101 protein-coding genes and 2 pseudogenes (1 of these 103 running past the window's edge) are annotated in these 115,343 nt (G+C 40.2%); 51 read left to right on the plus strand and 52 right to left on the minus strand.

Features of this window, described 5'->3' with window-relative positions; genetic code table 11:
- The 6 genes and pseudogenes from MWU84_RS24310 to MWU84_RS24420 form a co-directional block, all read left to right on the plus strand.
- Window positions 1-738: pseudogene (locus MWU84_RS24310) on the plus strand (hypothetical protein); the annotation flags it as partial.
- A gap of 73 nt (window positions 739-811) precedes the next feature.
- A complete protein-coding gene (locus MWU84_RS07170; protein WP_246900004.1) occupies window positions 812-2,413 on the plus strand; it encodes a hypothetical protein in 1,602 nt (533 codons plus the stop codon).
- Between the two features lie 4 nt (window positions 2,414-2,417).
- Window positions 2,418-3,587 carry a gliding motility-associated C-terminal domain-containing protein gene (locus tag MWU84_RS07175; RefSeq protein WP_246900006.1) on the plus strand — a complete coding sequence of 390 codons (1,170 nt, stop codon included), beginning with the start codon at window positions 2,418-2,420 and terminating at the stop codon, window positions 3,585-3,587.
- A 286-nt stretch (window positions 3,588-3,873) separates the two neighbouring features.
- Window positions 3,874-4,608 carry a M15 family metallopeptidase gene (locus MWU84_RS07180; RefSeq protein WP_246900010.1) on the plus strand — a complete coding sequence of 245 codons (735 nt, stop codon included), beginning with the start codon at window positions 3,874-3,876 and terminating at the stop codon, window positions 4,606-4,608.
- A 40-nt stretch (window positions 4,609-4,648) separates the two neighbouring features.
- Window positions 4,649-5,416 carry a M48 family metalloprotease gene (locus MWU84_RS07185; protein WP_246900012.1) on the plus strand — a complete coding sequence of 256 codons (768 nt, stop codon included), beginning with the start codon at window positions 4,649-4,651 and terminating at the stop codon, window positions 5,414-5,416.
- 125 nt (window positions 5,417-5,541) lie between these two features.
- The gene (locus MWU84_RS24420; RefSeq protein WP_348647854.1) at window positions 5,542-5,709 is read left to right on the plus strand and encodes a DUF6747 family protein; all 168 of its coding nucleotides are present in this window, start codon (window positions 5,542-5,544) and stop codon (window positions 5,707-5,709) included.
- Between the two features lie 109 nt (window positions 5,710-5,818).
- On the opposite strand, the gene MWU84_RS07190 is transcribed toward MWU84_RS24420, so the two are convergent.
- Window positions 5,819-6,217, minus strand: a complete 399-nt coding sequence (locus tag MWU84_RS07190) for an ankyrin repeat domain-containing protein (protein WP_246900014.1) — start codon at window positions 6,215-6,217, stop codon at window positions 5,819-5,821.
- A gap of 383 nt (window positions 6,218-6,600) precedes the next feature.
- Here MWU84_RS07190 and gpmI point away from each other — a divergent pair, with 383 nt between their 5' ends.
- The 3 genes from gpmI to MWU84_RS07205 all read left to right on the plus strand — a co-directional run bounded on the left by gpmI (window position 6,601) and on the right by MWU84_RS07205 (window position 9,941).
- On the plus strand, window positions 6,601-8,118 hold the full coding sequence (gene gpmI / locus MWU84_RS07195) for a 2,3-bisphosphoglycerate-independent phosphoglycerate mutase (protein ID WP_246900016.1): 1,518 nt from the start codon (window positions 6,601-6,603) through the stop codon (window positions 8,116-8,118).
- Window positions 8,119-8,196: 78 nt separating this feature from the next.
- The gene (gene map, locus MWU84_RS07200) at window positions 8,197-9,015 is read left to right on the plus strand and encodes a type I methionyl aminopeptidase (protein WP_246900019.1); all 819 of its coding nucleotides are present in this window, start codon (window positions 8,197-8,199) and stop codon (window positions 9,013-9,015) included.
- Window positions 9,016-9,176: 161 nt separating this feature from the next.
- On the plus strand, window positions 9,177-9,941 hold the full coding sequence (locus tag MWU84_RS07205; RefSeq protein WP_246900023.1) for a class I SAM-dependent methyltransferase: 765 nt from the start codon (window positions 9,177-9,179) through the stop codon (window positions 9,939-9,941).
- Here MWU84_RS07205 and MWU84_RS07210 read toward each other — a convergent pair whose 3' ends face one another.
- The 8 genes from MWU84_RS07210 to MWU84_RS07245 all read right to left on the minus strand — a co-directional run bounded on the left by MWU84_RS07210 (window position 9,942) and on the right by MWU84_RS07245 (window position 17,555).
- Window positions 9,942-10,973: an FAD:protein FMN transferase gene (locus tag MWU84_RS07210; protein WP_246900025.1), complete on the minus strand. Its 1,032-nt coding sequence runs from the start codon at window positions 10,971-10,973 to the stop codon at window positions 9,942-9,944.
- A complete protein-coding gene (locus MWU84_RS07215) occupies window positions 10,951-11,310 on the minus strand; it encodes a Na(+)-translocating NADH-quinone reductase subunit F (protein WP_246900027.1) in 360 nt (119 codons plus the stop codon). The genes MWU84_RS07210 and MWU84_RS07215 overlap by 23 nt, the downstream gene beginning before the upstream one ends.
- 142 nt (window positions 11,311-11,452) lie before the next feature.
- Window positions 11,453-12,760, minus strand: a complete 1,308-nt coding sequence (nqrF, locus tag MWU84_RS07220; protein WP_246900029.1) for an NADH:ubiquinone reductase (Na(+)-transporting) subunit F — start codon at window positions 12,758-12,760, stop codon at window positions 11,453-11,455.
- A gap of 2 nt (window positions 12,761-12,762) precedes the next feature.
- On the minus strand, window positions 12,763-13,500 hold the full coding sequence (nqrE, locus tag MWU84_RS07225) for an NADH:ubiquinone reductase (Na(+)-transporting) subunit E (RefSeq protein ID WP_246900031.1): 738 nt from the start codon (window positions 13,498-13,500) through the stop codon (window positions 12,763-12,765).
- Window positions 13,501-13,524: 24 nt separating this feature from the next.
- A complete protein-coding gene (locus tag MWU84_RS07230; RefSeq protein WP_031444941.1) occupies window positions 13,525-14,172 on the minus strand; it encodes an NADH:ubiquinone reductase (Na(+)-transporting) subunit D in 648 nt (215 codons plus the stop codon).
- A gap of 3 nt (window positions 14,173-14,175) precedes the next feature.
- The gene (locus tag MWU84_RS07235; RefSeq protein WP_246900033.1) at window positions 14,176-14,928 is read right to left on the minus strand and encodes a Na(+)-translocating NADH-quinone reductase subunit C; all 753 of its coding nucleotides are present in this window, start codon (window positions 14,926-14,928) and stop codon (window positions 14,176-14,178) included.
- 2 nt (window positions 14,929-14,930) lie between these two features.
- Complete coding sequence (locus MWU84_RS07240; RefSeq protein WP_246900035.1) at window positions 14,931-16,199, minus strand: NADH:ubiquinone reductase (Na(+)-transporting) subunit B; 1,269 nt, start codon at window positions 16,197-16,199, stop codon at window positions 14,931-14,933.
- 3 nt (window positions 16,200-16,202) lie between these two features.
- Window positions 16,203-17,555 (minus strand): Na(+)-translocating NADH-quinone reductase subunit A, encoded by a 1,353-nt coding sequence (locus tag MWU84_RS07245; RefSeq protein WP_246900037.1) that lies wholly within the window; start codon window positions 17,553-17,555, stop codon window positions 16,203-16,205.
- 149 nt (window positions 17,556-17,704) lie between these two features.
- Between MWU84_RS07245 and MWU84_RS07250 the strand changes: the two genes are divergently transcribed.
- Together MWU84_RS07250 and MWU84_RS07255 are read left to right on the plus strand one after the other, a co-directional pair.
- Entirely contained in the window at window positions 17,705-18,949 is a 1,245-nt protein-coding gene (locus tag MWU84_RS07250; RefSeq protein WP_246900040.1) for a DUF5103 domain-containing protein, read from the plus strand.
- 211 nt (window positions 18,950-19,160) lie between these two features.
- Window positions 19,161-20,036, plus strand: a complete 876-nt coding sequence (locus MWU84_RS07255; RefSeq protein ID WP_246900042.1) for a glycerophosphodiester phosphodiesterase family protein — start codon at window positions 19,161-19,163, stop codon at window positions 20,034-20,036.
- A gap of 40 nt (window positions 20,037-20,076) precedes the next feature.
- Here MWU84_RS07255 and MWU84_RS07260 read toward each other — a convergent pair whose 3' ends face one another.
- From MWU84_RS07260 to MWU84_RS07270, 3 genes are all read right to left on the minus strand, one after another.
- On the minus strand, window positions 20,077-21,852 hold the full coding sequence (locus MWU84_RS07260) for a TIM-barrel domain-containing protein (RefSeq protein WP_246900046.1): 1,776 nt from the start codon (window positions 21,850-21,852) through the stop codon (window positions 20,077-20,079).
- Window positions 21,849-23,282, minus strand: coding sequence for a PHP domain-containing protein (locus MWU84_RS07265; protein WP_246900048.1), 1,434 nt, complete (start codon window positions 23,280-23,282; stop codon window positions 21,849-21,851). Before MWU84_RS07265 ends, MWU84_RS07260 begins: the two co-directional genes overlap by 4 nt.
- Before the next feature lie 99 nt (window positions 23,283-23,381).
- Window positions 23,382-24,305: a dihydrodipicolinate synthase family protein gene (locus MWU84_RS07270; RefSeq protein ID WP_246900050.1), complete on the minus strand. Its 924-nt coding sequence runs from the start codon at window positions 24,303-24,305 to the stop codon at window positions 23,382-23,384.
- 309 nt (window positions 24,306-24,614) lie between these two features.
- Here MWU84_RS07270 and MWU84_RS07275 point away from each other — a divergent pair, with 309 nt between their 5' ends.
- Together MWU84_RS07275 and MWU84_RS07280 are read left to right on the plus strand one after the other, a co-directional pair.
- Complete coding sequence (locus MWU84_RS07275; RefSeq protein WP_246900052.1) at window positions 24,615-25,463, plus strand: AraC family transcriptional regulator; 849 nt, start codon at window positions 24,615-24,617, stop codon at window positions 25,461-25,463.
- A gap of 468 nt (window positions 25,464-25,931) precedes the next feature.
- Window positions 25,932-26,120: a hypothetical protein gene (locus tag MWU84_RS07280; protein WP_246900055.1), complete on the plus strand. Its 189-nt coding sequence runs from the start codon at window positions 25,932-25,934 to the stop codon at window positions 26,118-26,120.
- 254 nt (window positions 26,121-26,374) lie between these two features.
- Here MWU84_RS07280 and MWU84_RS07285 read toward each other — a convergent pair whose 3' ends face one another.
- From MWU84_RS07285 to MWU84_RS07300, 4 genes are all read right to left on the minus strand, one after another.
- Window positions 26,375-27,646 carry a hypothetical protein gene (locus tag MWU84_RS07285; protein WP_246900057.1) on the minus strand — a complete coding sequence of 424 codons (1,272 nt, stop codon included), beginning with the start codon at window positions 27,644-27,646 and terminating at the stop codon, window positions 26,375-26,377.
- Between the two features lie 349 nt (window positions 27,647-27,995).
- Window positions 27,996-29,657: a SusD/RagB family nutrient-binding outer membrane lipoprotein gene (locus MWU84_RS07290; RefSeq protein ID WP_246900059.1), complete on the minus strand. Its 1,662-nt coding sequence runs from the start codon at window positions 29,655-29,657 to the stop codon at window positions 27,996-27,998.
- Between the two features lie 23 nt (window positions 29,658-29,680).
- On the minus strand, window positions 29,681-33,085 hold the full coding sequence (locus tag MWU84_RS07295; protein WP_246900061.1) for a SusC/RagA family TonB-linked outer membrane protein: 3,405 nt from the start codon (window positions 33,083-33,085) through the stop codon (window positions 29,681-29,683).
- A gap of 48 nt (window positions 33,086-33,133) precedes the next feature.
- On the minus strand, window positions 33,134-34,084 hold the full coding sequence (locus tag MWU84_RS07300; RefSeq protein ID WP_246900063.1) for a PKD domain-containing protein: 951 nt from the start codon (window positions 34,082-34,084) through the stop codon (window positions 33,134-33,136).
- Between the two features lie 305 nt (window positions 34,085-34,389).
- On the opposite strand from MWU84_RS07300, the gene MWU84_RS07305 reads away from it, so the two are divergent.
- From MWU84_RS07305 to MWU84_RS07320, 4 genes are read left to right on the plus strand one after another with little or no spacing between them, the layout of a single operon-like run.
- The gene (locus tag MWU84_RS07305; RefSeq protein WP_246900066.1) at window positions 34,390-35,676 is read left to right on the plus strand and encodes a hypothetical protein; all 1,287 of its coding nucleotides are present in this window, start codon (window positions 34,390-34,392) and stop codon (window positions 35,674-35,676) included.
- Window positions 35,677-35,702: 26 nt separating this feature from the next.
- Complete coding sequence (locus MWU84_RS07310; RefSeq protein ID WP_246900069.1) at window positions 35,703-37,088, plus strand: PhoPQ-activated protein PqaA family protein; 1,386 nt, start codon at window positions 35,703-35,705, stop codon at window positions 37,086-37,088.
- Complete coding sequence (locus tag MWU84_RS07315; protein WP_246900071.1) at window positions 37,075-37,992, plus strand: alpha/beta fold hydrolase; 918 nt, start codon at window positions 37,075-37,077, stop codon at window positions 37,990-37,992. Before MWU84_RS07310 ends, MWU84_RS07315 begins: the two co-directional genes overlap by 14 nt.
- A gap of 17 nt (window positions 37,993-38,009) precedes the next feature.
- Window positions 38,010-39,038, plus strand: coding sequence for a polysaccharide deacetylase family protein (locus MWU84_RS07320; RefSeq protein WP_246900073.1), 1,029 nt, complete (start codon window positions 38,010-38,012; stop codon window positions 39,036-39,038).
- Window positions 39,039-39,323: 285 nt separating this feature from the next.
- Here MWU84_RS07320 and MWU84_RS07325 read toward each other — a convergent pair whose 3' ends face one another.
- A complete protein-coding gene (locus MWU84_RS07325; protein ID WP_246900076.1) occupies window positions 39,324-40,712 on the minus strand; it encodes a porin in 1,389 nt (462 codons plus the stop codon).
- 376 nt (window positions 40,713-41,088) lie between these two features.
- On the opposite strand from MWU84_RS07325, the gene MWU84_RS07330 reads away from it, so the two are divergent.
- The 8 genes from MWU84_RS07330 (at window position 41,089) to MWU84_RS07365 (ending at window position 52,219) form a co-directional block, all read left to right on the plus strand.
- Entirely contained in the window at window positions 41,089-41,979 is an 891-nt protein-coding gene (locus MWU84_RS07330) for a bile acid:sodium symporter family protein (protein WP_246900078.1), read from the plus strand.
- 379 nt (window positions 41,980-42,358) lie between these two features.
- Complete coding sequence (locus MWU84_RS07335) at window positions 42,359-43,312, plus strand: alpha/beta hydrolase (RefSeq protein WP_246900080.1); 954 nt, start codon at window positions 42,359-42,361, stop codon at window positions 43,310-43,312.
- On the plus strand, window positions 43,309-44,265 hold the full coding sequence (locus MWU84_RS07340; protein ID WP_246900082.1) for an alpha/beta hydrolase: 957 nt from the start codon (window positions 43,309-43,311) through the stop codon (window positions 44,263-44,265). Before MWU84_RS07335 ends, MWU84_RS07340 begins: the two co-directional genes overlap by 4 nt.
- A gap of 16 nt (window positions 44,266-44,281) precedes the next feature.
- Window positions 44,282-46,648, plus strand: coding sequence for a GH92 family glycosyl hydrolase (locus MWU84_RS07345; RefSeq protein ID WP_246900084.1), 2,367 nt, complete (start codon window positions 44,282-44,284; stop codon window positions 46,646-46,648).
- Window positions 46,645-47,724, plus strand: a complete 1,080-nt coding sequence (locus MWU84_RS07350; protein WP_246900086.1) for a sialidase family protein — start codon at window positions 46,645-46,647, stop codon at window positions 47,722-47,724. The genes MWU84_RS07345 and MWU84_RS07350 overlap by 4 nt, the downstream gene beginning before the upstream one ends.
- Window positions 47,725-47,731: 7 nt before the next feature.
- Window positions 47,732-49,132: a neutral/alkaline non-lysosomal ceramidase N-terminal domain-containing protein gene (locus tag MWU84_RS07355; RefSeq protein WP_246900088.1), complete on the plus strand. Its 1,401-nt coding sequence runs from the start codon at window positions 47,732-47,734 to the stop codon at window positions 49,130-49,132.
- Between the two features lie 11 nt (window positions 49,133-49,143).
- A complete protein-coding gene (locus MWU84_RS07360; RefSeq protein ID WP_246900091.1) occupies window positions 49,144-50,709 on the plus strand; it encodes a hypothetical protein in 1,566 nt (521 codons plus the stop codon).
- Window positions 50,710-50,839: 130 nt separating this feature from the next.
- Window positions 50,840-52,219 carry an exonuclease domain-containing protein gene (locus tag MWU84_RS07365; RefSeq protein ID WP_246900093.1) on the plus strand — a complete coding sequence of 460 codons (1,380 nt, stop codon included), beginning with the start codon at window positions 50,840-50,842 and terminating at the stop codon, window positions 52,217-52,219.
- A 41-nt stretch (window positions 52,220-52,260) separates the two neighbouring features.
- Here the strand turns inward: MWU84_RS07365 and MWU84_RS24315 are convergent, their stop codons facing one another.
- The 3 genes from MWU84_RS24315 to MWU84_RS07375 form a co-directional block, all read right to left on the minus strand.
- Window positions 52,261-52,389, minus strand: a complete 129-nt coding sequence (locus tag MWU84_RS24315; RefSeq protein WP_281502529.1) for a hypothetical protein — start codon at window positions 52,387-52,389, stop codon at window positions 52,261-52,263.
- 72 nt (window positions 52,390-52,461) lie between these two features.
- Window positions 52,462-53,871, minus strand: coding sequence for an MBL fold metallo-hydrolase (locus tag MWU84_RS07370; RefSeq protein WP_246900096.1), 1,410 nt, complete (start codon window positions 53,869-53,871; stop codon window positions 52,462-52,464).
- Window positions 53,872-53,972: 101 nt separating this feature from the next.
- Entirely contained in the window at window positions 53,973-55,697 is a 1,725-nt protein-coding gene (locus tag MWU84_RS07375; RefSeq protein WP_246900098.1) for a solute carrier family 26 protein, read from the minus strand.
- A 148-nt stretch (window positions 55,698-55,845) separates the two neighbouring features.
- Here MWU84_RS07375 and MWU84_RS07380 point away from each other — a divergent pair, with 148 nt between their 5' ends.
- Window positions 55,846-56,724, plus strand: a complete 879-nt coding sequence (locus tag MWU84_RS07380) for a DUF1080 domain-containing protein (protein WP_246900100.1) — start codon at window positions 55,846-55,848, stop codon at window positions 56,722-56,724.
- An 18-nt stretch (window positions 56,725-56,742) separates the two neighbouring features.
- Here MWU84_RS07380 and MWU84_RS07385 read toward each other — a convergent pair whose 3' ends face one another.
- The 4 genes from MWU84_RS07385 to MWU84_RS07400 form a co-directional block, all read right to left on the minus strand.
- Complete coding sequence (locus tag MWU84_RS07385) at window positions 56,743-57,921, minus strand: cytochrome-c peroxidase (RefSeq protein ID WP_246900102.1); 1,179 nt, start codon at window positions 57,919-57,921, stop codon at window positions 56,743-56,745.
- Window positions 57,922-57,991: 70 nt separating this feature from the next.
- The gene (locus MWU84_RS07390; protein WP_246900104.1) at window positions 57,992-58,624 is read right to left on the minus strand and encodes a Crp/Fnr family transcriptional regulator; all 633 of its coding nucleotides are present in this window, start codon (window positions 58,622-58,624) and stop codon (window positions 57,992-57,994) included.
- A gap of 10 nt (window positions 58,625-58,634) precedes the next feature.
- Window positions 58,635-59,414, minus strand: a complete 780-nt coding sequence (locus MWU84_RS07395; RefSeq protein WP_246900106.1) for an aldose 1-epimerase — start codon at window positions 59,412-59,414, stop codon at window positions 58,635-58,637.
- Between the two features lie 76 nt (window positions 59,415-59,490).
- Window positions 59,491-60,732: an FtsX-like permease family protein gene (locus MWU84_RS07400; protein WP_246900108.1), complete on the minus strand. Its 1,242-nt coding sequence runs from the start codon at window positions 60,730-60,732 to the stop codon at window positions 59,491-59,493.
- Between MWU84_RS07400 and MWU84_RS07405 the strand changes: the two are divergent.
- Window positions 60,707-61,983: pseudogene (locus tag MWU84_RS07405) on the plus strand (DUF1343 domain-containing protein). The gene MWU84_RS07400 and the pseudogene MWU84_RS07405 overlap by 26 nt on opposite strands.
- Here the strand turns inward: MWU84_RS07405 and MWU84_RS07410 are convergent.
- The gene (locus tag MWU84_RS07410) at window positions 61,974-62,825 is read right to left on the minus strand and encodes a sterol desaturase family protein (protein WP_246900111.1); all 852 of its coding nucleotides are present in this window, start codon (window positions 62,823-62,825) and stop codon (window positions 61,974-61,976) included. The pseudogene MWU84_RS07405 and the gene MWU84_RS07410 overlap by 10 nt on opposite strands.
- A 101-nt stretch (window positions 62,826-62,926) precedes the next feature.
- Window positions 62,927-63,421, minus strand: a complete 495-nt coding sequence (locus tag MWU84_RS07415) for a YkgJ family cysteine cluster protein (RefSeq protein WP_246900114.1) — start codon at window positions 63,419-63,421, stop codon at window positions 62,927-62,929.
- Window positions 63,422-63,484: 63 nt separating this feature from the next.
- Between MWU84_RS07415 and MWU84_RS07420 the strand changes: the two genes are divergently transcribed.
- The 3 genes from MWU84_RS07420 (at window position 63,485) to MWU84_RS07430 (ending at window position 65,446) form a co-directional block, all read left to right on the plus strand.
- Window positions 63,485-64,198: a methyltransferase domain-containing protein gene (locus MWU84_RS07420; protein ID WP_246900117.1), complete on the plus strand. Its 714-nt coding sequence runs from the start codon at window positions 63,485-63,487 to the stop codon at window positions 64,196-64,198.
- A gap of 64 nt (window positions 64,199-64,262) precedes the next feature.
- Window positions 64,263-65,039, plus strand: coding sequence for a hypothetical protein (locus MWU84_RS07425; protein ID WP_246900119.1), 777 nt, complete (start codon window positions 64,263-64,265; stop codon window positions 65,037-65,039).
- A gap of 26 nt (window positions 65,040-65,065) precedes the next feature.
- Complete coding sequence (locus MWU84_RS07430) at window positions 65,066-65,446, plus strand: RidA family protein (RefSeq protein WP_246900121.1); 381 nt, start codon at window positions 65,066-65,068, stop codon at window positions 65,444-65,446.
- On the opposite strand, the gene MWU84_RS07435 is transcribed toward MWU84_RS07430, so the two are convergent.
- The 4 genes from MWU84_RS07435 to MWU84_RS07450 all read right to left on the minus strand — a co-directional run bounded on the left by MWU84_RS07435 (window position 65,439) and on the right by MWU84_RS07450 (window position 72,909).
- Window positions 65,439-66,290 carry an N-acetylglucosamine kinase gene (locus MWU84_RS07435; RefSeq protein ID WP_246900123.1) on the minus strand — a complete coding sequence of 284 codons (852 nt, stop codon included), beginning with the start codon at window positions 66,288-66,290 and terminating at the stop codon, window positions 65,439-65,441. The two genes, MWU84_RS07430 and MWU84_RS07435, sit on opposite strands and share 8 nt — an antisense overlap.
- Window positions 66,291-66,374: 84 nt before the next feature.
- Window positions 66,375-67,376, minus strand: a complete 1,002-nt coding sequence (gene gap / locus MWU84_RS07440) for a type I glyceraldehyde-3-phosphate dehydrogenase (protein ID WP_246900125.1) — start codon at window positions 67,374-67,376, stop codon at window positions 66,375-66,377.
- Between the two features lie 25 nt (window positions 67,377-67,401).
- A complete protein-coding gene (gene pfkA / locus MWU84_RS07445; RefSeq protein WP_246900128.1) occupies window positions 67,402-68,388 on the minus strand; it encodes a 6-phosphofructokinase in 987 nt (328 codons plus the stop codon).
- A 195-nt stretch (window positions 68,389-68,583) separates the two neighbouring features.
- On the minus strand, window positions 68,584-72,909 hold the full coding sequence (locus MWU84_RS07450; RefSeq protein ID WP_348647855.1) for a translocation/assembly module TamB domain-containing protein: 4,326 nt from the start codon (window positions 72,907-72,909) through the stop codon (window positions 68,584-68,586).
- 87 nt (window positions 72,910-72,996) lie between these two features.
- Here MWU84_RS07450 and tsaD point away from each other — a divergent pair, with 87 nt between their 5' ends.
- From tsaD to MWU84_RS07480, 6 genes are all read left to right on the plus strand, one after another.
- Entirely contained in the window at window positions 72,997-74,022 is a 1,026-nt protein-coding gene (tsaD, locus tag MWU84_RS07455; RefSeq protein WP_246900136.1) for a tRNA (adenosine(37)-N6)-threonylcarbamoyltransferase complex transferase subunit TsaD, read from the plus strand.
- A gap of 104 nt (window positions 74,023-74,126) precedes the next feature.
- Entirely contained in the window at window positions 74,127-74,474 is a 348-nt protein-coding gene (locus tag MWU84_RS07460; RefSeq protein ID WP_246900139.1) for a TfoX/Sxy family protein, read from the plus strand.
- 16 nt (window positions 74,475-74,490) lie between these two features.
- Window positions 74,491-75,195, plus strand: coding sequence for a 16S rRNA (uracil(1498)-N(3))-methyltransferase (locus MWU84_RS07465; protein WP_246900142.1), 705 nt, complete (start codon window positions 74,491-74,493; stop codon window positions 75,193-75,195).
- Window positions 75,196-75,341: 146 nt separating this feature from the next.
- On the plus strand, window positions 75,342-75,992 hold the full coding sequence (locus MWU84_RS07470) for a DUF4159 domain-containing protein (RefSeq protein WP_246900144.1): 651 nt from the start codon (window positions 75,342-75,344) through the stop codon (window positions 75,990-75,992).
- Window positions 75,993-75,995: 3 nt separating this feature from the next.
- Complete coding sequence (locus MWU84_RS07475) at window positions 75,996-77,084, plus strand: AI-2E family transporter (protein WP_246900146.1); 1,089 nt, start codon at window positions 75,996-75,998, stop codon at window positions 77,082-77,084.
- A 7-nt stretch (window positions 77,085-77,091) separates the two neighbouring features.
- Window positions 77,092-78,270 carry a class I SAM-dependent methyltransferase gene (locus tag MWU84_RS07480; protein ID WP_246900148.1) on the plus strand — a complete coding sequence of 393 codons (1,179 nt, stop codon included), beginning with the start codon at window positions 77,092-77,094 and terminating at the stop codon, window positions 78,268-78,270.
- A 466-nt stretch (window positions 78,271-78,736) separates the two neighbouring features.
- Here MWU84_RS07480 and MWU84_RS07485 read toward each other — a convergent pair whose 3' ends face one another.
- From MWU84_RS07485 to MWU84_RS07520, 8 genes are all read right to left on the minus strand, one after another.
- Window positions 78,737-79,483, minus strand: coding sequence for a M15 family metallopeptidase (locus MWU84_RS07485; protein ID WP_246900150.1), 747 nt, complete (start codon window positions 79,481-79,483; stop codon window positions 78,737-78,739).
- Window positions 79,484-79,644: 161 nt separating this feature from the next.
- Entirely contained in the window at window positions 79,645-80,364 is a 720-nt protein-coding gene (locus MWU84_RS07490; protein WP_246900152.1) for a gluconate 2-dehydrogenase subunit 3 family protein, read from the minus strand.
- 3 nt (window positions 80,365-80,367) lie between these two features.
- Window positions 80,368-82,089 carry a GMC family oxidoreductase gene (locus MWU84_RS07495; protein WP_246900154.1) on the minus strand — a complete coding sequence of 574 codons (1,722 nt, stop codon included), beginning with the start codon at window positions 82,087-82,089 and terminating at the stop codon, window positions 80,368-80,370.
- Between the two features lie 315 nt (window positions 82,090-82,404).
- Window positions 82,405-83,235: a sugar phosphate isomerase/epimerase gene (locus tag MWU84_RS07500; RefSeq protein ID WP_246900157.1), complete on the minus strand. Its 831-nt coding sequence runs from the start codon at window positions 83,233-83,235 to the stop codon at window positions 82,405-82,407.
- A 43-nt stretch (window positions 83,236-83,278) separates the two neighbouring features.
- Window positions 83,279-83,986, minus strand: coding sequence for a gluconate 2-dehydrogenase subunit 3 family protein (locus MWU84_RS07505; protein WP_246900159.1), 708 nt, complete (start codon window positions 83,984-83,986; stop codon window positions 83,279-83,281).
- Window positions 83,987-83,990: 4 nt separating this feature from the next.
- A complete protein-coding gene (locus tag MWU84_RS07510) occupies window positions 83,991-85,709 on the minus strand; it encodes a GMC family oxidoreductase (protein ID WP_246900162.1) in 1,719 nt (572 codons plus the stop codon).
- A 210-nt stretch (window positions 85,710-85,919) separates the two neighbouring features.
- Complete coding sequence (locus MWU84_RS07515; protein WP_246900165.1) at window positions 85,920-87,974, minus strand: thioredoxin domain-containing protein; 2,055 nt, start codon at window positions 87,972-87,974, stop codon at window positions 85,920-85,922.
- A gap of 145 nt (window positions 87,975-88,119) precedes the next feature.
- Window positions 88,120-88,851: a PHB depolymerase family esterase gene (locus MWU84_RS07520; protein ID WP_246900167.1), complete on the minus strand. Its 732-nt coding sequence runs from the start codon at window positions 88,849-88,851 to the stop codon at window positions 88,120-88,122.
- A gap of 275 nt (window positions 88,852-89,126) precedes the next feature.
- On the opposite strand from MWU84_RS07520, the gene MWU84_RS07525 reads away from it, so the two are divergent.
- Both MWU84_RS07525 and MWU84_RS07530 read left to right on the plus strand, forming a co-directional pair.
- Window positions 89,127-90,149: a sugar kinase gene (locus MWU84_RS07525; protein WP_246900171.1), complete on the plus strand. Its 1,023-nt coding sequence runs from the start codon at window positions 89,127-89,129 to the stop codon at window positions 90,147-90,149.
- Between the two features lie 13 nt (window positions 90,150-90,162).
- Complete coding sequence (locus tag MWU84_RS07530; RefSeq protein ID WP_246900175.1) at window positions 90,163-90,834, plus strand: bifunctional 4-hydroxy-2-oxoglutarate aldolase/2-dehydro-3-deoxy-phosphogluconate aldolase; 672 nt, start codon at window positions 90,163-90,165, stop codon at window positions 90,832-90,834.
- Between the two features lie 122 nt (window positions 90,835-90,956).
- On the opposite strand, the gene uxuA is transcribed toward MWU84_RS07530, so the two are convergent.
- On the minus strand, window positions 90,957-92,144 hold the full coding sequence (uxuA, locus tag MWU84_RS07535; RefSeq protein ID WP_246900177.1) for a mannonate dehydratase: 1,188 nt from the start codon (window positions 92,142-92,144) through the stop codon (window positions 90,957-90,959).
- 404 nt (window positions 92,145-92,548) lie between these two features.
- Here uxuA and nagB point away from each other — a divergent pair, with 404 nt between their 5' ends.
- On the plus strand, window positions 92,549-94,477 hold the full coding sequence (nagB, locus tag MWU84_RS07540) for a glucosamine-6-phosphate deaminase (protein WP_246900180.1): 1,929 nt from the start codon (window positions 92,549-92,551) through the stop codon (window positions 94,475-94,477).
- 68 nt (window positions 94,478-94,545) lie between these two features.
- On the opposite strand, the gene MWU84_RS07545 is transcribed toward nagB, so the two are convergent.
- The 3 genes from MWU84_RS07545 to MWU84_RS07555 all read right to left on the minus strand — a co-directional run bounded on the left by MWU84_RS07545 (window position 94,546) and on the right by MWU84_RS07555 (window position 97,952).
- On the minus strand, window positions 94,546-95,409 hold the full coding sequence (locus tag MWU84_RS07545) for a hypothetical protein (protein ID WP_246900183.1): 864 nt from the start codon (window positions 95,407-95,409) through the stop codon (window positions 94,546-94,548).
- Window positions 95,410-95,422: 13 nt separating this feature from the next.
- Window positions 95,423-97,486 (minus strand): TonB-dependent receptor, encoded by a 2,064-nt coding sequence (locus MWU84_RS07550; RefSeq protein WP_246900186.1) that lies wholly within the window; start codon window positions 97,484-97,486, stop codon window positions 95,423-95,425.
- Window positions 97,487-97,577: 91 nt separating this feature from the next.
- Entirely contained in the window at window positions 97,578-97,952 is a 375-nt protein-coding gene (locus tag MWU84_RS07555) for a hypothetical protein (protein ID WP_246900188.1), read from the minus strand.
- 269 nt (window positions 97,953-98,221) lie between these two features.
- Here MWU84_RS07555 and MWU84_RS07560 point away from each other — a divergent pair, with 269 nt between their 5' ends.
- The 10 genes from MWU84_RS07560 (at window position 98,222) to MWU84_RS07605 (ending at window position 105,090) form a co-directional block, all read left to right on the plus strand.
- Window positions 98,222-99,553 carry a cytochrome ubiquinol oxidase subunit I gene (locus MWU84_RS07560; RefSeq protein ID WP_246900192.1) on the plus strand — a complete coding sequence of 444 codons (1,332 nt, stop codon included), beginning with the start codon at window positions 98,222-98,224 and terminating at the stop codon, window positions 99,551-99,553.
- A 2-nt stretch (window positions 99,554-99,555) separates the two neighbouring features.
- Window positions 99,556-100,632 carry a cytochrome d ubiquinol oxidase subunit II gene (gene cydB, locus MWU84_RS07565; RefSeq protein ID WP_246900196.1) on the plus strand — a complete coding sequence of 359 codons (1,077 nt, stop codon included), beginning with the start codon at window positions 99,556-99,558 and terminating at the stop codon, window positions 100,630-100,632.
- 108 nt (window positions 100,633-100,740) lie between these two features.
- Complete coding sequence (locus MWU84_RS07570; protein WP_246900199.1) at window positions 100,741-101,175, plus strand: Rrf2 family transcriptional regulator; 435 nt, start codon at window positions 100,741-100,743, stop codon at window positions 101,173-101,175.
- Between the two features lie 106 nt (window positions 101,176-101,281).
- A complete protein-coding gene (locus MWU84_RS07575) occupies window positions 101,282-102,244 on the plus strand; it encodes a tryptophan 2,3-dioxygenase family protein (RefSeq protein ID WP_246900480.1) in 963 nt (320 codons plus the stop codon).
- A complete protein-coding gene (locus MWU84_RS07580) occupies window positions 102,198-102,494 on the plus strand; it encodes a cupin domain-containing protein (protein ID WP_246900202.1) in 297 nt (98 codons plus the stop codon). The genes MWU84_RS07575 and MWU84_RS07580 overlap by 47 nt, the downstream gene beginning before the upstream one ends.
- Window positions 102,495-102,499: 5 nt before the next feature.
- Window positions 102,500-103,225, plus strand: coding sequence for an iron-sulfur cluster repair di-iron protein (ric, locus tag MWU84_RS07585; protein WP_246900203.1), 726 nt, complete (start codon window positions 102,500-102,502; stop codon window positions 103,223-103,225).
- 193 nt (window positions 103,226-103,418) lie between these two features.
- Window positions 103,419-103,880, plus strand: coding sequence for a hemerythrin domain-containing protein (locus tag MWU84_RS07590; RefSeq protein WP_246900206.1), 462 nt, complete (start codon window positions 103,419-103,421; stop codon window positions 103,878-103,880).
- Window positions 103,881-103,893: 13 nt separating this feature from the next.
- Window positions 103,894-104,184: a hypothetical protein gene (locus tag MWU84_RS07595; protein WP_246900208.1), complete on the plus strand. Its 291-nt coding sequence runs from the start codon at window positions 103,894-103,896 to the stop codon at window positions 104,182-104,184.
- Window positions 104,185-104,204: 20 nt separating this feature from the next.
- Window positions 104,205-104,546 (plus strand): 2Fe-2S iron-sulfur cluster-binding protein, encoded by a 342-nt coding sequence (locus MWU84_RS07600; protein WP_246900210.1) that lies wholly within the window; start codon window positions 104,205-104,207, stop codon window positions 104,544-104,546.
- A 145-nt stretch (window positions 104,547-104,691) separates the two neighbouring features.
- Window positions 104,692-105,090, plus strand: coding sequence for a group III truncated hemoglobin (locus MWU84_RS07605; protein ID WP_246900212.1), 399 nt, complete (start codon window positions 104,692-104,694; stop codon window positions 105,088-105,090).
- A 57-nt stretch (window positions 105,091-105,147) separates the two neighbouring features.
- Here the strand turns inward: MWU84_RS07605 and MWU84_RS07610 are convergent, their stop codons facing one another.
- From MWU84_RS07610 to MWU84_RS07655, 10 genes are all read right to left on the minus strand, one after another.
- Window positions 105,148-106,356 carry a hypothetical protein gene (locus MWU84_RS07610; protein WP_246900215.1) on the minus strand — a complete coding sequence of 403 codons (1,209 nt, stop codon included), beginning with the start codon at window positions 106,354-106,356 and terminating at the stop codon, window positions 105,148-105,150.
- Window positions 106,357-106,387: 31 nt separating this feature from the next.
- Entirely contained in the window at window positions 106,388-107,170 is a 783-nt protein-coding gene (locus MWU84_RS07615; RefSeq protein WP_246900217.1) for an ABC transporter permease, read from the minus strand.
- Window positions 107,163-107,873, minus strand: coding sequence for an ABC transporter ATP-binding protein (locus MWU84_RS07620; protein WP_246900220.1), 711 nt, complete (start codon window positions 107,871-107,873; stop codon window positions 107,163-107,165). Before MWU84_RS07620 ends, MWU84_RS07615 begins: the two co-directional genes overlap by 8 nt.
- Window positions 107,870-109,072 (minus strand): nitrous oxide reductase family maturation protein NosD, encoded by a 1,203-nt coding sequence (locus tag MWU84_RS07625; RefSeq protein WP_246900484.1) that lies wholly within the window; start codon window positions 109,070-109,072, stop codon window positions 107,870-107,872. The genes MWU84_RS07620 and MWU84_RS07625 overlap by 4 nt, the downstream gene beginning before the upstream one ends.
- 35 nt (window positions 109,073-109,107) lie before the next feature.
- Entirely contained in the window at window positions 109,108-109,401 is a 294-nt protein-coding gene (locus tag MWU84_RS07630; protein WP_246900222.1) for a cupin domain-containing protein, read from the minus strand.
- A 115-nt stretch (window positions 109,402-109,516) separates the two neighbouring features.
- Entirely contained in the window at window positions 109,517-109,951 is a 435-nt protein-coding gene (locus MWU84_RS07635; RefSeq protein ID WP_246900224.1) for a nitrous oxide reductase accessory protein NosL, read from the minus strand.
- A 17-nt stretch (window positions 109,952-109,968) separates the two neighbouring features.
- On the minus strand, window positions 109,969-110,613 hold the full coding sequence (locus MWU84_RS07640; protein WP_246900227.1) for a hypothetical protein: 645 nt from the start codon (window positions 110,611-110,613) through the stop codon (window positions 109,969-109,971).
- Between the two features lie 132 nt (window positions 110,614-110,745).
- Window positions 110,746-112,707, minus strand: a complete 1,962-nt coding sequence (gene nosZ / locus MWU84_RS07645; protein WP_246900229.1) for a Sec-dependent nitrous-oxide reductase — start codon at window positions 112,705-112,707, stop codon at window positions 110,746-110,748.
- 34 nt (window positions 112,708-112,741) lie between these two features.
- On the minus strand, window positions 112,742-113,323 hold the full coding sequence (locus MWU84_RS07650) for a fasciclin domain-containing protein (protein WP_246900231.1): 582 nt from the start codon (window positions 113,321-113,323) through the stop codon (window positions 112,742-112,744).
- Between the two features lie 12 nt (window positions 113,324-113,335).
- The gene (locus MWU84_RS07655) at window positions 113,336-113,842 is read right to left on the minus strand and encodes a cytochrome c (protein WP_246900233.1); all 507 of its coding nucleotides are present in this window, start codon (window positions 113,840-113,842) and stop codon (window positions 113,336-113,338) included.
- A 618-nt stretch (window positions 113,843-114,460) separates the two neighbouring features.
- Between MWU84_RS07655 and MWU84_RS07660 the strand changes: the two genes are divergently transcribed.
- Entirely contained in the window at window positions 114,461-114,940 is a 480-nt protein-coding gene (locus MWU84_RS07660; RefSeq protein ID WP_246900235.1) for an acetyl-CoA carboxylase biotin carboxyl carrier protein subunit, read from the plus strand.
- A 13-nt stretch (window positions 114,941-114,953) separates the two neighbouring features.
- Window positions 114,954-115,343 carry the beginning of an acetyl-CoA carboxylase biotin carboxylase subunit gene (gene accC / locus MWU84_RS07665; RefSeq protein WP_246900486.1) on the plus strand. The gene runs 1,086 nt beyond the window's last position, so the window shows 390 of its 1,476 coding nt (coding positions 1-390); its start codon is at window positions 114,954-114,956; its stop codon lies beyond the right edge, outside the window.

The following is a 115,343-nucleotide window of genomic DNA, read 5'->3' on the forward strand; positions in this document are numbered from 1 at the left end:
ACTGGTTCCACTGGAGCCACTGGTTCAACTGGAGCAACTGGAGCAACTGGAGCTAAAGGAGACCAAGGAGATACTGGTGCGACCGGAGCCAAGGGAGATCAAGGAGATACTGGCTCAACTGGAGCACAAGGTGAGAAAGGTGATAAAGGTGATACTGGAGCTAAAGGCGATACAGGTGCCCAAGGTATCCAAGGTGTTACCGGAGCTACTGGTGCAACCGGAGCAAAAGGTGAAACTGGAGCAACAGGATCAGCTGGTCCCGCAGGATCGGATGGTATTGATGGTGCAATCGGACCTAAAGGAGAAAAAGGCGACACAGGTGCAACTGGTCCAACCGGTGCTGCAGGTACTAATGGAACTAATGGAGCCACCGGCGCTACCGGCCCAACGGGTGCAACAGGTGATACAGGACCTCAAGGAGATAATATGATAAAAGCAATAGGAAAAATATCCGCAGCAGGTGGAATTGTAAAAGCGACCTCTGGAATAACGGTAACCAAATTATCCGGAAACGGGCATTATAGAATAAACCTGCCCTCAGGTATGGTTTCAAGCGCCAATTATATTATCCAACTAACGCAGCCTGATAGAAATGGAGCAGGTAACGATAACCCTGGAATCGGATATATTAATCAAACATCCTCCAGTTTTGAAGTAATCATTGGAGATAATGACAATGGAGCATCAGACAGGGTAAGGTTTAATTCTGAATTTATGTTTATGATTTTGGATTTTTAAAATAATATGGAACCAAAACATCAATTAAATAAAGTCTCCAATTTAATCAGATAATTAAAAGCAAAAAGATATAATGTTCAACAGCAGCAAATATAAAGTGCAAAGAATAGAAACTAAGAAAGGAAAGCTCCACCTTAACAAGGCGGCCCTTAATTTATTCTTTATTATCCTTTTTACATCTCAATTTGTGGCCCATGCCCAAATAGACCCAGGGCTTTTATTGGGACTTAATACAGCGACCACTACTGAGATGAACGCAATAAGTGGATCCATTACAGGATCCATGCTTTACAATACCACGGATAAAAAAATATATTTTTACAATGGAACCAATTGGGTAACCCCCTCCAATGACAACTGGTTATTGGATGGGAATACGGCTGTAGCTGGAGCATCATTTTTAGGGACTAAAAACGATGTTGCCATGGACATTAGATCTAACAATACCAGTATCCTGAAATTCGGTAGGCGGCAAACCCTTGGTTTAGTTCAACCTTATCCGGATTACACGGATCCTAATCAATATATTACCTACGTTGGAGGAGGTAACGGTGTTTCCGCACTTCAATTCCAAGCGGATGCAGCTTCGTTCTATAAACCCATGTTCTATACCAACACCGATGGTAACTTTAGGCTTAAAGGCAGTGCCGCCGGAACAGATTTTTTTGAAATTGGATCTACCGGAACATCCAATAATGGTCAGGTAGAGTTTATAATAGGTGATGATGGTTCAGAACCCTTTATCTTTAAAAGATATGATTACAGGGATGGCCTTCTTAAGGAGCTCCTGCGGGTACAGGGTAGCAGTGATTCCCAAAATGCACTTCCCAGAGTAGGTATCAATACGGGTAGCCTGGCCAATTCAACCTTACAAATAAATGGTTCCTTATCTACTGCGATTACTACGGCCGGAAGCAATCTAACCTTAGATGAAAGCCATTATACCGTGGTAATAAATTCCAATATTTCCATTACCCTACCCGCAGCCAACGGAGCAACGGGCAGAATCTACGTCCTAAAAAACACCACCAGCAGTTCTATAACTATTAGCAATTACTTTGATGCTTCGGGCAGTACGTCCAACCAAATCAGTGCCAAAAGTACACTTTGGGTACAAAGCAATGGCAGCACATGGAATTCAATTTCCGCAACGGGCTCCAGCTCTTCCTCCGGTACTGTAGTATCTACAGATGCCAATAATATTATATCAACCGGAACAGACGGTGGAGCTTATTTAAATATAAATAGAGGGGCTAGGTGGACAAACACCAATACCTCCACCGATTTAAATAACGATGGTACTTCCGTTCCTCTTTTTGGCAATGAAAATTATAAGGATGATGGCAACAATTTATACCAGGTTTCCGGAAATACCCTAAGGGTCAAAGAAGCAGGTAGATACGACATTAGAGCCAATATAATGCTATGGACAGACGATGACAAGGTTAGCCTAACTTTTAGAATTCATGTTAACGGATCTGCTGTTGGTGCCATGGGGGCAACTGGTTATTTTAGATATAAAAATGAGTTTATGCCCACTATAGCCTTAAACGAAATATTACAATTAAGTGCCAACGATGTTATTTCAATAATTGTAGAAAGAGAAGGTGATAATGGGGATATTCATCTTTCGGCAACTGGCACCTCCAGTTTCATTATCAATAAAATAAAGTAAGTTAATGAGAATCAAGGCCTTTATAGTACTGTTTTTTACTTTGCATGTCCTTTTTGGCCAAGATGCTGTACATAATTATGGTACTATTCAGATTCATGAAACTGCCATGGTAGGTTTCCATATGGACGTCATTAACGATGGTACCTTTGATGAGAATTTAGGTTTGGTAGGTTTTTATGGCGATAACGACCCATTGACCATTTCCGGGGCCTTTGCCCCTGTTTTTTATGATTCCGAGATAGCAGTAAATGACGGACTTTATCTGGAAACAAGCATAGGGATACGGAATAATTTCAACTTTATACAGGGCAACGTATTTACCCCTAGGAATCGCTCCAATGTTTTCCTTAACTTTTCCGATGATTCATTTTACGTCGGTGAGGGAAACAATACCAAAATTGATGGATATGGGGCTATAGCAAATAAGGATACCTTTACCTTCCCCGTTGGAGATGGTGACCGTATGAGACCTTTGACCCTAACTTCAGAAAGTGTAAATGCCCTGGCCAAATGTGCCTATTTTTTTGTAGCCCCGGACAACCAAACTAGTTTTAATGAAAATTTCAATCCAGACAAAAGGGATTTTAATGTGGCTGCAGTAAGCAACCAGGAATTTTGGCGTTTGGAAGGAGATGTAACATCAATGGTTACCCTCTCCTGGGACAATTACAGTAATATTGGTACCCTTGGAGAATATATTAGTGACCTTACTGTTGTTGGGTGGAGCAAAAGTCAAAAAAAATGGATGAATCTAGGGAATACGGCCCTTGAAGGAGAATTCTCGTTTGGAACTATAACTTCTGATAGTTTTGTTCCAAATGATTACGAAATTATTACCATAGGTGGTGCCGTAGATTTAAATGAAACCCTTACCACTATAGACCTGGGCAATTACTTCTTAACACCTAATGGGGACGGTACCAATGATTTTCTTGTAATTGATGGCATTGCCGAATCTCCAAACAATCTTCTTCAAATCTTTAATAGATACGGAGTATTGGTTTACTACAAAGAAAACTATAATGATGAATTTGAAGGAATATCCAACAGGAATATGCTGGTAAAAGGAGGCATGGGTCTTCCCTCAGGTGTTTATTTCTACATCATCATTTTGAATGACTTAAAAATTAAGCATCAGGGATATCTATACCTGTCACATCATTCCAAAAATTAATTTAAGGAATTGGTCTTTTGGCCATCTTTCAATATAGTCTGTAAAAGCTATCGACTGAAATCGATTTATTATTGTAGGAATCTGTCAACCCCACCTACCATATTCACTAATGTAATTCCGTGGCCAAGGGGAGTCAATCTTACAGAAAATAAGTAACTTTATAGCTTATTATCAATTCAATTAAGTCCGATTGAATGCAGGTGGTTCCTCCTTATTTACAATCTGGCAGTATTTTTGCGATACCATGATGAATTGAATTGCGTTATAATATTGTAATTATTGCCTTATGCAAAGAAGATCCTTTATTAAAAAAAGTAGTTATACCGGTTTGGCCTTATCCTTGCTGCCAGGCCTCACCCTTTCCCAAGATCCCGTGTACTCCGTTGCCGAGCTTATGGGCAAAGTGGATATAGAATTATTTGGGAAGGACATCAACTTAAGAAAAGAGGCACATGACGCTTTTTTGGAGATGAAAAAAGCGGCTTATAGTGATGGCATTGACTTAAAGATTGTATCGAGCTATCGTAATTTTTATCGGCAGGATGCTATTTGGGAACGCAAGTATTTACAATACTCTGAAGAAAAAGGGATGTCCAAATTGGATGCTATTGAAAAAATTATAGAATACTCCACTATACCGGGAACCAGTAGGCATCATTGGGGAACGGATATCGACATCATTGACGGATATCCAAAAACCACAGGAGATGTTTTGGTACCCGAAAAATTTGGGGAAGGCGGCCCCTTCTCACTTTTAAAAAAATGGATGGATAACAATGCCAATAAATTCGGCTTCTATTTGGTCTATACCGATAACCCAAAAAGAAAAGGATTTAAATACGAACCATGGCATTATAGCTACGCCCCCATTTCCATTCCCATGCTGAAGGCCTTTAGACGAAAGAATATTTTTAAGCTATTATTGGAAGAAGACATAATAGGTAAGGAAAACTTTACCTCCGGATTCCTTAAGGGTTATATTCAGAATAATATTTTAGATATAAATCCTGATCTCCTATAAGCAGTTTTGTAAATTCACATTGGAGCTATAAATAATACAAATGAGAAGAGGCAGTTGGAAAATTAGGATATTCATTGGCTTGGCCATAGTGGCTTTTGCCTTTATCCAACGCTGCAATAACTCGGAGGAAAACCCCTATACCGGACGGGTCCAGAATATCAATATGAGTACGGAACAAGAAGTAGCCATTGGCCTGCAGAGTGCTCCCGAGGTAGCCCAACAATATGGGGGACTATATCCTGATGAACGTTTACAATCATTTGTGGATCAGTTGGGAAATAAATTGGTAAACAACAGTATTGCCAGGGAAACCCCCTACAAATATGATTTTCATTTATTGGCAGATGACCAGACCATCAATGCCTTTGCTTTGCCCGGCGGTCCTGTATTTGTGACCTATGCCCTATTCTCCCAATTAAACGAAGCTCAACTAGCCGGAGTATTGGGACATGAGATTGGACATGTAATTGGCAGACACTCTGCGGAAAGGATTGCAGACAGCAACTTTTGGCAGACGGTAAGCATGGGCGCTTCCGTTGGTGCCGATGCCGGTGGAATTGTCAATAGCATTGGCCAAAACACCCTATTGACCAATGGTAGGGACGATGAATTGGAAAGTGATGAATTAGGGGTTCTTTTCATGATACAATCCGGTTACGATCCCTATGAGATGATCAAGGTGATGGAAATTTTAAAGGCTGCGGCAGGGCCAAATAGAGTTCCTGAATTTCAAAGCACACATCCAGACCCAGAAAATAGGATTCAACGGATAAAAGAAGCCATTGAACGAATTAAAGGACAACAATAGCCAATTTTATATATCCAAATTAGTATTTCAACGGATTCTTAGTATATTGCACCAGAACCAAATCTTATTACCCGCTCAAATTTAACCCTTATAGCTGTGATTTACAATCACTTAAATGAAACTATATGGGAACTTTATTACACTTTAAGAACATTTACCTAGCGGCATTCGAGAATTGTAAACCAGAAATTGCAGTAATATTCTTAAAAATTTACTCTGTTTTCTGCTTGGCAATGTTATCCATGGCGCTTTATGCATTATTATTTAGAGCCTTTACTGGATTTAAATTCTAGAACATTAGATTTGCTCTTTTACTTGAACACTATAAAAGCAAATTGAAGCAATAAAAAAACCTATCGAACATTATCGATAGGTTTTTTTTATTAATCGGATTTCCAACAACTATTTCTTCTGTAGACTTGCGTTGATTACTGCCAAGGCTTCAGTGGCATTTGATAGTTCCGCATGCTTTTTTGCGTTGCGTCCATTATCACACTTAATTTTTAGATCGGCACCATTGGCGATAAGGAGTTTTAGAATTTCAACCTTGTTGTAACGCGCTGCAAAAATGGCAGGTGTTTTTCCCAAAGATTTTTGATTAACATCTTCACCTAGTTCTATTAACCGCTTAACGGTTTCCACATCCCCTTGAACAATAGCCTTGCAAAAGGAGCTTAATTCTTCAGGGTTGCCCACAATTGTTGATTCATTAAGGCTGTTCATGTTGTTGTTACTTTCGGCGTATACGCCGGTTACCATAAACAATAATGCCATGGCGACTGTTAAAATTGTTTTTCTCATGATGAATTAGATTAATTAGTGATTATTGATTACTATAACAGACTACATTCCGTTAAATTTGTTTCACTTTCCCCTCTTAAATAACAAAATTTTAACAAAACAACCTTCATTTGGTCATTCCTGTAAAACATCCATTTCTTAGAAAATAAAAGGTATTAAACCTCAGGGCAAGCCCTGAACCCTATTATAGGAATCGATCCAAGGGTCGAGGTATTGACCCTCGATCCTGCCGAAAAAGGCGGGATTAGTTCAACTTCCAATTTTAAGTACGCCTTACTGATTTCTCAAAATTGAGTTTCGCTAATAAATTTTAAAAAAGGTGTCCTAAATTCTAGCAATCCATAGACAATAGTTTTATTTTTGACATCAATAAGAAACATAACATGAACAAGAAAGTAATTTTAATGATTTTGGACGGATGGGGTAAATCCCCAGACCCCAAAGTCTCCGCTATAGAAAATGCCAACACTCCATTTATAGATTCCCTTTATACCAAATACGCCAATTCCAATCTATTGACCGATGGTATGAATGTAGGATTGCCGGAAGGGCAAATGGGCAATAGTGAAGTAGGCCATATGAACCTAGGAGCCGGCCGTATCGTATACCAAGATTTGGCCAAAATAAACTTGGCCATTGACCAGGATACCTTGAAGGATGAGCAAGTACTTAAGGATGCGCTCACATATGCCAAAAACAACGACAAACCCGTCCATTTTTTGGGATTACTAAGTGATGGGGGTGTACATAGCCACACCTCGCACCTAAGAGGACTTATTGATGCCAGTGAAAGCTATGGCCTTAAAAAGACTTATATCCATGCCTTTACCGATGGAAGGGACGTAGATCCTAAAAGCGGAATTGGATATGTAGAAGCACTGAATAAGTATTGCTCCGATAAAAATGCAAAACTGGCCAGTGTTATTGGCCGGTATTATGCCATGGATAGGGACAAAAGATGGGAACGGGTAAAAATGGCCTATGACCTATTGGTGAACGGTGAGGGCCAAAAAACAAAAAATATAGAAGAGTCCATATTGGCGAGTTACGAATCTGGCATTACCGATGAATTCCTGAAGCCTTTAATGGTCACTGATGATCAAGGGGCACCTCTATCGGTAATAAAAAATGGCGATGTCGTTATCTTTTTCAATTTTAGAACAGACCGTGGTAGGGAACTTACCCAAGTTCTAAGTCAGGAAGACATGCACGAACTCAACATGCACAAATTGGACCTATATTATGTAACCATGACCAACTACGATGATTCCTTTAAGGGAGTGAAAGTAGTTTATGACAAGGATAATATCAGCGAAACCCTGGGAGAAACATTGTCCAAAGCCCACAAAAAACAGATAAGGATTGCGGAGACTGAAAAATATCCACACGTAACTTTCTTCTTTAATGGCGGAAGGGAAATTCCCTTTGAAGGGGAAGAGCGCATTTTATGTCCGTCGCCCAAGGTTGCTACCTACGACCTAAAACCGGAGATGAGCGCCTTCGAGATAAGGGATTCCATAATTCCAGAATTAAAAAAAGGAGAGGTAGATTTTGTTTGCCTCAATTTTGCCAACCCGGATATGGTAGGCCATACCGGAGATATGCAAGCGGCAATAAAGGCCTGCGAAACTGTAGATAGTTGTGCACAGTCCGTAATTACTGCTGGCCTGGAAAATGGTTACACCACTTTGGTCATTGCCGATCATGGAAATTGTGAGACTATGGTAAATCCGGACGGTAGCCCCAATACGGCCCATACCACAAATCCGGTGCCCTTAATTTTGGTAGATAGTGAATTGAAGAGCATCAAAGATGGTGTACTGGGCGATATTGCCCCTACCATTCTTAAATTGATAGGTGTTCCTCAGCCAGAATTAATGACCAGAAAGCCCTTAGTTTAGTAATTTGTCACCTTACAAGGTATTTGCAAATACCTTGTAAGGTGCAGTTTTAAAAGTATTGTTTTACATTTGCACTCTATGATAAAGATCAAGACTTTAGAAGAGATAGAATTGATGCGCGAAAGTGCATTGATCGTGAGCAAGACCTTGGGAATGTTGGCCAGTGAAGTTAAGCCAGGGGTAACAACCTTACAGCTAGATACTCTGGCCGAGGCATTTATTAGGGATCACGGTGCTGTTCCCGGATTTTTGGGATTGTACGATTTTCCCAATTCCTTGTGCATGAGTCCCAATGCCCAGGTTGTTCATGGAATCCCAAACAATACCCCTTTGATAGAGGGCGATATTATTTCGATTGACTGTGGTGCATTTAAAAATGGATTCCACGGGGATCACGCCTATACTTTTGAGGTTGGCGAAGTTAACCCGGAAACAAAAAAATTGTTACAGATCACCAAAGAATCCCTTTATGTAGGAATTCGTGAGTTTAAAGTAGGGAATCGCGTAGGTGATGTTGGTTATGCCATTCAACAATATACTGAAAGTCACGGTTACGGCGTAGTTAGGGAACTTGTCGGCCATGGATTGGGCAGGGAAATGCATGAGGATCCCGAAATGCCCAATTATGGAAAACGCGGAAGGGGAAAGAAATTTGTAGAGGGAATGGTAGTGGCCATAGAACCCATGATAAATTTAGGCACCCGAAGAATAAAACAATTAAAGGACGGCTGGACCATTCTAACCGCGGACAATAAGCCCAGTGCACATTTTGAACACGATGTAGCCATTATAGACGGCAAACCAGAAATACTTTCCACCTTTGCCTACATTTATGAGGCTTTAGGAATACAAAGTGACGAAGAAGCGGAGTTTCGCCAAAAAGCGTTGGTGCTTTAACAATGAGTAGGTTAATTAATTTCCCTTGGATCTTATCTTAGGGCATTTATACCATTGTTTCTGTTTAAGTCAAAGTTTTCACCCTGACACTATACTTTTAAAGCAAGATAAAATTTCTCATTAAATCTAAGCTATTTCAATTGTAAACCCGCCAAAGCAATTTGAAGAAATTATTTAAATATATCCTAAATACCATCCCGAGGCCTATCCTAATAAAACTAAGTTATTTGGTGCGGCCGCTTATGGCTTTGGGCATGCGCGGAAATCGTTACACCGATCCCATAGACGGTAAGAAATTTAAAAGTTTTCTCCCATACGGCTATGAACATTCTAGGGAAAATGTATTATCCCCCTCTACCCTATCTTTGGAACGGCACCGACTTTTGTGGCTTTATTTAAATAATGAGACCAATTTTTTTACGGACAAACTTAAGGTATTGCATTTTGCTCCTGAACAAGCCTTCTACAAAAGGTTTAGAAATTTAGAAAATATATCCTATACCACTACCGATCTAAATTCGCCCCTGGCAGATGTGAAGGCGGATATATGTAACCTGCCCTTCACTGACAATTCCTTCGACGTCATATTATGCAACCACGTTCTAGAACATATTCCCGATGACACCAAAGCTATGGAAGAATTATATCGGGTTCTAAAACCTGGGGGATGGGGAGTTTTTCAAATACCTCAAGACCTTAACAGGGCCGACACCTACGAGGACAATAGTATTACGGATAAAAAGGAAAGGGCAAAAATATTTGGACAGTACGACCATGTCCGTATTTATGGAAGGGATTATTTTGATAAACTTAGAGCTATAGGCTTTAAGGTAGAGGAAGTAGATTATTCCAAAAGGCTCTCTTCTGCGGAAGTGGATAATTATCGTTTGGCCAAAGGAGAAATCATCCCCTTGGTGTCCAAATAATTACTCCCGGACATTCTCCTTAAATCCATTGGTCATATATTCCAAAACATTTCCCTCCGGATCCAAATAAATAATATAGCCTTCCAATTCTTTATGCTGGGCCAAAATTGCTTTGGATTTCTCTAGATCCATGGCCATAAAAGAAGTTGCAAATGCGTCTGCAGTGGCACAGTCATTGGCCATAACACTGACCGCCAAGATATTGGAATTCTTGGTATAGCCTGTTTTAGGGTCAATGGTATGAACGTACTTGGCACCGGTTTCCGGATCAATTTTAAATTTTCTATAATTGCCGGAGGAAGCCATGGCAGCGTCCTTCATATACAAGGTCCTCTTGTAAGTTCTGCTTTCTTCCATCATAGGGTCATCAATAGCCACTACCCATCTCTTCTCCTTGATCCTATTTTCCCCTTGTGCGACCAACTCCCCTCCTACTTCGATTAAAAAATCGGTCAAACCTTTATTCTTCAACAAAACGGCCAAACGGTCTACCGCATATCCTTTTGCTATGGCATTAAAATCAAAATAGATCGCAGGATTCTCCTTTTTGATTTCACCATTAGCCTTAATGCTCACCTTGTTAAACCCTACATAATCCAAAAGGCTATCCACCTTCATACTATCCATTTGTAACTCAGTTCCCGGACCAAAGCCCCAGGCATTCACCAATACACCAACGGTGGGGTCAAAATAGCCATCAGTGACATCAAAAACTCTACCCGAAAGTTCAAAAACCTCCCTAAACATTTGGTCCACAACAATGGTAGAATCCCCTCTATTAATTCTTGAAATATCGGAAGTAGGTATATAAGTGGACATAGATTGATTTAACACTTGAAAAAGGGAATCGATTTCCCTTTCAAAATTCAATTCCGACGTAGCCAAATAAGTAATGTTATAGGAAGTTCCCAAGGCTGACCCAGAACTTATATTCTTTACCCATTTGGACTCACTATTCCTACATCCTGCGAAAATCAGGATCAAACAAATCACCACTAAACGCATGCCACTATATTTTAATAAGTCCGTCATATTCCAATATATAAGCTTCATTAAGATAAACTGGCAGATTCCTATCCTCTGCATTGTAGAGACCAACACCGGCATAATAGGCCTCTCCGTTTTGGGTCAGGGCATGATCCTTAATTTTCTCCATCAAAGTTTTGTCGTATTCTCTTGGATCTTGGGGATGCAATACACTCCGGACCACGATAAAAAATAATTTTTTATCCTTAAGACAGACAAATTGAGGGTTCCTTTTCGGTTTGCTATTAACCCCCATAAACTCGAACCCCTCGGCCTCCAATTGTTTTCCAACAATATTCATCGCCAGATTATGCAATTCCTGTTCCGTTAAAGGTTTACCCATTATCTAAAATTTAAAGACCTATGCCAAACTGAAATAGGGGCATTTTCATAAAACTATTAAAAAAAAAGACCTGTCAAGTTTTGAAAACCTGACAGGTCTATAATTAGACCATCAAGGTCTTGGAAATCTTAAAGATTATATACTAACCTCCAAAATCGTCAAATCTAATATGCTCATCCGGGATACCAAAATCTTCTCCCATTTTTTGAACGGCCTTGTTCATCAATGGCGGTCCACAGAAATATAGTTCTATATCCTCAGGAGATTCGTGATGGTTCAAATAGTTCTCAATTACACAATTGTGTATAAATCCTACGAAACCGTCACCTGGCGCATCAATATTCTCCTTTACTTTCCAGTTATCCTCTGGTAAAGGTTCGGATAATGCCAAATAGAATTTAAAGTTTGGAAATTCCTTTTCAAGTCTGTAAAAATGTTCCAAATAAAACAATTCACGTTTAGACCTACCTCCATACCAATAGGTAACTTTTCTGTTCGTCTTTAAAGTGTTGAACAAGTGATATAAATGTGAACGCATCGGAGCCATTCCGGCACCACCACCTACATACAACATTTCAGAATCCGATTCGTTAATAAAGAACTCACCGTAAGGTCCAGAAATGGTAACAGGATCTCCTTTTTTCAAATTGAAAATATAGGAAGATGCAATTCCAGGATTAACATCCATCCAACCATTTTTGGCCCTATCCCAGGGTGGAGTGGCTATACGAACGTTCAACATAATTTCCCTTCCTTCAGCAGGATAGGAAGCCATAGAGTAAGCTCTTTCCACAGTTTCAGGGTTTTTCATAACCAAGGGCCACAGGTTGAATTTATCCCATTCTGCCTGAAACTTATCAGGGGTTTCGTGCTCTTCAGGATGCGCGGTGATATCCATTTCTGAGAATTTCACCTCACATGGAGGAATCTCGATCTGAATATACCCACCGGCCTTATACCCCATATCTTCAGGAATTTCAACTACAAATTCCTTAATAAATGAAGCCACGTTGTAATTACGTACAACAGTTCCCTGCCATTTTTTAATACCGAATACTTCCTCAGGAATGGTAATTTCCATATCCTGCTTCACCTTTACCTGGCAAGCCAAACGAGCTCCATGGTTCAATTCCTTTTTGGAAAAATGTGGTGTTTCTGTTGGAAGGGCTTCCCCTCCACCTGACAGCACATGACATTCACACTGAATACAGGTGCCACCACCTCCACAGGCAGAAGGAAGAAATATTTTCTGGTTTCCCAAAGTGGACAATAAAGACCCCCCTGAACCTACTTCAATTTTCTTTTCACCATTGATAGTTATGGTTACCGGCCCTGATGGGGATAATTTTTCCTTGGTAAACAGTAATAGTGCCACCAACAATAACAGTAGTATTAAAAAAGCAACTACCGTTATCAGTATTGTTCCAATTGTACTTGTAGCTAAGATCATCTTTACTCGTTTATTATAGCGTTGTTATAAGAAACCGTATTTTCTTTGGTCTCCTCAATTATTTTATCTTCCTCTACTTTTTGGGCCGTATTCTGCTCTACTTCCTTTGGAGCTTCATCACCGCCTGTCAACATACCGCCAAAACTCATAAAGCCAATAGCCATCAGTCCAGTAATTATAAAAGTTATTCCAAGGCCCCTTAGTGGTGGTGGAACATTGGAGTATCTAATTTTCTCACGTATGGCAGCAATGGCCAAAATAGCCAAAAACCATCCTATTCCGGAACTAAGTCCATAATTAAAGGCCAATCCAAGTGTTTGGATATCTCTCGACTGCATAAATAATGAACCTCCCAAGATGGCACAGTTAACAGCAATCAGTGGTAAAAATATTCCTAGCGAATTATAAAGTGCAGGAGAAAATTTCTCTACAACGATCTCTACCAATTGCACCATAGTTGCTATGGTAGCTATAAAGAGGATAAAGGATAAAAAGCTTAGGTTATAATCAGCATATTCAGGTCCTAACCAAGCCAAAGCCCCATCCCTTAAAAGATATTGATCCAACAACCAGTTTAAGGGTACCGTTACCGCCAGTACAAATATCACAGCGGCTCCAAGACCAACTGCGGTAGTCACCTTTTTAGAAACGGCAAGGTAAGAACACATTCCTAAGAACGTGGCAAATACCATATTATCTATAAATATGGATTTAAAAAATAATTCTACATGTTCTAACATAACATTCTATTCTTATGATGACTACTAGTTTTCCTCTATTAAAGCTTTGTTGCGTGAACGTTGCACCCATATAATGAGGCCAACAACGATCAGAGCCATTGGGGACAATAACATAAATCCGTTGTTCTCATAACCCGTTGCATATAAACCTGTTTTTTCTATGGGATCTCCCAACACCTTAAAACCAAGTAAGGTACCAGAACCCAAAAGTTCCCTAAAGAACCCAATTATAACAAGTATAAGCCCGTAACCCGCTGCATTACCAATACCGTCCAAGAAGGACCTCCAAGGTCCGTTGGCCAAGGCAAAGGCCTCAAAACGTCCCATAATGATACAGTTGGTTATGATAAGACCCACGAAAACAGAAAGCGTTTTGCTCAGTTCATAGGCAAAGGCTTTTAAAACCTGATCTACCATGATCACCAGGGCGGCCACAACTACCAATTGTACAATAATTCTAATTTTGGAAGGGATAATGTTTCGCATTAAGGAAATAACAACATTTCCTATACCCAATACAAATACAACCGATAAGGCCATTACAATGGATGCCTTTAGCTCTGCTGTAATTGCCAATGCCGAACAAATACCCAAAACCTGGATGGTAATCGGGTTGTTATCCGCTAAGGGGTCTAATATTAGACTCGTATCTTTTTTTGAAAGTAGTGCCATAGTTTAATTTTTAGCTCTTATTGATTCCAAGTAGGACTTATATAGGTTTACGCTTTCTTTGATCATTGCGGACAGGCCGTTACCAGTAATGGTTGCTCCTGCCAATGCGTCAACTTCATTATCGTCCTTAATTTCGTTGGTAGGATCGTTATTTCCCTTGGCCACTGCGATACCGGCATATTCCGTACCATCTAAAATGGATTCTCCAGTAAAATCGTCCATGAAGTAACGTTGCTTTATATTGGCTCCCAAACCAGGGGTTTCTCCTTTATGATCAAAATACACACCTTGTACCACCAAATTATTATCCAAGGCTACGAAGCCCCAAATAGCATCCCAAAGACCTTTGCCCCTCATAGGAATGATATAATATTTTGACCCATCCTTTTCACCGATAAAAAGAGGCAACTTTCTAGTTTTGCCAGCTTTGGCCACAGTTTCCTGTTTCTTTAGATCGATAAGGTATGCGTTGTCGTCCTTTGTAATCTGATCTCCTTCAATTACTAGTTGCTCCGTGATATATTTTTGAAATTCACCTGCAACCCGATCCGTAGAAACGAAATTGACACTTCCTTCATCTTCATTTTCGTTTACGCCCATGGCATAAAGAATATTCTGTTGTTTTTCCAGTCTTTCGTTCTCCTTAATCTTTTCACTTAAGGAGGAGGCAAAAAATGCCAAAAGAGACCCTACAATGACCACCATAACGGCGGCGAAAATAACGGTGTAACTATTTTTATCTGTGTTAACTGCCATGATTATACTGTTTCTGCTTTTAATTCCTGTGCTTTTCCTTCTCCATCCCCAGGCAAAATAGTAGCGTTTTTAGCACGCTTCATTCTTCTATTTACATTACCCCTAATCACATAATGATCAATTGTTGGAGCAAAAACGTTCATCAACAAAATAGCCAAGAACACGCCTTCAGGATATGCAGGGTTGAACACTCTTATCAATACTGAAATAAACCCTATAAAGAATCCGTAAATCCATTTACCCCTATTGGTCTGGGCTCCAGTAACCGGATCGGTAGCCATATACACAATACCAAAGGCCAAACCACCTACGATCAAATGTTGCCAAAAGTCAAAACTCATTAATCCGTAGAATTTACTAGTTTCCGTTATCCAACCGGCATCAACTACCCCGTTAAAGATAACTCCCATGACCAAAGCCCCCAATACGGCGCTCACCATGATCCTCCAACTGGCAATCTTACTATAAATCAAGAAAAGTCCGCCCAGCAATATTAATATTGTAGAAGTTTCTCCAACAGATCCAGGAATAAAGCCAAAAAACATGTCTGACACAGAGTAAGTCATTTCCGCCGCCTTATTTTGGGCCAAATAACCCAAAATGGTTTCTCCAGAGATAGCGTCCGGACCACCGGCCAAGTCAACCGCTTGGTGCACCCAAACCTTATCCCCACTCATCCAGGTAGGATAGGCAAAGAATAAAAACGCCCTTATGGTAAGTGCGGGATTCAAAATATTCATTCCGGTACCTCCAAAAACTTCCTTGCCAATGACAACCCCAAAGATAACGGCAACAGCCAACATCCACAATGGGGTATCAATTGGGACTATCAAGGGAACCAACATACCGGTAACCAAATAACCTTCCTCAACCTCATGTCCCTTTATTACAGCAAATAAAAATTCCACTGCAAGTCCAACCGCATAAGAAACGATTACCAACGGCAGCACGGTCCATGCTCCCATGATAAAGTTTTCCCAAGTTAGAAAGTTCCCAAAAAGAGAAGCTTGCCTAACAGCCCCATTGGCCGCATCTACAGCTGCATAGTGCTGATAACCAGCATTGAAAATCCCAAAAATAAGCACAGGCACCAAAGCCATGATCACTGTATTCATCGTACGTTTTAAATCATCCACTGCACGTACATGGGAACCAGAATGAGTTGTCTCGTTAGGAGCATACAAAAAAGTATGGATTGCATTGAATGCAGGGGCCATTTTCTTGCCCTTGTACTTCTCCTTTAAATTATGTAAATTATTTTTTAAGCTCATCTTTTATCCTATTTCTTTATATAATAAATCCAACCCTTCCCTAATAATTTGTTGATGGGGCTGTTTAGAGATGCAAATAAATTCAGTAAGTGAGAAATCTTCCGGAGCAACTTCATACAGCCCCAACTGTTCCATTTCATCCAAGTCCTTCACCATACAAGCTTTAAGAAGCTGTAAGGGATAGATGTCCATTGGAAAAACCTCTTCATACAATCCAGTAACTACAAATGCCCTATGTTCGCCATTCGTATTGGTATCCAAATCGTATTTCTTTTTGGGCTGCAACCATGAGAAGGTCAATGCCCTTGTAGAGGAAATTTTATTAAAAACCGGCTTGTTCCATCCAAAAAACTCATAATCATCACCTTCGGGAATAGCGGTTACGGTATTGTTATAAAACCCTAAATATCCGTCCGGCTTGGTCTTGGTTCCAGTTAGAACATCTCCATTGATCAACCTAAAATTCTCTGTATTAACACCACTGGCATATAAAAAGGTAGCTATTTCAGAACCAATTTTGGTAGTGTAATATTTTGGAGCCTTTACGCTGGATCCGACCAGAGCCACGACCCTTTCGGCGTTAAACCTTCCTGAAAGCAATAGCTCCCCTATAATAACAAGGTCCTGAGGAGTAATTGTCCAAACTACTTCGCCCTTATTAATGGGATCTATTTTATTTATCTGGGTACCTACCAGACCAGCAGGATGTGGACCGGATACATTATGTATTTCAATACCTTCCATATTTGAAAAAATAGACTGCCCACCTTTACCTACTGAAACATGCACCTTACCGGGAGTTAATTTCCCCAAGGCTGTCAATGCAGCCTGCACTTCCTTTTCCTTACCCTTTAAAGCATAATCCAAATCGGCCGCCATAGGACTGGTAACATAAGCGGAGATGAATATCGCTTTTGGGGTTGCGCTTGGATTGGCAATAATATCATAAGGTCTTTGCTTAATAAAAGGCCAACACCCAGATTTCAATAGCAATGATTTAACCTCCTCAGCCTTAGCGCTTTCAGGAGACAAAGGTGCGTGCGACACAAATTCCTGGCTTTTATCGGCCAGTATTTTCAAGGTTAAAATTTTTCTTCTTGCTCCTCTCACTACCTCTATCAGTTCCCCGCTTACTGGGGAAACAAAAAGCATATCCTCCACATTTTTATTGTAAAAAAGTGGTTCTCCCGCCTTTACTTCGGCGCCCTGCTTAACTAATAATTTAGGTGTAATTCCGTGAAAATCCTGAAGATTAATCGCATAAACATTACTTAAAACAGCTTTGGAAGTGGTCTTTTCCGCATCACCAATAAGATTAATGTTCAAGCCTTTTTTAATTCGGATGTCTTTAGACATATTTAGTAGACCTTAGGTTATCAAAATTTCGAGCAAATTTAATACTTAATAAAAAGTTTTCATAATTATTACTTATAAATTTAGAGATTAAACCTGGCTAATCTATTTAGGCTTGCTTTTTGCTTACCTTTACGTGAAAATAACACCAAATGAGATTGAATCTTTTTGCGCTTTTACTGTTCCTTACCAACAATTTTGCTTTTGCTCAGGTGCAGGTGGAAATTAACCCTCCAACAAACATCAAAACCATTGTATTTAAAGGTGGTACCGACGACCAATTTCCTGTCGTAAATTTGGGCGACCCGATTTATCTAGAGTTCGACGACCTTCTTGCCAATGAACAGGATTACTATTATAAGATTGTACATTGCGATTACGATTGGACGCCGTCTTCCCTTTTAAAATCTCAATATTTAAATGGAATGGACAACGAGCGGATAGTAAATTACGAAAATAGCTACTCCACATTGCAGTCCTATTCCAATTACAAGCTTACCATACCCAATGATAACACAGCATTAAAAGTTAGTGGTAATTACGTTTTGGAAATTTACAATAGTTATAATGAGCTTCAATTTTCTAGAAGATTTGTAGTATATCTAGACCAGGTAACTGTTGGTGGCGTTGTTAAACGTTCAAGGGATTTCAAGTATTTAAATGAAAAACAGGTTGTACAGTTTACCATCAATGCCAATCAAATAAAATTGGTGAACCCCAAGAAGGAGGTAAAAGTCGCCATAATTCAAAACAACCTTTGGCCCACCACGATTACCAATATAAGCCCTCAATTTATACTTGGGACGGAACTGGTATATAAATATGACCAAGAAACCAGTTTTTTTGGCGGAAATGAATATTTTAATTTCGATACCAAAGATTTAAGAGCGCCCAGTTCTTCCATTTCCCGAATAGAACTTACAAATCTTTACAACCATTATCTATTTTCGGATTATTACAGGTACGACCGGCCCTACACCTACTATCCTGACGTTAATGGAGATTTTGTAGTCAGGACCTTACAGGGAGACGACAGCTCCAGGGAGTCTGAATACAGCTACATTCATTTTACCCTACCCTACACCGGATTAATTGGTCTGAACGATGTATATGTATTTGGAAAATACAATAATTACGCCCTCGAGGAAGAAAATAAAATGACCTATAATGAGGAAACCGGCAATATGGAGGCGGTTATAAAAATGAAACAGGGATTTTACAACTACAAATACGTAATGAAAAACGAGGAAGGTGATATTGATATGAACACTATATCTGGAAATTTTCACTTTACTGAAAATAACTACCTCATCCTGGTCTATTATAGAAATTTTGGCGATATATACGACAGCGTTATTGGAGTAGGCTCTGCAAATTCCCGTTCCATAACCAATTAACAATATTTTTGAATAGGCTTTTTCAATACGGCATTTGTCCAAGTGGCCTTAAGACACTAACGATATATAGGCCTATAAAAACGACAGCAACAAATTAAGAAGCCCCAGACAAGATATTAACAGTAGCTTAAACGTGTAAACAAAAAGTCTTGTTATATTGCACCACAATAATTACCGGAATTACAACACATTCCACAACGCATAATTAATTATGAACAGCGGCCTTTACCCAATTTCGAACAAAATCATTTTTACCCTACTTCTTTTCTTAAGCCTAAGTTCCTTAGCGCAAGAAACCAAACTGGACAGCATTCTTAACGATTACCACAACCACCCGGAACAGGTCCTCGTTGCAGCCCATAGAGCTACCAATCCCAATTACCCTGAAAACTCTTTGGCAGCCATTGAAGAAAGTATAAGAATCGGCGTCGATATTGTTGAGATCGATATTAGAAAAAGTAAGGATGGTGTTCTTGTGATAATGCACGACAAAACCATTGACAGAACCACCAATGGAAAGGGAAAAGTAGATGATTTTAGCCTGGCCGAACTAAAGGAGTTTAAACTTAAGTTCGGAGATGATATAACCGATGAGCAGATACCAACCTTTGAAGAGGTACTACAATTAACCAAGGGCAAGATACTATTGGATGTGGATTTTAAGCTGGAGGGAGAGGCGGCCGTAAGACAAACTTTCGATATGATAGAAAAATACGGTATGGAAAAACAGATATTATTTTTCCTGTATGACTTTCCCGAAACCACCCAGTACCAAAAATTAAACAAGGACATTAAAATAATGCCCAGGTCCTATTCCAGAAAGGATATTAGGGCCATTAAGAAATTAGAGGACATTTCCATTATTCATATTGATGAGAGCTATTACAGAAATGGTACTATGCGCCGACTGATAAATTCTGGATACAGGATATGGATCAATGCTTTGGGCAAGTATGATAGGATGGAAAACCAAGTGAAAGATTCAGGTTTTGATGCACTTTTGACACGAAAATACGTAAACGTAATTCAAACCGATTTACCGGAAAAACTTTTAAGCTATCTCAGATCTAAAAACCTGCACCGATAACACTTACAGTCTCAAACAATCAAAACTATGAAGGGACGGATCAAAATTGAATATCATATATCCCTTTCCCATATTCCGTACCATTCCTGATAACAAGTTTATGGTCTTGGTCGTCGTAATTCCATATCACCTCCTTTTCCAGAAGCTTGCCGTCCAGTGTGACCGATTGCGGAATGCTATTGGAATGTATCCGTAAAATATGGGAAAATTTTGTTCCTTTCAGGGAAAGTTTCAGGGCACCGGCTTTTGCTTCATAAGAAATTGTAGTTATCCCTTCGGTGTCAGTATGAAAATAATCAAAACTATTTTCACTTTGGGGATACACCAAGACGGTAGTAAAGCCTTCTGAATCCTCATTTCCCAATCCGGTATAGGATCTCTTAATATCCATGGGAACAATGGCCCCTTCCTTTATATAGACTGGAAATTCGTCCATGGGAAATTCCCTTTCAATATCCACTCCGCCATCAATGAGTTCTTTATCGTTAAAAAAATATCTCCATTGGCCCCTTGGCAAAGAAACCTTCCTTTTTTTGGAGTCCATGTAAATCGGGGCCACCAGAAAGTCGTCCCCGAAGATATATTGGTATTTACCTTCTTTTAATGGCATCTGCAACCTTCGCCCTCCCTCATGGGCGGTTACCACATAATGGTACATATAGGGTACCAACTCCGTATGTAGCCAGGAAAACTTTCGTATTACCTGCAGCTCCTCTTCCGTCCTTTTCCAAAGTCGCCTTTCGCCATGCCCGCCATTCATGAACAAGCCACAAAAGGTAGAGAATTGAGTCCACCGCATATAAAGTCTTGGAGGAATTGTTTTTCCCGAAAATCCTGCTACATCAGACCCCACAATATTATATCCAAGCTCAGCACTCTTTAGAACACTTTCAATGGCCGACTCAAAACCTTGAATCCCCTCTAAGGCAATATCCACTTTTTCATCCCCGGTTTCCGATATCATTTCATCGGTAACCCATTTGTGTTCCTGATCGCCCACCCAATTTACCGGGGAGGCATCAATGGGCGAAAAACCTTCAGGGTGAAAGCCACGGTCTATGGATCGGGAAAGAGTAACAAACTCTGGGTTTTGGGTAAGGCCATGCACGTATTCGTCCCTATAATAATGGTCCATATAAGTTCTAGTGGTCATAATCCATTTGGATGTCCGCTTGTAAAATATTGGTATAGGCCCCAGTTGGCTCCAGAACAAGGTTGCCGTGCCGTCCAACTTCCATCCGTCTATACCTAAATCAAAAACGTGTTGTTGCAACCCTCGCCACCATTCCATTGCGTTATCATTGGTATAATCTATAAATCCCCCTTTACCTTTCCACCATTTATTGGGGTTACGGGATTTAACCAAAAAACCGTTATCCATTGCCCTTTGATACCAATCCTTGGAATCCTTGATATTGGCATCCTTACTATAACTATTTACCATGGAAGTCATCCAAAGCACAACCCTATAGTCATTGTCCTGAAGCCCTTTGAACCATTGGTCGGGATTTTTATAAAGACTTGTATCAATTTCAAAATCATTATAGCGCAAAGACCAGGGACTATCCAAAATAATGGTTCTAACCGGAATATCATTTTCCTTATACCCTGTCAACAATTCGTCCACATAGTCGGAAGTATTGACATCATCTTCCCAAAGCCAACATTCCAAAGCCCAGGGAGGGGTCAAGGGAGGGTTTCCATGTCGCTGTTTATTGAATGGCATTCCCCAGACAGGGTAAATCCAATAAAAATAAGAAGCGACACTTAAAATCGCCAAAACCCAAACGCCAATCTTTAAAGCTTTTCTTTTCAATTTTTATTTTTTACTTTTTTAAAAACTCTAAAATAAATGATCAAAAGGGAATAGATCATAAAGACAGATCCTGTGGTCAACAGCAAGGAACTGTACTCGGAAAACACTTCACTATAGCCCTTTATTGCATTTCCCCGAACCATATAGTACAGTCCCAAGACAATTAAAAACAGGGCACTTAGCATTCCTGTCAAGGCCATTATTTTGTGCATTGGAATAAAATGTTCCCTCCTGTAATTCCATAGCAACTGGAACAATACCAACCAAATAGTCCAGGAAATAACTTGCCAGATATTCAGTGTCCTAAAATAATTTATCAAGGTTATAAAAGGTTGGAACAATAAATTTTCTCCACTATAAAAAGGCCGATCTTGATACATCAGCACCTTTACCCTACTTTGATCCCTACTCCTTAATATTTCCAAAATAGATTTTTCCTTTTTATCCGGATCCATTTGATGCCACTTAGGAATTTTAAATGCGTTCCAAATACCACAGGCTCTACCGTAACCATGAAAATCCAATCCGCCGATCATGAGAAGCTTATTGTCTTCACAGAACTTTTTAACATCCAGAAAAATGGATCGGTCATAATACAACTCCTTGCCCACATTTTCAATTTCAAAACCATCAGCACCAAGGTCCTTATAAAACTCCTTACTATTTCCCTTACCGTCAAACCAATGGTTTATCATAACAGCCCCTCCATGTTTATGCACCAAATTCACTATAAGGGAATCTGGTTTTCCCTTGGTATCAAATTTTCCGTTCAACCCCAATAAACTCATGTGATTGGAACCCGAATGTTCTTGGCCAACCATAATCAATGGGGCAATGGGAAGTTGATCATTTCTTTGATTGGTTGAGAACTCCAATGTTTTTTTATGGTTGGCATGATCTGTAATAAAAAGGGCATCGAAACCATTTCTTTTATGCCATGCCCACATTTTTTCCTGGGATATCAACCCATCATGACTATACTCGGTATGGGCATGTGTAGTAACCAAGACCTCATCCGCCGTATTATTTACTATGGTATTATTGGGTAAGGCCAGAAAAAGAATAACCACAAAGACTGAAAAGCAAATTCCGATCAGCAAAGGTAAGTTTCCCAAAAACCTCAATAGTGTTTGCTTTCTGTAGGCATCTGCAGCAACAGTAAAAACCTTGGTCAGGCTCAGACCTATATAAAAAACCAAAATCCACAGTAAGCTAATCGGCAATTCCTCTAAGGGATAAATAGATCGATTTAAATAAAGTAGCAACCCCAATATGGGTTCAAAAAGAATCCTCAATACTGGAATATGGATTGCGTATCCAGGAACGGCATCTAGAGTAAGGGCATCAATAATAAGTATGTCCAAGTGAAAAAAAAGCGCTAGGACTGTGATAAAAAATATAGGAATTGCAACAAATGACTTTTTCAACATTTTATTATTATCCATTACCCAAGGGCCTCAAGATAATCCTCTTTTACCCAGCAAATAAACATAATCCAGGGGCATTATAAAAGCTCCATAGTGGACTTTTTAATGTACCGGATCATGCTCATTCTTATAATTGAATTGAGCAATATACTTCTTAATACTATTTCGTTGTTCATCTGAGAATCGGTCCAAGGGTTCGGCAATATGATCTTGACAAATGCCCATTACCGTCAAAGCTGCTTTGGTACCCTTTATGTGTCGTGAGGAATATTCCCCTACCTCATAAATTGTACTGTGGACCAAAAGGACTTTTTCCCGCAATGATCTTATTCTTTCCAAATTCCTATCCATTGCGGCCTCATATAAGTCTACAAAGAGCCTTGGGAAGAAATTTGCACCCCCTGCAACGGAACCATGACCACCGTTTATAATGGTCTCAGGTAAAAACAGCTCGGTTCCCGCAATTATGGAAAAAGAAGGATCGCTTTTAAATTCTTCAATCAGCGTATATAAATAGGTAAGATTCCCTGAACTATCCTTAATACCAATGGCACCCAATTCCTTTGCCTTCTTTACAATCTCAATGGATAAATGAAGTTTTGTACAGCTGGGCATATTGTACAACATAAAAGGTAATGGTAGCGCCGGCACTAAACTATCCAGATAATCCCCCATTTCTTCTTGGGAAATAGGGAAATAGTAGGGAGGCGCCACGACCAGGGCATCTGCACCAACTTTCTTGGCATGATTTGCTATCTCCAAGGTACCATCAAAAGAGGTGTCGGTAATCCCGACCAAAACCGGGACTCTTTTATTTACAATTCTACAGGTTTCCGTTATAAGCTGTTTCCTAACGGCATAACTAAGACTAGGCCCCTCCCCTGTGGTCCCTAAGATAAATATACCATGGACACCGCCATTTATCAAATGTTTTAATAAATTTTCCAATCCTAACAGGTCTAACTCCTTATTCTCTAGTAAAGGGGTAACCATGGGAGGTATTATTCCTTTTATGTCCAATTTCATGATTGATTATTTAGAAGATTGGGATTGAATAATGGCAATACCTACTGAAAGACAAAAAGTTGTAATTATCAATTTCATAATGGTTGGTTGTTTAGGTTGTTCATGAATTTATATTCAATCAGTGAAAGCCTTTAATTGCATAATTGAACCTACTGCTATGAATAACAAAATACATGATTTGTTGCTTTAACAAAATAAGTTCAATTTAAATCCTCTCGCCACTATAATATTGTTTTAATTGCATTATATTTTAACCTTATTTCTGAATAATTTAATTATATTAGATGAATATTGTCAATATACCAAGCCATGGAATTTATTTTTGAAAAAATTTTTGTACCCAACAAGCATTCATTTATCTCTAGAAAATTACCCTTGGCATCAAATGCAAGAATACATTCCCATAGAAATTTTGAATTAAACTTCATCACCTCTGGATCGGGAAGGAGAATCGTGGGCGACAACATTTCTGGATTTGAAAAAGGTGATCTGGTTCTTCTTGGGCCTAATTTGCCCCATTGCTGGGAAGCCTTGGATTTTGAAAAAGGGAATGACCCCTTTTGTATTGTTACCCACTTTTCGGAAGATATCATTAATTCCGACTTTTTTCGGATGCCAGAGCTAGAACAGGTGGTGGATCTTTTAAAGCAGTCGAGCACAGGACTCCGCTTTAAATTGAATAATGACAGCCACATTAGGCAGAGCCTTGAACGCATGACACAATTGGAGGGCTTGGAGTACTATATTGAAATGCTTAAAATATTTAATTTCCTTTTACAGGTAGACGAAAGGGAAAACCTATCCAACCCCAATAACAGTTCTGCGGTTTTCTCCAAGAATCTGGATAAAATAAATAAGGTTTACGAATATGTTTTTCAAAATATCCAAGAAGGCGTAAAATTGGAAGAGGCCGCTGCGGTATTGAATATGGCCCCCAGTTCATTCTGTAGGTACTTTAAAAAGAAGACAGATCTTACCTTTATGGAATATGTAAAAAGTGTTAGGGTTGGCATAGCAGCCAAATTGCTAGCGGAAACCGACAAGCAGATAACACAGATCTGTTTTGAAAGTGGGTACAACAATCTGGCCAATTTTAATCATTACTTTAAGCATATTATGGGTAAAACACCCTCTGACTATAGGAAGACCTTTAGGTAAATTTACAGTTGGCCAAGCCGTTATTTGTCATTTTATGGGTTTAATCATTTAGCGGGAAATAGTCTGCCAAGAGAGTAAACGACCTAGATTTTTCTGCTCGAACTACGCCCAATTCCATTAATTACAAATCCGAAAAGCACCACAATAAATAAAACTAAACTTATTGGAGGAAGGCCTCCCTGCCACCTAGAGGGGATAGTCCAGGTAGTATAACCCATAAAAAAAAGATGCATTCCCAACAGGAATAGTAGCCCCAACCGGAATTCCTTTGATGTAGTTATATTTATAAGCATTTCTTTATTTTTGGAGCGATTTCTAAAACACCAGTAATATAGCCCCAATATCATGAAACTGGCCATACCGGCGAGCAAGCTATAATTCCCTATAATGGACAAACTATTATCCGCATTAAAAAACTTGGGATAGTATTGAGGATTAAAAATCAGAAAACTAAGGAGTACATGAAATATGGTCAACAATAGCCCTGATATCCCCAATATTTTCCTGCATTCCAAACCAAAGAATAATGCCGATTTTCCCAAATTGATCAGGGGCCTAATGGAAAAACTAGAAGTAATCAATACTATTGCAGCCAAGGACACCCCTTTGTTCAGAATAAAAGGTATTAAACCTCAGGGCAAGCCCTCAACCCAATAATTAGGAATCGACCCAAGGAGCGAGGTATTGAACCTAGATCCCGCCGAAAAAGGCGGGATTAGTTCAATTTTCAGTGCGTCTTACTGACTTCTCAAAATTGAGTTTCACTAACAAATATTGATAAGTCTTTCCTGGCAACAGTTCCCACCACATTGCATCTTAGAACCGCATAGGCCATTGAAATAATAAAACGCTACAAATAATCCTCAGATATTTTCTTTGTTCGTTTACCTCCATAAAATCCAAGCCTCAACTTAATTCATGGGAAATCTATCCCTGTCGCCCATGTCACCATGTATGCTTATGGCTATCAAAGCTAAAATTGCCAGTACTCCAAGTACGATCAATAAATAAAAGAACCATTTTTTGAGGTCTACCTTATCTATTTCCGTATAATTTAACTGCAAATTATTGGATCTTAGCAAAGCAAAAATCAATATTATGTTCACAATATAAAGATGATGGTTCAGGTGCATTTCGCCCCCAAAAATTCCTGTTACCGCATAGCTCATAAATGTGTAAGCTATTAGCATTATAAAAAAGGTAAACAAAACATCTTTCTGTAAAAATTGATCTTTTTTAAATCTCCAAAAGATGGATATCACCATTGCCAATAACACTAAAAGGACCATTATAGTACTCGTTGTGGCAATGGATTCTATATTGGGCAAACTCTCCAAACGCCGGGCAATATGAACGTAGGTTAAAGATTCCCTATAAACGATCAGCGGAATAAAAATCACCACAATAATTAGGGCAGACCAGTTTTCCCATTTTGTAGCATTTGGAATTTCCTTGGGCCATTTGGAACTGAATACGCCATAAGCCATCCCTGATCCTCCAAAAAATCCGATGCTATACTCCATTACGTTCCACATGTTAAACGCAACCTCCCATGTATTTCCTAATACATGCAAAAAATTACCAAAGCTAAAACCAATACCACCACCCAACATAGCGTAAAAAGCTACCCTAATGGCAGAATTTCTCCGTTCCCTAGCCATAAACCACAACATAGCCAATCCTGCCCCAAAACAAACCGCCCAAGCCTCTGATCTAGGAGGGGTCATTTTAAAACCGATCTGTTCAATAAGAAAATAATAACTAATAATTCCTCCAACCGTCATTTCAGATATCAGCGCACCCCATCTTACCCTGTTTTCCTTTGTGGAATCCAAAGTTAAACCCACTAGGCCACCGCCCAATAAGCCAAATAGCCCGCCAATAACGAAGAGCATTCCCAGACCATAATAGGCATTCACAAAGTTATCCGCAAAACCGTAGCCTACCACCTTGCCATAACTGATCATTCCTCCTGCTCCCCAACCAACGGCCGATGCCAATGCAACAAGCATCATTTTGTTGTACCAATCCTTTCTGCCAGAAACCAGAACCAGAGCCAGACCTCCTATGGCTCCTGCCCAAGCAGCTCCTTGTTCGTGACCAAACTGACCCCGAATGGCCCAAGCTGTGGCCAATGCCATAGCTACTATCAATATTTGTATTCCTATTTTACTGATTTTCATATCCTTACCAAAAATTATTTTCTTCGTTTTAATTTATCATCGATGTTTATCACCGATGTAAATAGGTTTGGGCACTCTCCCATGTGGTGTAACCTAAGACGGCATCCCTAGTTCCCTTCTGCACTATTTAAGAACCATAGGCAACCTTTTGCCTATCTTAAGCTATATTGATGATACTGACAAATAGGAGGGACAGGAATAATACTCTTTTCATGGTTTTGAAATCTATAGTATTCAACCAATATTAGCGCCCTCTGGTATTTAAAATACAGGCCTCTCGAATAAAAAGAGGCAGCCCTTGCGGAGTGCCTCCTTTTAAATAGTTGCTAAACTAATTCAAATAAAAAAATTAATATGGTTTTCCAGTACCCTGCAACAACCACATTTTGGACCAGGCACTATTGTTACTGGCATCATCTCCCTTAAAGGAAGTAGGTTCCAATTTGTCTATTGCGGTCTCAACGTTTGGATTGTTATCTATCTCATCAATATTGTAATAAAAACGCAACGGCAAAGCTTGTCGTTTGGATGCAGGCCCAGATTGTAGGTCAGGAAGACCTGTTCTCCTATAATCGAACCAAGACTCGGATGCAGCAGTCCAACTGGCAATCCATTTTTGATTAATAATATCGGCATAACCGGTAAAGGCAGCAGGACCGGAAATATATGAACCGTAATCACCTTCCACACCCCAGGCAGTAAGTGATTGCTTTACACCTTCATTATAATATTGTATTGCAGTTCCGCCTATCCAACCTTTAAATGCCGCTTCTGCTAGGATAAGATTAACCTCCGCAGCTGACATTAATCGGGACTGAAGTAACGGACCACTTGCTTCCTTATATATTTCGTTTAATTGGGAAGCGTGCAAGTTGGTAGCCCCTTGATTGGTGTTTTTGCTTAAATTATAGGCCATACCAAAGGTCATACCCGGAGGGTAACCTACGTATTCCATGTCATAATCTACCGGATACCCTACCCCATCGTCAGGAGACTCATATGTATCCACAATATCTTGGGAAACATATCTTATTCCATCCACCGTATTGTCGGTTCCATCCGGGGCATCCGGTACCAATACAATGGGAACAGCAATTTTAGCCGCCCAAACATCCAATCTTGGGTCATTTAACTCCTGTAATTTATCTACTAAAGGTTTTCCCATTTTTAGTCTAAAATAGCTTCCTTGTGGACTTGCATCAAAATTAACGTTCGAAGGCCATGCATCAGCACTGGTATTACCTATATAGGCCATATTAGCATCATCCGAGGCCTGCAATATCAGTGGAAATTGCTGAGGATTGTTAACTATGTCTTTGATCCCTTGCTCAGCCCAGGAAGGATTTTTAGCCGAAAGACGCATGTAATAGCGTAGGGAAATGGAATTGGCAAATTTTCGCCATTTGGCAACATCTCCGCCATACAGTATATCTTGGCTTGCGTCTATACCAGCATAAGAACCTTGACTTCCAGACAACAAGGTGTTTGCAGTTTTTAAGTCGGATTGAATTCCCTCATAAATTGTCTGCTGATCATCCAAATCAGAATCAAAGTACTCTGGTCCTTCGTCACCACGCAGTGCGTCCGTGTAAGGAGCATCTCCCCATAGGTCGGTGATAAGTCCGAACATATAGGATTTCATTATTAGCCCCACTGCACGATGAAAGTCCAAGTTACTGTCCTCTGCCTTTTGGATAAGAGTTTTGTCATTATACATAATCCGGTAATATCCTGCCCAACTCTGGGAACGATTGTTCCAATCATAAGCATTATGGCCACTAGACCAACCATCCTTTTGGGTGTGCTGCATGACCCCTGCCAAATCCCCAAAACCTAAATTAACAACAGTCTTTCCTACCCCATTGATAACGGTAGGCACTAAGAGATTGGGATCAACGTTTTCCCCGCCAATCTTGTCCGGATTTACATTCAAATCTTCCAGACCATGACATGATACATTTAATATGACACCCAATATCAGTATTGTAAGTTTGCTTTTTATTTGATACATCTCAATTTCAGTTTAAATTTTTATTAAAATGTCACTCCAATTTTGATTCCGACAGGAACTAACCAAGGCTCCACGTTGTAACGTTCGACACCCTGTTTAAATTGAGTACCTCTGCTGTCCGTACCCGTTTCAGCCTGAAATGCCCTTTCCGGATCTATACCAAAGGCAGAATCCTTGGTCCAGAGCATTATATTTCTACTGTAGAGTGAAAAGTTCATGCTACTTAACCCAATTCTATCTACAAATTTATTGGGCACATTGTAGCTTAATGAAACCTCTCGTAGCTTTATATAATCCGCATCGAACATATTTGGGGTCCCCAAATCCCATGGATTCTGAACGGAGAATGGTATAAACGAGGTGCCCACATCCCCAAGGTTTTCATTTTCCAATATAAAATTGCCTGAAGCATCGTAGGTCCCTTGAACACCAGGACTAAAAATACCATCATAAACAGTGCGTCCACTTAAAGTTTCGGCGAATCCACCATTCCCTGGAGTTCCTCCTACAGATAGAAAATTTTCACCAAAAATTAATTCATCCGCATGATCTAGGACCCACTGTTTTAGTTCGGGTCCAGGTTCTGAAATCCCGGGATTCACCAAACTGTTCAGAGTCCTATTAATATAGCCATCATCGCCTAAATATCTAGAGGTTTGAGACATATATTGGCCGCCTGAACGCCAGTCGAAGGTCATGTTAAGTGTAAAATTCTTATAAGAAAGTGTAGTTTGCAACCCCATGATAAAATCTGGGTTATAGTTGCCCACCTTCACCCTTTCTTCTGAAGCCGTCCACTCTGCATCTTCCCCACTTCCGAGAATTGGATAATTATAATAAGGAGAATTTACATCGGTCACCCTTCTGATCATAGGGGAATAGATATTACCCACCAATCCATCTTCACCGGTTGCCGGATCGGCCACATACCCCCTGGAAACACTCTTATTCTCGCTCCAAAACTCTATATAATCCACCCCATCCGCCAATGCAGTAATTTTAGATTCGTTAGTAGTGAAATTGAAGTTTAGATCCAGATTCCAGTCCTCAGTTCTTATAGGTGTCAGGCCAAGGGAAAGTTCATATCCCTTGCTTTCCAAGGTACCTGCATTGATGCCCACACCAGAACTTCCTGAAGAAGGCGATATAGGAACACGAATAATCTGGTTCTTATTTTCAACAATGTAATAAGTTCCAGAAAAGCGAATCCTATTTTGAAACAGAGCCATATCCATACCGTATTCCCAGGAACGGGCTCTTTCCGGCTCAAGGTTAGGTGTATTCAGGGAACCTGCCCCGTACATAATAGCATCTCCCCAATAACCGCCATTATTGTAATAGGTATCCAATTCATAAGGATCTGTATCGTTTCCAACCTCGGCATAACCACCCCTAAGTTTCAAAAGATCGACTTTTGGAATATCTACCACCTCGCTGAGCAAAAAACTCAGGGATCCAGAAGGGTAAAAATAAGATCTATTTTCTACGGGCAATGTACTGGACCAATCATTCCTAGCGGTAATATCCAAATACAACATATCCCAGAATCCGAAATTGGCCAATCCATAAACACTGTTTATCCCCCGTTCGTGCGCATAGCTGGAATATCGTAAAGATGTTGGGGCAATGTTATCTATAGTGAATAAGTTAGGGACTATAAGTCCCGCCTGGTTAGCTGATGAATTACTGACACCCGTTTGTTTCTGATACATTAGGTTTCCTCCTCCCGAGACAGACAAATCAAAGCCATTAAATTTTTTGGCATAGGTTGCCAACAAATCTACGTTCGTCTCCAGACCATCGGATTTGGCGATACCATAGGTTCCATTGTTTGGTTCCCTACTATAACCTGGAGCCATTTTTGTATCTTGGGTCTGATTGAAATTGTTTATATTATAGCTACTCTTAACGGTAAATTCCGGTGTTAATTTCCATTCCAATGCCATATTTCCGTAGAGTCTGTACCTGGAATATCCATTGTTAATCTCATTGGCCATAAACCATGGATTAGGGTAATCATCGGAAAAATTGTATACTTCGTTACCTGGAAGTTTATAGTCTTTTATCGCCATTATGTCAATGCTGGGCGGCACATAATACGCATTCTCCAGAGGGTTGGTGCCCCTATTGGAAGCAGGCCTATTTTTGGCATAGCTATGTACAAAATTCACATTGGTACTAAATGTAAGTTTATTGTTCAAATTAGAAGTTGCGGATAAAGTATAACTATTCCGCTGCATATCGGAATTAGGAATAATTCCTGTATTGTCCATATTAGAGACCCCAAACCTAAGATTTAACCACTGCGAGCTATTAGTAATTGCCAGGCTATTGGTAGTTGTGATCCCCGTGTTGACAAAATTCTCAATGTTATTTGGATATGATTTTAATTCCGTTGGGATGGGAACCCCATTCGCGTCCAACGGGGAATTCCATTGTACCGCAAAATAACCCTTATCCAATTCCGGCCCACCGTTTCCACCAGCAGGTATTGCATCCGGCATTATCATACTCCCTCCTTCAGATTCAGGTGAATATGATAAATAACCAGTTGCAAAACGGGATTGCGTATCAATAAATTTGTAAGGTATGTCAAAAACTGTATTAGATGTTAATTCAATCTTCATCTTTTCACCCGCTTTGGCTCTTTTTGTGGTAATCAGCACAACACCGTTACCCGCACGAGTACCATAAAGTGCCGCAGCACTGGCTCCTTTTAATATAGTTACATTTGCTACGCTTTCAGGATCAAGATCGGAAATGGCATTTCCGTAATCAACTGGGTTTCTATCGCCAAAGCCTCCTATGTTATTGAGGGAATTCTCTACCGGAACACCATCAATTACAAACAATGGCTGGTTATCGGAACTTAGGGAAATTGCACCCCTAATTACCATACTTACCGAAGACCCCGTACCTCCTGTACTGTTAATAGTGACCCCTGACACTTTACCTGACAAGGAATTCACTACATTAGGGTTCGCAACACGGGTCAACTCTTGACCAACAACCTTTTCTACGGAATACCCCAACGATTTATCCTCTCGCTTTATTCCCAAGGCAGTAACCACCACCTCATCAAGCGCCTGTGTTCCAGGATTCATGACAACATTGATTGTCGCCTGCCCATTAACACCAATCTCTTGGGTCTCGAATCCCAAATAAGAAAAAACAAGGTTACCGGTACCGTTGGGCACATCCAAATTGTAATTACCATCAAAATCGGTTATGTTACCTGCATTGGTTCCCTTTAAAACAATACTTACCCCGGGCAAGGGCATACCATCTTCTGAAGAAGTAACCGTACCCGAAACCTTTAAGAAGGTATTCTGGGCCGATACGGCGCGACCAGCTAAAAGCAAGGTCATAAAAAGTAAGGAACAAATAAATTTCCTTACATGGTCTTTTATAGAATAGTGTATCTCCATATTCAATGTATATAATTGGTTATCTACTTACTAGTAATTTATTAATAATTATTCAACGGCTTCAAAGGTCAATATAACAGCATTTGTATTTACCCCAATTGCATCCTGGGAGGCGGCCAAAAACATGACCAGCCGCATGGATTTGTCGGTGATATTCTGAATGATGACTCGGCGTTCAAAATCCAATAGGCCGATAAATTCAGTCCCAGAAAAACTAAGGGTACTCACTCCGCTAAATGTCACCTTACCACTTGGGTCCAACGCTGAAGAAGTTTCAAAATTCTCACTTTCTACATATGTGAAAGTAGCATCCGATTCAGGTGTAAAAACACCCGTACAGAGTCCAAAATCAGCTCCACCATCATTTACGATACCCGCACCCCCAGTGGTTACAAACTGATAAAGCAACCCACTAAAAGCTGCACCATCCGCTTTTACATCGTGTGCGTAGCCGCCATCAAAATAAAAAGTAAACTCGTCCTCATAAATCTCGCCCATACCCAATCCAGATCCAAAAATACCGGCTGGCAAGGGATTTGGAGCACCCGGAAACGGAGTGAGCTCGGCGTTAGCATAGGCAAAGTAATCATTTGCGGAACTTCCGGAAGAAATCCTCCAGGTTTTACCACTTTCCGCTGTGGCACCTCCTGTCAACAATACATAAGGTGTAATATCCAAGGCCAATTTCACTTCTTTAGTAATTGAAGCCCCGGACTCATCTGTTGCGGTTAGGGTTGCATCGTAATACCCACCATCCTCATAAATGTGAACGGGGTTCTTTTCTGTGCTGGTAGTGCCATCCCCAAAATCCCACATCCATGATACGGCATTGTTGGTCAACCCCTGGAAAGCTACTTTCTTTCCAACTGTACTCTGAAAAATATCAGCGGTAAAAGGAATATCTGTCGAACTGCTACTATCATCCGAGCTACAAGAAGACAGGGATAGTGTCATCGAAAATAAAATTCCATACAGCAGTATTAGATTTTTTTTAGTCATAAATAACAGTTTTTAGTTAGTTTTTTTTTTGCAGCCAAAGATCAAAAATTACCAATTGCCAAAATCTTGTTTTCGCCTTGATAACCTCTAGTTAACGATATGTTAATATTAGGATCGTTCGATTACACTTTTATCAAAAATATATCTAAATTCTTCAATACAATTCAGATATATTATTAAATATGCATTATATATTAACCCTCGATTTAAGAAAATAAATATATTTTTGTCAAATAAGTCAATATTCTTATTAAGTTTTATGCATGCATAACAGGAGCATTTTTAACATTTAAATGTGAAGATTTATGAAAATTAATTCCTACCAATCATGTAAGTTAAAATTTACACTACTGTTCATTGTCCTTTTAGCTTCACTAAATGTCTTCCCCCAACAACTAAAGGCTGGCGCAGCCAAACGAATAATTACCCCTGAGCCGTTAATTCCGGTTTCTGGCGGTGTGGGAACTCCCAAACCCGCTACAGTAAAAAAAGGAGATCTATATGTTAGGGCAATGGTCTTGGAAAAAGGTGGGGAAAAAGTTGCCATTGTTAACATAGACAATTTGGGTTGGCCTGCTGCGCTAGGCAATAAAGCAAGAAAATTGATCAAGGATATTCCATTCAACAACATTCTTATAGGGGCCACACACACCCATAGTGCTCCCGATGCCTATGCCTTCCCTGATGAAAAAGGCAATTTTTCAGCCGATTTAAAATATCTCGATTGGTGTGTAACCCAAATTGCGGATGCGGTGAACGAAGCTTCAAAAAATCTGGAACCCGCCAAACTTAAAATTGCGGTGGGTGAAGCCAAGGGAAAAATAGCCTATAATTACTACGCCCCAGAATTGTACGACCCAAGATGCGGCGTAATACAGGCCTTAGGCACCAAAGGCAAGAATAAGGACCAACCCATTGTTACTCTGGTAAACTATGCCATTCATCCTGAGATCCTTGGCAGTGACCAAGGAATATTGAGTCCGGATCTAATAGGACCATTATACGATAGGATTGAAGCCAAGGCTGGTGGGATGGCGCTGTTTATGAACGGTGCCCAAGGAGGAATGGTCACAGCAGACAATAGACAGGACAATAATAAGGAAGCCAATGATTGGGAAGAATGCAAGCGAATAGGGAACCTATTGGCAGATGAGGCCCTAAGGATTTTATCCGATGCCCAAATCCAGGAGGATCCACAACTCTATTGTACCTCCACACAGACCGAATTCCCAATAGATTCGGAAATGATGCGATATATTTTTAACAATTCGCCCCTAAAAATGGGCAACTCCGATAATAGAATTAGCACCACCCTTAACCTATTAAATATTGGATCGGCCCAAATCCTGACCATACCAGGTGAAGCCCTTCCCAACATAGGGTACTATTTAAAAAGAAATATGCCCACGGATCATCCTTTTCTTTTTGGGCTCACCAATGATGCCTTTGGATATATTCTGACCAAAGAAGATTTCAACAGTTTTAAAAGATATATGTATATAAGTCGCACTAGCTTAGGGGAAAAAACAGGAGAAATCCTGATCAATAATTTATTGACCCTGATCAAAAACAGTCCTGTACCAATAAAATAATTTCTAACATCTTAACAAAAATATTTATGAAAAAATTGCTTTCCCTTTCCCTGATGATATCCTTAATAGTAACTTCATCTTGCAAGGACAATCAGAAAAAGCTGGTGGAAAACGTTGCCCCTCCCGCAGAGAAAGTAACTCCATCTACGGCCTTGCAGAGTTACCTAAACAATGAGGACCAAACCTATAAATGGGAGTTAAAAGAAAATTATTCCATTGGCGAGGTAACAGCCTATGAGCTCATGCTCACTTCCCAAAAATGGCGCGAACACGTCTGGACCCATGAACTTACCATATTGGTCCCCAAAGAAGTTGTCCATGACGGGGCTCTCCTCTTGATTACAGGCGGGAGCATAAAAGAGGGAATACCTAATTGGTCTTCCAATGAAGATGACAAAAAATCGATCAGTTTTGCCCAAGTAGCCGAAAAGAACAAGGCCATAGTAGCTATAGTGCGACAGGTCCCCAACCAACCGCTTTATGATGGCCTTACCGAAGACGAACTCATTTCCTTTACCCTTCACAATTATAAAAACGACAAGGACCCAACATGGCCCTTACTATTCCCTATGGTAAAGAGCGCTGTAAGGGCTATGGATGCCGTACAGGAATTCTCCAGCAAAAATCTCCAAAAAGAGATAAGTCGCTTTACAGTTACCGGAGCTTCCAAGAGAGGGTGGACCACATGGCTCACCGGGGCAAACGACAAGAGGGTCGAGACTATAGCTCCAATGGTAATAGACGTTTTAAACATGCCTGTAAGTTTGGATTATCAAATTACGGCCTGGAACGAATATAGTATACAGATCAATGATTATATAAAATTGGAAATCCCGCAAACTGTTGGGACTGAGGATGGCAAGGCCATTACCCAAATGGTGGATCCCTATTCCTATAGGGCTAATCTAAGCATGCCAAAACTAATATTTATCGGCACCAATGACGAATATTGGCCAGTGGATGCTATTAAGAATTACATTAACGATATCCCAGGTGAAAATTACGTTCACTATGTACCCAATGCCGGTCACGATTTAGGTAATGGAGAACAGGCTATGAGGGCCTTAAGTGCCTTTTGGGGGAAATCGTTGTCAAAAACGCCTCAGACCTCCTTATCCTACGACCTAAAGGCAGACCAAACATCGGCGACCCTAACGGTCAAAACCACTTCCGATGAGCTTCAGAATGCCTATTTATGGTCTGCCGATTCATCGGACAGGGACTTTAGGGATGAAGAATGGACTTCTAAAAAAATAGACTCCAAAGACCATAACCATATTTTTCAGCAGGTAAAATTCCCGAAAAGTGGGTATAAGGCATTTTATATCGATTTGGAGTATGCAGACCCAAATGGGGGAAAATATACCAAGAGCACAAGAATGTACTTAGCGGATGACGATGAAGTCCTATAGTAAAAAACGGATATATTGGTTTCTTGGAAGTATAGCCCTGCTTTTGTTGTTGGCATTTACCATTATTTACGCGAGTGATACCAGCGAGACTTTTCCTGTAAGCGAATATTACGCTTATGATAAGGCAATACCCCTGAAGGATTCCATCAAGATTATAGAGGATACCACAGACCATATACTTTACCATGTCTCCTACAATAGTGTACATGACAAAAAAGTTACCGGTCTGTTGAGTTTGCCAAAAAACAGTTCCACTCCCCTTCCTGTGATCATCTTAATGCACGGTCTTGGGGACAACAAGAATGTGGATTACGTATCCTATGGTAACGACCTATTACTCAAAAATGGGTATGCCGTGTTCCGGATAGATTTCAGTAATCACGGGGAGCGAAAAAAAGATGTTTATGATTTTAACCTTACTGGGAAATACAAACATTGGAGTCGGGACATTATTAGTCAGACAGTATTCGACCTAAGGCGAGCGGTCGATTTTATTGAAACAAGGGAAGAATTGGATGCCCGAAGAATTGGATATTACGGCATAAGTTTGGGTGGAATTACAGGCACTATTTTTTGCGGAATAGATAATCGTATAAAGGTTCCAATTGTTGCCCTAGCGGGTGGACAATTAAATTTGTTGTACGAAAAAGAAGCCCTGACCGAGAAGGCCAAAGATTTTGTAAGTACCATTGAACCATTAAACTTTGTAAAGCAGATTGCTCCACGTCCGTTCCTGATGTTAAATGCACAAAATGATGAAATAGTACCTCCACTAATGAGCAAACTGCTTTTCAGCGCAGCAGAAGAACCCAAAGAGATTATATGGTACGATGCCAAACATAGGGATGCACCTCTGGACATCATTTATGGAGACGGGCTCAACTGGTTTAAAAAATATTTATAAATTAAAACATCAAAAAAATGAAAAAATCATATCTATTTACCTTGTCGTTGAGCTTTTGCATAACCCTCTTTCTTAGTGGTTGTGGGGAAAAGAAAAAAAACGCCGATGAAGCCCTAAACAATGGCTCTACGGAACTAGAAACAACCTTAGAGGCCAAAAATTGGGCAGAAAAATTGGGATGGCCTGCCGGAAAAAAGGTAATCATGTTACATGCAGATGACATTGGGATGTGTCCGGAGGCCAACATCGCTGCCAAGGAACAATTGACCAAGGGAGAAATACAATCCGCTGCCGTGATGATACCCTGTCCCAATGCGGAAGAATTCATTATTTGGGCCAAGGAAAATCCTGCTATGGATGTAGGCTTGCACCTTACCCTCACCAGCGAATGGAAAAAACATCGTTGGGGCCCAATTACCCCGGATAACGAAGTCCCTGGATTGCTGGACCCGGAAGACAAACTATGGAGAAGTGTACCGGAAGTTGTACAACATGCCTCAGCCGAGGAAGTGGAAAAAGAAATACGCGCACAAATTGAACAATCTTTAGCTTGGGGCTATAAACCAGACCACATAGACACCCATATGGGCACCTTGTTCGGTGATCCCAGTTATGTAAAGGTTTATATGAAGGTAGCCCAAGAATATGGCATTCCTGCAAATATTATTGACATATCCGTACCAGAGGTTTTGGCCGAATTTAGGAAACAGGGGTATCCTATGGATGATTCGGTAGTGAAAATGTCCGCCGAATACACCTTGCCCAAATTAGACTTTTTTTCCAGTGCACCCAAGGCGGATTCCTATGAAGAAAAAGTGGAAGTATTTAAAACATTGATTAATTCGCTACCCCCTGGTCTTACTGAAATCATTTTTCACCCATCCGTAGAAACAGACAACCTAAGGGGCATTACGGGATCATGGCAACAAAGGGTCTGGGAATCACAGATTTTTGCCGATCCAGATCTAGTCAATTTCTTCAAGGAGGAGGGAATAATTTTCACCAATTGGAAAGAAATAATGACTAGGTTCAATGCCATGAAATAAAAGGAGTTTTCAATCAAAATATACTCCGTCTCGTGATGTAAAGGCGGTCACGGCTAAATAAAAGGTATTAAACCTCAGGGCAAGCCCTGAACCCAATAATAGGAATCGACCCAAGGGTCGAGGTATTGAACCTAGATCCCGCCGAAAAAGGCGGGATTAGTTCAACTTACAATTTTCAGTGCGTCTTACTGACTTCTCAAAATTGACTTTCACTAATAAAATAAGTGCTAAATACCTCCTACCATGTCACATTGAAAATTGTTTTGGCCCTTTTACATCTTGTGACTATCGGCCCAAAATGTAGCTAAACCCTACTATCACAAGGTCGGTGGTCATATCATACGCCACTTCACTACCCGGGATAGCTCCCGTAGGATTGGTATCCGCATTCCACGGACCGCCAGCGCTATCTGGTGTCGGATTTGACAAGGGGCCACTAGTGGAACCACTGCTAGTTCCGTGGTGATAGGCAACATCTAGGCTAAAGCGTGTATTGAGCTTGTAGCTAAACCCAAACTGAAACGCATTTTTAATAACTGCCGTGGCGGGAGAGGACATAAAAACAAATTCTTCCTGAATAGGATTTTCACTATAGGTATATCCAATCCGTAAAGGCAAATTTTGGATGCCTTTATATTGAAGCCCCGTTGAGACCACAGAGATACCTTGCCACCCAAACCCCTGTACAGCACCGGTAGGAAACCCAGCGAAATCCCCACTTTCCGCCAATTGCCAGCCCGATTTACTGAATCCATCAGTATTTTCATAGTCTATAAAACGGTAATCCAAGGCATAATCGAAATCCCCCATAGAATAACCTAGACCCACGGAGTAGATGGCGGGGTAATCCATATTGAAATCCACACTTGGGGCCTCACTGCCATCCAAATAAGTATTATTAAAACTAAAATCACTGAAAATCTGTTTGGATTTATAGGAAGCACCTATCTTTAATCCGCTTCCCGAGTCGTAAAAAAGTCCAACCTGGGCTCCTATTCCAAAAGCCGTAGCCTTATCACTGTTGGGATAACCTAGAGTCTGACTAGGTGCTGCCAATGGATTGGGCCCAATTTCCAAGGTAGCATAATTAAAATTCGGTTGTATCCCCAAGGAAATCTTTTCCGTTAACTGATAGGAATAGGCAAAACTAAGCTGCAAAAGGGCGTAATCCGATTCTATATGTCCAAAGCCACCTGAACTCTGCGGCATGGTTATGGGATTGTTTTGACTTTCAGGGAAAGTAACCCCGAAACCAGAGACCCCGAAGGCCGAAATTCCAAAGGTATGTTTACTTTCATCATTTCCCCAGACATAAGCCAGGGCCGGGAGTACGGATACTCCCCTATCATCACCCGTTGTCCCGCTAAAAGGCCCGTTTTGGGTTGGCACAGTCGATGAAATTGAAGGATCTGAAAAAAACAAGCCGGCATTAAAGGACAGTATCTGTCCGTCAAAAGTAGACAGCGAGGCGGGATTCCACAATAACGCTCCGTTAATATCTAGAGGCTGAGCCGTTGCAGCCCCGCCCATCGACATGTTTACACTTCCTACCCCCTGAAGTACATGGCCTACCTGTGCTTTTGTAGCTGTACTCAACATCAGTAAAAATAATACAAGAAAAAATACTCTGCTTTTCGCATTTGTCCTCATCAGGTCCTTGATTAATATGTCCATAAATGGTTATAATTTATAAATTTCGCGCCTAGCATAATTTTAGACTATTCAAATGAGGCGCAAAAATACATAAATAAAATCTATAGATTTAATAGGATAAGAAAAATTTAAGAAGTAAAATACAAAAGGACACTCCATTCATTGACCACTGGGGTACCATAAATAATACCGAGACAAAGAGGCTTATATATATTTCGATCGGGACTTTGAATATTCCAGCCCATTTAACATAAAAAGTAACAGATGTCCGATTTTTGGTAAATTATAATGCAAATCCAATAAAATATAATAAGCAAAATAATTTTTAAAAAGTTTTATTTGTGTATACCCCTGATTATGAAAAAATAATAGTGATTTACTTTAAAACCTATTCATCATGAATTCTACCTCTGGAATTATCCTTGCCATTTCTTTGATCATAATTATGTTCGGGATGGGCCTATCATTGACCCTTTCCGATTTTAAGAGGGTGGTAACCTATCCTAAGGCCATGATCATAGGTCTTGTCTGCCAAATGCTGTTGTTACCAATGATAGGATATTTTATTGCCGTTTCCCTAAGTTTGTCCCCGACGACTGCCATAGGCATTATGTTATTGTCAGCTTGCCCTGGAGGGCCAACATCCAACATGCTAACCTATATGGCCAAAGGCGATTTGGCACTATCCGTTTCCCTGACTGCCGTATCCAGTATTATTTCTATTTTGACCATTCCTTTTATTATTCAATTTGCGTTAAAAGAATTTTCCAATGAGACAATGGCCATTACGGTCGATGCCATAACAATGGTGAAACAACTAATGGTAATCGTAATCATTCCCGTAGGAATTGGCATGCTCATAAAAAGTAAATTCGAAACCTTTGCCAACAAGATGGAAAAGCCTGTAAAAATAGCTTCTGCCATAATATTTGTTTTAGTAATTATTGGTGTGACCATTAGCGTAAAGGATGTTTTTATGAGCTATCTAAGCGAAGCTGGCCTACCGGCCATTCTGCTAAATGTGAGTACCATGACCATAGGGTTTTTGATGGCAGTAGTTTTCAAATTAACCAGGCCACAGGCCATAAGCATATCTATAGAAACGGGGATCCAAAATGGAACCTTGGCAATTACCTTGGCAACAATTGCCTTGAACAATGCCGAATACTCTATAGTTCCTGCTATTTATGGCTTGTTAATGTTTATAACGGCTACAGTAATTATTTTTATCCGTAAACCACTTGGCGTGAAAGATGGATTAAGCCTGGAAAAAGACCCGGCCAATTAATCCTTACAAACATAAGATGGGAAAAAATCGATTTATTGTTACCCTTATTATATTCATCTTTTTTGTCACTTCCTTTCTATCCAATATTTTGGACCCCCCGATCCCGGATTTCAGGGCTAATTTGAATAAGTTCATTGTTTTTACTTATGTCATGTGCTCCGTCATTATTTCGTTGTCCTTAAACCTTGCGAAAGATAACCACTGTGCCCTCTCAGATGTATCATTTTCAAGGATTTTAGAAGGAGCCAAAGATCCACTTATTATAGGTTTCATTTTTAAGATCGGATTTTGGGTCACCCCCTTCGTCAACAATAAAACAATGAAACTTAAAGACTTTTTCGGCAATAATAAAATATCCAAACCTTAAGCTTACCAAATTATGGTCAATAAAATAGTACTTACTTTTTGGATGATTTTATTATTTGTTGGCTGCAAAACCAATGATTATGACCCTTCGCAACCGCCCGAAGGGTTTGCTAACAACACTACCCTTAAAATAGCCTATACCCTAGGCGCTATTGAGCCCACCATTACCAATGTAGAAGTACCTGAGAGTATAAAAGAACATAAGGATTTGATTTATAAATCCATTGACTCAACCACATTAAAGCTCGATATTTATCATCTATACGATTTAAAAAAAGATGCCCCCCTAATTGTTTTTATACATGGTGGTGCTTGGGAAAAAGGAAAGAAAAGCAATGTGTTGCACTATTTGGTCAGCTATGCCCAAAAGGGATATGTAACAGCAACCATACAATACAGATTAAGCGGCGTGGCAAAGTACCCTGCCCAACTCCTAGATGTAGAAGACGCGGTAAAATGGCTGAAATTCCACGCAAAGGATTATAACATAAATGCACAAAAGGTAGCCCTGGCCGGTGGTTCCGCAGGGGGACATTTGGCCATGCAATACGCCTATTCCCATTCTTACAACAAAGTGGACAGCAATGGTATACCCACCAATGTTCAGGCCGTAATAAATATCTACGGTCCTTCAGATTTAACAACCGAGATTGCAAAAAAGGAAGAACGGGTACATCGCTTAATTGGAAAAAAATATGAAGAAGTCCCTGAAATGTACAGAAAAGCTTCCCCCATTCTATTTGTAAATAAAAACTCCCCTCCTACTATTTCCTTTCACGGTACTTTGGATGAACTGGTCCCCTACAGACAGTCCAAAAAACTACATGAAACCTTAAAGACATATGGAGTGCCCAATTACTATCACGAATTAAAGGGTTGGCCCCATTCCATGGACCTTTCCGCAAAGGTATTCTCCTATATTCAATATCACACGGATATATTTCTGGAAAAACATTTAAAAGCATGATAAAAAACATATTCATTCCCTTATTTACACTAGCCTTGTTACTAGGCTGCAAAGCTAAGCAGTACGATGTATCCGAACCTCCAAAGGGATACTCCAATAATACCACTTTAAAGATAGCCTACGCTACTGGGGCTTTAAAGTTAATTGAAATGGATTTCCCTATTCCAGATGACATAAAGGAATACAAGGATATAGTCTATAAAACAATGGACTCCATCCAACTTAAATTGGACATATATCATGCAAAGGATATTAAAGAAAATGCCCCCTTGATAATTTTCATCCATGGTGGTGCATGGAAAAAAGGGAACAAACATGATTATTTGGTGTATTTAAGCAGTTATGCAAAAAAAGGTTACGTCACGGCTACCATTCAATATAGATTAACGGATGTTGCAAAATATCCCGCCCAGCTGCATGATGTGGAAGACGCCGTAAGATGGCTTAAACTCAATGCGACCGATTATCATATAGATGCCAGTAAAGTAGCGCTGGTAGGGGGATCGGCAGGCGGCCATTTAGCAATGATGAATGCCTACTCCAATACCCCTGATGATGTGGATACCAAAGGAATTTCTGCAAATGTACAGGCCCTCGTAAATTTTTATGGCCCCTCCAACCTTACCGATGAAACGGCCATAAATGCATCCTCGGTTCAATATCTGATAGGTAAATCCTATGAAGAGGCTCCAGAAATGTATAAAAAGGCCTCCCCCTTGTTTCTAATCTCCAAAGACGTGCCCCCGACCCTTACATTCCAAGGCACTTTGGACGAGTTGGTTCCCTATGAACAATCGGACATTTTACATGCTACCCTACAAAAGGCCGGTGCCATTTCGTATTATCACAAACTAAAAGGGTGGCCGCATACCATGGATGCCTCGGTAAAAGTCAATGCCTATTGCCAATATCACATGGACCGATTTTTTGAAAAATACATCCCATTAAACTAAAATATTAGGAATCCCAATGAAGTTGCTTCAAAGAATAGCGAAAATCACAGCCTATGCCATTGGAATGGTCATAGGCCTAGTGCTTCTTGCTATTTTTACAGCCAGCTATAAATACAATAATATTGTAAAGGCAACTCCAAAAAATCAAACAGAAAACTTAAGCCCGGGAGAATTGGGCAAATATGTAAATACCTTTATAGGTACCGGAGGCTTTCCGTATTGGGTATGTGGATTTAACTTTCCGGGCGCTACAGTTCCCTTTGGAATGGTCCGCCTAAGTCCTGAAACCATGTCTTTCTACAATAACACCAAAGATTTTAGCACTTCTGGGTATTACTATGGGGACAACAAAATATTAGGCTTTAGCCATACCCGATTGGCTGGTACAGGTGCAACCGATGGAGGTCATTTTTTGTTTACCCCAACAACTACCCCCACTGATAAAATTGATTTCAATTTGGATTATGCCCATAAATTTTCGCATGCCAATGAAACTGCTTTTCCAGGGTATTACCGCGTACAATTAAAGAAAGAGCAAATTATTTCTGAACTTACAGCAACAGAAAGAACGGGGCTACATAGATATACCTTTCCCAAAGATGGCCATAAAAACATACTCATTCATATCACCAATACTACAGGTAACCACAAAGCACAGGATGGTGTAATCAAAATACTTCCCAAAAAAAATGAACTGGAAGGATCCGTTAAAACCTTCGGTAGCTTTGCAGGTCGTTTTGGGGGAATAAAAGTATACTTCGTAGCTAAATTCGATCATCCATTTTCCGACTATGGCATTTGGGACGGACATAAATTTAGTGCGAATACAATCTCCAAAGAAAGCGATAGTCTGAAGGTATTTTTAGGGTTCTCTAAAGAAAACATAACGGTCAAGGTAGGGATTTCCCATATAAGTATTGAAAATGCTCGTTTAAACCTAGAGACCGAAGATGGCGATCTAAATTTTGGGGATATACTCCAAATTGCCAAAGACAAATGGGAAAGCAAACTTAAATTAATTGAGATTGAAGGCGGTTCTGCTGAGGAAAGAAATGTTTTTTACAGCGCTCTATATCGAAGTTTTCAAATGCCTACTACCTTCAATGATGTTAATGGCGAATATATGGGATTCGACAAGAAAGTGCATCTGGCAACCGACTTCACTTACTATACAGATCTTTCCTTGTGGGACACTTTCCGTACGGTACATCCACTATTCAATCTAATAGCAAAGGACGAACAAAGGGACATGCTGGTCTCACTAGTGGAAATGGCCAAACAAGGAGGTAGTTTACCGCGTTGGCCATCAGGATACGGATATAGCAATTCTATGCTGGGATCTCCTGCCGACATGGTCATTGCCGAATCCTATCTTAAAGGTATCCGCAATTTTGATGTGGAACTTGCCTATAAAAAAATGAGACAAGTGGCCCTGGAGCCGATACCCAAAGACAGTTCCGCTGCGGGCCGGGAAGAAATAAACGGTTACCTTACCTACGGATATTGTCCCACAGAATTTGGGGATGAAGCGGTAAGCAAGACCTTGGAGTACGCCTGGGCCGATCATTCCATAAGCCTATTGGCCAATGAACTGCAATTGCCCGATGACCAAAAGTTATTTCAAAAACATTCCAAATTCTATAAAAATGTTTGGAATCCTGATACCCAATATTTTCAACCCAGACATAAGGATGGGCGATTTGTAGAAAAATTTAAGCCTTTGCAACTTACCTATACAGATTGGGACGATGAGTTTACCAAGGATTATACCGAAGGCAGCGCCCTTCAATGGCGGTGGGCAGTACCTTTTGATGCGGATGGACTTGTATCACTTTTTAAAAACAAAGATTATTTTGTGAGCCAACTGAACAACTTTTTTGCCAAAGCAGACCCAAAAAAGGCTACCTGGAGCCCAGGCTCCTACTACTGGCATGGAAACGAACCGGATATTCATGCCGCCTATTTATTCAACGCGGTTCAAAGACCGGACCTGACCCAAAAATGGGTGCGTTGGATCTTGGATAATAAATACGATAATTCCTATGTAGGTATAGACGGTAACGACGATGCTGGCACACTATCTGCGTGGTATATTTTTAGCTCCCTTGGATTCTACCCTATTGCGGGAACGGACATATATCAGCTGGGAGCACCACTGTTCAAAAGTGCAACCCTTAATATAGGCGAGGACCAATTGGTGATAAAAACAGAAAACTATGCCCCAGAGCATATCTACGTGAAAAAGATACTGCTCAACAACAGGAGCTTGAACCGCACTTGGATACAGCATAAAGAAATTGCCAATGGGGGTGAAATAATTTTTATAATGGCTAAAGAGCCGCAAGAAAAAATCAATGAACAATCATCTAAACTGAGCTTATGAGACTTTTATTTTTATTATGTACCTTGTTAGTAGTATCGTGTAAAGGAAAAATGGATAAATTACCTGATGTGGTCGCATTAGATCATCCTGCCATATTGGAACAGGAGTTTATTTATGAAATGAAGGATGCGCTCACCCCTGAATGTCATGCTTCTACGGTTGAAGTCAGTAATGGTACCGTTGTAGCCTCTTGGTTTGGTGGTACCGAAGAAAAAAATGATGATGTAGGCATCTGGGTATCCCGAAAGACAGGTGGATCTTGGTCTACCCCCATAGAGGTAGTCAATGGCGTACAGGAAGATGGCAGCAGATACCCATGCTGGAACCCGGTATTGTTTAAACCTAAAGACCAGCCGCTAATTTTATTCTACAAGGTAGGACCAAATCCAACCGAATGGTGGGGACTTTATATGACCTCTACCGATGACGGAAAAACCTGGTCCGCACCAGTACCACTTCCTGATGGAATTTTAGGACCTATAAAAAATCAGCCCATACAATTGGCCAGCGGAGAAATACTCTCTCCTTCAAGCACTGAAGATGATATCGAGGGATGGAAGATACACTTGGAACTTAGCACGGATAACGGCAAAACCTGGTCCAAAACCCAAGCCCTTAACGATGGCAAAGAACTAGGGGCCATTCAGCCCGTGGTCCTGAATTATGGAAATGGGAAATTACAGCTTTTGAGCAGAACCGAAAATGAGGTTATCGCAGAGAATTGGTCTAACGACTATGGAAGTACCTGGAGCAAAATGAAGGCTACAGCATTACCCAATCCAAACTCCGGCATTGACGGGGTATCCTTAAAGGATGGGCGACAATTACTGGTCTACAATCCTACCGGTAAAAATTGGGGCGACAGGGTTCCTTTAAGCCTGGCCCTATCCAACGACGGTACTAATTGGAAACGCGTTTTGGACTTGGAGCCCTTAAGGGAAAATACCGATAAGGAAGGGGAAGAATATTCCTATCCTACGATGATACAAGCTCCCGATGGGAAAGTGCATATTGTATATACCTGGAACAGAAAAACAGTGAAGTATATCGTTTTGGATCCACAAAAACTTAATTAAAACAGTAATGAAGAAATGGTTAAGAATCTTGGCGAAAATTTTTGGAGCACTTGTACTGGTTCTGATTATTCTTTTCTTTTTAGCCACCAGTACTATAGATACCACACCATATTTTGAAACACAGTATTATAAAAATACAATTGAAAATATAGAGGAAGCCGTTAAGGACAAGACCGAGACCAACGGCCAGTTGCTTGCCGGTTTTGCAAGGACAAGTATTACCCCAAAAATCGTGAGCGGAACTCCGGATCCCACCAAAGGTGAATTCAACAATATAAAAATGGCCGGTTATGGTAGTGGTAAAATTGCGACCGGTGTTCACGATTCCATTTTTGCCAAAGCTATTGCTGTTGAAGTCAATAATGAATCCGTTGTTCTGATCAATGCTGATCTAGTGGCAATACCTGAAAATGTTGTCACCAAGGTCACTGACAATCTAAAGGGAAAAATATCCAGAAAACAGCTTTTTTTTGGGGCTACCCACACCCATTCCAGTGTTGGTAATTGTATGCCCGGATATGTAGGCAAAAGTTTTGGTGGGGAGTATCGACCAGAGGTGGTGGAATGGCTTGGGCAAAAATTTTCCGCCCTCATATTACAGGCTTTGGCCGACAAACAGCCCGCCCAGTTTTCATCCGGGTACGTAAAAGTCCCCAATTTGGTGCGAAATAGAATCATAGGTGAATCCGGTAGACTCAACGACAAACTGGATCTCTTATCTTTTATCCAAGACAACGGCAAAAGGGCTACCATTGGTGCGTTTTCTGCCCATGCCACCGTTATTGGTACGGACAACGAACAATATACCGGGGACTATCCAGGGTACTTTCAACGTCATTTGGAAGAAAATGGGGTTGACCTGGCCCTGTTCTTTGCCGGCACCGTCGGCAGCCATAGCAACAAAGGCATTGGCGAGAAATTTGAAAAAGCCAAATACATAGGGGAGACCCTTGCCGACTCGGCCCGTTCTGCCTTGAACAAAATGGAGCATTTATCAACCATAGATTTAACAGCGATTTCCTCGGAAATTGAAATCCCAAAGTTGCAGTTCCTTTACATATCAGATCGCCTACGCCTCTCCCCTTACTTAGGAAGTAAACTGATGCCAGAGGTAAACCCGATCCACGTACAAGGCCTTAAACTTAACAACCTTATTTGGCTTGCCCTGCCTTATGAATTAAGTGGGGAATATGGTTTGGATTTAAAAAATGCCTTGGAACTGCAGGGGTATAACTCAGTACTCAGCAGTTTTAACGGCCAGTATTTGGGCTATATCGTTCCTCAAAAATATTACTATTTTGACACCTATGAAGCCAGATTAATGGGATGGTACGGTCCCAGCATGGGCGATTATTTAATGGAGCTCAATTTTAAAATGGCCAATGAATTAACCCATACCAAGCTATAATACAACAGGATATGAAAACAATAAAAAAAGCTTTAAAACTATTGGGGGTATTGCTTCTTCTACTAATATTGGTCGGAGCGTCTGTGGTAATTTATAATTGGCGCGATCGCCATCCAGATTATTCAATCGATCTTAAAATCGAAAACAATACTCCGCGACCCATAACGGCCGGATTTTCCAAAAAGCCCATAACCCCCACCATTGTGGATACATGGAACGATGCCAATGGAAACAACAAATACAGTGAGCATGAAGGCGACAGCTACAATGACAATAACAACAATGGAAAATTCGATGCGTATTGGATAGCAGGGATGAGCAATGCCAAACCTGCCCAGGGTGTCCATGATGATGTTTGGTCCAGGGTAATGGTGATCGACGACGGTAAAACCAGGATCGCTATGATTTCTATGGATGCCATTGGTTTTTTGCATGGCGATGTAATAGACATTAGAAAACGAATACCTGCAGAGCTGGGAATAGATTACACCCTGTTATCCTCTACCCATACCCACGAGAGCAATGACCTGGTAGGAATCTGGGGAGAAAACATTTTCAATTCCGGAGTTAATCCCGAAATGATGGAATACGTAAAATCCCAAACCGTTGCCGCCGTTACCGAAGCTGCCAACAATTTGCGCCCAGCAAAGCTTGTATTTGCGGAGGACCTTTCAGGGGATGATGACAAACTGATAAAAGACACCCGAAAGCCAATCGTTAAGGCCACCGGAATACATTTGATGCAGGTATTGGATGCCGAAAACGACTCCACTTTGGGAACCATTATCAATTGGGCCAACCACCCGGAAACATTGTGGTCTCAAAATTTATTGATCAGTTCGGATTTTCCCCATTACATAAGGGAAGCCATGGAAAATGGCGTATATAATGGAGATGAATTGGTACACGAGGGACTAGGCGGGGTAGCCGTTTATTTTTCGGGAGCTATAGGCGGACTAATGGCGCCCCATCCTTCACTGCCAATCCCAGACCCCTTTAGCGGGCAAGAATATCTTGAACCTACTTTTGAAAAAACAAAGGCTTTGGGCGACCAAATAGCCATAATGTCTTTGGCTGCCCTAAAACAAAAAGGGGATACATTGGCCAATTCCAATATTTCTTTAAGGGCAAAAACTGTTTTCGCTCCATTGGACAATACTACCTTTAAAATTGCCAGTGGTATTGGTCTGATCAATATAGGTATGCCGGAATACTTTAAGTCCAGAACAGAAGTGGGAGCCATCCGTATAGGTCCTGCCCTATTTTTAAGTATCCCTGGGGAAATATATCCCGAAATTGTATATGGTGGCATAGAAGCTCCCGAAGGTCGAGAGTTTGATATACAGCCCATGGAGATACCCCCACTTCAAGAGCTCGTTACCGACAAATACAAATTTTATTTGGGCCTCTCGAATGATGAAATTGGATACATAATACCCAAAAGCGAATGGGATAACGGAAAACCATATCTCTATAATGATAAAGGGGACACCTATGGGGAAGAAAATTCCTTGGGACCGGAAACAGGGCCCATCATCTATAGGGCTTTAACGGAGGTTATTCAGGATTTAAACTAGCACACAACCATCCCTTAAGGGTTCTATAGCTAGAAAAATCCAACATTCTCTCTAATTATCCCAGGAGGGATGCCTTTTTTGATGATTTTCCCATAACTTTAAGGTCCAATTCTTCTTAGGACCAAGTTCAATGTACACCGTTATAGATATAGAGACCACCGGAAACGGTATAAAAGGCAATAAGATTACGGAGATTTCCATCTTCAAATTCGACGGTCATGAGGTGATAGATGAATATACTTCCCTGGTTAATCCTGAATGTGAAATACCCTACTTTATTACAGGGTTAACAGGAATAGATGATAATATGGTTCGCAATGCCCCTACTTGGGAAGAAATAGCCCCAAAGGTTATGGAAATGACACAGGACACCATATTTGTGGCCCATAGCGTAAATTTTGACTACAATGTAATCAAAAATGAATTTAAGAATATCGGAGTTAATTTTTCCCGAAAAAAATTATGTACGGTCCGCTTATCCAGAAAACTGATACCTGGCTTAAATTCCTATAGTTTGGGAAAATTATGTAGCTCATTGAATATTCCCTTGACGGACCGACATAGGGCTAAGGGAGACGCTCAGGCAACGGTAATCTTGTTTAAAAAATTGCTAAGGACAGATGGTGCCGAAAAGGTATTTAAAACCTTCCTTAATGCACGATCCCAGGAAGCTACCTTACCACCATCCCTGCCCAAGGAAATCTTTGAAAAACTGCCAAATACCCCAGGTATATATTATTTTAAGGACGCCAAGGGCACCATTATTTACGTTGGCAAAGCCGTTGATATAAAAAAGAGGGTGCTAGGGCATTTTTATGACAAGGCCAATAAAGAAATTTTAATGTGCAAGGCCACGCATGACATTGATTTTGAATTATCCGGGAACGAGTTAATTGCCCTTTTAATGGAATCTGCAGCGATAAAACAACATTTTCCCTTGTACAATCAAAGTCAGAAACGCACACCAACGGAGTATGCCATTTTTTCCTATGAAGATCGGAACGGAATACATCACTTGGCTTACAATAAATTAAGATTAACACCCAACCCCATATCCACATTTAACACCATTACAGATTGCAGGCTGTTTTTGGAAGAGCTTTGCAAAAACTACGGATTATGTCCCAAATTCTGCCATTTGCAGGAAAATATCAGTAGCTGCTCCCATTACAGTATTACCAACTGCAATGGAATTTGCAAGGGAACGGAATCGCCCTTGAACTATAATGTAAAAGTAAAAACCGCAATTGATGAATTGATGGACAAAAACCAGAATTTAGTCATCAAGGAAAAGGGAAGACATGCTGAGGAAGAAGCCTTTATTCTGGTTACCAACAACCAATACAAAGGCTATGGATTTCTACCAAAAAACGAGCAGATAAATAGTGTAGACGATCTGGAAAATTTTTTGGAACTACAAAAAGAAAATATGGACACCAAACGAATTCTTTCATGGTATTTAAGAAAATACCCCAACAAGGCCATTAAACTATCCGCTATTTCTATCTAAAGAAACATGGCCGGGTATTTCAAACAATTGAAATTCCCGGCCTATTTTTTCTTACCACCGTTCATCAACATCAATACGGCGGTAACCAAACCAACGCAAACAGCGCCAAAAACAGAAATCATAATAATTCCGTTGCTCCAATTTACTAGGGGTAGGTATTGTAAAATCATAGGTACTATTTTTAGATTCAGTAGGCTAAAATATATACAAACGGAACTATAAAATATGACAATTGTCACTTTCTACAATGTAGTAGGACATACATACTCCGTTACCTTATAACCCGATCTTTTCATTTCATCGAAGCCACCTCCCATATCTACAAGGTTATGGATGCCCCTACTTTTTAAAATAGATGCCGCTATAACAGACCTATACCCCCCAGCACAATGTACATAAAAGGTACCCTCTTGAGGGAATTCCGCCATATGGTCATTTAAAAAATCCAAAGGGGTATTCTCTGCATTTTCCATGTGTTCGGAAAGGTATTCCGATTCCTTCCTTACATCAAAAACAGGAACTTCATTGTTATGGAGAGTTTCTTTCAACTCCTTAGCAGAAATGGAGGTAATGGTATCATATTCTTTTCCAGCGTTTTTCCAAGTGTCGAAACTCCCCTTTAAATAGCCAATAGTAGCATCAAAACCGACCCTGGACAATCTTATGATAGCTTCTTCCTCCCTACCTTCGGGAGCCACTAGTAAGATAGCCTGTTTGGTGTCCGCAATAAGTGCGCCGACCCAAGGGGCAAAACTCCCATCCAACCCAATAAATATAGATCGTGGAACAAATCCTTTCACAAATTCGTCTTGATGCCTTACATCCAAGATTATGGCGTCAGTGGCATTGGCAGCCTCTTCAAATTCATCGGCAGTCAAAGCGGTAGTACCCCTTTCCAATACCTCATCAATATCTTCATATCCCTCCTTGTTCATCTTTACGTTGAGTGGGAAATATTTTGGAGGCGGCAATAATCCTTCCGTAACCTCTTTAACAAATTCCTCCTTCGTCATATTGGCACGTAAGGCATAATTCATTTTCTTTTGATTGCCCAAGGTGTCCACCGTTTCCTTCATCATGTTCTTTCCACAGGCAGAACCGGCACCATGGGCGGGATAAACCACCACATCATCGGCCAAGGGCATAATTTTATTCCTAAGACTATCAAACAATAAGCCCGCCAAATCTTCTTGGGTCATATTGGCCGCCTTTTGAGCCAAATCAGGCCGACCTACATCACCCAAAAACAAGGTATCCCCAGAAAATATGGCATAATCCTCTCCCTTTTCATCCCTTAATAAATAAGTGGTACTTTCCATAGTATGCCCAGGGGTATGCAAGGCTTTGATGGTGATATCCCCAAGTTTAAATTCCTGGCCATCCTTTGCTATTATGGCTTCAAAGGAAGGATTGGCCGAGGGGCCATATACAATAGGGGCGTTCGTTTCTTTTGACAGGGTAATGTGCCCGCTGACAAAATCTGCGTGAAAATGTGTTTCAAAAATATATTTTATTGTAGCATTGTCAGCTTTGGCCCGTTTTAAATAAGGTTCAACCTCACGTAAGGGGTCTATAATGGCCACCTCTCCTTTACTTTCTATATAATACGCGCCCTGCGCTAAACATCCTGTATATATCTGTTCTATTTTCATTCTCTTAATTTTATATGATGTGTTAATAAATAATCAAATTATTTTTAAACGGAAATTCATCTTTACAAAGATAAATAATATGGATCTCTCCTTATGCAACATTAGTTACTTTGATTCTGATGGGCTACCCTTTCCCTGAGCAAGGGAACGGTATTGGGATCATCATGATAGGCCACCGCTTCTTTTATTTTTACAAAGAGAAACTCCTTATCCAAACAATTGATGATTCCACTCTTGAATATTATATCTCGAATGGGGCCTGTAGCCCCTGCTATATAAAACTCTATATTCCTTTGGTGAATTTCTTCTATAACACCGATCAACATGGTGGAAGCACTGGAATCTATGTAATTAATGGCTTCGGCATTTAATATAACCGCATCCAAAGATTTGCCTTTGGCATTAATAAACTTAAAAAGTTGACTTTTAAAATAAGACGAATTCCCAAAATATAGCTGGGAATCGAACCTCACTATCAGTAGATCCCGTCGTACCTCGGCCTCTTCTCCAAAGCGATCAATATTTTTATAATAATCAGTCCCTTTAATACTTCCCAATACCGCAAAATGAGGCTTGGAGGTCCTGTATACCATAAGGAGCAGGGACAGTAATACCCCTATCAAAATTCCCTGCACAATACCTACAAATAATGTTATCAGGAAGGTCATCAACAGAACCATGAACTCATCCTTTCGCTGCTTCCATAATTTTTGGGGATAGGACAGATCTATTAACCCAAAAACCGAAACCATAATAATGGAGGCCAATGCCGCATTAGGTAAATTATAGAATAATGGAGTTAGAAATAAAAGGGTCAGGGCCACCATAATAACACTGATCAATGCGGCTACCGTAGTCTTCGCACCGGCTTCGTAATTTATAGCCGACCTAGAAAAACTTGCCGTAACCGAATAGGACTGAAAAAAAGAACCCACCATATTTGAGGCTCCCAATGCTATCAGTTCTTGGTTGGGGTCTATGGTTTCCTCCTTATTTTTTTCCTCGAATGCCCTCCCAATAGAAATGGCCTCCAAATACCCTACTAAGGCCAAAGTAAGGGCAATTGGCCATATACTTCTAATTTTCTCCCAACTAAAATTATGTACATTAAAGGATGGTAATCCTGCCGGTACCTCACCTACTACCTTTACCCCATAGGTTTCCAAATTAAAAAAGTAAACGGCCAAACTGCTCAAGACCACTACCAACAAAATAGCAGGAAATCTTTTAAACCAAATTTTGAAAGAAATTATGATAAGAATACCAATAATCCCGATTCCAAAATCATAGATATTCGTTTCTAAAATATGCTGAAAAGCGTTTATTACCAATTGATGAAATATGTTGCTGCTAGCAATATCCGTGCCCAGCAAATGCTTGAGTTGACTAAAGATTATAATCACCGCTGCGGCCGAGGTAAATCCACTAATCACCGGCCTGGACATAAAATTCACCAAAAAACCCATCCGAAAAAACCCCAACAATAGCTGAAAAGCACCTATCATAAAGGCTAACAACAGTGCCATTAGAATATAGTTCTCAATACCCGTGATGGCCAGAGCCCCCAAACCCGCCGCTACCAAAAGTGAATCCATAGCCACAGGACCTACGGCAATTTGCCCGGAAGTACCCAAAAAAGCATATACCAAAATAGGGAACAAGGAGGCGTACAAACCATAGACTGGAGGTAGTCCGGCTATCATGGCATAGGCCATACCTTGGGGAATTAAAATTATACCCACGGTAATACCCGCTACCAAGTCTTTTCTAAAAAGGTTTTTGTTATATTTTGGAAGCCAATCCAAAAAAGGTAAAAATCTCCTCATGCACCAAATTTAGTATTAAATACCTAATTGAACTGTAACGAAGGTTACAGAATTTTGACCTTTTAAACACATAACTTCAATGGAAGTTGGTATAAATAAACATTAAATATTTTATCTTGTGCATTTAAATCACATAATTCCTTGGAACATGCAGAAAATCCCTTCGATCATAGGTAGTTTAATAGCGACCCTACTACTTTGCCAGTGCAGTACCGTAAAATCTGTTGCACAAGAAAAAAACGATGGTTGGATTTCCATGTTCAATGGAAAGGACATCAATGATTGGACCACCAAAATTCACCATTATGAGGTAGGTGACAATTATGGGGATACCTTTAGAGTAGAAGATAGCATCATAAAAGTGCGCTATGACCAATATGAGGGCGATTTTAACGAGCGTTATGGCCACCTCTACTTCAACACCCCTTATTCTTATTATCATTTAGTGGTGGAATATCGCTTTGTGGGCGAATTGCACCCTGGAGCCCCTAGTTACACCATAAAAAACAGTGGGGTAATGTTCCATTCCCAGGACCCAAGGACCATGCCCAAAGAACAAGATTGGCCCATTTCCGTAGAAATGCAGTTTTTGGCCGGCTTGGAAGAAGGAAAATCTAGGCCCACAGGCAATATGTGTTCCCCGGGAACTGACGTGGTATTCGAAGGAAAAATTGACCCAAGACATTGTATCAATTCCACTTCCAAAACCTATTTTGGAGAACAATGGGTGCGCGCAGAAGCTATTGTATTGGGAGACTCCATAGTGACCCATATTGTTAACGGAGACGAGGTATTGCAATACACCAAGCCACAAATTGGAGGTGGTGTTGCCAATCGATATGATCCGGCGATCAAGATAGACGGCAAACTATTGAAGGAAGGTTATATAGCCTTGCAGGCAGAGGGCCAGCCCATAGACTTTAGAAAGGTGGAATTAAAGAACTTAAAAGGCTGCATGGACCCCAAGGCTACCAACTATCGTAAGTACTATATTGAACCTGACCCCGAGGATTGTAAATACAATTAATAGCGACGAAGCCAGAAGCTATTGAATATTACCCCCTACAGGCAATCCACTGGGGACCTTTTCAGGAATTCCCTTGTCAAAGCTTTCATCGTTAAGGGTATTTAGAAAAGAAATAATCAAGGACATGTCCTTAACACTGAGTTGCAGCTCCCTTACCAAGGGATCGAACATTTCCTTGGAGACAGATGGGTTTCGTGTTTTCCCAAAGGAAATATCCTCATAAAATTCCAGTACCTGTTTTAAATTTTGAAAGACACCATTGTGCATATAGGGTGCGGTAAAACGTAAATTTCGAAGAGAAGCTGTCCTAAAAGCGAAACTTTCCTCAAATCCACTATCGGGTTCTGGTACCTTATTATTTTCCGGTACCCCAAGTACGTGCAACTTATAGTCCGAAAACATAGGCCCATTATGGCAATTGATGCAACCAACAGATTTGAAAAGCTCCAAGCCTTCCTTTTCCGAATGGGATATGGCGCTTACATCTCCCGCCATATATTGATCGAAACGGGAGTTGTTGGCTACCAAGGTCCTTTCAAAAGCGGCAATGGCCATTCCAATATGAATACTGTCTATTGGGGCTTCCGTACCAAAAGCTTCCGCAAAAAGATTTTTATATTCAGGAATGGATTGAAGTCTTGCGGCCACTTCCGTCAATATTTGCGACTTTGGGAAATGAAGCCCTTTCATTTCCTCCATGGTCTTAATGGGTTCCAATGCCTGTTTTTCCAAGCTCTTTACCCGGTCGTCCCAAAACATAGGTGCATTTTCCGGATCGTAATCGTCCTTCCCGTGTATTCCGTTATATGCCGTGTTTAGAATAGTGGGAGAATTGCGTTTCATCAAGGGTATTTCGTTAGGCTCCTTAAATGCCCTTTTACTTCCCAACCCCTCACCATTTGCCCCAATGGATAGATCCAAGAACTCTGCATACCCGGTAGCGGGATGATGGCAACTGGCACAAGCAATGTCTTTTCCTCCAGAAAGAATAGGGTCATAGAAAAGTAGTTTCCCCAAAATTTCCTTCTCTTTGGAATTTGGATTGCCAATCGGTGTTTTTATAGTTCTAGGTAAGGCGGCAACCTTGGCAACCACCTTGGGTTCGGGAGTATCGATATCCCCTTTCTTGGTAGGATTGCCACAACTTGTTAGAATTATGGACAGGACCATGGCATACTTGCAAAAACCAACCCTCATAAATCTTTATTTTTACCAAGACAAGTTTAAGGCTTAATCCTCTAAATAACAAGTATTGGACAGCAATAAACTATAGATCCAACACCTTTATCTGATTTCGATATAGTTCTATTTTACCTTCATTTTCCATTTTTTTCAACAGTCGGGATACCACCACCCGTGAGGTATGAAGATCGTAGGCTATTTCTTGATGGGTGGCGTATAGAACGTCGTCATGGGTTACTTTGGCCTTATCCTGCAAATGCTTTAATAAGCGCTCATCCATTCTAAGAAAGGCAAGCGTATCTATGGTCTCCATAAGCTCCATCATTCTAGCGTGGTAACTATCTAAAATAAAGTGTTGCCAGGTCTTGTATTTACCCATCCAAGTTTCCAAATAACTCACGGGAATCATCAGTAATTCCGTATCCGTTTCCGCAACTGCCCTTATCCCACTTCTTTTGTCTCCCATGCAACACGAAAAAGTCATGGCACAGGTATCTCCCCTTTCAACAAAGTATAACAAAAGTTCATTGCCATCCCCATCCTCGCGCAACACTTTAATAGCACCATGCAGCAATAGTGGCATAGATTTAATGGTATCGCCGATTTCCATCAAAGTATCTCCTTGTCTGACTTTCTTCAGCGAACCTATTTCCCTGATTTCCTCTAACAATTCTGGCTCAAAAAGATAACCATAATGTAGTTGTAATGCTTCTGTCATTCTAATCGTGTCAAATATTAGGTTCTATAATTACCGAAAAGGTCTTTTCAGATGTATTCACCTTCTGAAATCCCTTATATAAATTCTCCTGATCTACCGCATAGGGGTAAAAGGAAATTGGTTCTATGCAAAGCATATTGGGTACCTCGGTCCAAAGCATAAAATTCCCAAAACCTTCTGTTTTTATACTAAGCTCGCCAACATCAATAAGGGTAATGGAATTACAGTCCAAAACCGGAAGGGCCCTACTTCCTACAGCAAGAACCTCCTGTAGGCCAATGTTGCGGTCCGTGGTTCTAACAGAAACATTATTCGAATGTAATTTAAAGGCAGGATGATATCCCAACATAAACGGCATTCCTTCTTCGGCCATTATTTTAAATTGAATTTTCAATCCTTTTTCCAAAATCTCAAAAGACTTCTCAAATTTAAAATTATAGGGCCATGACAAATATTCCGCAGTAGATTTCGATGGAAATTTAGAATTTTTAAGCTGGGTACCCATAACGTAGTCCTTTCTCAAGATTACTTTGGAATCAGTTTGGGAAACCAGTTGATATTCCATTTCCCTTAATAGCCCATGTTGATCCTGTACCGCTGCACCCTTGGGAGTTTTGACCCTAAAATTAGCCTCATTGGTGGGTCCTATAATAGGAAACATTTCGGTATCCGAATTTCTCCAACCAGGGCTACCTTTCTGGTGAATATACTCATGGCCGGCTACTGAATAACCTACCAATTCCCCTGCATCAATTCTCACTATTTGCTTATGTAGCTTTAATTCTACCATCTCCTTTTATTTTTGAGGATTAAAGTTAGCACTTTGTTATCCATTCAGAACTTAAAAAAATAATTTGCAATAATTTCTATTCGAACTTTATAGCCTTTACCGGAGAAATTTTAGTAATAATATAGGACGGTACCAGCAACATTAAAAGACATAAAATTAAAACCCCGACATTCAGCAACAAGACGGTCATCACATCAATATGTACAGGAATATAATCTATATAGTATTCCTTGGGATTGGGAAATTTGAACATCCGGAATTTATACTGCAAACCTATAATACCTAGTCCAATAATATTGCCCAGCAAAAGTCCAACACCTATTAAATAAGTGGCATTATACAAAAATATCTTGCGTATGCTCCAATTGGACGATCCCAATGCCTTTAAAATACCGATCATTTGGGTCCGCTCCAGTATTAAAACAAGCAGGGCAGTAATCATGTTGATACCTCCAACAATGATCATTATCCCAATGATCAATGCTATATTAAAATCGAATAGACCAAGCCATTCGAAAATCCTGTAATACTTGTCCTTTATGGTTTGTGTGTCCAGATCGGACATGGTCTTGCCATAAATTTCTTTGGCCTTATTATCTATTTCATCAAAATTATCAACAAAGATTTCAAAGTTTCCTACTTCGTTATCGGCCCATTTATTCATATGTTGAATATGCCGCAGGTCGATAAAAATATAGGAGCCATCAAGCTCCTCAAAACCACTATCGTAAATACCCGTTATCGTAAATTTTCTTTGATTCGGAATTTTTGATTCATCATCTTCCTTAAAGAAAATTGCAACGAAGGAATCCCCGGTTTTCAGCTTTAGTCGATTGGCCAAAACTTGGGATATCAACGTTTCACTATTGATCTCACCTTCAAAATTGGGCAGGGCACCATCTACCAAAAACTCCTTAAAAACGTCCCAATTAAAATCTGCGCCAACCCCTTTTGCTATAATACCTTCAAAAGTTTCCTCCGTCCTTATTATCCCGGCTTTGGCGGCTACCCCTTGAATATGTTGTATACCGCTAACCGATTTAAATTCCGGATAAAATTCCTGATCAAGGGAAACAGGAACCATGGACACATCGGAGGTATTGTTGTCGTAGTTATATATCTGGATATGACCATTAAAGGCCGCAATTTTTTCCCGTATCTTGTGTTTTAATCCTACCCCGGTAGATATGGCCACCAACATCATTAGCACACCCAATGCAATTGCCGCAATAGCTATTTTTATTATTGGTGCAGATATACTAATTTTATGCTCTTTACCTATAACAAGGCGTTTGGCAATAAAAAATTCTAAATTCAATTTATGGCAGTTTTTTCCATTTTCAAAAATACAGTATTATTATTGTTTTTTACACTTTCTTCATGTGGAAACCACACCAAAACCCACAATAAAGAACTCAATTCCGTAGTTACACAGGATACACTGGCAACTAATTTACCCATAATCGTAGCAGCCAACCGAACTGGTACCTACCTCCCATTACTCAAAGGAAAAAGGGTTGGAATTGTAGCCAATCAGACCAGTGTTATCTTTAAGGACACCCACCCCTTGTCTTACACCCATCTTGTAGATTCCCTATTGGCACATAATATAAATATACAGCAAGCATTTGCCCCCGAACACGGGTTTCGAGGAGAGGCCGATGCCGGGGAAAAGGTAAGCGATGGCAAGGATGAAAAAACCGGACTCCCCATAATTTCTCTGTACGGAAAAAACCGAAAGCCTTCCAAAGAACAATTGCAGGATGTTGATGTAGTACTGTTCGACATTCAGGACGTGGGGGTACGCTTCTATACCTATATTGCTACCATGCAATTGGTCATGGAGGCATGCGCAGAAAACAATATTCCCATAATAGTCTTGGACAGACCTAATCCCAACGCCCATTACGTGGATGGCCCTAGTATGGAAACCGAACACAGAGGCTTTTTGGGAATGACCAATATTCCCTTGGTTTATGGGATGACAATTGGTGAATATGCCCATATGATCAACCAAGAAGGGTGGCTGGAGAATAAAGTTAAAGCAGATTTGACCGTAATACAGATGGAAAACTACGATCACCACAAAGATTACATTTTACCTATTAGGCCCTCCCCCAACCTACCCAACAATACCTCTATTTATCTTTACCCTAGTTTGGGCCTATTTGAAGGAACCAATGTTAACGCAGGTCGTGGAACAGAGTTTCAGTTTCAACGTTATGGTGCACCTTTTATGGACAGTACCAAATACAATTTCCAATATACCCCTGCCCCAAATTTTGGGTCAAAGGAACCGAAACACAATGGTAAAATATGTTTTGGGATGGACTTGTCAGAGACTCCCAAAATAAGTTCCGTGAATTTGGATTATATACTGGATGCTTACAAAAACACCAAGGACAAGAGCTTGTTTTTTAACACCAGCGGCTTTACCAGACATGCCGGAACCGCCGCATTACAAAAGCAGATAGAGGCGGGACTTCCCCAAGAAGAAATAAAGAAAAGCTGGCAAACCGATATTCAAAAATTCAAACTAATAAGGTCCAAATATCTCATTTACAATTGACCGGCAGATTTATTATCCACTTTTTCCGGAGCTTTATATTTTTTGAAAGGAATTTTCAATAAGGCCCCTATATCAGAATTCTCCTTTTCACAGGGATAGGTATCTACGCCATATACAATCTCACTATTGGGTAATTTCATAAAGGTTCCAAGAAGTCGGTCCCAAATAGAAAAGATATTCCCATAATTACTATCCGTATAGGGTAATTTATAATGGTGGTGCACTTTGTGCATATCCGGAGAAACAATGATCCAACTAAGGACATCGTCCACCTTTTTGGGAAGTGAAATATTGGCATGATTAAATTGCGACAAGACAACTGAAAGCGCCTGATATATCATAATAATAGCTACAGGTGCCCCTACCACAAAAGTACCGAAACAAGTAAACGCAAAACGGACCACACTTTCTCCCGGATGGTGCCTATTGGCAGTTGTAGTGTCTACCTCATGATCTGTATGATGAATTAAATGAAAACCCCAAAGTATCTTTATCCTGTGTTCCACCCAATGGGCCAACCAGGCACTAAAAAAGTCCAACAGCATTACACCCAACAATACCTTTATCCACAAGGGCATTGCAGGTAGCCATTGTAGCACCCCAAAATTATTGGCTATGGTCCAATCACTGGTTTTTAACAATAAAAAGGCCAAGGGAAAATTTACGAGGATTGTAGTTAGGGTAAAAAAAACATTAATGCCCGCATGTCTAAACTTGCTATATTTTAACTGAAACAAGGGAATAACATACTCCAATATCCAAAAAAAGGCAATCCCTGATACCAAAATGATACTTCGGTGTGCCGGAGGAATAGTTTCAAAATAAGTGTAAATGGCTTCCATATTTTAAATTTACAAAATAGTTTTTGTTAAATAACTCCCCGCCAACAAAGCTATTGGAAGTTTACTGTATTTGGCTTAAAATATATTTCGAAACCGGGCTACTACACCTTAATCAACTTTTTCATCTCTTCCACTATGTTAAAAGCAGCTGGACAAATAGCCACATTTTTAAGGGTCAGATTACTAATTTGCTGGAATTTTTTCCTGTCCGTATGTGGAAATTCTCGACATGCCTTAGGCCTTACATCATAGATGGAACAGTAATTATCGGCTCCTAAAAAGGTACAGGGAACACTTTGCAGCACATAATCATTGTCCTCGTCCATCCTCAAAAATTCATCTATAAATTTTTGGGGTTTCATCCTAAAGTGCTTTGCAATACGCCCTATATCCGCATTGGTAAAAAGGGGACCCGTAGTCTTGCAACAATTGGCACAGTCCAAACAATCTGTCTTCCCAAACTCTGTCTCGTGCAAATCCTGCATTACATAATCCAAATCCTTTGGCGGTTTTCTCCGTAGTTTATCAAAGAATTTCTTATTCTCATTATGCTTTTCCTGTGCTCGCTTCGGAAGCTGCTTAATTACCTCATCCATTATGGAATAAACTTTTAAAAGTTGGTTAAAAGTCCCACATTTGCATGTAAATAACAAATTTAAATGGCTAAGGACATTTTAGGAAAGGCATTAATGGATTATCAATCCGGGAACTATTCGGAAGACATCAAGACCTATTCTTCCTTGGAGGAAGAGGACATTATCCCAGTTCCCTATTTATTTAGGGACTTTAAGAAAATGCCACCCTTGGAACAAAAAGCCTTGAAGCTTTGTAAGGGCAGTATCCTGGATATTGGATGTGGAGCTGGAAGCCATAGCCTCTATTTACAAAAAAAGGGCTTCTCCGTAACAGCTCTGGACCAATCCCACGGGGCCATTGAAACCTGTAAACTTAGAGGTATAGAACATACTGTTTTAAAAAGCATTAAAGATTTTAAACTACAAAAATACGATACACTTTTAATGCTCATGAACGGCATTGGAATAGTAGGTAAATTAAAAAACATTGATCACTTTCTTTCGCATTTAAAATCGCTCTTAAATCCCAACGGCCAGATACTCTTGGATTCAAGTGACATCATTTATATGTACGACGAAGATGAGGATGGGGGCTATTGGATTCCTGATGACCAAAATTACTATGGGGAAGTTACCTTCGAAATGGAGTACAAGGGAGGGAAAAGCGAACCCTTGGATTGGTTATATTTGGATTACAACACTTTACAACGGGCGGCTAATGCAAATAACTTAACTTGCGAACTTGTTAGCAAAGGAAAACATTTCGACTATTTAGCTAAACTTACCAGAATTAAGTAATACCCGTGAAGATTTGTCGTTATCTTTATGTCAGCGGGCCTTTGACCAAAAAAAAATGACAAGAATGAAAAAATTATCCATATTGCTTTTGTTGCCCCTTTTCTTGTTCCTTGGTTGTTCCAAGGACAACAATGAAAATGGAACCCAAGTAGACAAGACAGCTAACTTAAAAGGTCCGGGAGATTCTGCAAATGAGCTGCTTTCCAGCTCCAAATTCAAAAACTTGCTCATCGAAATTGGTTATGTAACGAATTATGCCCCTACAGAAATGGCAGTTTCGAATTTTGTTGAACTTCTTAACGAGCGTGCCCATAAAGATAACATAAGCATTACATACAAGGAATTGGACTCCCCTAAGAAGGACAGCCTTACGATAGACGAAATATTTGATTTGGAAAAAGAAAATAGAACTGTTTACAATGATGGTGATACCTTAGGACTATATATCTATTTTACCGATGCAAGTGCCAGTGATGATAATCCCGATGAAGATCTGGTAACCCTGGGGGCCGTTTACCGCAATACCTCTATGGTCATATACGAAGCCACCATTAGAAAATTGGCCGCGAAGAGTTCTTTGATCAGTAATTCTACCGTGGAAGCGGCTACTTTAAACCACGAGGCCGGACATTTATTTGGATTGGTAAACCTAGGAACACCCGCTGTTAACGAACATGAAGACCCTGATGCCAAAAGTCATTGCGACGAACAGAACTGCCTAATGAGGGCAGAGCTCCAATTTGGATGGGGAATGGCCAAAATGTTAACCGCCAAAAATGGGGCAATCCCCAGTTTTGGCACAGAATGCCTTCTAGATTTGCAGGCCAATGGAGGCAAATAAATCTAAGAACGAAAACCTATAAATAGATGAAAAAAATAGTTACCACCTCAAACGCACCTGCCCCAATAGGGCCCTACAACCAGGCTGTATTCGCTGGAAACACATTGTATATCTCAGGGCAAATTCCTATAGATCCAAAAACTGGGGATTTAGTGTCAGGGGATATTAAAAGGGAAACCGAGCAGTCCATGCAAAACTTAAAAGCCATTCTTACCGAGGCAGGAATGACTTTTGAAAATGTTGTTAAAACATCGATTTTCGTAAAGGATATGCACCAGTTTTCACAAATAAATGAAGTATATGGCGCCTATTTTGATGCGGATACCGCACCAGCCAGAGAAACTGTAGAAGTTGCCAATCTTCCCAAATTTGTAAACGTTGAAATATCTATGATAGCCGTTAAATAGTGCCTTTGTGAAATTCGACCAGGCCTTCTATGGGTCTTTGTCTTATAACACCTAGAATTAAATCGTTTCTTTCTACTACCGTAGCAAGTTCTTCACGCAAGTAATAGGCAATACTGCCAACAAAACTAACAGGAACTTTTGTAGCCAATTCAAACTGCATAATGTAATTGTTTACAAACTGCTGAAAGCCCTTATCTATTACCCCTCTGCAATAGGGATGGTTTTTGTTTTCTACAATAAACCTGGCAAAAGTGGCCAAATAGGTATTTGGATTAGGCTGTTTATACAGATTTTCCTTGATTACATCGGCATCCAAATTGTATTCCTTAGCGAACTTGGTGGCCAAATCCATTGGTATTTTATTAAAATAATAGTCCCTTATCAATTTTCTTCCAAAAAAGTTACCGCTACCGTCATCCATAGGAATATACCCCAGAGAGGTAACCTTTTGATGTAATTTCTCACCGTCATAATAGCTGCAATTGGAACCCGTACCTAAAATACAAACAATTCCGTGCTGCCCTAATTTTGTTGTGGCAAATATGGCCGCGTATGTATCCTCTTTTACTTCAGCCTTGGCGTTGGGGAAAAAATCATTAAAAATCTCTGTTAAATACTTCTTCATCCTATCGGTACCACAACCGGCCCCGTAAAAATACAAGTTAGTAACATCCTCCCTATTCTTGGAAAGTTCAAAATTATTGGCCAAACGGTCTTCGATTACAGGACGCGTCAATACCTCAGGACTTAAACCTAAAGTTTGGGTCATGAACAACTGGTTGCCCTTTTCATCCAATGCAATCCAATCCGATTTTGTTGCGCCACTATCTACGATCAATATCATATAACACGATTATTACTAAAGAATCCTGAAAATAAGCAAAATATCGCTTAATTTCAGGATTCTTTTAATTATTACCCTATAAGTCTATAATTTATGGATGTATTGCGCTAAGTCGACCAATTTATTGGAATATCCAGACTCGTTATCATACCATGAAACCACTTTGAAGAATTTTGAATTCAATTCAATTCCAGCTCCTGCATCAAAAATACTGGTTCTGGCATCCCCTATAAAATCTTGGGAAACTACCGCTTCATCGGTATATCCTAAAATTCCTTTCAATTCTCCCTCAGAAGCCTTTTTAAATGCCTTCTTGATCTCTTCGTAAGAAGTTTCCTTCTCCAAGCGAACAGTTAAATCCACCACGGAAACATCGGCAGTTGGCACTCTAAAAGCCATCCCGGTTAGTTTTCCAAGCAATGATGGAATTACCTTTGTTACTGCCTTGGCAGCACCTGTTGAAGCAGGTATAATATTCAATAGGGCACTTCTACCACCTCTCCAATCTTTTTTGGAAGGACCATCAACAGTCATTTGGGTGGCTGTTGTAGCATGTACAGTAGTCATCAAAGCCTCTTCAATACCAAAGCTATCGTTCAATACTTTGGCCATAGGAGCCAAACAGTTGGTAGTACAAGATGCATTTGAAACAATTTTATCCGAAGCTTTAACTTCATTATGGTTAACTCCCATTACAAACATAGGAGCATTGCTCGATGGAGCTGAAATAACCACTTTTTTTGCACCACCATCAATATGGAACTGAGCCGTTTCCAAAGTAGTAAAAATACCGGTACATTCAGCAACGATATCAGCACCAACCTCATCCCACTTCAAATTCTTTGGGTCTCTTTCAGCGGTAATCCTAACCGTTTTACCGTTTACTACCAAATCACCATCCTTTACTTCAACGGTACCATTGAATTTTCCATGTACAGAATCATATTCCAACAAATAAGCAAGATGTTCCACATCAAGCAAATCGTTAATAGCCACTACATCTACATTATCTCTTTCTACAGTAGCTCTGAAGACCAATCTTCCAATCCTTCCGAAACCGTTAATCCCTATTTTCAAGTTTGACATTTCTAATTGTTTTTAATGTTTAAAATTATGTTGTCATGATATCGGAAACCCTCATAAGCTCCTTATCAATTTTTGTATGTCCTTTTATTGCCTTACTGATCGGAGTCAGGGTTATTGTATTATCCTGTATACCCACCATTAAATTAGTTTTTCCTTCCAATAATGCTTCAACTGCCTTGACACCCATTCTACTTGCCAAAACACGATCAAAACAAGATGGCGCCCCACCTCTTTGCATATGTCCCAAAACGGATACACGCACATCATAAATGGGAAGATGTTCTTCCACGTATTCTTTTAGTTCAAAAACATTTTTACCTGTTTTGTCACCTTCGGCCACCACCACAATACTTGATGATTTACCGGATTCCTTACTGCGTTTTAAGGATTCCAACAATCTTTCGAGACCCAGATTTTCTTCAGGTATCAAAATCTCCTCGGCTCCTGCACCAACACCTGCATTTAAAGCGATATGGCCAACATCCCGACCCATAACCTCTACAAAGAACAGTCTATTGTGTGAACTGGCCGTATCCCTGATTTTATCGATGCACTCAACAGCGGTGTTCAATGCCGTATCAAATCCTAATGTATAGGTAGTTCCAAAAATATCATTGTCTATGGTACCAGGGATTCCAATTACTGGAAAATCAAATTCCTTATTAAAGGTCAATGCACCTGTAAAGCTGCCATCGCCGCCAATAACGACAAACGCATCTATACCTGCTTTTTTAAGTTGATCGTAAGCCACTTGACGGCCTTCCTTGGTCCTAAAAGGTAAACAACGGGCAGATTTAAGAATTGTTCCTCCCTTGTTAATTATATTGTTCACGCTACGCGCATCCATAACCTTAAAATCACCCTCCATCATGCCTTCATATCCTCTATAGATACCAACGCATTCAACCTTCAAATAGGCACATGTACGTACTACTGCCCTAATAGCAGCGTTCATTCCCGGGGAGTCTCCTCCTGATGTAAAAACACCAATCTTTTTTATTGCTGAAGCCATAAAAATTTTAAAAAAACAAAACTAGCAAACTTATTTCAATAATTACCCGACTTTGGCTTTAATTTGACAACAACGGACCACTCCAACGTTTTCGTTGAATAATTTCTTGGAAATTGTTAAATTCATAATCAATTCTTCAAGTAAAGTGATTATCTAGAATTTGCCCAAAACGACCAAAATGACCCAAAAAAGTGGTTAATTCCTTCCTAAAATTTTGCGCATTAGCTCTTTAAAACTGTCGAAGTCTACCTGATAGGAAAGTCCAACACCTTGTGTATACCCCTGGCGATCTGCCAGAAATTGCTGGATTTCGTTCTCCCTATTGAATATTTTGGCACTAAGGGTCCCTTCTTCGTTCAGCAAAATCTGAACTTCCACGTCCCCGGCAACTACGGTTTCCGATACTCCCCCTACCGGTACCCCTACTCTACCATTTAGTAGAACCCGATCACTGATCTGGGTAGACAAGGTTACCCCCAATCTATTCTCGGTCTGAATATCAGTGGTTCTATCCAAAATACCTTGTTCGTAGGACAATCCGAAATTTAATTTGTCATTGTCCCCTGCCAATAGGGAATTGAGAATTCCCGAGGCAGATTGAAGTAGATTCCCCGTAACAGCCTGTTGATTAATACCTGTCTGTTCATTTACAAAAGAACCTTGTGCCAATAGAAAAAGAGCATTTTTTTCGGCAATGGTGGGATCTTGCAATCTGTATTCCAGTTCGGATTTAACTATGGAATTGGTACCGGGAAATTCTATTCTCCAGTCTATAACCGGACTTTCCAACTCACCGGTCAGCCTAACCACCACATCGGTCGGTATTCGTCTTGTGTATCCAGGGTTATCCAATAGCGGAGCCGGGTTTGCATTTAGGGCATAAACGGCTTCCATATTCAATTGTGCCGCCAAGGGCTCCCTTTCCCAAGTAATATTACCTCCAGGCTTCACCTTAAAGGTCTTATCTATAATTCCGCCAAACTTATAGCGAAACTGTCCCGTCACCACTACGAAGTCCCCGTACATATTAAATTTACCGTTGGTATTGATTTCAATGAACAAAATTCCGGCTCCTGTTCCTTTTAAAGAACTACCAGTCTTGGTATCTACAACAATTTCAACTTCCGCATCCGGGGTAACGTCCAGGTTAAATGCCAATTCCAGACCCTCTACCTCCTTTAATACACGTTGCTCTTTATCCGAATCCTCTACTTTCTTGCCCACAAAATTGATAAATGAAAAATCGCCAACGCTAACTACATCGCTAATTGGAATTTTTAAGGAGGTACCCCTTGCCGTTGCTCCATCCACATTGATCGTTAGTGCGTTTGTAGGTCCAAATATTCGGCCCGTACCATTTAAATAACCGGCTCCATAGTATAGCACCTCTTCCTGAAAGGGGGTATTAAGTATCAAAAATCGATCATTATTGGTATCAACATCCAAATCCAAGCTCCAATCTTTAAAAAACCTATGGGTTATGGTACCATCCAAAGTTGCCTTGGTATTCATGGCCACATCCGTGAGTTTGATCTTCTGAAAATTAAAGGTTTGATCGGACAACTTTACCCTGGAGTAAGGTGCAAAACTGTAATCCACATTCAAATAGGGAATGGCAATGCCGGCTTCATTTAAAGAAAGTACGCCGCTCCAATTGGGATTATTTATGGGCCCCCTTAGAATGGCACTACCCTGTAACAATCCCCTTATATTGGTAATGACGCCCTCGCCCAACGGACTAAATGGCTCCAAATTAAACTTATTGAAGTCTACTATAAGGTTTGCTTGGGGAATCTTCTCCCTATTAGAGATATTTCCTACCACACTAAGCTTCTCGAACCCCTTGTCTATCAAGGATGTGTTCACCACAAAATCGGTCAAATCCCTATTCCCTACAATACCAATGCCCAGATCTCCCAAGGTAATATCATTGATGCCAAAATTCGTAATATTCAAATTGGAAGAAGGCAGATATACATTATCCTTCTGAAGGACGTTTAAGGTACCGTTCACCTCCCCATGTAATCTAAGACTATCTATAGCGGGTGTAATCTTGCCAAGGGTCACAATCTTGAACTGAAGCTCGATGTCCTTGTAGGTCGAATCTGCCAATTGGCCCCTTAACCGGATTTGCTCCTGTTCATTGTTGTTCATGACTACCTCCTCAATGGTAATACTATCCAGGGTTTTGTTTAGAATTACCTTATTCTTATTATTCCCATCCTTGTTGAGTATCCATTTATTTCCCTTAAAACTTATATCGGAAGTTTTTAGACCTATAACAGATTTGTTCTCCTTATTAAAAGTGTGATAGAAATTGAGGTTGTAACTATCATTAAATTCACTACCCCCACTAAATTCCGTTCTAAAAAACAGAGTATCCTTCAAGGTAGTGTTTATCAAATTAAAATCTTTTACATCGTAGTAGGGAGTTGCTAGATCCCCTATAGAAACATAGGTATTAAATAAGGGGTTCTTATTGTCTATCTTTATATCTATACTATCCAACTCATTGCCAAAAGCAACTATGCTGGGCGATTTGAATGTAAGCTTAAAATCGCCTTCATCGGCAATGATATTTCCCCTTATAAAGGTGTTGGGATCAAATTTCACCTCTGGAAAAAACACATCCACAATCTTGTTGTAGATTTTGAAATTGAAGGCCAATCTCTGATTCGCAGATATATTGAAGGGCCTGTAATTGGTGTAAATACTTCCCAAGGAATTTTGCAGCAACCTACCTAGTTCCTTGACTCTAAAATTACCCTTTAAATATCCGGTAATAATATCCGGCGAATTAATATCGATAATCCGGGTGCTGTCATTTTCAAAGGTAGACGAGACCTTGAAATCCTCAAAGTAGTAGGTTTCGTTCTTGTTCTGGTAATTGGTTTTGGTAAATTTTATATCCCCAACAATATTATCCAGGGAGTTACCACTGATATCCATATTTATATCCCCCTTAAAAACGGATACACTATCATTTATAAAATTTACTCTCTTAAGGTCGGCGTAATCCACGGAAGCAATAAAATTGAAATTATTTCTGTTTTCCGCAAAATCGGCCAATCCTTTAAAACTAAATTTAATATTTTCGTCACTACACAACAGCGAACCATCAAAAAGCTGTTCCTTTATAATTCCGGACACGTTGATATCCTTATAGTTGTAACCATTAAAATTTATGGAATACACCTGCCCTATTACCTCCGTATTTAAATATTCCATGACTACGCCCTTACCCTCCACATTAAAATCCAGATTGGTAACACCCACCTTTTCAGCGCCTATCAAATTTCCAAGATCAAAATCGATCAAAGAGACAAACCCCTTGTAGGAGGCGTCGTCTATATGATCGATATCGGTAAGCTCCAGATCCACATAGCTACTTCCTATTAGGGTGTTAATGTTGGCTTTGGTATTTATTGAAGATTCCGTGATAAGAGCATCTCCCCTAACCGTAAACTGGCCCAATTTCTGAACCGAGGACGGCAATACATCTAATATATTCGGCAGCAAGGCCCTAAGTTCATAGTAACTGGAGGTAACATTTTTCATATTGGCCTCTAGGATAAAACCGGCATCCTTGGTAAAAAGGTTCTTAAAATTAAAATCGCCACGGATTCCCGTATTATCCGTTGTCAAAAACAGATCGTTTGTATTCAAGTCGTTCAGAACCCCATCGACAATAGTGGAGAATGAAACAATTTTATCACTTCCAAACTGATCGTAAAGTAGGTTTACCTCATTTAAGGCCACAGTAGATTCAACAAATTCGGCATCAATTTTAACCTTGTCCAAAAATTCTTTAAAATCTTCCCGATCGTAATTGAATATTACCTTTCCCAATAAGTGGGATTGAGGGGTCTTGATACTAAGGGAATCAAAGCGCATCTGCTGTTTAGTGTACTTAAACTCAGTGGCCATTTCATCCACGACCACTCCCCTTTTACTTTTAAAGGACATCTTTTGAATATTGGAACTAACGTCAGGACCAAGAATGTTAAAATCTGAGGCAGAAATATTAAGATCTACAAAATTCAACATTTCTGTTGTCTCACGATTTTCATCAATGAGCTTAAATTTACTATCGCTAATTTCTACGTCAGAAGAAGAAAAATAAAACGGAGGTGTCCCTGGTTTACGAGGTTTCTTATCGTCCAACTTATCTATAAACACCTCTAGATTGGTGTTCTTGTCGTCCTGATAGGTTCTAAGCTTAAAATTGAGGCGCTCAATAGCTATGTCGCCGAACTCCAGTTTACCGTTCACCAAATTGCGGACATTTAGGATAGAGGTGCTTAAATTGTCTATGTAAAAAAGGGTATCCTGTTTGTAATCCTCAATATAAACGCCCTTAAGTGAAGTATCCCAGGAAATTAAGGAAATCCTTAGGCGATCAATATTAATATTGGTGCCAAATTCCTTATTGATCTCCGTGGTGGCATACTTGGCAAAACGGGTCTGGACAAATGGTAGGGAAAGTATTACACTGCCCAACACGCAAATAAGAATGAGCACCAAAAATACTCTGACCAGAATTTTTCTTAATTTTTTGATAGGGCTTTATGTTTTACCTTTGTACATTCAAATTTTATTCCAAACCAAGTGGATAATAAAACTATTTATATTCTAGCCATTGAATCCTCGTGCGATGACACTTCTGCCGCGGTATTATACAACAATAGGACACTAAGCAATATTGTGGCCACCCAAAAAATACATGAGGAATACGGGGGCGTTGTTCCCGAACTCGCCTCACGGGCACACCAACAAAATATTGTCCCTGTAGTGCACCAGGCATTAGCCAAAGCAAATATCGATAAAAAACAGTTATCCGCCATAGCTTTTACACGTGGACCAGGACTTATGGGATCTTTATTGGTAGGAACCTCCTTTGCCAAATCCCTTTCCTTGGGATTGGGCATACCTTTAATTGAGGTAAACCATATGCAGGCCCATATTTTATCGCACTTTATTGAGGAAGAAAATTACAAAATGCCTTCCTTCCCTTTTTTGGCAATGACCATTAGTGGTGGACATACGCAAATAGTACTGGTGAAGGATTACTTTGACATGGAAATTTTAGGAGAGTCCTTGGATGATGCCGTAGGGGAAGCCTATGACAAGAGTGCAAAAATATTGGGCCTTCCGTATCCAGGAGGCCCCTTGGTAGACAAATATGCCCAATTGGGCAACCCAAAAGCTTTCCCCTTTCCGAAGCCCAAAGTGGACGGACTAAACTTTAGTTTTAGCGGACTAAAGACCAGTATACTTTATTTTATTCAGCGGGAAACAAAAAACAACCCCAATTTTATTGCCGAAAACCTGAACGATATCTGTGCTTCCATCCAATATACCATCATCAATATTTTAATGGATAAATTAAAGAAGGCGGTAAAGCAGACCGGAATAAAGCGAATAGCTATAGGCGGAGGAGTCTCCGCAAATTCCGGTATTAGACAGGCACTTCTAAAAGCGGAGGAAAAATGGGGATGGACCACCTATATTCCAAAATTTGAATATTGCACGGACAATGCTGCTATGATAGGTATTGTGGGATATTTAAAATACAAAGAAATGGACTTTGTAGATCAAAGTATTACCGCCAAGGCGAGATATGTAATCGAATAACAAGTATCAATATTCAAGGTTTGATGTTTTTACCGATTTCTGGAATAGCCAGTATCCGAGCAAATTATTTTCATTGAATTTGTATCTTGAAACTTTAAAATATTATGGCATACGACGAACAATTTGCAAATCGAATTAGGGCCAGTTTTGAATTGCAGCCCCCAGCTGTACGATCCAATATTACCGAAAAGAAAATGTTTGGCGGAATTGCCTTTTTGTATTCTGGAAAAATGACAGTAGGCATAATAAAGGAAAGCCTCATGGTAAGGATCATATCCAGTAAAATGGAGGGAATTATGAGGTCAGAACATGTGAGACCTATGGATTTTGCAAAACGCCCCATGAAAGAATTCGTCTATGTTTCCCAAGAGGGAATTGCCACAGAGGAACAATTATTAAATTACATTGAACTAGGATTGGAACACGCAAAACAAAAATTGAACGAACTGTAAACCACACAACAAGCCCATGCAACTTTTCTTCCATCCAGAATTAGATAATAACACTGACCAATTTAACTTTCCGACCGATGAAAGTCGCCATATTTCCAAAGTACTGAGGAAAAATTCTGGCGATATAGTACAGATCACCAATGGAAAGGGCATTTGGTTTGAGGCCGAAATACTTTTCCCCGATCATAAAAAATGCAGCGCAAAAATTATCTCCAGAACCCAGGTACCGCCAAAACCATATCAACTACATATGGTAGTGGCACCGACAAAACTAAACGACCGATTCGAGTGGTTTTTGGAAAAAGCTACTGAAATAGGCGTCCATCAAATCACACCCATTATTTGTGACCATTCCGAAAGAAAGGTCATTAAAATGGACCGAATGGAAAAGGTTATCCAATCCGCCATGAAACAATCCTTACAATCCTATCTTCCGCAACTAAATCCGGCCATTAGCTTCAAAGAATACATGGCCCTGCCTAAGAGTGGGGAACTGTTTATAGCGCATTGTGAGGTAGACAATAGAAAGGAACTATCCCATTCTGCAGCTGCCAAACAAAACACCACCATATTGATCGGGCCAGAAGGGGATTTCTCCTCTGATGAGATAAAGGCGGCCCTGAACAACGGATTTCAAGCGGTTGCCTTGGGAAACACAAGATTACGTACAGAAACCGCGGCCATAGTGGCCTGTACTGCCATTGCGCTGGTAAACTTGTAATCCGCCATTGGGGCATATCATGGCAAGGCATACTTTTATTGACAATTAAATTTCTTTGCCAAAACATGAAATGTTATACATAACCCTTTTAGTTTTATAACCCGTTAATATTCTTAAATTTGAATATCGTAATTATCCAAGTGCATATGAAGCAGCTAGTTGTAATCTTATTGATGTTCAATTTTTATTTGGCGCAAAATACACAAGCACAGGAAATTGCCATTTTAAAATATGGAGGTGGAGGTGATTGGTACGCCAACCCCACGGGCCTCCCAAACTTAATCAAATTCTGTAACCAACAACTAAGGACCACCATTGACCCCAAACCACAAACAGTAGAAGTAGGTAGCCCCAATATTTTTCAATACCCATTTTTACACATGACGGGGCATGGCAACATATTTCTTACCCAGGAGGAAGCAGAAAACCTTAGAACGTATTTATTAGCGGGCGGATTTTTGCACATAGATGACAATTACGGTATGGAACCCTACTTGCGCAAAGAACTGGCCAAAATATTTCCTGACAAGGAACTTACGGAATTGGGTGTGGACCACCCCATCTTTCGGCAACAATTTCAATTTCCCAAAGGATTGCCCAAGATACACGAACATGATGGTAACCGTCCCCAAGCCTTTGGAATTTTTGAACAGAACCGTCTGATCCTTCTTTTTACATTTGAAAGTGACCTAGGGGACGGATGGGAAGATCCAGAGGTGCATAACGACCCTGAGGAGGTCCGCCTAAAGGCTTTACAAATGGGGGCCAATATAATTTCCTACGTTTTTAAAAGTTAAAATATGACATCTAAGACTATTGCTGAAGGTATATTGAGGGCTCTTGGAATAATTGTAGCCATTGCAATCCTACTGGCTTTCCTATATAAAATTAGCGCCGTTCTAATATATATTGCCATAGCGGCAGTGGCCAGCTTAATTGGGCGCCCCATTGTTTTATTTTTTCGTCAGAGATTAAAATTCAATAATACCGTGGCTGTTATAATAACTATGATTTTCCTTGTTGGGGTCGTTGCCGGAGTCATTGCCCTATTTGTACCCTTGCTCATACAACAGGGACAGAACCTATCCCTTCTCAACATAGATGCCTTACAGACCAATTTAGAGGACTTGTACCGCCAGCTACTGCAATATATCGGGGTCAAATCCGAAGATTTGGAGCAAAGTATTAAAGATTCACATTTGTTTTCGAACCTGAACTTTGGTATTCTTCCAGATTTCCTAAACTCCATAATCGGCATATTGGGTAGTTTTAGTGTGGGGCTATTTTCCGTTCTCTTTATAGCCTTCTTCTTTTTAAAGGACAGCAAGTTATTGGAGGAATCCATACTTACCCTAATCCCTGGAAAAAATGAAAATAGATTTCAACATTCCATGGAAACCATCAAAAATTTGCTTTCGAGATATTTTGTTGGCCTAGTGTTCCAAATCCTGATCCTATTTGTTATTTATTCTATTGTCCTTTTTATTTTTGGAATTGAAAATCCCGTAGTAATCGCCTTTCTGTGCGCCCTTTTAAACCTTATACCTTATATAGGCCCTATCATTGGTGGGGTATTGATGGCGATTTTGACCATGACCAGCAATGTAGGGGCCGATTTTAGTAGCGTAATTTTACCCAAAACGGGCTATGTTATGATAGGCTTTATTATTGGTCAATTGGTAGACAACTTTTTCTCCCAGCCTGTCATCTTCTCCAGTAGCGTAAAATCGCATCCCTTGGAAATTTTTCTCATCATCATCATCGGAGGCCTGCTTTTGGGGGTCACCGGAATGATCATTGCGGTACCTGGATATACGGCGATTAAAGTAATTTTAAAGGAATTTTTCAACGAGAATAAAATAGTTAAGTCCCTTACAAAAAATTTATAATTCCACCTTGAACAAAAATATACTAACATCTGAAATTCAAGACTTTATAAATGAAAATTTAAAGACAAAAATTATTGACGTTTTGTTGAAGCCCTTGAATTTTGAAGGTGTTACCAACAAGGAAATCGCAGAACAAATTGAAGCCAAGATCAAATGTAAGGACAAGCTCCCCACCTGGTTTGGCACTCCAAATATTTACTATCCCAACAAACTAAATATTGAGCAGACTTCCTCTGAAACTACAGCCGAATATAAGGCTGGACTTGTAAGTGGAACATCCCTTTTGGACATGACCGGCGGCTTTGGGGTCGACAGTTATTTCTTCAGTCCCAAAATAGGACAGGTACACCATTGTGAATTGAACAGTGAGCTGTCCGAAATAGCAGAACATAACTTTAAAGTTTTGGGCAGGACCAATATCCGCACCCATGCCATGGACGGAATAGATTTCTTACAACATTCAGAATTCGAATTCGATTGGGTATTTATAGATCCCTCCCGTAGACATGATGCCAAGGGAAAGGTTTTTTTATTGTCCGATTGTATCCCGAATGTCGCCGATAATCTGGACATCATTCTTGGAAGGGTGAAAAAAATAATGATAAAAACCTCCCCTCTTCTAGACTTGTCGGCCGGACTCAGGGAGTTGTGCTTCGTTAAGGAAATCCATACTGTATCGGTAAAGAATGAGGTAAAAGAAATCCTATGGATTTTGGAACAGGGCTATGAAAATGAAGTATTGGTAAAAACAGTAAACCTAGGCGGACCATCAATGGAAAAGTTCAACTTTTCCATTGATGATGAAAAATTAGCGCACTCCAATTACTCGGACCCCCTTGAATATTTATACGAGCCTAATTCGGCCATTCTAAAGTCGGGGGCCTTTAAGACCGTAGGCGATAAATTCAATATGTATAAGTTACATGATCACTCACATCTATACACCAATGAACAACTATTGGAATTTCCGGGCAGGAGGTTTAAAGTTATCAAGACCATTCCCTTCAATAAAAAAGAATTACAAAGACTGGAATTAAAAAAAGCAAATATTACCATTCGGAATTTTCCCATAAGTGTGGCGGAAATAAGGAAAAAGTTTAAGATTAAGGATGGAGGGGAGGTCTATCTGTTTTTTACCACCAACCCGAAAGGTGAAAAAATTGTTGTTGAATGCCACAAAATTTAAGCTAGTGGGAACTTGCTGCAATAAACAAAAATAGGTGACTTCACTCCCCGATACAATTCGGGACGTTACAAAAAAGCAACTCCTATTGAAGTGACTAGAACAGTCGCATCAAGGCCTAACACTATTACTTAAATCGCGAATCGCAATAACATTAATACAAATACGTAATTGGGAGTCTAGCAGTTAAGAGATAGAGTGCTTGGGTGTCCAAGAAATCTTATTTTTCCGAGCCAAGGTTTGCGCTTTCTACCCCCTTCTGCCTTCTCCTATGTCGAAGCCACCCTCCCTTTTCTAGGGGAAGGAGCATTTTCATATTTCTTGGTGTGGTAACAGAACGTTTAGTTTCATAATAGGTTCCTTCCCTTGTCCAAGGGAAGGTGGATTCTCGACCAGGAGGCGAGGAGACGGAAGGGATTGGAAGCCCTTTTAATTTTAGACTACTGTAATCAGAATCCCTGACACGCCGTTAATCGCAATCCCATTTAAAATTAGCCACCTTGTCATTGGACGCAGTACCCAAATTGTAATGCCACCACTCCGTTCTTATGGACCAAAATCCATATTTTTCCATGGTTTCCTTTAACAACAACCTATTATCCAGGACATTCCTAGGTAGATCCAAATTGTCATGGTAAGCCCTTTTTCCAAAAAAATCAAAATCGGTCCCCATATCCAACTCCTCCCCGTCCAAGGTAACCAAAGTAATATCCACTGCACCACCCTTGTTATGAATAGACCCCTTGACCGGGTCGGCAACATACTGCGGATTGGGAACAATGGCCCACATTTTATATTGTACGTCGTTTGGGCGATAACAGTCAAAGAACTTTATTTTAAATCCTTTGTCCATAAATTCCTTATTGGCCAAAAGCAGTGCCCGGGCCGTTTTAACCCTAGTGTAACATTCCGCACAATCGTAGACCTTGGCCTTTAAAAAATTATTTTCTGTGGCATAGCGCAGGTCGTACACAAAATCATCACTATAATCGGCCAACCTTACAAACAAAGTATCGGCAAGACCTTCCAGGGATTTAAGCTTAGGTAGCGGGGTATTTTCTTTCTCATCCTTTACAACTACAACTGAATCCGTTAACTGTACTTTCGTTTCCTTCTCCCCATTAATTCTCTTGCTTACAGAGGCTTCCTTACATCCAACAAAAAGGGCTAATATTAAAAACGCCATTCCCTTAAAAACTGTGTGCTTCCTGTCCATATATTATATTGCCAATTTTTATTCCAATCATTCCCCTCTATTTATCAGCTCCGCCATAACAAATAAACAAAAAAAGCCCCGAAACTGGGGCTTTTTATAAATCTAATAGGTACCAAAAATAATTAATGATCCTTCCCTAATATTATCAATTTTTAGGAGGCCTAAGTTAAAAGATTGCCTTTGTCGTCCCAAGTAGCTATTTCGTTTCTAGTACTGTGATCGATACATTTAGCGACCCATTCAGGATCGTAGTCAACACCATGTTGATCCAACACGTCCTGCGGAACACCGTCCCAAACGTTGGGCGTATTTCCTTTATAGCCTAGCTCTGCAACTCCTACTTTGGAAGAATAATAACCGCAAACGGTCAACCCCCGCATCAAATAGAAAAATTGTATCTCAAGCGGTTGCACTTCCAACGATTTTTCGGGATCATGATAACAGATGGTATCCAATATTTCCTTTTGTTGTTCCAAGCTAGCCAACTTAAATTCGATTCCGAAATCGGCATTGCTCTTATGGTCCAACCACATTAGTCCACCTTTGAGCGTCAACTGCAGCTCAGGGATATCCTTGCCCATGAATTCTATAAATTCGGGAACCTCTGCCTCAATAGGGCCTCCGTTAGGCTCCCTGGGAGGAAGTATTATCGTGCTCAATACCGATATAGTCTCCATTTCGTGCTCGGTAAAAAGCTGTTCTGCATTTAATTTTTCAATAAGCTCCAACTCCTCTGGGGTACGACCAAAATAATGGGTGTTTTCCGCTGCGGCAACAGCTTGGTCGGCCGTATCGGGTCCATCTGTCTTACAGCCATGAAAGGCCAAGGCAGACGCACCCGCACCAAGAATTATTGTCTGTATACTCTTTCTTCTATCCATGGTCTAGATATTTTGCTGTTTTAATTGTTCAATAATATAATCACTGGCGCGCCAGGACAATGCCAAAATGGTCCATGTACAGTTCTTATCCGCTTGGGAAGTAAAGGGGCCTGCATCTACAATAAATACGTTGTCCACATCGTGTAATTGATTGAATTTATTAGTGACCGATGTTTTGGGGTCGTTACCCATTCTGGTGGTACCTACCTCGTGGATAATGCGTCCCGGAGCCTCAAGCCCATAATCCTTATCCTTACCTGGCTTTTCGCCTAAAGGCTCTGCTCCTATATTGTGGAAAATCTCCTCAAAGGTATCCTGCATATGCTTGGCCTGATTTTTCTCAAATTCGGACCATTTGTAATTGAACTTCAATACCGGAATACCAAATTGATCCACCGTGGTAGGGTCTATTTCACAGTAATTATCCTTACGGGCAATACCCTCACCCCTACCGGCTACCCCTAACACGGAGCCGTAATATTTTTTGACATCATCCCTTAAGCTATCCCCATAGCCACCTACCTTGAGTCCAAAGAACTTATTAAACTCATTGGGGTTAAAACTAAAACCATAGCCCGGCATCTTCATACCTCCACCCACTTCGATATGATACCCCCTTGGAAAATCCAACTTGGTATTATCTCCCCACCAAGGAGAGTACACATGGTTACTGCCCACTCCGTCTTCATTATAGGATACTTTTCTGTTCATCAATGCAGGTACGAAAGCGGCTCTACTGGCCCCCGTAGAATCGTGCAAATATTTACCTACAACGTCACTACTATTACCTAATCCATTAGGGTGTTGTTTACTTTTCGAATTCAGGAGAATTCGGGCAGAACTACAGGCGGAAGCCGCCAAAACCACAACCTTACCCCTTAATTTATACTCTTTTCTATCGTCCTTACTGATATAAGACACCCCTGTTGCCTTGCCCTCTTCATTGGTGGTCACCTCCCGCACAACGCAATTGACGTATAATTTTATTCGGCCCCCGCTTTTTTGTGCCGGAAATATCAGGCAACTGCCCGATGAGAAATCGGCATAAACGGAACAGGAACGTGAACATTGTCCACAATAGAAACACACGCCACGGTCCGCATTAATTCTTTTGGTGAGCATGGAAAGTCTACCTGGAATAGTAGGTATTCCCGCCTTTTTGGCCCCATTGATATAGAAAAGCTCATGTAGTCTTGGTTTTGGTGGAGGCAGGAAAAATCCATCAGGATCGTTTTCCAGTCCTTCATTGGTGCCAAATACCCCAATTAATTGATCTACCTTATCATAATATGGTTTTACGTCCTCATAACCTATGGGCCAGTCCTCACCATGACCGTCCCTGGTCTTTCCTTTAAAATCCTTGGGCCCAAAACGAAGGGAAATCCTCCCCCAGTGGTTTGTACGCCCCCCTAACATATGGGATCGGAACCAGTCAAATTCGGTACCAGGTTCACGGGTATATGGTTCTCCTTCTATCTCCCAACCGCCATAAGCAGCATCAAATTCGCCAAATGCCCGGGTGGTACCCCTTCCCCTTCTAGGAGATTCGTAATTCCATTTCAGCTGATTCATTGTTTTTGGGTCTGCCGGATCAAAAAACGGCCCGGCCTCGACAACCGCAACATTGAGACCGGCATCGGCCAACTGTTTGGTGGCCATACCGCCACCAGCACCCGAACCGACAATTATTACATCATAAATTTCTGAGGATTCTTTTATCTGCATATTAAATGAATTAATCTTGAATTTCAATATAAGTCTAAATTGAAATCAAATTAGAATTTTTTATTCAAACAACCTGAAAATTCATGTATTTTGATATAAAACCATCAATAATTGATAATATGTCATTAGGTGGGACAAATCCTTGTAATTGTCATTTAGGATTACAGCCCAATTCCTTTTTATAGCACTGCATGGAACAAAAAAATATGACTATTGGTTCTTTTTCCCAGCAATCTGCTTCTCAACAGCCAATAAACAAAAAGACCTCCGTGAGGAGGCTTTTTAAGTCAATTTCAATAATTGGAATCGATATTATTACAAACCTTCCAAATACCTTAAACTCTTGGGTACCTGTTCCACTACCCTGGAACATTCATCCTCAATGAACATGTATTTAATTCCCAATTTTTTGGCTTCTGCCACAACACCGGCTATATCCACTTCACCTGTACCCAGTGTTACATTGGTTTCCACATCGGCATGACCAGTATCATCCTTTGGAGTACCTTTTTCCATATCCTTTAAATGCATCAAAATAAATTTTGAAGGATATTTTTTAAGTAGTTTAAGAGGATCTACTCCCGCGTGATGCACCCAATACACATCCATTTCAAAATCGAAATATTTGGCATTCTCCGCCATATAATCGAAGAGTGTACCATTTTTATAGGGCCTAAACTCAAAGCCATGGGCATGATAAGCCAATTTCAATCCATTTTCCCTTAAAAGCTTTCCAGCCCTGTTAAATACCTCAACCGCCTTTTTGGTATCCTCTATACCAAAATTATTTCCATCGTGGGGTATCCATGCGCACATTACGTAGGTGGCACTGTAACTTTTGGCCTGTTCCACAACCTTTTCGGGCGTTTTGTCCAAAACATCAAAGCCAGCACCAATACTGACCATCTTTAAATCATTTTTGGCAAGCAGGCCCTTAAACTCCTCTTCCGGCATGCCGTAGGTATCTCCTCCTTCCAAAATGGTAATACCCCAGTCGTTTATCAATTTTAATGTACTGGGTATATCTTCCTTAAACTGATTTCTAAGACTGTACAATTGCAAACCAACTTCTTGGGCCGTTACATTTGTGGTTCCAAAAAAAACTATGGCTATTAAAAATAGCCATAGAAGTTGTGATTTTTTCATAGTGTATAGAATTACTTATATTCTTTAAACAACTTAACACTCTCTAGGTTAGCAAATTACCTTCATCATCCCATTCCGCCATATCGTTGCGCTTACTTTGGTCAACACATTTGGCAAGCCATGCGGGGTCATAGGATTTCCCATGTTTTGCCAAAACATCTTCCGGCACTCCGTCCCAAACGTTGGGGGAATTACCCTTATAGCCCAAATCTTCAATACCTTCCTTGGACGTGTAGTATCCGGTTACGGTCAAGTTCCGTATCAGGGAAAAGAATTGTTCCTCGAATGATGGGTTTTCCTTATCCGGAAAGGCTATGGTATCCAAAATTTCCTTTTGTTGGGCCTCGGTAGCGGTCTTAAATTCCACAGCGTAATCATTATTGCTCTTGTGGTCCAGCCACATTAGGCCTCCTCGCAATGGTGTTTGATATGCAGGAATATCCTTTGCCATGAATTCAACAAAATCCGGTACCCCGGCGTCGGTTGCACTTCCATAGGTTTCGCTGGCAGGCAAAATCAATGCACACAGCACTCCCAAAGTAGCCATTTCATGTTCATTAAAAAACTGTTCTGCGTGCAGTTTTTTCAACAATTCTTTTTCTTCGGGGGTCCGCCCAAAATGCTTTTCTTCCTGTAACAGGGCCTCTTCAGCAGCTACCTCCCCTTCTGTTCCCGGCTTGCATCCGTTTATCGCCAATCCGCCTGCTACCCCGCCAAGAATAATGGATTTTATACTTTTTCTTCTATCCATAATACTAGATATTTTGTTTTTTCAATTGCTCAACTATATAATCTGAAGTTCTCCAAGCAAGGGCCAAGATGGTCCATGTAGGGTTTTTATCGGCCTGGGAAACAAATGGTCCCGCATCAACAATAAAGACATTATCCACATCGTGCATTTGCTCCCATTTGTTAACTACAGAAGTTCTAGGATTATCTCCCATCCTTGTGGTACCTACTTCATGAATGATCTCTCCAGGATTCAACAGACCGTAGTCCTTATCTTTTCCTGCTTTTTCACCCAGTACATGTCCGCCCATATTGTGGATTATCTCCTCAAAGGTGTCCTGCATGTGCTTGGCCTGCAAACGTTCATGATCCGACCATTGATAATTGAATCGCAATACCGGTATACCAAATTCATCAACCTTTCCAGGATCTATTTCACAATAGTTGCTTTCCATAGCTATAGATTCACCCCTACCGGCAAAACCAATCATAGCACCGTAATATTTCTTTACATCATCCCGTAAGACATTGCCATAACCTCCTACTTTCTCCCCAAAGAATTGGTTTAGGGCATTCGCGTTAAATCCAAAACCATAGCTCGGCATACCTAGTCCTCCCCATACTTCTATATGATAACCTCTTGCGAAATCCAGATTCTTATTGTCCAACCACCATGGGGTATAAACGTGCATCCCCCCTACACCATCTTCATTATAGGTCTTACGGTTCATCAAGTCAGGGATAAACCCAGTCATTCCACCCCCTGTTGAATCATGAAGGTACTTCCCTATCACTCCGCTACTGTTCCCCAGACCATTGGGATGTTGTTTGCTTTTGGAATTCAGCAAGATTCTTGCCGTACTACAGGCCGAGGCCGCCAATACAACTATCTTTCCTTTTAGGCCATATTCCTTACGATCTTCCTTATTGATATACAGAACACCCGTAGCCTTGCCTTCTTCATTTGTGGTTACCTCACGTACCATGGCGTTTACAAATAAATCTATTTGTCCACCACTCTTTTGTGCCGGGAAGATTAAACAGCTCCCTGCCGAGAAATCGGCATATATCTGACAAGACCTTCCGCACTGACCGCAATAAAAACAAACCCCACGATCCTCGTTTATTTTTTTGGTGACCATGGACATCCTAGAAGGAATTACCGGAACATTGGATTTTTTTGCGCCGTCTATATAATACAGTTCATGCAATCTGGGTTTAGGTGCAGGAAGAAAAAATCCATCCGGCTCGTTTTCCATACCCTCCTTTGATCCAAAAACACCAATCAACTTATCTACCTTATCATAGTAAGGTTTTACATCTTCATAGCCAATAGGCCAGTTTTCCCCAAGACCATCAACATCCTTATGCTTAAAATCGCGCTGACTGAAACGCAAAGAAATACGCCCCCAGTGATTTGTTCTCCCACCCAACATACGTGATCTAAACCAATTAAATCTAGATCCATTTTTTTGGGTATAGGGTTCCCCTTCAATTTCCCAACCGCCGTATGCGGCATCAAATTCCCCAAAAGCCCTGGTAGTACTCGCACCTCTTCTAGGAGATTCATAAGGCCACTTCAATTGAGTAATTTGCTCTGGATTTTTGGGGTCAAAGAAAGGACCCGCTTCTACTACAGCAACCTTTAATCCGGCCTCCGATAATACTTTTGTGGCCATACCACCACCGGCACCGGACCCAACTATGATCACATCATAAATAGTTGATGTTTCTTTTATCTGCATACTATAAAGAATTAATTTTCAAGCTCAATATAAGTTTAAAACGAGATTAAATTAAATTTTTTTCTCCGAACGACCTCAAAATTCATGTAATTTGACACAAAACTGTTGATAATTGACCAAACAATCATAAAATAGTGAAAATATACAATAGAGCTTAGGTATTAGAATAGTTCCATTAAATCCTTCCCTTGTACAAGCGGAACAAAGAGCTTAAAAATTCTTTAATTGTTCCAAAGCTTCCTCGGTCGTAGCTACCGGAAGTTTACAAGTATGGTCCTGACAAACGTAAATATAAGTTCCATCATCGGTATAACGTCCTTTAAACAAAGGCAATTCACTATTTTCATTACTCCCCACAATTAAAGTATTGGGTAAATTATGCCGCTGTAATTCAGCCAATAATTGATTGGCATCATCTCCCACAACAGCAATTTCATAAAAGGGATATGCCGTTTTCAGCAATAGGGAATTCCATTTGGAATAATTATAGGCACTTTCTTCCAAAACGGAAACCATGGAAGAGAGCATGGACCGCGCCTTAAGTGTAGCCTCCTTATCATAATCTATATGCCCCAGAAGAAACAAATTTTCGGCCATCAAGGCGTTGGGCGAAGGCAATACCCCATCATCTGTTTTAATTATTTTGGCAATTAATTCATCATTGGAGTTAAAGCTGTACATCCCTGAATTTTCATCCGCAAATTTGTCCTTTGCAATTTGATTCATTTTTTTGGCAAAACCCAAATATGAATCCGACATTGTTGTACTGTACAATTTTAAGGAGGCATTGGCCAAAAAGGAATAATCCTCCAAAAATCCATCACTCTTTTTACTTCCCTTTTTGTAGGTATGCATCAACTGATCTTTATTGAGACTATATTTTTCAATAAACCGAAAGACGTCCTCAGCTTTTTCCAAATAAGCAGTTTCCCCAAAAACATTATAAGCATCCACAAAACCGTTGATCAACAAGGCATTCCAAGAGGTAATGATCTTATCATCGGTATTTGGCCTAACTCTTTTATTCCTCGCGGTCAAAATTTTGCTTTGCCATCTTGCCTGCACACTGTCCCAATCTTCTGCCGTAATATCATTCCCCTTCATGAAATCCTCATCACCTGAGTTCCTAAAAAGAACATAGGAGTCCTTTTCCCAAATATTGGAAGGCTTAATATTGTAGTATTTGGCAAATAAGTCATAATCGGATCCCAAAACCGACTTTAATTCCTCTTCTTTCCAAACGTAAAATTTACCTTCCTCACCTTCACTATCAGCATCGATAGCGGCATAATATCCACCATCAGGATTCTTCATCTCCCTATCCAAAAAAGCAATGGTTTCTTCAACTACCTTTTTATACATAGGCTCTTTAAAAACCTTATAAGCTTTGGAATAAAGGCTTAGCAATTGCGCATTGTCATATAACATTTTCTCAAAATGCGGCACCTTCCATTGCGCATCCGTACTATACCTGTAAAATCCGCCAGCTATATGATCATAAACCCCTCCCCAAGCTATTCTATCCAAGGTGGTTTTAACAAAATCCTTGGCAGCTTCATCCTCGGTCAATAGGGCATAATCCAGTAGAAAATCCAAATTCAAAGGAATCATAAATTTTTGCACCCCTTTATTTCCGCCCCATTCAAGGTCCCAGTTATCCTTCCATTTTTCAACACTATTCTTTAAAACCTCAGGGGTCAACATCCCTAGGTCGGAAACTGGCTGTATTATATTTACTTCCTGTATCCCTTGAGCCACCATATCTGCGTACTCATTGGCTTTTTTGGGATCATTTTTATATAGTTTACTTACCTCGGACAACACTTTGCTCCATTGCTCCTTTGTATGGTAGGTACCTCCATAAATAGGTTTCCCATTGGGAAGGGTGATTACGTTTAAAGGCCAACCTCCGTTTCCATTGATAAGCTGTAGCGCAGTCATATATACATGGTCTACATCAGGTCTTTCCTCCCTATCTACTTTAATACTAATGAAGTTTTCGTTCATCAATTTGGCCACTTCCTCATCCTCAAAGGTCTCCTCTTCCATTACGTGGCACCAATGACAGGAAGAATACCCTACACTTACCAACACCAGCTTATCGTCCTTTTTGGCTTCTTCCAAAGCCTTTGGGCTCCACGGCTTCCAATTTACCGGATTATGGGCGTGCTGTAATAAATATGGACTTGTTTCATGAATAAGGTCATTGGTGTATTTATGGTCATTCTTCTGACCTTTTATATCGGAGCAGGAAAATAAGATCATTGTCAACAATAAAAATAGATTACAAAAAGAAAACCTAAGGCACATATTACGGGTCATAAAGAGCAAATATTGTTCAGGTTTGAAAAATACAACAATTGATTTCAATTATTGCAGAATTAAGCAAAGTTCTATGCTTGGAAAATTGTTAATTTTCAACCGAACCCTGCTTTTTTTGCACCAAAAACCAATCGTAAAGCTCATTATTCCCATAGGCCTTGTCCCAAGCATTATGGCCAACACCCTTATAAATAGTAAAATCTACATTATAGCCCATTTCCTTTAGTTTGGCCACCATATTTATGGATTCGGAAATAGGAATGGACTTATCCTGATCTCCATGAAAGACCCTTATCGGCATATTTTTATTTATCCATGAGGCATAGGGCACAGGGGTCATTCCACAGACCACGGCCATTGCAGCAAATTTATCCGGATACTGCACTGCCATTTCCCAAGCAGCACCGCCACCCCGACTAAGACCAGTAAGGTATATTCTATTTTGGTCCACTTTATTGGTGGCAATGATACTATCCAGTAGCTGATTTACGGCCCTAGTGTTCCACCACATTTTTTCTTGGGGATTCTGTGGGGCCAATATCAGAAAAGGAAACTTTTTGCCCCCGGAAATGAGTTTTGGCGGGCCATTACGCTTCACAGATTTTAAATCCCCCCCAGACTCCCCTCCCCCGTGCAAAAAGAGCAATAAGGGAAACTTTTCCTCTTCATTTACCTCATAATTTTCGGGATAATAAAGATAGTACCTCAAAGTTTCTGAGGTAACCACCTCCATTTCTGAATTGATCAGTTCAGGAGAAGATTGGGAGGCGCAGCCTTCGAATATAAATAAGCAGCAAAAAATTAATACTATTGGTTTCATTTGTTCAAATATGTGGTTAACTCTAGGTATACCTAATATTTATTTTAGGCCATAACCAGAAAATATTATGATCATCAATCAACATTCCAAATTGGTTGAAAATCCACAAATTGAGACATTTTTATTTAACTAACCCGCTGTTTATACTTTTATTTAACATTCAAGATTATTCCTTAAACAAAAAATAAGAGAATAGTTATAAATGTCAAAAAGTGTTTTCATTTCGGGTTTTCGTTTTACTTTGGTACTTTTATCCGGCAATCAAAAAAATTTGTATGAAGAAAGTCATCACTTTCGGGGAAATCCTCCTAAGACTGTCAACCGAAAGACACCTTCGGTTCTCACAGGCCACCAACTTCAATGCCACCTATGGAGGCGGAGAATTTAACGTAGCGGTATCCCTGGCCAATTATGGTTTTGATGCCGAATTCGTTACACGTTTACCTAAGAACGATATAGGCAAGTGTGCCCTACAAGAAATTAGAAAGTACAACGTGACCACCACCAATATTCAGTTTGGAGGAGACCGTCTAGGCATTTATTTTTTGGAAACAGGTGCCGGTACCCGGGGGAGCAAGGTAGTTTATGACAGGGCCAACAGTGCCATTGCAGAAATAGATCCGAATACCATTGATTGGAAAGCAGTATTTAAGGACGCGGATTGGTTTCATTGGAGCGGGGTCACCCCTGCTATTTCTGACAACGCGGCTGCTGTTTGCTTAGAAGCCGTAAAAGCTGCCCATAAAATGGGAGTCACCATTTCTTCCGATTTAAATTATCGCTCCAAATTGTGGAAATACGGGAAAGAGCCCAAAGAAATTATGCCGGAACTACTTAAGTACAGTAATGTTATTTTGGGGGATTTGGATACGGCCTTTTTTATGACTGGACTTGAAAAGCAAGACCCTGACTATCAGGATATGGACTCTTTACCGGAATTGTACGATCTCTTGTACAAAAACTCACCAGACCTGAGCTATATAGCTACAACTTTACGTTATTCGGTAAATGCTTCACACCAAAAAATAGGCGGAATCCTATATGACGGCAAAAAAATACATTACGCAAAAATCAGGGAGGTTACCCCTGTGGTAGACCGGGTCGGAAGCGGCGATGCCTTTATGGGGGGGCTGATCTATGGCCTATTACAAGATACAATAGACAATCAACAAACAATCGATTTTGCAGCAGCGGCCTGCTGCATAAAGCATACGATTACAGGCGATTTCAACCTGGCAACCCTCGAGGAAATTAAGCAATTGGCAGGAGGGGATTCCTCTGGAAAAGTAAGCAGATAAAATATTAAAACTTATGTCACAGTTTTCAAGAATTGAAGTAGCTGCATTAATGGAAGAAACAGGGCTTGTTCCCTTGTTCTATCATCCGGATGTAGAATTAGGTAAAAAAATACTAAAAGCCTGCTATGATGGCGGTGCAAGGTTAATAGAATTTACAGCTCGTGGGGATTTTGCCCATGAAGTATTTGCCGAACTAAACAAATTCGTCATTAAGGAATTGCCGGAAATGGCGGTAGGTGTAGGATCGGTAACCGATGCAGCAGCAGCCTCCCTTTATATGCAAATGGGTGCCAATTTCATTGTAACCCCCTCATTACGAGAAGACATCGCTTTAGTCTGCAACAGGAGAAAAGTACTGTGGAGTCCAGGATGTGGCTCCCTAACAGAAATAAACAGGGCTGAGGAAATGGGCTGCGAAATTATAAAGTTATTCCCTGGTGCCAATTACGGACCGAGCTTTGTAAAAGCTATTAAAGGACCACAACCATGGACCAGTGTTATGCCAACTGGCGGGGTAACCTTGGAGGAATCCAATTTAAAAGGATGGTTCAATGCAGGGGTTACCTGTGTAGGTATGGGTTCCAACCTCATAAGCAAAACGGTAATTGAAAACAAGGATTACAGTGGCTTGGAGAAGTCGGTAAGAGAAACATTGGCCCTAATCAAAAGCATACGGAGCCAGTAATAAGACCCATCAATTGCCCAGCTATTATTGTTATAATAAATGTAAAACCTCTGATATCGTGAATATCAGAGGTTTTTTATATTTCCAAATATTGTTTGCCAAGGAAGGAAGGTTGATATGCTTTATAGGGATCTTCTTATTCCCAATTCCAGCCCCCTTAATTCTGCAAGCCCTCTAAGCCTACCTATGGCAGAATATCCCGGGTTTGTTTTTTTCCTGAGGTCATCCAACATTTTATGACCGTGATCTGGCCTCATAGGCATACGCAAATCCTTTCTTCCGGCTGCACTTCTTTTTTGTTGTTCTTCCACCAAGGCCTTCAGCACCCCATACATATCTACATCACCTGACAAATGGTCGGCCTCGTGAAAATTACCTTTCTCATCCCGCTGCGTACTCCTCAGGTGCATAAAATGAATACGATGCCCCAAGCGCTTTACCATGCCTACCAAATCATTATCCGCTCTAACCCCAAAAGATCCTGTACAAAAGGTAAGTCCGTTGTTGGGACTATCCACTGCATTATAAAGATCAAGTATATCCTGCTCTGTACTTACCACCCTTGGCAGTCCTAAAATAGGATAAGGAGGATCATCTGGATGTATACACATGCGCACCCCTCCTTTTTCAGCAATGGGGATTATGCTCTCCAAAAAAGAAAACAGATGCTGTTTTAATTCTTTGGCTCCAATTTGATCATAGGTAGCCAATATCTTATTAAACTCTTTTAAGCTATAGCCTTCTTCCGCCCCCGGAAGTCCGGCGATAATATTTTGAACTAATTTCTTACGCTCCTTTTCGGAGGTTTTTTCATAATATGCCTTGGCCGCTTTCTGCTCCTCCTCCGAGTATGATTCTTCAGCCCCAGGACGTTTTAACAAAAAGAGTTCAAAAGCTGCAAAGGCATCCCTTTCAAATCTCAAGGCAGTGGACCCATCCTCTACCTCATAATCCAAATTGGTGCGTGTCCAATCCAATACGGGCATGAAATTGTAACATATGGTGTCTATTCCACAGGAAGCCAAATTGGCAATGGTCGTCTTATAGTTTTCCACATACTTCTGAAAATCTCCCTGTTGCGTCTTAATACTTTCATGAATGGGAACACTTTCCACCACAGACCATGTTAACCCTACCGCTTCAATCTCGGTTTTTCTCTTCTTAATTTCTTCCACTGGCCAAACTTCCCCATTGGGAATATGATGTAGGGCAGTAACCACACCGGTAGCCCCAGATTGCTTAATATCCAATAAAGAAACAGGATCTTTGGGCCCGTACCATCTCCAAGTATTTTCTAAAGTCAAACTCATTAATATTATTTTTAAATTTAAAACATTACTCCATTGGCGGCATTGTGACACAATCATTGTAAACCACCTGGTCTCCAAAGTAAACTAACTCAAGGCAAGCCTGTCTACCGACAAAGGCAGGCCCGCGAGGCATTTAAAAACCCCTATTTAAGATTTCAACGCCCGCCTGAACGAATCGGGCAGGCAAGCGTCAGAGCATTTTAATCTCGATTATCGAGTAAATAATTCACCAAGATATTAATTTTAAAGTAATGCACGGTCTTTATTGGGAAAGTTTGAAAAAGTATCACAAAATATATTTTATTCTTAAACTTGATTAAAATTCCTTATCTTATTTAGGCATTTAAATACTTTGTACTACTTTTATCGATTCAACCAAAAATGAACAAAAAATCTAGCTCTCCATGATTAAAAGTAAAATCGACAAGGTTACCAGTTTTGAAAAACGGTTTGAAAAAATCAACACGGTTATCTTCGAATCTTCCGAGGTTGCGTCCAAAGCAGCAGCCGCTGAAATTGCGACATTAATTCAGAAAAAACAAAAGGCCAAGGAGATGTGCGTTCTTGGACTTGCTACAGGTTCCACTCCAAAAAGGCTGTATGCCGAACTGGTACGCCTGCACAGGGAGGAAAACCTTAGTTTTAAAAATGTGATAGCCTTCAATTTGGATGAATATTATCCAATGGAGCCGGATGCCATACAGAGTTATGTGCGTTTTATGAAGGAATTGCTTTTCAACCATGTTGATATAGAACCTGAAAATTATCATATTCCGGACGGAACTTTGGCTAAAAAGGATATTGCAGACTATTGTAAGGAGTACGAGGCCAAAATAGACGCTTTGGGCGGAATAGACCTGCAAGTTTTGGGTATTGGTGGCAACGGACATATTGGTTTCAACGAATCCGGTTCCCTCCCAAATTCCAAAACCAGGCTGGTTACTTTAGACCATATTACCAGGGTTGCAGCCAGCCAAGATTTCCAAGGATTGTACAATACTCCCAAAACGGCAATTACGCTCGGTATAAAGCAGATCATGCAGGCCAAGCAGGTTATCCTTATGGCTTGGGGAGAAGGTAAATCCTCTATCATTAAAGCTTCTGCGGAAGGCCCTATTACGGAACAAGTACCCGCATCCTACCTACAGGAGCACCCTAACAGCGTATTTATCCTAGATCAGGGTTCTTCTTCCAAACTAACCAGGGTAAGCACCCCATGGATCGTAGAGAAGGTAGAGTGGGATGAGAAAATGATAAAGAAAGCCGTTGTTGGACTTGCGCTAAGATTGGAAAAACCGGTTTTAATGTTGACCGAGGCCGACTATATTGAAAACGGTATGAGCGATTTGCTGACAGAAGTTGGGGATGCCTACGATATAAATATCAGAATTTTCAATAAACTACAGCATACCATTACCGGTTGGCCTGGAGGCAAACCAAACGCCGACGACAGCAATAGACCGGAAAGGGCAATTCCTGCCAAAAAACGCGTGCTTATATTTAGTCCACACCCAGATGACGATATCATTAGTATGGGGGGTACATTCATGCGGCTACAAAACCAAGGCCATGAAGTACATGTAGCTTATCAGACTTCCGGAAATATAGCTGTAGCCGATGACGAAGCCTTACGATTCTCGGATTTCGTGATCGATTACAACCGCTCCTTTGGTCTGGACAACAAAAAATCCATTGAGATCTACAAAAAGGCTACGGAGTTTATTAAAAATAAAAAGACTAGTGAAATTGACATTGAAGAGGTAAGAAACATAAAGGGACTTATTCGTAGAAGTGAGGCCAGGGCCACCAGTTATTACGTTGGACTTACGGACGAGCAGATACATTTTAACGATCTGCCTTTCTACGAAACAGGTACTATTGAAAAAAATCCTCCGGGCGAGGAAGATATCAAAATTACCATGGACCTAATCGAAAAAATTAAACCCCACCAAATATATGCTGCGGGTGATTTGGCAGATCCACACGGTACCCACAAGGTATGTTTGGACATCATTTTTGAGGCCTTGAAGCGACTTAAACCCAAGCCTTATATGAAGGATTGTTGGTTATGGCTATATCGTGGAGCTTGGCAGGAATGGGATATAGAAGATATTGAAATGGCAGTACCTATGAGCCCAAGTCAGGTTTTAGCAAAGCGATATGGAATTTTCAAACATCAATCCCAAAAAGACGGAGTGGTATTCCAAGGCTCGGATTCCAGGGAATTCTGGCAACGTGCAGAGGACAGGAACAAGGAAACGGCTACCAAATACGATGAATTGGGATTGGCACATTACGCTGCCATGGAAGCCTTTGTCCGCTACCATTTTTAAGCATCAATAAATTATAACACAAAAAGGCTGCCCAGTGGGCAGCCTTTTTTATTGCATATCAGTACTATCTAAAATTCCAATTCGAAGTATAGACTACTGGCTTCGTTTTCATCGGTAATATCTTCACCCTTCAGTACTTCTCCCGTACCGTTCAACAATTTTAAATTAAGTTTCCAATACCCCGTCATGGTCAAGGACAATTTTCCTTTATAAGATTTGGTAGCCGCATCATAGGTTAAATCTTCATTGTTGGGGGAACTGTGGTTGCCCATACCCGGCATACGCGGATCTAAGGTTACCGTGTAATTTTCCACAAGGGGAAAGCTCATCATACTTTCCATTTTAAATAACATAGCAGTCATGTCGTTAACCGCAACTTCTGGATCTTTTGGTTCCACCATGGCCAAGACATACCGCACATCATCAGTTCCCATAAATGAGGAAACCGTTTGTTTTCCATCAGCTGGCGCCGTAACTTCTATAGTTTCGGTCAAGGAAAATTCTTCCCCATTTACCCCATAGGTCAAAGTAACATCCCAGTATTCATCAGCGTTTCCAGGCATCTGAAAAATGATATATCCTTTGGCCACCGTGTTGTTATCATCTGTAATACTTAGGTCGGATTTTGGACAGGAATGATTCATACTCATCATGTGCATTACTGGCGACCAAGAAATATCCGGATTGGCAAAATAACTATTGTCGGCATTATTCTTTACGCGTACAAAAATTTCATTGTACCCGGTCGTAAAGCCCGTCTTCCCTTCGGAATATAACTCCAAACTATGGCCATTGGCCTCAATATTTGCGACCAAGTTAAAATTGGCCATTGGGTTTTCTTCAAATTTTGGAGTATCGTCCCCATCTGAGCTACAAGAGGTAAATCCTACGGCTACTATAAATACTACTAGAACTAATTTTATTGTTTTCATCGGTTTATTTTTGTTAATTAATTGAATAAGAAAGTGTTAAAAAAAAGTTTCGCCCCATTCGTGGGATGTTTTTCCAATCAGTATAGGTGGAGTAGTTTTCATCAAAAATATTCTCTACCCCGAATTTTGCATACATGGAATCGTTATTGAATTTAAAGGTCTTGCCGAAGTTCAAAGAACAAACCGTATAAGCCGGTGTTTGATCTTCCCCAAAATCAGGATTATAATTCACTTGTTTGGCTGCTCCGCTTATCCTTAAACCAGCTGAAAATGACTTGGAATTATATTGAAACCCTGAGCGGTAAGAAAATGGACTAATAAAAGGAATGTTCCCTCCATCATTGTCCGTACCACGATGATAAGAGACCAATCCAGACCATTTCAGTTCTGGCAGAATAGCGTATTCCACATCCAATGAAGTGTTGAACAATTGGGCGTACTCCAGATTTTTATAGATCTTGACTCCTTCAGCCCCTATGGTCATTACACTTAGGGAAGGGGCAATTTCCCCAATGATATAATCGGCGATATGGAAAAAATTAGCCTCGGCACCTACCTTTAGTTTGGATTTTTCCCATGAGATTTTGGCATTGGCCTCCATTGATTTTTCGTTGGCAAGTCCGGGATCCCCAATATAGTCATGGTTGTCAAAACTGTTGAACAAATAAAACCCATACCCTTCGGTCACGGAAGGTGCCCTATCCCCATAGGAAAGTCCAGCATTAAAATGCCATGGCATCCACATTTTATGCCACTGCCCTGAGATACTTTTTAGAAAGCGAGTTTTGGATTTCTCCATCTCCGGATAAAAAATCTTTAGACTATTCAATCCAAATTCGTCCGCAACATTCTGATTCTGGGCGGTTATCCTGGTTGCTATTTTTAGAAAACTACCATTTAGATCCAACTCATCCTCCAAATATACCCCACCATTGGCGGTACGTACATCGGGCCAAGTAAGCATAAACATGGGCAACTCGTTGGGGTCATTGGGATACATAGTCATTTCTGCCAATGACTTGTTGTAATACCCGTCCATTTTAAACAAAAATTGATGCTTTTTAACTTTCAGTGCTGCTTGGGAGTAAAAGCCATAGGTATCGCTCCAACCCGGCATATCCATATGTATGGGTACGTCTGGCCGTTTGGTATCGTCCATGACATGGGTCACCTTATTAAAATACAACTTGGATTTCCAATTACTCAAACTTCCCCATAAAACATCCTGCTCAAAGCCTACCGATGCAATGATGGCCCTTGCCAAGGAAACATCCATAGTCAATGCCGGATAGCCCACGTCCCTGGCTTCATCATAAATAAGACTGGCAGTAAGAGACCTATCGCCGGCAATCTTATAACCCCCATTGGCCGAAAAATTATACTTTTCAAACTGGGAGAACTCCACCTCTTCGTCGCCCCCGGCAAAATAATTTTCTGCCTTGCGGTAAATTATATCCGTATCCACATAGAATTTGGAATCCGAAAAATTAAGCTCGGCCCCAACAACACTCATTTGGTTGTTGCTCTCAAAACCAGTCTCCACGCCACCATATAATCCAATTTCCTTAAAGTTACCCCTATCCAGTTCCAAATTAATGGCTCCTCCAATAGTGTTTCCGTGTTCAGTACCTTGTTGGCCAGAAGCTATGTGCGCCTGGGATAAATTGGACACGTCCACATAAGAGGTAATGGGATCCATCTTGTCCGTACAGGCACCAAAGATCCTCATTCCATCAATAGTTACGGATAGACGTTCGGAGAACATATTGTTCAGAGTCGGTTCCCACGCATATGCTCCGCGTTTCACCATATCTACCTTTTTGGAAGATTCCAGATACTCGTCCAAAGTAGAAAGAGGTTTGGGTTGGCGATGGTAATCGAAGGCCTTTCTGGCCGAAATTAGAATAACCTCGTCCAAATTGATCGTAATGATGGAATCCTTTTGCAAAACCACTTCCTGTGCACCTATGTTCATGGGAAAAATAAATATCCCCAACAACAACACCCAAATGCATATAGGTCTGTTTGTTTCCATAAGTATTGCGTATACCTTATGGGCACATTTAATAATGTTCATTTGATTTATTTAGATAATACAATTCCGTTAAGACACCATAGACGTGTACAAGGTTTAGAGTAAACCGCATACTTTTATGGCAGTTATTGAATTATCCCAGCTCTGGTGGCTGTGCAATATCTGTAGTGTATAGACCAGGAATTAAAGTTTGAATTCCCTTATAATTATTTTTAACCGTGGTATCGAAATCCATGGCCGATCCAAAAACGAATAATGGGTCGAATGACGAAATGAACTGAATTTCTACATTGAAGCGTTTACCCTCGAACGGATTCTTATCGCTTCCCTCCGATTCTTTGGCCAATTGTTTTGCCAAATAACATTTCCCATCGCAATGCATGGAAGGCGTATCCCTGTTTTCACAAAGGTTCTCCACAATATAATCATAATTCACTGCGTATTCAGCTATAGGCCAAAGTGGCTTTATCAGCATAATTATCGCAACAAATAGGATTAGATGTTTCATTATAAATTTTCAACATTTAAAATTACAGCCTTGTTCCAAATAAAAGACCAAAATTTTTAATTTTATGCAAGCTCTCATGACAAAAGACTGCAATGTTTAAAATGCTCGATAAAGATAAAGCATATTTTACACATAAAAAGATGACAATTGTCAGGTATTGGATCTATTTGTTTTTATTCGATTTAAATAAGTAACAATGTAACTTGTGTTACCCTGTTTCATTTATTGTTGTTTAATTTTACAATATTATTAAACCTTAAGTTTTTTTCATGGAGGATATGCTCTTTTATGATAGAATGCAATTTGCCTTTACTATCACCTTCCACTATTTGTTTCCGCAACTTACAATGGGACTCTCCCTGATCATCGTTTATTTCAAATGGAAATTCCTTAGGACCCGAATTGATTATTATAATGATGCCGCAAAATTCTGGATGCGGATCTTCGCCCTTAATTTTGCTATGGGGGTTGTTACCGGCATACCAATGGAATTCCAATTTGGCACCAATTGGGCCAAATTTTCCGAATTGACCGGAGGAATCATTGGGCAAACCTTGGCCATGGAAGGGATGTTTTCCTTTTTTCTGGAATCTTCCTTTTTGGGACTATTTTTATTCGGCGAAAAATTACTGGGACACAAATTACACTTTGTAACGGGTTTCTTGGTTTTTTTAGGTTCTTGGGCCAGTGGCTTTTTAATAATAGCCACGCATTCCTGGATGCAGCATCCGGTAGGATATGAAATATTGAGCAATGGTAAATTTGTGTTGAATAATTTTAGTGCCTTATTTTCCAACCCATGGCTCTTGCCCTCCTACTTGCACAATCAATTGGCAAGTTTGGTAACCGCATCTTTTGTAATGGCTGCCATAGGGGCCTTTTATATTTTGAACGACAGGCATAGTAATTTCGGTAAGCTATTTGTGAAGACAGGGGTAATAGTTGGACTTGTTTCCTCTGTATTGGTAGCTTTTCCAACAGGAGATTGGGCGGCAAAAAATGTGGTGGAACATCAGCCGGTTACCTTTGCAGCCATGGAAGGACTATTTAAAACCCAGGATGGCGGGTCGGAAATCGTACTAATAGGACAGCCTAATGTAGTAGATAAAAAGCTGGACAATAAAATTGCGGTTCCCAATATCCTAAGCTTTTTAACCTATAAAAAATGGGATGCCGAAGTAAAAGGGTTAAATGAATTTGACCCGGAAAACTATCCCACCAATATTCCCGGATTGTATTATGCCTATCATATAATGGTAGGACTAGGAACTTTATTTATTGGAATTATGGCCTTGGGGGCCTTTCAGTTATGGCGTAAAAAACTATACAGCACCAAATGGATCTTGTGGTCCCTGCTCTTCTTCCTTCCCTTTCCCTATATTGCCAATACCACTGGTTGGTATACGGCAGAATTGGGTAGACAGCCTTGGCTGGTCTATAACCTTTTGCGCACCTCTGAAGGAATTTCCCCAACCGTATCCTCCGGAAACACCTTGTTCACCTTATTGGGATTTATTGGATTGTACCTACTATTGGGAATGCTATTTTTGATCCTCGTAGGTAAAATTATAAATAAAGGACCTGTAACCTCTGAAGCTTAAATATGGAATTATTTTGGTACGTTGTTTTAATGAGTATGTTGGCCATCTACGTGATTTTGGATGGTTATGATTTTGGAGCGGGAATAGTACATTTATTTTTCGCCAAAAAAGAAAAGGACAAGAAGGCCATTACCAATGCCATTGGCCCTTTTTGGGATGCCAATGAGGTCTGGCTGATTGCTTCCGGAGGTGTTCTTTTCTTTGCCTTTCCTACCCTCTACGCCTCATCGTTCAGTGGATTTTATTTGCCGTTGATCATGATTCTTTGGCTGCTGATCTTTAGGGCGATCGGTCTGGAACTCAGGGGTCAGATACACAACAAATTATGGGAGACAGTGTGGGACAAAGCCTTTGGAATAGCCAGTTTTCTTTTGGCCCTTTTCTTTGGAATCGCCCTGGGCAATGTAGTTAGGGGTGTAAATTTGGGCATGGTGGAAAATGGCATCTCTGCCCACGAAGCCCACTATTTTTTTCTTCCCCTTTGGAATCCCACTTTTAGTCCATCTGCGGAACATTTGGGCATTATAGACTGGTTTACCATTTTACTGGGTCTGGTCGGGGTGATCACCTTGACTATCCATGGTGCCAACTGGATCATCTACAAGACCAATTCGGACCTCAACAATAAACTAAAGACCGCTATTTTTAGACTCAATTTCGTCCTGCTCGCTTTGGTAATCCTCTCCCTTGTTGTTTGGCATGTAATTGCGCCCAAGCCCTTTCACAATTTTATCGAAAGACCATGGATGTGGATTTTCCCATTATTGACCCTAACCGGCCTATTTGGACTTTTTAAGGTAAAGACCTTTAAAAAGGACGGTATTGGATTTATATTCTCCTCCCTATTTATCCTAGGTGGTTTTGCCTCCACCGCGGCTTCAATTTTTCCAAAAGTATTACCATCGACCAATACGGTAAATCCGTCTTTGACCATATACAATGTGGCGGCAGATGAGTACGGACTTTCTGTGGGTATAAATTGGTTTATAATTGCGCTAATCCTTCTAATTGCCTATGTATTTATTCAGTACAAGGTCTTTAAAGGAAAAATGGACGACATCGGCTATGGGGAGCATTAATATGCCCTACTCCGGGAGCCAGTAAAAAAGATAATATTTTTATTTAGGATAAATTTGTCCGAAATAAGAATTAGAATTATATTTGTAACGATCAAATTTTGAATCAACATGTTTTCAAAAGCCTGCGAGTACGGAATAAAAGCCACTATATACATAGCTGTAAAATCTATGCACCAGGAGCGTGTAAGCCTTAAGGAGATTGCGGAAGAGGTAAATTCTCCCGTGGCATTTACCGCAAAAATATTACAATCTTTGGCAAAGAGTGGTATAATAGATTCCCATAAGGGTCCCACTGGAGGATTTCAGATCGAGGAATCGAACATAGACGCCATTAAATTATACGATATTGTAAATGCCATTGACGGTGAAAAAATATTCGTTGGCTGTGGCTTGGGTTTGGAACAATGTGATGCCAGCCAGCCTTGTCCGGTACATGATAAATTTGTTGGGATAAGGGATAATCTTAAAATTATGTTACAGAATACAAGCCTTTATGAGTTGGCAACAGGCCTGGATATTGGTCTAACCCACCTGAAAAGGTAAAACATTCAAAACAATAAAGGACAAAACGGTCTTAAACTCTTTATCTTAAATTTTTAATGCAGACCACATGCACAATTATAACATCAAATTCAATACCAATCCATCCATGGCAAACATCACTGACAAGCTCGTTGAAAAATACGTATCCCTCGGGGAAAATCCAGAAACATATCTCGAAGGGCTACTTCACGCAAAACCCATCACATATTGGGATTACGTAGAAGTGGACAGCCTACTTTCCCTTCAAAAACCGAGGACCAACTTTAAGGATGAGTCCATTTTTATCATGTACCATCAGGTAACCGAATTGTACCTGAAGATGATGTTGCACGAATTGCAGCAAATAGTTGGGAATCCAACCCCTTCTACCAAATTCCTAACTACCAAACTAGATCGTCTTATAAAATACACCTCTATGCTGATCAATTCTTTTGATATTATGAAGGTAGGTATGGACTATGAGGATTATAATACCTTTCGTAAAACCTTAACCCCTGCCAGTGGATTTCAATCGGCGCAATTTCGATTTATTGAACTGCATTGCACTTCCTTGGCAAACCTCATTAGCCATAGATTTAAAAAAGGGAGTTCCAAGAATCCGGATTTAAGGGAATGTTTTGAACATATTTATTGGAAAGATGCCGGAACAGATCCCAAAACCGGCCAAAAGACCTTGACACTTCAACTTTTCGAGGACAGATACCTGAGAGAACTGACTGAAACGGCCAAAACAGTAATGGGCCATACCCTGGAAGACAAACTGGCCCAACTCCCCTATGTCCCGGACGCCCTAAGAAACAGACTTCGCACCTTTGACCAACTATACAACATTGATTGGCCCATGGTACATTTAAACACTGCCGAACATTATTTGGACAAAAAAGGGGAAAACAAGGAAGCCACTGGTGGCTCTGAATGGAAAAAATACCTCCATCCAAAATATCAGCAACGTAAATTCTTCCCCGACCTATGGACGGAAACCGAAAAGAAAAACTGGGGAATTAACCACAAAAATAAACATTATGGAAGTATTGAACAGACCAGAATTGACGCACCTACAAGTAGGTGAAAATCTTAAAATATTACAGATCAAGGCCCAGGCCGGAACAGGTATGCCAGTACATCACAGTACCCATGAGGCGGTAATTGTGGTCCAAGAAGGTGAAGCCATCCTTAAAACCAACAATGCCGATCATATCTTGAAAAAAGGAACCTCAATGCTCATTCCTGCCGGAATGGAACACAGTCTTAGCATACTTAAAGAATTTAAAGCAATTGCCATAATGGCAAAAAATTCAAACATAAATTTTAAAAATTAATAAAGATGGAAAATTTAATGACTAAAAATATTGGTGAAATAGTCGCTGAGAACTACCGCACGGCCCAGATTTTCAAAGATCATAAAATCGATTTTTGTTGTAAGGGAAACCGGAGTATTGTAGAAGTGGCCGAAAAATATAAGCTCGACGCCAATCTCCTTTTGCAAGAAATTGAAACGGTACAGCATCAAATAAATGATAGCAGTATAGATTTTAAAACTTGGCCCCTGGACCTATTGTCCGATTATATAGAAAAAAAACATCATCGATATGTAGAGGCACAAATACCAGTTTTAAATCAATATCTGGCAAAACTATGTCGGGTTCATGGAGACCGACACCCAGAACTATTTGAAATTACAGAGCATTTCAACAAAAGTGCAGGAGAACTGGCCATGCACATGAAAAAGGAGGAACTCATCGTCTTCCCTGCCGTGCGCAAAATGATACAGAGTAAACAATATGGAAGTGCATTGGCCGAGCAACATTTTGGCACCATTCAAAATCCAATACAAATGATGATGCAGGAACATGAGAACGAAGGGGACCGATTTAGGATTATTGAGGAATTAAGTAATAATTACACCCCTCCTGCCGATGCCTGCAACACCTACCGGGTAACTTTTTCACTGCTGCAGGAGTTTGAAGAAGATTTACATAGGCATATTCATTTAGAAAATAACATTCTTTTTCCAAAAGCCATTGCTTTGGAAAAAGAATTAAGCTCTTAATGGTTGCCCAAAAAGCTCTGGAACAACATCCCCGGGCAGCCCAAGTCTGTAACCAAGAGGCCGCGGTATAATGCTTTGAAAAAAGTTTCCCCCACCGTGCCTCCTTGGATTACAACGATCCTGATCTAACAAGTATAGAACACTAATACTACTAACCTTAGAATTGGCCATAACCATATAAAAACAATTTGATATGAAAGTTAAACCTATAAAAAGACATAAAGCCATACAACCTTTAAGTAGGGATCACCATCAAGGTTTATTATTATCATGGAAAATAAGGACCGGTTTTTCCAAAGGAGTTTCCACGGATCGGATAAAGACCTACGTTGATTGGTTTTATAAAACCCATTTGATGTCCCATTTTAAAGAAGAGGAAGAATACCTCTTTCCCATTCTTGGAAATGACAACGAGCTGGTTAAAAAGGCGATTTCACAGCACAAGAGGCTGAATCGCCTTTTCAGGAGTACAACGGAATTGGAAAAGTCCCTAAACCGAATAGAGGAAGAATTGGAAAAGCATATCCGTTTTGAAGAACGGGTGCTGTTCAATGAAATTCAGAAGGTGGCCACGGAACAACAATTGCTTTCTATTTTGGAACATCACGCAGACACCAAGTTTTTGGACAATACTACAGATAAGTTTTGGGAATAAAAACTAAAATATTATGATTACAAAACTTTACAATCTGCTTTTAAATGAATTTAAAAGAGAACAAACAGGATATTCCACCATTGCAATCATTGGTCAAAGTTGTATTGGATCTGTTGCCGCCATGGTAGTTCTAATGAACCACATGAACGCCGCAATCCAGTTGCCGTTACTTTTTCTTGTAACCATTCTATGCATGGCCTATAACGGTGCAGTTTTGTCAAGATTAAATGCCAAAATAACTTTTAACCTATTAGTCTTAAGCGTCCTTTTCAGTATCCTAACCATTGTTGGGAATCTTATTTAACATTGGAAAATAAAACATTAATGAAGATAGAGACCTACACCTTTACTTATATCGATGAATTTGGGGATACCAATACCGCGAATTGTAGGCCAAACGAATACCATAGCCTTATGGAACTTCTTTTCGACAAATATCTTCAGGAATGGGGTGATTGTAAAGGAAGGGCCTGGTGCGGAACATGTCATATACAAATAATGGAAGGCCATTCCAATACAAAAATCTTGGAAGATGAAGGGCACACCCTCTCCAAATTGAGCGGTTCCAATGCATGCAGTCGTTTAGCATGTCAAATTCCAGTTAATGCCGAATTACACCAAATGGCTTTTAGGATAATATCCGACAATGATTACGGCTCAAAATAATTCAGAAAAGGGAAAATAGAAAAAGTTAAAACCGTAAGTTTAAGTATACAAGGCCCCTAATACTTAATCTATGCGGCCAATTATTGAAAAATACAAATTTAACGGACTACCCTTACGGTATTCCCTGATAAATTAGATCAATCTTATGTTGTTAAAGGCGGAAATAAAGGAGAGACAGGATGTGAACCTTTTGGTGGTCAGTTTTTATGCCAAAATAAGGAAACATCAAATACTGGGACCTATTTTTAATGGGATCATCAAAGACTGGGACAGCCACTTGGAATTACTGACCGATTTTTGGGAAAGTCAATTACTCCTAAAACGAACTTATATGGGCAACCCCATTACCGTACACCAAGAGGTAGACGAGAAAATGCATCACAGTATTACCCCAGAGCATTTTGGGCTTTGGCTTAACGAATGGTTTGCCACTATTGATGAACTATTTGAAGGGGAAGTGGCATGGATTGCCAAAAATAGGGCCCAAAAAATGTCCACTATGTTATATATGAACATCTACCAACACAGGAACAAGAGTCAATAAAAAAATTTTAACCTTACTATCCTTGGCAACCTCCGGGAAATTTCAGGTCAAGCCCCCCTAACTCGTACTGTTGCGATTGGATTGAAAAAATATCAATATCACAGCACTGGGAATTATAACACTACCAAGGGCAAGAAATATTGAATAACCTTCGAACATTGTCCATCCCAACCATGCTGTCATGCCCCTATAGAAAATAAGGGATTCGGTAATTATGAAGCCTAACAAATAAATAGTAAAAGCAGCCTTGGACAGTTTAAATAATCCAAAAAACTCCAAAAAGAAAAACAGCCCAACGGTGATTACCCCCAAAAAGGTCCAATGTAAATAGCCTATAGTAAAATCCAAAACTGTTGTCGCCAAATTAGCAAAGTAGGGCAAGGCAGTGAGCAATTGCAGTATCATTTTAACCAGCAACAGAAAGGCTCCTAATTTTAAAATATTGAATTGAATTCGGGACAAGGCCGATTTCAATACGTCCCTATTTACAAGACAGATTTTTATCAGAATCCCAAAGCCGATCAATTGTAATATAGCCCCAATCCCTCCCAAAATATAGTACATAAATCCGGGAGCTGTCCACAAGATGGATAAAAAAAAGCTCAATGTAATGCCCAAAACCGTGTACCTAAAAAAGGACCTAAAAGTCCTGGTAGGAACATTGATCTGAAGTTGCTCCAACAGATAGAAAAGTAGTCCCGCCAAGGCCATTATCATCCAACCGTTATACTGAAAATGTAAATAGAAGTAGATAGCCAATCGGTACCAAATGGATTCGGGTCCCAAAACGGTCATAATTGCACCCAAAGACCAAGGCCCTACACTAGAGCCTATCATGAACCAAAGCGCTGTCTTGGCACAAATATAGGCCTTGGTTCCCATGAACGATTTGGGCGTGTATTTCATAAAAAAAGCAGAAAACCAATAGGAAGCAAAAAGGAATAGGGTGGAAAATACTATCGAAAACAAGGCATATCCCTGAAAGGGAAAGGATAACAGCATGCCTATTAAACATATCTGTGTAAACCAGAAAATACGACGATACTTCCTGTCCAAAGTCAGCTTGTCCATAAAAAGATGGTACAACAAGGTGGTCAGCGCAATATATACCCAGCCCAAAAGTGCTATATGGGAGTGTGTATGCACTATAAACCTGTAATTGATCGGCATTGGGGCAACTACAAAAGTCCGCAATAAAACACCCAGTAGGGCGGCCAATAAAAAATAGCCTAGGGATACTTTAATATGGGTTTTGGCAACTATCACACAGTCTATAGAAATTCAGCTAAAGGTACTACTAAAAATCCTTTCTTTTGGCAACATATCCCAATCGCCAAACCGGAATTATCGTCCATAAAAACAGCATAAAAATGGACATAACAAGTCCTAAATTGGTTCCAAAGAACTGCTTAAAAATGGCTCCGGTATAGCCCAATAGAGCAGAAATATCCAATTTTAGCAGAATTAAGGTCCTGGACAGATCTATAGGATTAGACATGGTTGCCATCAAAGAAAGGTTATCCAAGGGGTACTCCTCAAAAACGATCAATGTCATTAGAAAAAGTCCGTCGTAAATAACCGCCAAAAACAACCAGGCCAGTACGGCATACCCAAAACCTTTTATCTTATTTTCATTGGCCAGGGCTATATTAAAGGCAATAGCTGTAAAGATCAGCGTTAAAAAAGCTCCCGTAATCAATAACAGTGAAAAATCCCAAATGGCATTACTTTGAAACAATCCGTATAACGTAAAAGGAATACCCAAGCCCAAAACCAAGCTCATAGTCAACGAACCGGCCACTCCGAAATACTGCCCCAAAAAAATGGACGATCTTTTAATGGGCTGGGCCAAGAGCAGTTCTGTAAATTCTTTGGAGTTATAATAATACATTACCCCAAATATGGTCCCTATCAAGGGCACCAGAACAATGATAACGTTCATTAAGGTAATAACGGCCTTGGAGAGCTCGTTGTTCAAAAACAACAGTACAAAGCCCAACAACAAATAGAACAGAAAATAGACGTAACTCCAACGGCTACGCATTAGGTCGTAAAAACTATATTTTAATATCTTAATCATGATTGTGGTGGGTTGATATTGCCGCAATGGCATGTTCAAAATTGCTTTGTCCGGTTTTGGTCTTTAATTCGGCAATGCTGCCCTTAAAGTAAATTTTACCTTCAAGCAGGTAAACAATCTCATCGGATACCTCTTCTACAAACTGCATAATATGGGAGGTAATTAAAAAGGTCTTCCCTTTTGCCTTTTCCTCAAAAATAAGCTCCTTGAGATGGATCAACGATAAGGGATCCAGACCATTGGTGGGTTCGTCCAAAATAATCAAGGGACTGTCGAACATAAAGGTCAGTACAATATTTACCTTTTGTTTGGTTCCCCCGGAAAGGTTGCTCAATTTTTTATCCAAAAAAGGCTCCAACCCAAATAGGCCGATCAACTTTTGCTCATTGCTTGGTTTTTGCCTAATATCCTTTATCATCGCTATTAATTCCTTGACCTTTAAGTTTCCTGGAAAATTGGCAATTTGGGGAAGGTAGTTTATGTCTTGACGATATTTCCACTTATTTCTAACAGGGGAATCCATCACTGCTATGGTCCCTTTATTGGGAATTACCATTCCCAGCAAAGTTTTGATCAATGTTGTTTTACCAGAACCATTGGGACCTAGGATGGCAAATATACCGCCTTGGTCTATATTGAGTTCCAATCCCGCCAATACCTCATTTTTACCGAACCTTTTATGTAGGCTTTCAACGTGTATCATTTAATTTTTTTCATTAAGGGTTTTGAATCAACTAATTCGTCCGGGGTAAAAACAGGGGATACTTTTTCTGAAAAATCAATAATATCCATAAACAGACTACGCAGTAGTATAATAGTTTCTGGGGTTCTGTTTACGATATAGGAAAATAATTTTACGGGTCTGTAGGGAATATCTCCGGTTCCGTTCCTATCCAGATCGTAGCCCGTATAATTGCTCCAAAAGTTCTCATCAAAAATATTATCGTTCAGATTGCTGTTGTATGCCAGATCAAAAGAGTTGTACAAAAAATTGTTATGGTTAAAGGTGTTGGTATAACAGGCCCCACGAACTTTGACGGCCCAACCATTTTTTATAAAATTGTTCTTTGAATAGTTTATTCTATTGGAGCCTTCAATGCTTATCCCAACCGTATTCTCTTCAAAGGTATTGCCAATAATATCGGCATCATTGATCTCTTTCAGCAATACTCCAAACGAGGCCGTCCCCCAATTTTTCCTAAACGTATTGCCCAACATTTTTATCCTTTTGGAAAACATTACGGCTACCCCTGCCCCATTATTCTCAAAGGTATTGTCCTTATAGATATCATCATTGGAAAACATGAAGTGCAGTCCATATCTCAGGTTGTCCGAACTTATATTGTTTTCGATGGTGATATTGTCCGAAAACTCCAGATAGATGCCATCCCTTACATGTTGAACGATATTACGTTCCACAACTATATTCTGTGAATACCATAATTGTATGCCATTCCCGGAATTGTATTCATCCACGGCATCCCCAATGATCTTATTGTGGTAGACCTTTCCATTCTTGCTTTTTTCCAAATAGATTCCAAAAAATAGCTTTTCCAGTACTACGTTCTGTATAAGAAAATTTTCGCTCCTCACCACCCTTATTGCCGCATAATCTGCCGTATAACTAGTACCCACGTTTATAATGAAAAGACCGTCTATGGTAACATTATTGGATACTACGGTGATGATTTCCCCTTGATCTTCGCCATCTATAACGGGATAGTTCTCCCCAATAATGGCCAAGGGTTTGTTTACTTGGATGTTGAATTCCTTATAGATTCCTTTTTTAATCAAAAGCGTATCAAAATCTACTGCAACGGCTACACCCTCCTTAATGGTCTTCACCTCACATGATCCACAGACCGTGATGGTCCCTGCACGTAGATGATTGCCGAACAGCATTAATAGAAAGCAGAAAAGTACCCCTATTCTTCCCATTATCTTATAATCAAGAATTTTGAATTTTCTTCAGCCGTTACCCAATGCGGAACGTCTTTGGGAAAACTAAAGTGTTGTTGCCCACTTATAAAATAGGATTTACCATTGATATGAAAGATTATCTTGCCTTCCAAAACAATCAATTGGGCATCCCTAGGAGCGGTATGCTCAGGGAAAATGGCATCCTTCTCCAAACTAATGTTCAATATCTCCAAAGCCTCTGTTTTTACCAATTTATTTACCTGAAGTTTATTGTATTCCTGATTTTTTATCTGATCGTTAATGGTGTACATAGTCATTGTTTTATTTAGGCCAATTATTTCCAAAAGCATTTTAATGACAGAAGAAAAAATATAAGCCTGTTATTGATACACTCTCACGGCAAACCCGAGGGAATGCTATGGAGGTCTACAATTGAAATCTTAATTTTAATTGTCCCCAGGTCAATAGGTCCCCCTCATACGTCATTAGTGCATCTACTGCTGCTTGCTCGGTCTCAAAGGCGGTTAGGAATTCCCCCATTGGACTAGGTATGCGATCGCTGATGAGATAGATAGCTTCAGTGGCATCGATCAATTCCCCTGGTCTATTGTAATCGTTTACTAAGTAAAGCGCTACTTGCTTCTGATCTATATCCTTGAGGTGATTCATCATACACTCACTTGAATCGAACTTAAAGACCTTCCCCTTATCTGTAACAATTTCAGCTGCATGTTGCCTGTCCACAATGGTCATACTACAAAAGTGGCATCCATCCGAACCATAGGCTATGGGTTTTGGGCTTATAGTACAGGAGGAAGCAATCAATACCAATAAAATCATAACTATTCTGTAGTTCACCATACTTTTTATTTTAATGATTAAGCAGTAACCGCTTTTTTGGATTCCTGTTTCAACATGGATTTATTGCTTTTCCAACCCATATATGCAGCTACCAAAGTAAGCGTCATTCCAACAAACATCATATAGGCACCTATACTTGGTAGGGAAGTAACATCAAAATTCAACATTTTTTGATATCCCAACAGAGGTGGTTTATAGGTCATGGGGGTTCCGTCAGCATTGGTCACTTTAATAATGGCATGTGGATCTAGGTTGGAACCATAATCTGTAAGCCATTCATTGAAGTCGTACATACCCACAACGCCCAAAACGGACATCAACAGAAACCAGCCGAGAAACCATTTATAACCCACTTTGCCATAAAATCCCAACAGCCCTATAAGAACTCCTAGTACCACCATTCCAATGATCACCTTGGGAAAAATATCAAATTCCCACATTTCCCCTGGTTTCGGTATGGTTTTCATACCAATATAGTGATTTAATCCATCTATATTCTGTAGATCAAATTCAGAGGCTCCCTCTATTCCTGTGATATGGATATTCATGCCCAATGGTTCGGGATATTGGGGTGCACCCAACATAATATTCCATAATGGAAAGGCAAATAACCCCAGTAACAGCAATGGGCCAATTATCATTAATACGTTTGCTTTTTTCATTTCTTGAGTTTTTTATTATTTACAAATCGAAAAATGTTTTGAGTGGTTGTTCCCTTCTTCAACTTGTTAAAAAAGCGGGCAGTTTCCAAAACCAGACCCGCTTTTTACATCAAAAACTAAAATTAAGTGAAGCTATTCACCTAGGGACCAACTGAGCTCCAAATTGGAACTTGCAGGCGATACCCTAACATAACCTTGCATCTCCTGGTGAAGTGCGGAACAGAAATCTGTACAATAGAACGGCCACACTCCTACTTGCTTCGGCTCCCAAACTATTGTCTTGGTCTGTCCGGGCATAATCAACAATTCGGAAGTGTTGGCACCTATTACAGCAAAGCCGTGTGGTACATCAAAGTCCTGTTCTTGATTGGTAACATGGAAATACACCTTGTCCCCCACCTTAATACCCTCAATATTATCGGGGGTAAAATGGCTTCGGATGGTCGACATATAAATATGTACGTCCTTACCGTCACGTACCACTTTGGAATCTGCTGCCCCTAATGTTGCATAAGGGTGTTTATTGTCTGCAAGCTTATAGATCTTCTGTGATTTGGGCGCCAAGAGCTCGGCAGGAATTCCTGCTGCATAATGAGGCTCCCCATGGGTTGGAAAATCATAGATAAGTTCCATTTTGCCCCCTGAAATATCATACAATTGTGCGGAGTGTTCCAATTCCGGACCAGTCGGCAAATATCTGTCTTTGGTGATCTTGTTCATAGCCACCACATATTTACCAAAAGGTTTTCTGGAATTACCACCTGGTATCATTAAGTGGCCAACAGAATAGTAGGTAGGTTTTCTATCGATAACTTCCCAGGTACCCAGTTTCCACATCACCACCTCCGAAGAGATAAAGAAAGTGGTGTAGGCATTACCCTCACCGTCGAATTCGGTATGTAAGGGCCCAAGACCTCCACTTTTTACAGTTCCGGCAAGTACATCCTCAAATTTCAGGATAGGAATTCCGTAAGCCTCCCCATCAAATTTCTTACCTTCAATAGCAGCGATCATTTTATCAAAAGAATGTACCGTTAAATCCGCTGACAATTTTCCGTTACCAATAATATATTCTCCGGAAGGGTCTACATCACAACCATGAGGTGATTTTGGAGTGGGCAGAAAGAATACCGCGCCAGGTACATCTAGTGGGTTTACTGTAAGTACTTCTTTTTTCATGGTACTTGTTGCAGTATGCGTAGACTCATCATATACATTATGCGCATAATTGGCGGGCATTTTTGTTCCCCCACCGTTGTTTACATACTCTTCGATTGCTTTCCAGTTAATAGCGGCAATAAAATCCTTATCATTCTGGGAAGAATTTACCTCCATAAGGGAATTTGCTTCTTCCGTATTATAGGTGGTAAAAAAGAACCAACCGTGGGATTTCCCCCTTCCAGGATGCGAAAGGTCATAGTTAAACCCTGGCATAATTATCTGAAACTTAAGATCCATATGACCGTGTTCAGGATCGACACTAATAAAAGATAGTGCACCCTTAAAATTGCCTTTGTACTCGTTAATGGGCATATCACGTTGTGGAACGGGTACAGAAAAACGGGTTCCTGCAACCACATACTCGGTATTTTCAGTAATAAAGGATGAACTGTGGTTACCTGCACTATTTGGCACCTCAATGATTTCTTCGGTTTCAAAAGTGGTCAGACTTATCCTTGCAATCCTTGGCGTATTATTTCCGTTTATGAATATCCATCTTCCATCCAATTCACCATTGGTCTGGGAAATATCAGGGTGGTGGGAATCGTCCCATGGAACAAAGCCAAAAGAGGTGTTCAACATTGGCTTGGTCTCCTCCGAATAGCCGTATCCAGAGGTGGCGAACTGTGAAAATACGGGTATTTCCTTGAACATTCGTCCAGAGGGCAAGCCGTAAACTGTTAGGTTGCCACTATATCCACCAGACATAAAAGCGTAAAACTCGTCATGTTCCCCTGGAGCCACATAGACTTTCTCTGCATTGCTCGAATTCAATGCTCCGGAAGAACTTTTGCCTTGGTTACCGTTACCGCAACTAGTCAATAAGGCGGTAAAGCCCAAGAGTCCCAATACTAAATAGGTATATTTCTTCATTGTTTATAAATTAATTGATTATTGAGTTAAATAATTATTCTGTAGTAGGTAGCATTACCTTATCTACCACATGGACTATTCCATTGCCTGCAGGCACACTGGCCAAAATTTTAGCGCCACCGACCATAACATCTTCCCCTACTACCTCAACGGTAACGTTCTGATCATTGGCCTGCCCCAATTTTTTAAATTTCTTTAGAAATTCCTTGCTGTAATTGCCCGGAGTTACGTGGTACTTTAAAATATTGGCCAATGCATCTTTGTTTTCTGGTTTTAGAAGATCGTCCACAGTGCCTTCCGGTAACGCGGCGAAAGCCTCATTAGTCGGGGCAAATACCATTAAGGGCCCAGCATTCACCAAAGCGTTTTCCAATTCCGCTGCCTGTACTGCGGCCACTAAGGTGGAATGGTCCGGGGAGCCTATGGCAATTTGCAGAACATTGGGTGTTGAACCATCATCGGCAATAAAGGCCTGGCCTTGTTTTTCAACTTCTTCCGTTGCTGCATTGTCCTGAGTTGGATTCGTTGCTGTCTTAGCTTCGTTTTTACAACTGAACAAAACGCCCAGCAGTAGAAACGATAACATAAATGATTTTAAATTGGTTGTCGGGAACATAATGTTATATTATTATAAGGTTCTAAAGTATTCCAATACTGCTCTGGCCTGTTCTTCGGTAAGACCTTGATTGGCCATTGGCGCACCGTTAAACTCGGCCAATAAAGCTTTTGCCAAAGGATCTTCCTTTACCATGCCCTCAGGATTCAAAATCATGTTCATCACCCATTCAGGGCTACGTCTTTCCAAAATACCTGTTGGGGCAGGTCCTATGAATTTTTTGTCTACCCTATGACAGGCCAAACACATCTGATTGTAAACTTCCTCCCCTTTTTTGGCCATTTCCTGATCCACTTCTGCCACCAAGCTTACCGAGGTAATGGGCCCAACACCCTTGTTGGTCAAATCCACGGTTTCGGATGCCTTGGTTGTTACAGCCGCTGGTTCAGGAGCAGGTTGTTCCGTTGTGGTTTTTGCCCTATCCACACTAAATCCTTCTTTTTTCTTTTCTTCCTTACCTCCACAGCTCATCATCAAAACCGAAAATAGAACTGCGCTACCTTTTAAAATTATTTTCATTTGTTTTTCCTTTAATTGTTACAGATCACTTGTTTCTTAATTATTAATACTATTTAAATTGGTGATAATAAAACTGTCGGATTTAAAAATCATTCCTTGGTTTTAACAATTTATTGGGACAAAATTAGGCTGTCATTAAACCATAAAACATGATAAAAATCATATTTAGGATAAAAATGTCCTTTTTTTGATCTTTTTTCCAATTAGAAATATATGGCCGTACCCTAATTTGAAAATAATTCCCCGCAATTAAAATTAAACCCTTGTTTTTCAATATGGTATATCCCCTAAAATTATGGATTGAATTTTCTGGAAGGATAGGAAATAAGGCTACAGCATCGGTCTTTTAAATCTTTTACATATCTTAGTAAAAGCACTTACAGAGAAACATCTGTGCTATTGGCCCGCGATATTATTGAGGGCCATTTCATTATACTTTCAATCTTAAAATTGAAGGCCCCAGAAAGGAACTAAATAATGGTTTGTAATTATGTTTATTGGTCTATTGTCAATTAACGTTTGGCCGGTACTTTTTGATCCTTTATATTTTTTTGATTATTAATCGCGGCATACGCTCCTTTCAAAATAGCCTTGTGCCCCATAGTGAACTTGTATTTTATGACGAATTACGATATCATTATCGATAAGGAAAAAATCGTTTTAAGTCCGATGGATATAGCCTCTTTGGACATTGTTAAAATTAGCGACCGGCAATTCCATGCCCTTCGACAGAACCGGGCCTATAAAATCAAAATCTTACATACAGATTTTGCGAACAAAAGAATGACATTGGAGGTAAATGGCAGTAGTTATGAATTGGCTTTAGCAGATAAGTATGATCAAATGGTGGACAAAATGGGGTTGTTAACGGCCAAAACCCATAAAATAAACAGTATTATAGCCCCAATGCCAGGTCTTATAATAGATATCATGGTAACAACAGGTCAGAAAGTGGTAATTGGCACTCCCCTTATTGTGCTATCGGCCATGAAAATGGAGAATATCATCACTTCCTCCGGAGAAGGCATCGTAAAAAGTATAAAAGTCAATGTAAACGAAGCAGTTGACAAAGGACAGATTATAATTGAAATGGAATAGCCATAGCATGAAGATGGAAAAAATATTGATAGCCAACCGGGGAGAAATAGCTTTACGCATCATGCGGACGGCACAAAAGATGGGAATAAAAACAGTGGCGGTCTATTCTGATGCCGATAGGGAAGCTCCCCATGTACGATTTGCCGATGAAGCAGTTCATATAGGAAATTCACCTTCTACGGAATCCTACTTGAATATGGACAAAATTGTGGAAGCAGCCTTAAAAACCAAGGCCCAAGGTATTCATCCTGGCTATGGCTTTTTAAGTGAGAATGCCGTTTTTGCCCAGCTGGTAGCTGATAACGGAATTACCTTTGTAGGCCCTAAACCACATGCCATAAGAGTTATGGGCGATAAATTGGCGGCCAAAGAAGCGGTTAAGGGTTATAATATTCCTATGGTA

Origin of the sequence: Arenibacter sp. F20364, from assembly GCF_023015905.1 — a bacterium.
In the GTDB taxonomy this organism is placed as follows: domain Bacteria; phylum Bacteroidota; class Bacteroidia; order Flavobacteriales; family Flavobacteriaceae; genus Arenibacter.

Bases quoted from the DNA above. Each gene is read 5' to 3' on its own strand.
- nagB (WP_246900180.1), top strand. From the start codon at position 92,549: ATGATTAAAAGTAAAATCGACAAGGTTACCAGTTTTGAAAAACGGTTT.
- MWU84_RS07265 (WP_246900048.1), bottom strand. From the start codon at position 23,282: ATGTTGAAAAAGTCATTTGTTGCAATTCCTATATTTTTTATCACAGTC.
- nosZ (WP_246900229.1), bottom strand. From the start codon at position 112,707: ATGAAGAAATATACCTATTTAGTATTGGGACTCTTGGGCTTTACCGCC.
- gpmI (WP_246900016.1), top strand. From the start codon at position 6,601: ATGAACAAGAAAGTAATTTTAATGATTTTGGACGGATGGGGTAAATCC.
- MWU84_RS07210 (WP_246900025.1), bottom strand. From the start codon at position 10,973: ATGACGGACTTATTAAAATATAGTGGCATGCGTTTAGTGGTGATTTGT.
- MWU84_RS07660 (WP_246900235.1), top strand. From the start codon at position 114,461: ATGACGAATTACGATATCATTATCGATAAGGAAAAAATCGTTTTAAGT.
- MWU84_RS07530 (WP_246900175.1), top strand. From the start codon at position 90,163: ATGTCACAGTTTTCAAGAATTGAAGTAGCTGCATTAATGGAAGAAACA.
- MWU84_RS07215 (WP_246900027.1), bottom strand. From the start codon at position 11,310: ATGGGTAAACCTTTAACGGAACAGGAATTGCATAATCTGGCGATGAAT.
- MWU84_RS07280 (WP_246900055.1), top strand. From the start codon at position 25,932: ATGGTCAACAATAGCCCTGATATCCCCAATATTTTCCTGCATTCCAAA.
- MWU84_RS07435 (WP_246900123.1), bottom strand. From the start codon at position 66,290: ATGATATTGATCGTAGATAGTGGCGCAACAAAATCGGATTGGATTGCA.
- MWU84_RS07460 (WP_246900139.1), top strand. From the start codon at position 74,127: ATGGCATACGACGAACAATTTGCAAATCGAATTAGGGCCAGTTTTGAA.
- MWU84_RS07345 (WP_246900084.1), top strand. From the start codon at position 44,282: ATGAAGTTGCTTCAAAGAATAGCGAAAATCACAGCCTATGCCATTGGA.
- MWU84_RS07230 (WP_031444941.1), bottom strand. From the start codon at position 14,172: ATGGCACTACTTTCAAAAAAAGATACGAGTCTAATATTAGACCCCTTA.
- MWU84_RS07305 (WP_246900066.1), top strand. From the start codon at position 34,390: ATGAAAATTAATTCCTACCAATCATGTAAGTTAAAATTTACACTACTG.
- MWU84_RS07170 (WP_246900004.1), top strand. From the start codon at position 812: ATGTTCAACAGCAGCAAATATAAAGTGCAAAGAATAGAAACTAAGAAA.
- MWU84_RS07595 (WP_246900208.1), top strand. From the start codon at position 103,894: ATGATTACAAAACTTTACAATCTGCTTTTAAATGAATTTAAAAGAGAA.
- MWU84_RS07560 (WP_246900192.1), top strand. From the start codon at position 98,222: ATGGAGGATATGCTCTTTTATGATAGAATGCAATTTGCCTTTACTATC.
- MWU84_RS07285 (WP_246900057.1), bottom strand. From the start codon at position 27,646: ATGAAAATCAGTAAAATAGGAATACAAATATTGATAGTAGCTATGGCA.
- MWU84_RS07510 (WP_246900162.1), bottom strand. From the start codon at position 85,709: ATGCAGATAAAAGAAACATCAACTATTTATGATGTGATCATAGTTGGG.
- MWU84_RS07490 (WP_246900152.1), bottom strand. From the start codon at position 80,364: ATGGATAGAAGAAAGAGTATACAGACAATAATTCTTGGTGCGGGTGCG.
- MWU84_RS07275 (WP_246900052.1), top strand. From the start codon at position 24,615: ATGGAATTTATTTTTGAAAAAATTTTTGTACCCAACAAGCATTCATTT.
- MWU84_RS07575 (WP_246900480.1), top strand. From the start codon at position 101,282: ATGGCAAACATCACTGACAAGCTCGTTGAAAAATACGTATCCCTCGGG.
- MWU84_RS07240 (WP_246900035.1), bottom strand. From the start codon at position 16,199: ATGAGCTTAAAAAATAATTTACATAATTTAAAGGAGAAGTACAAGGGC.
- cydB (WP_246900196.1), top strand. From the start codon at position 99,556: ATGGAATTATTTTGGTACGTTGTTTTAATGAGTATGTTGGCCATCTAC.
- MWU84_RS07365 (WP_246900093.1), top strand. From the start codon at position 50,840: ATGTACACCGTTATAGATATAGAGACCACCGGAAACGGTATAAAAGGC.
- MWU84_RS24420 (WP_348647854.1), top strand. From the start codon at position 5,542: ATGGGAACTTTATTACACTTTAAGAACATTTACCTAGCGGCATTCGAG.
- MWU84_RS07395 (WP_246900106.1), bottom strand. From the start codon at position 59,414: ATGGTAGAATTAAAGCTACATAAGCAAATAGTGAGAATTGATGCAGGG.
- MWU84_RS07630 (WP_246900222.1), bottom strand. From the start codon at position 109,401: ATGTACACCATTAACGATCAGATAAAAAATCAGGAATACAATAAACTT.
- MWU84_RS07495 (WP_246900154.1), bottom strand. From the start codon at position 82,089: ATGCAGATAAAAGAATCCTCAGAAATTTATGATGTAATAATTGTCGGT.
- nqrE (WP_246900031.1), bottom strand. From the start codon at position 13,500: ATGTTAGAACATGTAGAATTATTTTTTAAATCCATATTTATAGATAAT.
- MWU84_RS07425 (WP_246900119.1), top strand. From the start codon at position 64,263: ATGAAAAAATTATCCATATTGCTTTTGTTGCCCCTTTTCTTGTTCCTT.
- MWU84_RS07340 (WP_246900082.1), top strand. From the start codon at position 43,309: ATGATAAAAAACATATTCATTCCCTTATTTACACTAGCCTTGTTACTA.
- MWU84_RS07315 (WP_246900071.1), top strand. From the start codon at position 37,075: ATGAAGTCCTATAGTAAAAAACGGATATATTGGTTTCTTGGAAGTATA.
- MWU84_RS07600 (WP_246900210.1), top strand. From the start codon at position 104,205: ATGAAGATAGAGACCTACACCTTTACTTATATCGATGAATTTGGGGAT.
- MWU84_RS07290 (WP_246900059.1), bottom strand. From the start codon at position 29,657: ATGTATCAAATAAAAAGCAAACTTACAATACTGATATTGGGTGTCATA.
- MWU84_RS07175 (WP_246900006.1), top strand. From the start codon at position 2,418: ATGAGAATCAAGGCCTTTATAGTACTGTTTTTTACTTTGCATGTCCTT.
- nqrF (WP_246900029.1), bottom strand. From the start codon at position 12,760: ATGATCTTAGCTACAAGTACAATTGGAACAATACTGATAACGGTAGTT.
- MWU84_RS07580 (WP_246900202.1), top strand. From the start codon at position 102,198: ATGGAAGTATTGAACAGACCAGAATTGACGCACCTACAAGTAGGTGAA.
- MWU84_RS07570 (WP_246900199.1), top strand. From the start codon at position 100,741: ATGTTTTCAAAAGCCTGCGAGTACGGAATAAAAGCCACTATATACATA.
- MWU84_RS07375 (WP_246900098.1), bottom strand. From the start codon at position 55,697: ATGAGGAGATTTTTACCTTTTTTGGATTGGCTTCCAAAATATAACAAA.
- MWU84_RS07415 (WP_246900114.1), bottom strand. From the start codon at position 63,421: ATGGATGAGGTAATTAAGCAGCTTCCGAAGCGAGCACAGGAAAAGCAT.
- MWU84_RS07485 (WP_246900150.1), bottom strand. From the start codon at position 79,483: ATGGACAGGAAGCACACAGTTTTTAAGGGAATGGCGTTTTTAATATTA.
- MWU84_RS07185 (WP_246900012.1), top strand. From the start codon at position 4,649: ATGAGAAGAGGCAGTTGGAAAATTAGGATATTCATTGGCTTGGCCATA.
- MWU84_RS07385 (WP_246900102.1), bottom strand. From the start codon at position 57,921: ATGAGGGTTGGTTTTTGCAAGTATGCCATGGTCCTGTCCATAATTCTA.
- MWU84_RS07180 (WP_246900010.1), top strand. From the start codon at position 3,874: ATGCAAAGAAGATCCTTTATTAAAAAAAGTAGTTATACCGGTTTGGCC.
- MWU84_RS07250 (WP_246900040.1), top strand. From the start codon at position 17,705: ATGAGATTGAATCTTTTTGCGCTTTTACTGTTCCTTACCAACAATTTT.
- MWU84_RS07635 (WP_246900224.1), bottom strand. From the start codon at position 109,951: ATGGTGAACTACAGAATAGTTATGATTTTATTGGTATTGATTGCTTCC.
- MWU84_RS07235 (WP_246900033.1), bottom strand. From the start codon at position 14,928: ATGGCAGTTAACACAGATAAAAATAGTTACACCGTTATTTTCGCCGCC.
- MWU84_RS07350 (WP_246900086.1), top strand. From the start codon at position 46,645: ATGAGACTTTTATTTTTATTATGTACCTTGTTAGTAGTATCGTGTAAA.
- MWU84_RS07655 (WP_246900233.1), bottom strand. From the start codon at position 113,842: ATGAAAATAATTTTAAAAGGTAGCGCAGTTCTATTTTCGGTTTTGATG.
- pfkA (WP_246900128.1), bottom strand. From the start codon at position 68,388: ATGGCTTCAGCAATAAAAAAGATTGGTGTTTTTACATCAGGAGGAGAC.
- MWU84_RS07335 (WP_246900080.1), top strand. From the start codon at position 42,359: ATGGTCAATAAAATAGTACTTACTTTTTGGATGATTTTATTATTTGTT.
- gap (WP_246900125.1), bottom strand. From the start codon at position 67,376: ATGTCAAACTTGAAAATAGGGATTAACGGTTTCGGAAGGATTGGAAGA.
- MWU84_RS07515 (WP_246900165.1), bottom strand. From the start codon at position 87,974: ATGATCTTATTTTCCTGCTCCGATATAAAAGGTCAGAAGAATGACCAT.
- MWU84_RS07615 (WP_246900217.1), bottom strand. From the start codon at position 107,170: ATGATTAAGATATTAAAATATAGTTTTTACGACCTAATGCGTAGCCGT.
- MWU84_RS24315 (WP_281502529.1), bottom strand. From the start codon at position 52,389: ATGATTTTACAATACCTACCCCTAGTAAATTGGAGCAACGGAATTATT.
- MWU84_RS07360 (WP_246900091.1), top strand. From the start codon at position 49,144: ATGAAAACAATAAAAAAAGCTTTAAAACTATTGGGGGTATTGCTTCTT.
- MWU84_RS07520 (WP_246900167.1), bottom strand. From the start codon at position 88,851: ATGAAACCAATAGTATTAATTTTTTGCTGCTTATTTATATTCGAAGGC.
- MWU84_RS07625 (WP_246900484.1), bottom strand. From the start codon at position 109,072: ATGCTGTTCGGCAATCATCTACGTGCAGGGACCATCACGGTCTGTGGA.
- MWU84_RS07475 (WP_246900146.1), top strand. From the start codon at position 75,996: ATGACATCTAAGACTATTGCTGAAGGTATATTGAGGGCTCTTGGAATA.
- MWU84_RS07330 (WP_246900078.1), top strand. From the start codon at position 41,089: ATGAATTCTACCTCTGGAATTATCCTTGCCATTTCTTTGATCATAATT.
- MWU84_RS07370 (WP_246900096.1), bottom strand. From the start codon at position 53,871: ATGAAAATAGAACAGATATATACAGGATGTTTAGCGCAGGGCGCGTAT.
- MWU84_RS07550 (WP_246900186.1), bottom strand. From the start codon at position 97,486: ATGAACATTATTAAATGTGCCCATAAGGTATACGCAATACTTATGGAA.
- uxuA (WP_246900177.1), bottom strand. From the start codon at position 92,144: ATGAGTTTGACTTTAGAAAATACTTGGAGATGGTACGGGCCCAAAGAT.
- MWU84_RS07420 (WP_246900117.1), top strand. From the start codon at position 63,485: ATGGCTAAGGACATTTTAGGAAAGGCATTAATGGATTATCAATCCGGG.
- MWU84_RS07605 (WP_246900212.1), top strand. From the start codon at position 104,692: ATGTTGTTAAAGGCGGAAATAAAGGAGAGACAGGATGTGAACCTTTTG.
- ric (WP_246900203.1), top strand. From the start codon at position 102,500: ATGGAAAATTTAATGACTAAAAATATTGGTGAAATAGTCGCTGAGAAC.
- MWU84_RS07500 (WP_246900157.1), bottom strand. From the start codon at position 83,235: ATGAAAAAATCACAACTTCTATGGCTATTTTTAATAGCCATAGTTTTT.
- MWU84_RS07545 (WP_246900183.1), bottom strand. From the start codon at position 95,409: ATGAAAACAATAAAATTAGTTCTAGTAGTATTTATAGTAGCCGTAGGA.
- MWU84_RS07470 (WP_246900144.1), top strand. From the start codon at position 75,342: ATGAAGCAGCTAGTTGTAATCTTATTGATGTTCAATTTTTATTTGGCG.
- MWU84_RS07300 (WP_246900063.1), bottom strand. From the start codon at position 34,084: ATGACTAAAAAAAATCTAATACTGCTGTATGGAATTTTATTTTCGATG.
- MWU84_RS07590 (WP_246900206.1), top strand. From the start codon at position 103,419: ATGAAAGTTAAACCTATAAAAAGACATAAAGCCATACAACCTTTAAGT.
- MWU84_RS07430 (WP_246900121.1), top strand. From the start codon at position 65,066: ATGAAAAAAATAGTTACCACCTCAAACGCACCTGCCCCAATAGGGCCC.
- MWU84_RS07555 (WP_246900188.1), bottom strand. From the start codon at position 97,952: ATGAAACATCTAATCCTATTTGTTGCGATAATTATGCTGATAAAGCCA.
- MWU84_RS07505 (WP_246900159.1), bottom strand. From the start codon at position 83,986: ATGGATAGAAGAAAAAGTATAAAATCCATTATTCTTGGCGGGGTAGCA.
- MWU84_RS07355 (WP_246900088.1), top strand. From the start codon at position 47,732: ATGAAGAAATGGTTAAGAATCTTGGCGAAAATTTTTGGAGCACTTGTA.
- MWU84_RS07380 (WP_246900100.1), top strand. From the start codon at position 55,846: ATGCAGAAAATCCCTTCGATCATAGGTAGTTTAATAGCGACCCTACTA.
- MWU84_RS07390 (WP_246900104.1), bottom strand. From the start codon at position 58,624: ATGACAGAAGCATTACAACTACATTATGGTTATCTTTTTGAGCCAGAA.
- MWU84_RS07245 (WP_246900037.1), bottom strand. From the start codon at position 17,555: ATGTCTAAAGACATCCGAATTAAAAAAGGCTTGAACATTAATCTTATT.
- MWU84_RS07650 (WP_246900231.1), bottom strand. From the start codon at position 113,323: ATGTTCCCGACAACCAATTTAAAATCATTTATGTTATCGTTTCTACTG.
- MWU84_RS07310 (WP_246900069.1), top strand. From the start codon at position 35,703: ATGAAAAAATTGCTTTCCCTTTCCCTGATGATATCCTTAATAGTAACT.
- MWU84_RS07320 (WP_246900073.1), top strand. From the start codon at position 38,010: ATGAAAAAATCATATCTATTTACCTTGTCGTTGAGCTTTTGCATAACC.
- MWU84_RS07325 (WP_246900076.1), bottom strand. From the start codon at position 40,712: ATGGACATATTAATCAAGGACCTGATGAGGACAAATGCGAAAAGCAGA.
- MWU84_RS07525 (WP_246900171.1), top strand. From the start codon at position 89,127: ATGAAGAAAGTCATCACTTTCGGGGAAATCCTCCTAAGACTGTCAACC.
- MWU84_RS07465 (WP_246900142.1), top strand. From the start codon at position 74,491: ATGCAACTTTTCTTCCATCCAGAATTAGATAATAACACTGACCAATTT.
- MWU84_RS07640 (WP_246900227.1), bottom strand. From the start codon at position 110,613: ATGAAAAAAGCAAACGTATTAATGATAATTGGCCCATTGCTGTTACTG.
- MWU84_RS07410 (WP_246900111.1), bottom strand. From the start codon at position 62,825: ATGGAAGCCATTTACACTTATTTTGAAACTATTCCTCCGGCACACCGA.
- MWU84_RS07620 (WP_246900220.1), bottom strand. From the start codon at position 107,873: ATGATACACGTTGAAAGCCTACATAAAAGGTTCGGTAAAAATGAGGTA.
- MWU84_RS07295 (WP_246900061.1), bottom strand. From the start codon at position 33,085: ATGGAGATACACTATTCTATAAAAGACCATGTAAGGAAATTTATTTGT.
- map (WP_246900019.1), top strand. From the start codon at position 8,197: ATGATAAAGATCAAGACTTTAGAAGAGATAGAATTGATGCGCGAAAGT.
- MWU84_RS07190 (WP_246900014.1), bottom strand. From the start codon at position 6,217: ATGAGAAAAACAATTTTAACAGTCGCCATGGCATTATTGTTTATGGTA.
- MWU84_RS07255 (WP_246900042.1), top strand. From the start codon at position 19,161: ATGAACAGCGGCCTTTACCCAATTTCGAACAAAATCATTTTTACCCTA.
- MWU84_RS07270 (WP_246900050.1), bottom strand. From the start codon at position 24,305: ATGAAATTGGACATAAAAGGAATAATACCTCCCATGGTTACCCCTTTA.